Annotated in this window: 125 protein-coding genes and 3 tRNA genes (2 of these 128 only partly in view); 46 read left to right on the top strand and 82 right to left on the bottom strand. The window is 72.0% G+C overall.

Annotation, left to right across the window (positions count from 1 at the left end; genetic code table 11):
* The 11 genes from AQJ11_RS02975 to AQJ11_RS02935 all read right to left on the bottom strand — a co-directional run.
* On the bottom strand, positions 1-512 hold the beginning of the coding sequence (locus AQJ11_RS02975; protein ID WP_059261714.1) for an N-6 DNA methylase. Its footprint begins 541 nt before the window's first position; 512 of the gene's 1053 nt are visible here — the first part of the coding sequence; it begins with the start codon at positions 510-512; its stop codon lies beyond the left edge, outside the window.
* Positions 513-580: 68 nt separating this feature from the next.
* A complete protein-coding gene (locus AQJ11_RS02970) occupies positions 581-838 on the bottom strand; it encodes a hypothetical protein (RefSeq protein ID WP_059261713.1) in 258 nt (85 codons plus the stop codon).
* A 132-nt stretch (positions 839-970) separates the two neighbouring features.
* Positions 971-1486, bottom strand: a complete 516-nt coding sequence (locus AQJ11_RS48040; protein WP_059261712.1) for a hypothetical protein — start codon at positions 1484-1486, stop codon at positions 971-973.
* Between the two features lie 67 nt (positions 1487-1553).
* Positions 1554-1733 carry a hypothetical protein gene (locus AQJ11_RS02960; protein WP_059261711.1) on the bottom strand — a complete coding sequence of 60 codons (180 nt, stop codon included), beginning with the start codon at positions 1731-1733 and terminating at the stop codon, positions 1554-1556.
* A 28-nt stretch (positions 1734-1761) separates the two neighbouring features.
* Positions 1762-2649 carry a hypothetical protein gene (locus AQJ11_RS50270; RefSeq protein ID WP_059261710.1) on the bottom strand — a complete coding sequence of 296 codons (888 nt, stop codon included), beginning with the start codon at positions 2647-2649 and terminating at the stop codon, positions 1762-1764.
* 18 nt (positions 2650-2667) lie between these two features.
* Positions 2668-2841 carry a hypothetical protein gene (locus AQJ11_RS49080; protein ID WP_159061630.1) on the bottom strand — a complete coding sequence of 58 codons (174 nt, stop codon included), beginning with the start codon at positions 2839-2841 and terminating at the stop codon, positions 2668-2670.
* A 55-nt stretch (positions 2842-2896) separates the two neighbouring features.
* Positions 2897-3253 carry a hypothetical protein gene (locus tag AQJ11_RS02950; protein WP_059261709.1) on the bottom strand — a complete coding sequence of 119 codons (357 nt, stop codon included), beginning with the start codon at positions 3251-3253 and terminating at the stop codon, positions 2897-2899.
* A gap of 28 nt (positions 3254-3281) precedes the next feature.
* Entirely contained in the window at positions 3282-3806 is a 525-nt protein-coding gene (locus AQJ11_RS02945) for a hypothetical protein (protein ID WP_059261708.1), read from the bottom strand.
* A gap of 18 nt (positions 3807-3824) precedes the next feature.
* Complete coding sequence (locus AQJ11_RS02940) at positions 3825-4169, bottom strand: hypothetical protein (protein WP_059261707.1); 345 nt, start codon at positions 4167-4169, stop codon at positions 3825-3827.
* A 139-nt stretch (positions 4170-4308) separates the two neighbouring features.
* Positions 4309-4485 (bottom strand): hypothetical protein, encoded by a 177-nt coding sequence (locus AQJ11_RS49075; RefSeq protein WP_159061629.1) that lies wholly within the window; start codon positions 4483-4485, stop codon positions 4309-4311.
* A gap of 19 nt (positions 4486-4504) precedes the next feature.
* Positions 4505-5197: a hypothetical protein gene (locus tag AQJ11_RS02935; protein ID WP_059261706.1), complete on the bottom strand. Its 693-nt coding sequence runs from the start codon at positions 5195-5197 to the stop codon at positions 4505-4507.
* Positions 5198-5367: 170 nt separating this feature from the next.
* Between AQJ11_RS02935 and AQJ11_RS02930 the strand changes: the two genes are divergently transcribed.
* Positions 5368-5682 (top strand): hypothetical protein, encoded by a 315-nt coding sequence (locus AQJ11_RS02930; RefSeq protein ID WP_059261705.1) that lies wholly within the window; start codon positions 5368-5370, stop codon positions 5680-5682.
* A gap of 122 nt (positions 5683-5804) precedes the next feature.
* Here the strand turns inward: AQJ11_RS02930 and AQJ11_RS02925 are convergent, their stop codons facing one another.
* The 8 genes from AQJ11_RS02925 to AQJ11_RS02885 all read right to left on the bottom strand — a co-directional run bounded on the left by AQJ11_RS02925 (position 5805) and on the right by AQJ11_RS02885 (position 11075).
* Positions 5805-6122 (bottom strand): hypothetical protein, encoded by a 318-nt coding sequence (locus AQJ11_RS02925; protein ID WP_059261704.1) that lies wholly within the window; start codon positions 6120-6122, stop codon positions 5805-5807.
* 54 nt (positions 6123-6176) lie between these two features.
* The gene (locus AQJ11_RS02920) at positions 6177-7388 is read right to left on the bottom strand and encodes a hypothetical protein (protein ID WP_059261703.1); all 1212 of its coding nucleotides are present in this window, start codon (positions 7386-7388) and stop codon (positions 6177-6179) included.
* Positions 7385-7804, bottom strand: a complete 420-nt coding sequence (locus tag AQJ11_RS02915; RefSeq protein WP_059261702.1) for a hypothetical protein — start codon at positions 7802-7804, stop codon at positions 7385-7387. The genes AQJ11_RS02920 and AQJ11_RS02915 overlap by 4 nt, the downstream gene beginning before the upstream one ends.
* Before the next feature lie 33 nt (positions 7805-7837).
* Positions 7838-8683, bottom strand: a complete 846-nt coding sequence (locus tag AQJ11_RS02910) for a hypothetical protein (RefSeq protein ID WP_059261701.1) — start codon at positions 8681-8683, stop codon at positions 7838-7840.
* Between the two features lie 122 nt (positions 8684-8805).
* On the bottom strand, positions 8806-9906 hold the full coding sequence (locus AQJ11_RS02905; RefSeq protein ID WP_059261700.1) for a helix-turn-helix domain-containing protein: 1101 nt from the start codon (positions 9904-9906) through the stop codon (positions 8806-8808).
* A 151-nt stretch (positions 9907-10057) separates the two neighbouring features.
* The gene (locus tag AQJ11_RS02900) at positions 10058-10312 is read right to left on the bottom strand and encodes a hypothetical protein (RefSeq protein ID WP_059261699.1); all 255 of its coding nucleotides are present in this window, start codon (positions 10310-10312) and stop codon (positions 10058-10060) included.
* Between the two features lie 78 nt (positions 10313-10390).
* The gene (locus AQJ11_RS02895; RefSeq protein WP_159061628.1) at positions 10391-10597 is read right to left on the bottom strand and encodes a hypothetical protein; all 207 of its coding nucleotides are present in this window, start codon (positions 10595-10597) and stop codon (positions 10391-10393) included.
* Positions 10598-10787: 190 nt separating this feature from the next.
* The gene (locus tag AQJ11_RS02885; RefSeq protein WP_159061627.1) at positions 10788-11075 is read right to left on the bottom strand and encodes a hypothetical protein; all 288 of its coding nucleotides are present in this window, start codon (positions 11073-11075) and stop codon (positions 10788-10790) included.
* A 199-nt stretch (positions 11076-11274) separates the two neighbouring features.
* Between AQJ11_RS02885 and AQJ11_RS02880 the strand changes: the two genes are divergently transcribed.
* From AQJ11_RS02880 to AQJ11_RS02865, 4 genes are all read left to right on the top strand, one after another.
* Positions 11275-11610: a hypothetical protein gene (locus AQJ11_RS02880; RefSeq protein ID WP_059261695.1), complete on the top strand. Its 336-nt coding sequence runs from the start codon at positions 11275-11277 to the stop codon at positions 11608-11610.
* A complete protein-coding gene (locus tag AQJ11_RS02875) occupies positions 11607-12254 on the top strand; it encodes a helix-turn-helix domain-containing protein (protein ID WP_107120771.1) in 648 nt (215 codons plus the stop codon). The genes AQJ11_RS02880 and AQJ11_RS02875 overlap by 4 nt, the downstream gene beginning before the upstream one ends.
* Positions 12255-12458: 204 nt before the next feature.
* Entirely contained in the window at positions 12459-12707 is a 249-nt protein-coding gene (locus AQJ11_RS02870; RefSeq protein WP_059261693.1) for a hypothetical protein, read from the top strand.
* 123 nt (positions 12708-12830) lie between these two features.
* Complete coding sequence (locus AQJ11_RS02865; protein WP_059261692.1) at positions 12831-13382, top strand: hypothetical protein; 552 nt, start codon at positions 12831-12833, stop codon at positions 13380-13382.
* A 96-nt stretch (positions 13383-13478) separates the two neighbouring features.
* On the opposite strand, the gene AQJ11_RS02860 is transcribed toward AQJ11_RS02865, so the two are convergent.
* The 10 genes from AQJ11_RS02860 to AQJ11_RS49065 all read right to left on the bottom strand — a co-directional run bounded on the left by AQJ11_RS02860 (position 13479) and on the right by AQJ11_RS49065 (position 17746).
* On the bottom strand, positions 13479-13694 hold the full coding sequence (locus AQJ11_RS02860; protein ID WP_059261691.1) for a hypothetical protein: 216 nt from the start codon (positions 13692-13694) through the stop codon (positions 13479-13481).
* Entirely contained in the window at positions 13691-14068 is a 378-nt protein-coding gene (locus AQJ11_RS02855) for a hypothetical protein (RefSeq protein WP_059261690.1), read from the bottom strand. Before AQJ11_RS02855 ends, AQJ11_RS02860 begins: the two co-directional genes overlap by 4 nt.
* Positions 14065-14319: a hypothetical protein gene (locus AQJ11_RS02850; RefSeq protein ID WP_059261689.1), complete on the bottom strand. Its 255-nt coding sequence runs from the start codon at positions 14317-14319 to the stop codon at positions 14065-14067. Before AQJ11_RS02850 ends, AQJ11_RS02855 begins: the two co-directional genes overlap by 4 nt.
* Positions 14301-14585, bottom strand: coding sequence for a hypothetical protein (locus AQJ11_RS02845; RefSeq protein WP_059261688.1), 285 nt, complete (start codon positions 14583-14585; stop codon positions 14301-14303). The genes AQJ11_RS02850 and AQJ11_RS02845 overlap by 19 nt, the downstream gene beginning before the upstream one ends.
* Positions 14582-14875 carry a hypothetical protein gene (locus AQJ11_RS02840; RefSeq protein WP_059261687.1) on the bottom strand — a complete coding sequence of 98 codons (294 nt, stop codon included), beginning with the start codon at positions 14873-14875 and terminating at the stop codon, positions 14582-14584. The genes AQJ11_RS02845 and AQJ11_RS02840 overlap by 4 nt, the downstream gene beginning before the upstream one ends.
* A gap of 78 nt (positions 14876-14953) precedes the next feature.
* Positions 14954-15262, bottom strand: a complete 309-nt coding sequence (locus AQJ11_RS02835) for a hypothetical protein (RefSeq protein WP_059261686.1) — start codon at positions 15260-15262, stop codon at positions 14954-14956.
* The gene (locus AQJ11_RS02830; RefSeq protein WP_059261685.1) at positions 15259-16083 is read right to left on the bottom strand and encodes a hypothetical protein; all 825 of its coding nucleotides are present in this window, start codon (positions 16081-16083) and stop codon (positions 15259-15261) included. The genes AQJ11_RS02835 and AQJ11_RS02830 overlap by 4 nt, the downstream gene beginning before the upstream one ends.
* A gap of 70 nt (positions 16084-16153) precedes the next feature.
* The gene (locus AQJ11_RS02825; protein ID WP_059261684.1) at positions 16154-16912 is read right to left on the bottom strand and encodes a hypothetical protein; all 759 of its coding nucleotides are present in this window, start codon (positions 16910-16912) and stop codon (positions 16154-16156) included.
* A gap of 22 nt (positions 16913-16934) precedes the next feature.
* Positions 16935-17102 carry a hypothetical protein gene (locus tag AQJ11_RS49070; RefSeq protein ID WP_159061626.1) on the bottom strand — a complete coding sequence of 56 codons (168 nt, stop codon included), beginning with the start codon at positions 17100-17102 and terminating at the stop codon, positions 16935-16937.
* Positions 17103-17131: 29 nt separating this feature from the next.
* A complete protein-coding gene (locus AQJ11_RS49065; RefSeq protein WP_159061625.1) occupies positions 17132-17746 on the bottom strand; it encodes a hypothetical protein in 615 nt (204 codons plus the stop codon).
* Positions 17747-18764: 1018 nt separating this feature from the next.
* Between AQJ11_RS49065 and AQJ11_RS02815 the strand changes: the two genes are divergently transcribed.
* Positions 18765-18977: a type II toxin-antitoxin system prevent-host-death family antitoxin gene (locus AQJ11_RS02815; protein WP_159061624.1), complete on the top strand. Its 213-nt coding sequence runs from the start codon at positions 18765-18767 to the stop codon at positions 18975-18977.
* Positions 18978-18988: 11 nt separating this feature from the next.
* Here the strand turns inward: AQJ11_RS02815 and AQJ11_RS52080 are convergent, their stop codons facing one another.
* The 16 genes from AQJ11_RS52080 to AQJ11_RS02745 form a co-directional block, all read right to left on the bottom strand.
* A complete protein-coding gene (locus AQJ11_RS52080) occupies positions 18989-19111 on the bottom strand; it encodes a hypothetical protein (RefSeq protein WP_279616934.1) in 123 nt (40 codons plus the stop codon).
* On the bottom strand, positions 19108-19680 hold the full coding sequence (locus AQJ11_RS02810) for a hypothetical protein (RefSeq protein WP_059261681.1): 573 nt from the start codon (positions 19678-19680) through the stop codon (positions 19108-19110). Before AQJ11_RS02810 ends, AQJ11_RS52080 begins: the two co-directional genes overlap by 4 nt.
* Complete coding sequence (locus tag AQJ11_RS02805) at positions 19677-19982, bottom strand: hypothetical protein (RefSeq protein ID WP_059261680.1); 306 nt, start codon at positions 19980-19982, stop codon at positions 19677-19679. Before AQJ11_RS02805 ends, AQJ11_RS02810 begins: the two co-directional genes overlap by 4 nt.
* Positions 19982-20296, bottom strand: coding sequence for a helix-turn-helix domain-containing protein (locus tag AQJ11_RS02800; RefSeq protein WP_059261679.1), 315 nt, complete (start codon positions 20294-20296; stop codon positions 19982-19984). Before AQJ11_RS02800 ends, AQJ11_RS02805 begins: the two co-directional genes overlap by 1 nt.
* A 69-nt stretch (positions 20297-20365) precedes the next feature.
* Positions 20366-20494, bottom strand: a complete 129-nt coding sequence (locus AQJ11_RS52075; protein ID WP_279616933.1) for a hypothetical protein — start codon at positions 20492-20494, stop codon at positions 20366-20368.
* A gap of 129 nt (positions 20495-20623) precedes the next feature.
* Positions 20624-20848: a hypothetical protein gene (locus tag AQJ11_RS02795; RefSeq protein ID WP_059261678.1), complete on the bottom strand. Its 225-nt coding sequence runs from the start codon at positions 20846-20848 to the stop codon at positions 20624-20626.
* Positions 20849-21096: 248 nt separating this feature from the next.
* The gene (locus AQJ11_RS02790) at positions 21097-21447 is read right to left on the bottom strand and encodes a WhiB family transcriptional regulator (RefSeq protein ID WP_079082195.1); all 351 of its coding nucleotides are present in this window, start codon (positions 21445-21447) and stop codon (positions 21097-21099) included.
* On the bottom strand, positions 21447-21677 hold the full coding sequence (locus tag AQJ11_RS02785) for a hypothetical protein (RefSeq protein ID WP_059261677.1): 231 nt from the start codon (positions 21675-21677) through the stop codon (positions 21447-21449). The genes AQJ11_RS02790 and AQJ11_RS02785 overlap by 1 nt, the downstream gene beginning before the upstream one ends.
* Entirely contained in the window at positions 21674-21886 is a 213-nt protein-coding gene (locus tag AQJ11_RS02780; protein ID WP_059261676.1) for a hypothetical protein, read from the bottom strand. Before AQJ11_RS02780 ends, AQJ11_RS02785 begins: the two co-directional genes overlap by 4 nt.
* Entirely contained in the window at positions 21883-22329 is a 447-nt protein-coding gene (locus AQJ11_RS02775; protein ID WP_059261675.1) for a hypothetical protein, read from the bottom strand. The genes AQJ11_RS02780 and AQJ11_RS02775 overlap by 4 nt, the downstream gene beginning before the upstream one ends.
* A complete protein-coding gene (locus AQJ11_RS02770) occupies positions 22326-22859 on the bottom strand; it encodes a hypothetical protein (protein ID WP_059261905.1) in 534 nt (177 codons plus the stop codon). The genes AQJ11_RS02775 and AQJ11_RS02770 overlap by 4 nt, the downstream gene beginning before the upstream one ends.
* Before the next feature lie 5 nt (positions 22860-22864).
* Positions 22865-23587 carry a hypothetical protein gene (locus AQJ11_RS02765; RefSeq protein WP_159061623.1) on the bottom strand — a complete coding sequence of 241 codons (723 nt, stop codon included), beginning with the start codon at positions 23585-23587 and terminating at the stop codon, positions 22865-22867.
* Positions 23584-23814: a hypothetical protein gene (locus AQJ11_RS02760; protein WP_059261673.1), complete on the bottom strand. Its 231-nt coding sequence runs from the start codon at positions 23812-23814 to the stop codon at positions 23584-23586. Before AQJ11_RS02760 ends, AQJ11_RS02765 begins: the two co-directional genes overlap by 4 nt.
* Positions 23815-23816: 2 nt before the next feature.
* Positions 23817-24764: a recombinase RecT gene (locus AQJ11_RS02755; RefSeq protein WP_059261672.1), complete on the bottom strand. Its 948-nt coding sequence runs from the start codon at positions 24762-24764 to the stop codon at positions 23817-23819.
* Positions 24764-25864, bottom strand: coding sequence for a YqaJ viral recombinase family nuclease (locus tag AQJ11_RS02750; protein ID WP_059261671.1), 1101 nt, complete (start codon positions 25862-25864; stop codon positions 24764-24766). The genes AQJ11_RS02755 and AQJ11_RS02750 overlap by 1 nt, the downstream gene beginning before the upstream one ends.
* Before the next feature lie 86 nt (positions 25865-25950).
* Positions 25951-26211 carry a helix-turn-helix domain-containing protein gene (locus AQJ11_RS02745; protein ID WP_244218075.1) on the bottom strand — a complete coding sequence of 87 codons (261 nt, stop codon included), beginning with the start codon at positions 26209-26211 and terminating at the stop codon, positions 25951-25953.
* Between the two features lie 257 nt (positions 26212-26468).
* Between AQJ11_RS02745 and AQJ11_RS02740 the strand changes: the two genes are divergently transcribed.
* The 3 genes from AQJ11_RS02740 (at position 26469) to AQJ11_RS02730 (ending at position 28527) form a co-directional block, all read left to right on the top strand.
* Positions 26469-26840 (top strand): hypothetical protein, encoded by a 372-nt coding sequence (locus AQJ11_RS02740; RefSeq protein ID WP_059261669.1) that lies wholly within the window; start codon positions 26469-26471, stop codon positions 26838-26840.
* 96 nt (positions 26841-26936) lie between these two features.
* Entirely contained in the window at positions 26937-27839 is a 903-nt protein-coding gene (locus tag AQJ11_RS49060; protein ID WP_159061622.1) for a hypothetical protein, read from the top strand.
* 238 nt (positions 27840-28077) lie between these two features.
* Positions 28078-28527, top strand: coding sequence for a hypothetical protein (locus AQJ11_RS02730; RefSeq protein WP_059261667.1), 450 nt, complete (start codon positions 28078-28080; stop codon positions 28525-28527).
* A 238-nt stretch (positions 28528-28765) separates the two neighbouring features.
* Here AQJ11_RS02730 and AQJ11_RS02725 read toward each other — a convergent pair.
* The 3 genes from AQJ11_RS02725 to AQJ11_RS02715 all read right to left on the bottom strand — a co-directional run bounded on the left by AQJ11_RS02725 (position 28766) and on the right by AQJ11_RS02715 (position 29167).
* Positions 28766-28839 (bottom strand) — tRNA-Ile (locus AQJ11_RS02725).
* 176 nt (positions 28840-29015) lie between these two features.
* Positions 29016-29088: transfer RNA gene (locus AQJ11_RS02720), tRNA-Asn, on the bottom strand.
* Positions 29089-29094: 6 nt separating this feature from the next.
* Positions 29095-29167 (bottom strand) — tRNA-Asn (locus AQJ11_RS02715).
* A gap of 158 nt (positions 29168-29325) precedes the next feature.
* On the opposite strand from AQJ11_RS02715, the gene AQJ11_RS02710 reads away from it, so the two are divergent.
* From AQJ11_RS02710 to AQJ11_RS02695, 4 genes are all read left to right on the top strand, one after another.
* Positions 29326-29631: a hypothetical protein gene (locus AQJ11_RS02710; RefSeq protein ID WP_014672542.1), complete on the top strand. Its 306-nt coding sequence runs from the start codon at positions 29326-29328 to the stop codon at positions 29629-29631.
* Between the two features lie 34 nt (positions 29632-29665).
* Positions 29666-31105, top strand: coding sequence for a xylulokinase (locus AQJ11_RS02705; RefSeq protein ID WP_041665153.1), 1440 nt, complete (start codon positions 29666-29668; stop codon positions 31103-31105).
* Between the two features lie 105 nt (positions 31106-31210).
* Positions 31211-32944, top strand: coding sequence for an ABC transporter ATP-binding protein (locus AQJ11_RS02700; RefSeq protein WP_058080429.1), 1734 nt, complete (start codon positions 31211-31213; stop codon positions 32942-32944).
* Positions 32944-34872 carry an ABC transporter ATP-binding protein gene (locus AQJ11_RS02695; protein ID WP_058080430.1) on the top strand — a complete coding sequence of 643 codons (1929 nt, stop codon included), beginning with the start codon at positions 32944-32946 and terminating at the stop codon, positions 34870-34872. Before AQJ11_RS02700 ends, AQJ11_RS02695 begins: the two co-directional genes overlap by 1 nt.
* A gap of 33 nt (positions 34873-34905) precedes the next feature.
* Here the strand turns inward: AQJ11_RS02695 and AQJ11_RS02690 are convergent, their stop codons facing one another.
* Complete coding sequence (locus tag AQJ11_RS02690; protein WP_279616936.1) at positions 34906-36105, bottom strand: RNA polymerase sigma factor; 1200 nt, start codon at positions 36103-36105, stop codon at positions 34906-34908.
* 147 nt (positions 36106-36252) lie between these two features.
* Here AQJ11_RS02690 and AQJ11_RS02685 point away from each other — a divergent pair, with 147 nt between their 5' ends.
* Complete coding sequence (locus AQJ11_RS02685; RefSeq protein WP_014672547.1) at positions 36253-36597, top strand: hypothetical protein; 345 nt, start codon at positions 36253-36255, stop codon at positions 36595-36597.
* A 6-nt stretch (positions 36598-36603) separates the two neighbouring features.
* On the opposite strand, the gene dnaG is transcribed toward AQJ11_RS02685, so the two are convergent.
* The 4 genes from dnaG to AQJ11_RS02665 form a co-directional block, all read right to left on the bottom strand.
* Complete coding sequence (gene dnaG / locus AQJ11_RS02680; protein WP_059261666.1) at positions 36604-38508, bottom strand: DNA primase; 1905 nt, start codon at positions 38506-38508, stop codon at positions 36604-36606.
* Between the two features lie 47 nt (positions 38509-38555).
* The gene (locus tag AQJ11_RS02675) at positions 38556-39821 is read right to left on the bottom strand and encodes an NAD(P)/FAD-dependent oxidoreductase (protein WP_014672549.1); all 1266 of its coding nucleotides are present in this window, start codon (positions 39819-39821) and stop codon (positions 38556-38558) included.
* 104 nt (positions 39822-39925) lie between these two features.
* Entirely contained in the window at positions 39926-41200 is a 1275-nt protein-coding gene (locus AQJ11_RS02670) for a deoxyguanosinetriphosphate triphosphohydrolase (RefSeq protein ID WP_014672550.1), read from the bottom strand.
* 69 nt (positions 41201-41269) lie between these two features.
* Positions 41270-42055 (bottom strand): sirohydrochlorin chelatase, encoded by a 786-nt coding sequence (locus tag AQJ11_RS02665; RefSeq protein ID WP_059261665.1) that lies wholly within the window; start codon positions 42053-42055, stop codon positions 41270-41272.
* 154 nt (positions 42056-42209) lie between these two features.
* Between AQJ11_RS02665 and AQJ11_RS02660 the strand changes: the two genes are divergently transcribed.
* The 3 genes from AQJ11_RS02660 to AQJ11_RS02650 all read left to right on the top strand — a co-directional run bounded on the left by AQJ11_RS02660 (position 42210) and on the right by AQJ11_RS02650 (position 46346).
* Positions 42210-42893 (top strand): SanA/YdcF family protein, encoded by a 684-nt coding sequence (locus AQJ11_RS02660; RefSeq protein ID WP_107120769.1) that lies wholly within the window; start codon positions 42210-42212, stop codon positions 42891-42893.
* Positions 42894-43146: 253 nt separating this feature from the next.
* Positions 43147-45435, top strand: coding sequence for a molybdopterin oxidoreductase family protein (locus AQJ11_RS02655; RefSeq protein WP_059261663.1), 2289 nt, complete (start codon positions 43147-43149; stop codon positions 45433-45435).
* Between the two features lie 53 nt (positions 45436-45488).
* On the top strand, positions 45489-46346 hold the full coding sequence (locus AQJ11_RS02650; protein WP_014672554.1) for an arylamine N-acetyltransferase family protein: 858 nt from the start codon (positions 45489-45491) through the stop codon (positions 46344-46346).
* 1 nt (position 46347) lies between these two features.
* On the opposite strand, the gene AQJ11_RS02645 is transcribed toward AQJ11_RS02650, so the two are convergent.
* Positions 46348-46776 carry a gamma-glutamylcyclotransferase family protein gene (locus AQJ11_RS02645; RefSeq protein ID WP_014672555.1) on the bottom strand — a complete coding sequence of 143 codons (429 nt, stop codon included), beginning with the start codon at positions 46774-46776 and terminating at the stop codon, positions 46348-46350.
* A gap of 150 nt (positions 46777-46926) precedes the next feature.
* Here AQJ11_RS02645 and AQJ11_RS02640 point away from each other — a divergent pair, with 150 nt between their 5' ends.
* The 3 genes from AQJ11_RS02640 to AQJ11_RS02630 all read left to right on the top strand — a co-directional run bounded on the left by AQJ11_RS02640 (position 46927) and on the right by AQJ11_RS02630 (position 50162).
* Positions 46927-48576 (top strand): M4 family metallopeptidase, encoded by a 1650-nt coding sequence (locus AQJ11_RS02640; protein WP_059261662.1) that lies wholly within the window; start codon positions 46927-46929, stop codon positions 48574-48576.
* A 288-nt stretch (positions 48577-48864) separates the two neighbouring features.
* The gene (locus AQJ11_RS02635) at positions 48865-49374 is read left to right on the top strand and encodes a hypothetical protein (RefSeq protein ID WP_014672557.1); all 510 of its coding nucleotides are present in this window, start codon (positions 48865-48867) and stop codon (positions 49372-49374) included.
* A gap of 122 nt (positions 49375-49496) precedes the next feature.
* On the top strand, positions 49497-50162 hold the full coding sequence (locus AQJ11_RS02630) for a class F sortase (protein WP_059261661.1): 666 nt from the start codon (positions 49497-49499) through the stop codon (positions 50160-50162).
* Between the two features lie 20 nt (positions 50163-50182).
* Here AQJ11_RS02630 and AQJ11_RS02625 read toward each other — a convergent pair whose 3' ends face one another.
* Entirely contained in the window at positions 50183-50530 is a 348-nt protein-coding gene (locus AQJ11_RS02625) for a winged helix-turn-helix transcriptional regulator (protein WP_014672559.1), read from the bottom strand.
* 98 nt (positions 50531-50628) lie between these two features.
* On the opposite strand from AQJ11_RS02625, the gene AQJ11_RS02620 reads away from it, so the two are divergent.
* The 4 genes from AQJ11_RS02620 (at position 50629) to nirD (ending at position 55844) form a co-directional block, all read left to right on the top strand.
* Positions 50629-51516 carry an NAD(P)-dependent oxidoreductase gene (locus AQJ11_RS02620; protein WP_059261660.1) on the top strand — a complete coding sequence of 296 codons (888 nt, stop codon included), beginning with the start codon at positions 50629-50631 and terminating at the stop codon, positions 51514-51516.
* A gap of 156 nt (positions 51517-51672) precedes the next feature.
* The gene (locus tag AQJ11_RS02615; protein ID WP_041665154.1) at positions 51673-52887 is read left to right on the top strand and encodes an NAD(P)/FAD-dependent oxidoreductase; all 1215 of its coding nucleotides are present in this window, start codon (positions 51673-51675) and stop codon (positions 52885-52887) included.
* The gene (gene nirB / locus AQJ11_RS02610; RefSeq protein ID WP_059261659.1) at positions 52888-55497 is read left to right on the top strand and encodes a nitrite reductase large subunit NirB; all 2610 of its coding nucleotides are present in this window, start codon (positions 52888-52890) and stop codon (positions 55495-55497) included. It begins immediately after the preceding gene.
* Positions 55494-55844, top strand: coding sequence for a nitrite reductase small subunit NirD (gene nirD, locus AQJ11_RS02605; protein ID WP_058080445.1), 351 nt, complete (start codon positions 55494-55496; stop codon positions 55842-55844). The genes nirB and nirD overlap by 4 nt, the downstream gene beginning before the upstream one ends.
* Positions 55845-55890: 46 nt before the next feature.
* On the opposite strand, the gene AQJ11_RS02600 is transcribed toward nirD, so the two are convergent.
* Positions 55891-56874, bottom strand: coding sequence for an NADPH:quinone reductase (locus tag AQJ11_RS02600; RefSeq protein ID WP_058080446.1), 984 nt, complete (start codon positions 56872-56874; stop codon positions 55891-55893).
* 100 nt (positions 56875-56974) lie between these two features.
* On the opposite strand from AQJ11_RS02600, the gene AQJ11_RS02595 reads away from it, so the two are divergent.
* Positions 56975-57562, top strand: coding sequence for a TetR/AcrR family transcriptional regulator (locus tag AQJ11_RS02595; protein ID WP_059261658.1), 588 nt, complete (start codon positions 56975-56977; stop codon positions 57560-57562).
* A gap of 90 nt (positions 57563-57652) precedes the next feature.
* On the top strand, positions 57653-58420 hold the full coding sequence (locus AQJ11_RS02590) for an SDR family NAD(P)-dependent oxidoreductase (RefSeq protein WP_014672566.1): 768 nt from the start codon (positions 57653-57655) through the stop codon (positions 58418-58420).
* A 13-nt stretch (positions 58421-58433) separates the two neighbouring features.
* Here the strand turns inward: AQJ11_RS02590 and AQJ11_RS02585 are convergent, their stop codons facing one another.
* The 7 genes from AQJ11_RS02585 to AQJ11_RS02560 all read right to left on the bottom strand — a co-directional run bounded on the left by AQJ11_RS02585 (position 58434) and on the right by AQJ11_RS02560 (position 66449).
* On the bottom strand, positions 58434-59267 hold the full coding sequence (locus AQJ11_RS02585; protein ID WP_014672567.1) for a carbohydrate ABC transporter permease: 834 nt from the start codon (positions 59265-59267) through the stop codon (positions 58434-58436).
* On the bottom strand, positions 59260-60162 hold the full coding sequence (locus AQJ11_RS02580) for a carbohydrate ABC transporter permease (RefSeq protein ID WP_059261657.1): 903 nt from the start codon (positions 60160-60162) through the stop codon (positions 59260-59262). The genes AQJ11_RS02585 and AQJ11_RS02580 overlap by 8 nt, the downstream gene beginning before the upstream one ends.
* Positions 60159-61406, bottom strand: a complete 1248-nt coding sequence (locus AQJ11_RS02575) for an ABC transporter substrate-binding protein (RefSeq protein WP_175252143.1) — start codon at positions 61404-61406, stop codon at positions 60159-60161. The genes AQJ11_RS02580 and AQJ11_RS02575 overlap by 4 nt, the downstream gene beginning before the upstream one ends.
* 84 nt (positions 61407-61490) lie before the next feature.
* Entirely contained in the window at positions 61491-61805 is a 315-nt protein-coding gene (locus tag AQJ11_RS02570; RefSeq protein WP_059261656.1) for a WD40 repeat domain-containing protein, read from the bottom strand.
* Between the two features lie 9 nt (positions 61806-61814).
* The gene (locus AQJ11_RS49055; RefSeq protein WP_159061621.1) at positions 61815-61991 is read right to left on the bottom strand and encodes a hypothetical protein; all 177 of its coding nucleotides are present in this window, start codon (positions 61989-61991) and stop codon (positions 61815-61817) included.
* Between the two features lie 98 nt (positions 61992-62089).
* Positions 62090-64810 carry a pyruvate, phosphate dikinase gene (gene ppdK, locus AQJ11_RS02565; RefSeq protein ID WP_014672572.1) on the bottom strand — a complete coding sequence of 907 codons (2721 nt, stop codon included), beginning with the start codon at positions 64808-64810 and terminating at the stop codon, positions 62090-62092.
* A gap of 418 nt (positions 64811-65228) precedes the next feature.
* The gene (locus AQJ11_RS02560; RefSeq protein WP_175252144.1) at positions 65229-66449 is read right to left on the bottom strand and encodes an ROK family protein; all 1221 of its coding nucleotides are present in this window, start codon (positions 66447-66449) and stop codon (positions 65229-65231) included.
* A 120-nt stretch (positions 66450-66569) separates the two neighbouring features.
* Between AQJ11_RS02560 and AQJ11_RS02555 the strand changes: the two genes are divergently transcribed.
* From AQJ11_RS02555 to AQJ11_RS02545, 3 genes are all read left to right on the top strand, one after another.
* Positions 66570-68162, top strand: a complete 1593-nt coding sequence (locus AQJ11_RS02555; protein ID WP_059261655.1) for an MGH1-like glycoside hydrolase domain-containing protein — start codon at positions 66570-66572, stop codon at positions 68160-68162.
* Positions 68159-70096 (top strand): amylo-alpha-1,6-glucosidase, encoded by a 1938-nt coding sequence (locus AQJ11_RS02550; RefSeq protein ID WP_059261654.1) that lies wholly within the window; start codon positions 68159-68161, stop codon positions 70094-70096. Before AQJ11_RS02555 ends, AQJ11_RS02550 begins: the two co-directional genes overlap by 4 nt.
* Before the next feature lie 258 nt (positions 70097-70354).
* Entirely contained in the window at positions 70355-71971 is a 1617-nt protein-coding gene (locus AQJ11_RS02545) for an alkaline phosphatase family protein (RefSeq protein ID WP_059261904.1), read from the top strand.
* Positions 71972-72004: 33 nt separating this feature from the next.
* On the opposite strand, the gene dusB is transcribed toward AQJ11_RS02545, so the two are convergent.
* Complete coding sequence (gene dusB / locus AQJ11_RS02540) at positions 72005-73135, bottom strand: tRNA dihydrouridine synthase DusB (protein WP_058080452.1); 1131 nt, start codon at positions 73133-73135, stop codon at positions 72005-72007.
* A gap of 175 nt (positions 73136-73310) precedes the next feature.
* On the opposite strand from dusB, the gene AQJ11_RS02535 reads away from it, so the two are divergent.
* Positions 73311-74762, top strand: a complete 1452-nt coding sequence (locus tag AQJ11_RS02535; RefSeq protein ID WP_041665158.1) for an MFS transporter — start codon at positions 73311-73313, stop codon at positions 74760-74762.
* 41 nt (positions 74763-74803) lie between these two features.
* Here the strand turns inward: AQJ11_RS02535 and AQJ11_RS02530 are convergent, their stop codons facing one another.
* The gene (locus tag AQJ11_RS02530; RefSeq protein WP_175252145.1) at positions 74804-75676 is read right to left on the bottom strand and encodes a helix-turn-helix transcriptional regulator; all 873 of its coding nucleotides are present in this window, start codon (positions 75674-75676) and stop codon (positions 74804-74806) included.
* 190 nt (positions 75677-75866) lie between these two features.
* Here AQJ11_RS02530 and AQJ11_RS02525 point away from each other — a divergent pair, with 190 nt between their 5' ends.
* Positions 75867-77294 carry an MFS transporter gene (locus AQJ11_RS02525; protein ID WP_014672581.1) on the top strand — a complete coding sequence of 476 codons (1428 nt, stop codon included), beginning with the start codon at positions 75867-75869 and terminating at the stop codon, positions 77292-77294.
* 164 nt (positions 77295-77458) lie between these two features.
* On the top strand, positions 77459-78511 hold the full coding sequence (locus AQJ11_RS02520) for a chitinase (RefSeq protein WP_059261653.1): 1053 nt from the start codon (positions 77459-77461) through the stop codon (positions 78509-78511).
* A gap of 68 nt (positions 78512-78579) precedes the next feature.
* Here the strand turns inward: AQJ11_RS02520 and AQJ11_RS02515 are convergent, their stop codons facing one another.
* Entirely contained in the window at positions 78580-79962 is a 1383-nt protein-coding gene (locus tag AQJ11_RS02515) for a glycine--tRNA ligase (RefSeq protein ID WP_014672583.1), read from the bottom strand.
* A gap of 160 nt (positions 79963-80122) precedes the next feature.
* Here AQJ11_RS02515 and AQJ11_RS02510 point away from each other — a divergent pair, with 160 nt between their 5' ends.
* From AQJ11_RS02510 to AQJ11_RS02495, 4 genes are read left to right on the top strand one after another with little or no spacing between them, the layout of a single operon-like run.
* Complete coding sequence (locus AQJ11_RS02510; RefSeq protein ID WP_059261652.1) at positions 80123-81103, top strand: metal ABC transporter substrate-binding protein; 981 nt, start codon at positions 80123-80125, stop codon at positions 81101-81103.
* Between the two features lie 11 nt (positions 81104-81114).
* Complete coding sequence (locus AQJ11_RS02505) at positions 81115-81885, top strand: metal ABC transporter ATP-binding protein (RefSeq protein WP_014672585.1); 771 nt, start codon at positions 81115-81117, stop codon at positions 81883-81885.
* Positions 81885-82787 (top strand): metal ABC transporter permease, encoded by a 903-nt coding sequence (locus AQJ11_RS02500; RefSeq protein ID WP_058080457.1) that lies wholly within the window; start codon positions 81885-81887, stop codon positions 82785-82787. Before AQJ11_RS02505 ends, AQJ11_RS02500 begins: the two co-directional genes overlap by 1 nt.
* Positions 82788-82846: 59 nt before the next feature.
* Positions 82847-83266, top strand: coding sequence for a Fur family transcriptional regulator (locus tag AQJ11_RS02495; protein ID WP_014672587.1), 420 nt, complete (start codon positions 82847-82849; stop codon positions 83264-83266).
* A gap of 427 nt (positions 83267-83693) precedes the next feature.
* Here the strand turns inward: AQJ11_RS02495 and AQJ11_RS02490 are convergent, their stop codons facing one another.
* Complete coding sequence (locus AQJ11_RS02490; RefSeq protein WP_014672588.1) at positions 83694-84542, bottom strand: isoprenyl transferase; 849 nt, start codon at positions 84540-84542, stop codon at positions 83694-83696.
* A 30-nt stretch (positions 84543-84572) separates the two neighbouring features.
* Complete coding sequence (gene recO, locus AQJ11_RS02485) at positions 84573-85319, bottom strand: DNA repair protein RecO (protein ID WP_014672589.1); 747 nt, start codon at positions 85317-85319, stop codon at positions 84573-84575.
* Between the two features lie 107 nt (positions 85320-85426).
* Here recO and AQJ11_RS02480 point away from each other — a divergent pair, with 107 nt between their 5' ends.
* Both AQJ11_RS02480 and AQJ11_RS02475 read left to right on the top strand, forming a co-directional pair.
* Positions 85427-85987, top strand: coding sequence for a flavin reductase family protein (locus AQJ11_RS02480; RefSeq protein ID WP_014672590.1), 561 nt, complete (start codon positions 85427-85429; stop codon positions 85985-85987).
* Between the two features lie 53 nt (positions 85988-86040).
* Positions 86041-87144, top strand: a complete 1104-nt coding sequence (locus tag AQJ11_RS02475) for a Gfo/Idh/MocA family protein (RefSeq protein ID WP_059261651.1) — start codon at positions 86041-86043, stop codon at positions 87142-87144.
* 67 nt (positions 87145-87211) lie between these two features.
* On the opposite strand, the gene AQJ11_RS02470 is transcribed toward AQJ11_RS02475, so the two are convergent.
* The 10 genes from AQJ11_RS02470 to AQJ11_RS02425 all read right to left on the bottom strand — a co-directional run bounded on the left by AQJ11_RS02470 (position 87212) and on the right by AQJ11_RS02425 (position 96277).
* Positions 87212-87976 carry a thioesterase II family protein gene (locus tag AQJ11_RS02470; RefSeq protein ID WP_059261650.1) on the bottom strand — a complete coding sequence of 255 codons (765 nt, stop codon included), beginning with the start codon at positions 87974-87976 and terminating at the stop codon, positions 87212-87214.
* A gap of 1 nt (position 87977) precedes the next feature.
* Positions 87978-88745, bottom strand: coding sequence for a 4'-phosphopantetheinyl transferase family protein (locus tag AQJ11_RS02465; RefSeq protein WP_059261649.1), 768 nt, complete (start codon positions 88743-88745; stop codon positions 87978-87980).
* Complete coding sequence (locus AQJ11_RS02460) at positions 88742-89143, bottom strand: acyl carrier protein (RefSeq protein ID WP_014672594.1); 402 nt, start codon at positions 89141-89143, stop codon at positions 88742-88744. The genes AQJ11_RS02465 and AQJ11_RS02460 overlap by 4 nt, the downstream gene beginning before the upstream one ends.
* 96 nt (positions 89144-89239) lie before the next feature.
* Positions 89240-90271, bottom strand: coding sequence for an AvrD family protein (locus tag AQJ11_RS02455; RefSeq protein WP_059261648.1), 1032 nt, complete (start codon positions 90269-90271; stop codon positions 89240-89242).
* 2 nt (positions 90272-90273) lie between these two features.
* On the bottom strand, positions 90274-90555 hold the full coding sequence (locus AQJ11_RS02450; RefSeq protein ID WP_014672596.1) for a phosphopantetheine-binding protein: 282 nt from the start codon (positions 90553-90555) through the stop codon (positions 90274-90276).
* Positions 90549-91328, bottom strand: coding sequence for an SDR family NAD(P)-dependent oxidoreductase (locus tag AQJ11_RS02445; RefSeq protein WP_059261647.1), 780 nt, complete (start codon positions 91326-91328; stop codon positions 90549-90551). The genes AQJ11_RS02450 and AQJ11_RS02445 overlap by 7 nt, the downstream gene beginning before the upstream one ends.
* Positions 91325-92671 (bottom strand): class I adenylate-forming enzyme family protein, encoded by a 1347-nt coding sequence (locus AQJ11_RS02440; RefSeq protein ID WP_059261646.1) that lies wholly within the window; start codon positions 92669-92671, stop codon positions 91325-91327. Before AQJ11_RS02440 ends, AQJ11_RS02445 begins: the two co-directional genes overlap by 4 nt.
* Positions 92668-93465 (bottom strand): HAD family hydrolase, encoded by a 798-nt coding sequence (locus tag AQJ11_RS02435; RefSeq protein ID WP_059261645.1) that lies wholly within the window; start codon positions 93463-93465, stop codon positions 92668-92670. Before AQJ11_RS02435 ends, AQJ11_RS02440 begins: the two co-directional genes overlap by 4 nt.
* Positions 93466-93898: 433 nt before the next feature.
* Positions 93899-94753: an MBL fold metallo-hydrolase gene (locus AQJ11_RS02430; RefSeq protein WP_059261644.1), complete on the bottom strand. Its 855-nt coding sequence runs from the start codon at positions 94751-94753 to the stop codon at positions 93899-93901.
* Between the two features lie 78 nt (positions 94754-94831).
* On the bottom strand, positions 94832-96277 hold the full coding sequence (locus AQJ11_RS02425; RefSeq protein WP_014672601.1) for an MFS transporter: 1446 nt from the start codon (positions 96275-96277) through the stop codon (positions 94832-94834).
* A 245-nt stretch (positions 96278-96522) separates the two neighbouring features.
* Here AQJ11_RS02425 and AQJ11_RS02420 point away from each other — a divergent pair, with 245 nt between their 5' ends.
* Positions 96523-96945, top strand: coding sequence for a MarR family winged helix-turn-helix transcriptional regulator (locus AQJ11_RS02420; protein WP_059261643.1), 423 nt, complete (start codon positions 96523-96525; stop codon positions 96943-96945).
* Between the two features lie 58 nt (positions 96946-97003).
* Here the strand turns inward: AQJ11_RS02420 and AQJ11_RS02415 are convergent, their stop codons facing one another.
* The gene (locus AQJ11_RS02415) at positions 97004-97972 is read right to left on the bottom strand and encodes a helix-turn-helix domain-containing protein (protein WP_244218074.1); all 969 of its coding nucleotides are present in this window, start codon (positions 97970-97972) and stop codon (positions 97004-97006) included.
* A 291-nt stretch (positions 97973-98263) separates the two neighbouring features.
* On the opposite strand from AQJ11_RS02415, the gene AQJ11_RS02410 reads away from it, so the two are divergent.
* Positions 98264-98893 (top strand): TetR/AcrR family transcriptional regulator, encoded by a 630-nt coding sequence (locus AQJ11_RS02410; protein WP_014672604.1) that lies wholly within the window; start codon positions 98264-98266, stop codon positions 98891-98893.
* 724 nt (positions 98894-99617) lie between these two features.
* Here the strand turns inward: AQJ11_RS02410 and AQJ11_RS02405 are convergent.
* The 3 genes from AQJ11_RS02405 to AQJ11_RS02395 all read right to left on the bottom strand — a co-directional run bounded on the left by AQJ11_RS02405 (position 99618) and on the right by AQJ11_RS02395 (position 102004).
* Entirely contained in the window at positions 99618-100370 is a 753-nt protein-coding gene (locus AQJ11_RS02405) for an SDR family NAD(P)-dependent oxidoreductase (protein ID WP_014672605.1), read from the bottom strand.
* A gap of 75 nt (positions 100371-100445) precedes the next feature.
* Positions 100446-101366 carry an NAD(P)H-binding protein gene (locus AQJ11_RS02400; RefSeq protein WP_059261641.1) on the bottom strand — a complete coding sequence of 307 codons (921 nt, stop codon included), beginning with the start codon at positions 101364-101366 and terminating at the stop codon, positions 100446-100448.
* Positions 101363-102004 carry a ScbR family autoregulator-binding transcription factor gene (locus tag AQJ11_RS02395; RefSeq protein WP_244218073.1) on the bottom strand — a complete coding sequence of 214 codons (642 nt, stop codon included), beginning with the start codon at positions 102002-102004 and terminating at the stop codon, positions 101363-101365. Before AQJ11_RS02395 ends, AQJ11_RS02400 begins: the two co-directional genes overlap by 4 nt.
* 131 nt (positions 102005-102135) lie before the next feature.
* Here AQJ11_RS02395 and AQJ11_RS02390 point away from each other — a divergent pair, with 131 nt between their 5' ends.
* The 6 genes from AQJ11_RS02390 to AQJ11_RS02365 form a co-directional block, all read left to right on the top strand.
* On the top strand, positions 102136-103149 hold the full coding sequence (locus AQJ11_RS02390; protein ID WP_059261639.1) for a ScbA/BarX family gamma-butyrolactone biosynthesis protein: 1014 nt from the start codon (positions 102136-102138) through the stop codon (positions 103147-103149).
* Positions 103150-103397: 248 nt separating this feature from the next.
* Positions 103398-104102, top strand: a complete 705-nt coding sequence (locus AQJ11_RS02385; protein WP_059261638.1) for an AAA family ATPase — start codon at positions 103398-103400, stop codon at positions 104100-104102.
* Between the two features lie 91 nt (positions 104103-104193).
* The gene (locus tag AQJ11_RS02380; protein ID WP_059261637.1) at positions 104194-104793 is read left to right on the top strand and encodes an AAA family ATPase; all 600 of its coding nucleotides are present in this window, start codon (positions 104194-104196) and stop codon (positions 104791-104793) included.
* A 120-nt stretch (positions 104794-104913) separates the two neighbouring features.
* A complete protein-coding gene (locus AQJ11_RS02375; RefSeq protein ID WP_059261636.1) occupies positions 104914-106068 on the top strand; it encodes an LLM class flavin-dependent oxidoreductase in 1155 nt (384 codons plus the stop codon).
* 244 nt (positions 106069-106312) lie between these two features.
* Positions 106313-107950, top strand: coding sequence for an ABC transporter substrate-binding protein (locus AQJ11_RS02370; protein ID WP_059261635.1), 1638 nt, complete (start codon positions 106313-106315; stop codon positions 107948-107950).
* Between the two features lie 4 nt (positions 107951-107954).
* Positions 107955-108154, top strand: partial view of an ABC transporter permease gene (locus AQJ11_RS02365; RefSeq protein WP_059261634.1) — the 5' end (the start) only. The gene runs 757 nt beyond the window's last position; the window shows 200 of its 957 coding nt (coding positions 1-200); it begins with the start codon at positions 107955-107957; its stop codon lies off the right edge, out of view.

The following is a 108154-nucleotide window of genomic DNA, read 5'->3' as shown; positions in this document are numbered from 1 at the left end:
TCCAGCGCTGCGTGGAACGTGGCCCGGATCGCTGCCAGCTCGTTCGGCGTGTGCCGGTCCTCCTCCGCCCAGCGGAACAGGACCGAGGCGGTGTCGATCAGGTCGGGTCGCCGCATCCACCAGTAGGCGGCTACCTCCCGGACACAGGACATGAGTTGCTGGGCGTCCAGGCCCTTGAAGAACCTCGCGAGGGTCCGCGGGTGTCCCTTCAGTGGCCACAGGGCGAGGGTCGCGACGATGCCGAGTGGGATCTCCATGCGGTTCCCGCCGTGCGCCCGATGCCAGGCCGTGGATACGGCCTCACCGAATGTGGGGCCGTCGGCGGGGCGGATGCTGAACTCCGGCCGGGGGCGGGGCGGGGCCTGCGGGATGAGGGCCGGCTGCTGCGGCTGCGACGGCTTGGCCACTGTGGTGGCGTACTGGCCGGCGGTCGGCTTCGGCAGGGTGATCGTCTTCCCCGGCTTCGGCGCTTCGGGTTCGCCGAGCTCGGCGAACAGGTCGAGCTGTTCCATGAGTGCCTCCGTATGGGCGTGGAAGGGGCCCGGTACCGCCTGGTACCGGGCCCGTGGTGGCTGGTGGGTCAGATGCGGGTGGCGGCCATGGCCGCTTCGACGATCGGGAGGGTCAGGCCCCAGGTGGCCTCGATGTCGAGCAGCTCGTCGCCGGCGTGTCCGTCGCGGCCCGCGATGAACGCCTTGCCGCTGTCCTTGGGGAGCCGGACCGTGTACCGGTAGCCGTCCTCGGCGCTGACCTGGGTGGTAAGGCCGAGGTTCGTGCGCGTCCAGCTCTGGGCGGTGGCGGCTGCGGTGAAGACGGCGGTGATCGTGGCGGCGTCCATGGCGGGCTCCCTTTCCTGGCGGGGTGGGGTGTTTTGAACTGCTTTCATTCTTTCCGAATCGGCTTGCCCTAGCCAGTTTTAGCAAGCTGATTCAGTAAAAGAACTTCTAAGAAACCCGCAGGCGGAGGGCTGTCAGGCGGTGCGCTGCATGTCGATGTCCGGCCAGCGCAGCTCCTCGCCGACCTCTTCGACGGTCGGCCCGCCCCGCCAAGTCAGCGACGGCTTCCCGGTCGGCGGCTCCCGCAGCACCCACCCGGCGTCCGGCCAGGCCAGCCGCACCCGGTAGAGGATCCCGTTGAGCGGGACCGGGGCACGCCCGTCGTTACGCTTCCGCTTCGGCTCGGGCCGCAGGTCGGTCCACTCCTTGCCGTAGTCGGCGTCCGGGGTGCCCTCGAAGGACTCGCCGGCGACCACGTAGCAGTCGAGCATCCCCGTGTCCGTCAGGTGGTAGGCGAGGGCCTGCGCCCACGCGGACTCCGTGTCGTGGCCGTCCACCACGTACGTGCAAGGCTTCTCGCCGTCGTGCCGTTCGGCGCCCGCGATGGTCACGGTGAAACCGCGGGCCTGCTCGCTGTAGTCGTCGCGGAAGCCGCGGTACAGGGGCTCGCTGCCGAACCGCTGCGGGGTCTCGATGTGCTGCTCGTTCATGCTCGTCTTCCTGTTCTCGTTGGGGGCAGTTCCGGTGCGGGCGGCCCCGGGCTGTCGGGTGGCACTGTCACCAGCCGGGCAGCACCGGGTCCTCGAACGGCGACGGGACTTCCGGTCCGATCTCGTACCGGCCGTCCTCGTAGTGCTCGCACCAGGGCTTGCACGGCTCGTGCTCGTGGGCATCGCAGCCGTCACACTGGAGGCACTCGCCTCCGGTGGAGCAGATCGGGCAGGGCTTCTTGGGCATGGCGTCTTCCTGTCCTGGTCGGGGCCGGTCAGTGGTCAAGGTAGGTGCGGAGCGCTTCACCGGCGGCTCGCACGCGGTCGGCGGTCCAGCCCGAGCCGGTCAGCGTGAGCCGGGCCAGCTCGCGCCTCGGGCCGTCAACGGCGACGATCTTCACGCTCATGGTCCGCACGTCGACGCCGAAGCGGAGGTCCCCGGCGGCCGGGGGCGTCATCTCCGCCGCCTGCCGCCAGTGGACCGGCACCCGGTTCTCGTCGGCGCCGTCCGGGCCGGGGCAGGCGTGGGAGATCGCGTTCAGCAGCTCCTCGCCGTGCGCACACCCACCGTGGTGGTGCAGGAGGGCGACCCTGGTCCCGCTCACCCGGAACGCGTGCCGGACCGAGGATGGCCGAGTGCGGGTCGTGATGGCGCAGCCCCAGGCGGGGATACGCGTGGTGCGCTCCAACCAGAAGCCCTCGCCGTGCTCGTCGAGGTACGGGCGGCCGAGGTCCCAGCCGTGGACGCGGGTGGCGTCCTCCCAGGACCACGGCCGCTTCTGCCGCTCGCGGTAGCCCTGGTCGTCCGGGCCGGTCGTCACCCACAGCCGCCACCCGTCCGGGCCGCCGAACAGGGCCTTCGAGGCGAACACCGGCTCGCAGCGCACCAGGACCCTGGGGGCGTTCACCGGGACGAGCGTGCACTGCTCGCGCAGCGCCGCCCGCACCGGGCAGTCGTCGCAGTTGCCGCGGTTCACGCACGGCCCGAACCCGCCCCAGCGGGCGCGTCGCGTGTCGTGGGACTCCAGCAGCGCACCCCAGCGTCGGGGCCGCAGCGCGCACTGGGCCGGGAAGCCGCCGTGGGAGTTGAGGCTGAGCCTGTTCCAGCCTTTCCCGTCGGGTCCGCCGGCCGGGGCCTTGGGTGCGGGCAGGTAGATCGGCATGTCCGGTCCTCTCGTCGGTCAGGCGGGGCAGGTGGCGACGTGGTCCACGACGACGCCGAACAGGGTCTCCAGGCGGTCGCCGGGCTCGGCGTCGCACAGGTGGATGCCGCAGCGGGTGTGGACCAGCTCCAGGTCGGTCTTCACCGGGTCGTCGGCTTCGCGCAGCACGTACTCGGTCAGGTAGACCGGCATGGCGGTTCCCTTCTGTTTGTCGGGGCCCGGCCCCGTGGGGCCGGGCGGTGGCCGTTCAGCGGGGCAGGCGTCCGAACATGACGTCGGTGGCCGAGGGGGCGTGGTCGCGGGCTCCGGAGCCGGGGAGGTTGCCGTAGACGACGCCCTCGCCGGGGCCGCGGTCATGCTGCGGGGCGGGGATGATCCCGGCCGTGAGGAACGAGGCGCGCAGCGCGGCCTCGTAGCTGCGCAGTCGGCGCAGGACCCGGGAGGTCACCTCGATGTGGTCGGTGCACGAGCCGAGGCCGAGACCGCTGCTGGCCTCGACGACGCTGCTGGCCTGGCCGGTCTGGCCGGCGATCTCGCACGCGATGCAGGGCATCGTGAACCAGCTCGGCAGCTGGTCGACATGGATCGTGTAGTCGAAGGTCATCGTTCACTCCTCTTCCGGACTGGGGTGGTCAGTGGGCGCGGTAGGCGGGGGCCTTGCCGCGGTTGCAGGGCCGCTCGTTGTCGGCGGCGACGGCGGCGGCCAGGCGCTCGTGCTTGCGGTGCAGGACCATCAGCCCCGCGAGGGCGGCGCCGAGGACCTCGTCGTCGCGGCTGTTGAGGTGGCCGTGCTCGACGATGGCGAGGCGGCGGGCGCGCAGGTCGATGTCCTGCCGCGCGAGCTGGAGGCTGACCGCAGTCAGCGGCTGCATCGACGGCACGGTCCCGGTGATCGGGGAGGTGGCGTAGCCGAGGATCGCGGCCGGGATCATGAAGTCGTGCTGGGTGAGCAGGTCGGTGGCCTCCCGCACGGCGTCGGCCGCCGGCTGGGGGATCTGGCCGGGCTCGTCCACGGGGCACGTCTGGAGGGCGATCGCGGCGTCCTCGATGGCCCCGGCGAGCGTCTCGATCATGTAGCGCTGCGGGTGGTAGGCCCGGCCGCGCACGACGGTGGCGAGGGCCATCAGGCGGCGGGCGCTGGCGAGGTAGGCGGACATGACGGTTCTCCTTCGCGATCAGGCCGCGGCGACATAGCGGGCGGCCAGCGAGTGGTAACAGCGGACGGACCGCAGGCCGGCCGGGCAGTTGCACTGGCCGGTCGCTGCGGTCCGGTAGACCTCGGAGCCGTCGTCGGAGACGACGAGGAAGATGCGGTTCTGGCGGAGCGGGACGACCGCGCCCAGCTCCAGCGCTTCGAGGGCCTTGGCGACCTGCCACTTCGGGTGGGTGGTGTCGGTGCGCGCGTTGCGGCGGAGCTTGGCGCGGCACTTGGGGCCGTAGCCGTCGGGGGACGGCTTACGGAGCGGGCGGCGGCACTTCAGGCACCTGCCGTGCTCGGTGGTGGCCGTGGTGCCGCACATGTCCCGCTCCTGTCGTGTCGTGGTGGTTTGAACTACTTTCATTCTTTCCGAATCAGCTTGCCCTAGCCAGTTTTAACAAGCCGATTCAATAAAGAAGGGGCAAAGAAAACCGCAGGTCACAGCACTGCGGCTCCCTCGCCTACTGGCCGGCCGGCCGCTTGCAGTGGTCGTGCCGGTGGCAGTTGCACAGGCCGCAGGCGGCGCACATCCAGTCGGCCTCCAGGCCGCACAGTCCGCAGCCTCCGGTCAGCTCCAGCTCCAGGTCGTCGAGGAAGCTCGCACGCGCGATGGCTTTCTCCCGCTGTTCGCGGCTCATCGGTGCCCTCCGGTTCTGTTCAGGCGGCCGGGGTCGGCAGGACGCGCTCGACGGTCACGACGTCCCACGCGGCGGTCTCGACGGGCACCGCGAGCGCCCACTGGCCGCGGTAGGTGCGTCGACTGTCCTCCTCGGTGGCGCCCTGGACGAGCGCCCACCATTCGGCCTGGCCGGTGTCGGCGATCCGCGTGCCGGTGTCGACGATCCGCAGGCGGGCGCCGAACGCGTGGAGGACGTCGCCGGGCTCGACGAGCATGCGCGGGACCTCGATCGGGGCGGGCTCGCCGACGGCGATCCGGGCGGCCTGGGCGGCGGCCGGGTCGGCGAGCGCGAAGCCCGCCTCGACGGCAACCTGCTCGGCCCGCTCGACGCTCGGGATGTAGAGGCCCCGGGCGTACTCGCGGGCCGGCTTCCCGAGCTTCGCGTATGCGTGGAAGGTGCCGTGCTCCTGGGTGATCGCGACGGGCCAGACGCCGACGACGAACGCGACGGCGCGCTCGGAGGCGACGACCAGGACATCACCGTCGGCGACCTGGTCCTGCTCGACGGCCGCGCGGGCGTCGGCGGTGCTGGCGAAGTGCCACACCGTCGGCTTGGCCGCCTCGGCAACCTCCCGGGCGGTGTCGACGGCGTCGACGATCTGGGCGAGCTGGAGGGCGGCGCCGGCCTGGGGGGTGCCCTGGGCGAGGCGTTCGATGTAGCTGCTGCTCACGGACGGTCCTTCCTGTTCTGGGGCTGTTTGTGGTGCTATCCATATTCTTCCCAAATCAGCTTGCCCTAGCCAGTTTTAACAAATGGATTTGACAAAGAAAAAGTAAAGGATCAGCGCTGACTGGCACCCCCACTCGGTTTATGCAAATCGGCTCGTGAAAGACTGATGCCATGCCCAAGCCCTACTTCGGCAAGCAGCCGCTGCCCGAATACAAGCCCAGTCCGGAGACACTCGAAACCATCAAGGCTTGGGAGGATGCCGTCCAACGGGAAGAGGAGACGCGCCACGCCGCTCAGAAGGCGCTGATGGACGAGCTGAAGGCCGACACCGACCTTCCCTTCGCAGCCGTGGCCGCGCACCCGCGCGTGCCATGGACCGAGGCGACACTTCGCATCGTGGGCAAGAAGTACGCCGTCCCGCCCCGGCAGCCCAACAAGGCCTGGGCTAACCGGGGCTCACGAGCCAAGGATGAGCCCTCGTCCTGAGCCAGCCGGCTCACGGCTCATGGCTCACTCGCCGGGGATGACCCCACGCCCAGAGCCCACAACGCCAAGGGCCGCACCGGAGCGCCGGTGCGGCCCTTCGTCGTTCCCCACGCGGCGCGCAGTCAGAACTTGACCCAGACCCCAATCAGCAGCGCCAGGACGATCGCGACCGACGCCACCTTCTCCCAGGTCTCCATGTCGCTCCACCCCTTCGGCGCGTACTGCACCCGGATGATCTCCTCGCCGTCCGGGCGGTGACCGCCGTGGAACTTACGCCGGTGGACGTGGCCCTCGGCTTGCGCTGCCGCTTTCGTCTCGACCGGCAACGACGTCGTCCGGCACAGCGGACAGCGGTACGCGTACGGCCCGCCCACGGGCGCCCTCCTCACTCGCGACTCGTCACCGCTCATGATGGAGGACTCGTCCCTCGGCTGGCCCATGGTTCTCTCCCTTTCACACCTCGTACGAGCTGTTCGGTTCCCTGCGCCGGCCGGTCATTCGACGTCTTCGAGGCGCTGCCTGATCCACGCGTTCGGGCCGCGGCTGGGGTCGTTCACCCACCGCTCACCCTTGGCGAACTCCTCCTCCGTCCACCCCTCCGGGGGCTTCCGTCGGCCTCTCCGATCACTCTCCGGGCCACTCTCCGCACTCTCCACAACCGAAGATTTCCGCAGGTCAAGGCCACTCTCCGGTAGCGGAGAGTGGCCCGGAGAGTCCTCCTGGCGGCTTCCAGGGGAGGGGAGCGGGGGCAGCTGGCTGCGGTGCACACCGGAGCGCCCGGCGACACCCCTCGCCCGGAAGGTCTGGGAGGGGTCGAAGCCGGCCGCCACGAGCACCTTCCTCAGCTGCTTGTCGTCGGCCTCTGCAAGGCCGGGGAGACGCTCCCGCATGGCCGGTCGGAGGACGCTCAGGTGGACCCCGTTGTCGTCGCCGATCAGCTCCCGGATCAGGGCCGTCAGCGGGGGCTCTGTGGAGGGCTCGGCGGGGGCCTGGTCGACGGGTTCGGCGGGGGGCTTGCTGGGGGTGCGGCGGAGCAGTCGGGCGAGACCCTTGCGGCGACTCGCCGGGGCGGTGTCCTCGCCCTTCCCGGGGGCCTCCTCGGAGGCCTTAGGCTGCTCGGGCTTGGCCTTGCCCAGGAACCGGTCGAACAGGCCCCGGCCGGTCATGACCGCAGCCTGGACCCACGCCCAGGCCATGCCCATCAGCGCGAGAGTGCCGAACTGCTGGACGGTGTGGACGGCGACGAGGAGGACCAGGACCACTCCCCCGAGCCGGGCGGGGATCGACCACTTCTCGCCGTAGCTGCCGTTGAGCCACCCGTAGAGCACGCCGACGAGTGTCCGCGTCCCGGCCCAGAACCACCGCGCGACGGCCGCGATGCCCGCCGCGGTGCGACGCGCAACGCTGGCCGCCGGCTTGCGGCTCGCTGCGATGCCCTGCCGTGCAACGCCTGCAACGGCCTTCGGGTCGGCGTACGGACGCAGGTCCGGCATCGCGAGCGCGCGCAGCCGCGCGGGCCTCTCCCCCGGCTCGGGCTCATCGTCGGGGTCGAAGTCGTCGACCGGCTCGGGATCAGCGGGCGGCTCATGCTCGCGGGCGGGCTCAGGCTCACGGGGGGTGTGAGCCGGGGCGTGGTCGGCCGTGAGCCCGGCGGTGAGCTGAGCCGTCTCACTGTCCGGGCCGGGCGCCTGCGTCCTGGTCGTCATGAGCCGGCGAAGTGCATCGCGATGGCGTGGATTCGCTGGGCGAGGATGCCGAAGCCTCCGCCTGCGCCCGCCATGATGTGGACCAGGATGATGCCGATCACGGCGACCTGCCTGCGGGTGAGGCCCAGCCATGCCAGGAGCACCAGGAACAGCAGAGCGAGACCCGGCAGCGTGACCCCGGGCATGGCGGCGTGGACCAGGCCGACGAGGTCACCCATGATGAGCTGCGGGACCACGTTGAACGGCCAGCCAGCGGCCGTGTACGAGGCACCGGCGAGCATGCTCAGACCGAGCGTCCACCACCAGCCGAGCGGCTTCGCCTTGCCGACCTTCTGCTCCTTCGTGGCGATGATCAGCACGGCGGTGAGCACCAGAGCGAAGGAGACGATCCCGACCGGAGGGATCACGGATTTCACTGGTTTGTCCTTTGCGTTGTGAGGGGTGGCTGGTCAGGTCTGTATGGCGTTGCCGTACAGCAGCGCGCCGACGACGAAGCAGACGGTCAGGCCGCGGGTCGCCCAGGCGATCAGGAACCAGGACCGGCGGGTGGCGCGGTCGAGGCTGAGCGCAACGGCCGCCGCAACGCCCCAGAAGTAGACATCGGGGTTGTCCCGCAACGGGCCGCCGTGCTGTGCAACGCTTGCCGTTGCGTCGCGGACGAACTGCGGGATATGGAAGTACCAGCCGGCCGCGAAGCCGCTGCCTGCGTACAGCAGCCACTTTCTGTGCGCCGGGATCTCGCGAACCAGCTCGGCGAGGGACTTCTTCTCTCGCTGGTAGTACAGCGGGGCGGCGGTCCCGAACGGCGGCCGGGTGGGCTCGCGGTCCGGGCGGCGCACCCGTGCGACCCACTTCGTCCGCCGCTTCTCCTCCACCGGCTGGTCGTAGTCGCCGGGGTCCTCTTCGTCCTCTTCGCCGAGTTCGTCGTCGGGGGCAGCCGGCTTCTCGACGGTGCGTAGGCGGGGCTGGGGCCGCGGGGCGGGCTGCTCGGCGGGCTCCTGGTCCGGCTGGTCGTCGGTGGCGGGTTCCTCGGCGGCCGGGGCCAGCGGGGCGGGCTCGTCGCCGAGCTGCGGCTTGTCCTTCGCCCACCAGTCGGGCAGGCGGCCACTCCCCCGGCGCGGGGCGGGTACCGGAACGTGCGGGGCGTAGTCGGGGCGGGGCGGGATCACGACGGCGGGCGCGGGCGCGGGCTGCTCGTCGTCGGCGGCGGCGTGGCCGGCGGGGCGGGCGCCGAGCTTGCGGAGCATCGCACGGACCGCCGTCTCGCCCTGGTCGAGGTCAGTGTGGTCGGTCATCGCGGGTTCTGCCTCTCTCGTTCGGTCCGGGCGCGTTGCCGGGTGTGGCGCGACGGGCGTTGCGTTGCGCGTTGCAACGCCCGTCGCAACGCTGGTCAGGGCCGTTGCGGGGCCCGTCGTGGCTAGTCGAGTTCTGCGACGTCGGCGGGGTGGAAGTGCAGCCGGCCGTCGTCGTCGCGGCGTGCGGGCTTGAGCTTGTTGCGGTGCACCCAGGAACGGACCGTGCCGGGCGTGACGCCCTTCTGCTTGGCGACCTCTGCGGCGGTGAGTAGCCGCATGCTGTCGTCCGTCGCGACGACCCTGAGTGCGTCGTCGACCGCGGTTGCGAGTTCGGGCGTGATGTCCTGCTGCACCGATGCCGCAGGCTGCGTCGCACGCGGTGCCGGGGCGGGCGTTGCGGCCGGGAGAGCCCCGGGTACGGCGGGCTCGAACAGGCTCAGCGCGTCATCGGAGTGCACGTCGAGCGCGGGACGCTCCTGCACCGGCGCCTGCTCGATGGCCAGCGTCTCGTCGCGTGGCTGCGACGCTGCGGGCAGCTCGGGCGCCGGGGCGGGGGTGTCGCCGTACATCGCGTCGAGCACCCCTGCCGCACCCCGCACAACGCGCTCGTCATGCACTGCGATCAGCTCGCTCGCGGCCGTCGCGGTCGTCGGCCGGATGCGACGCTCTAGCCGCCACACCGCAGCCTGGTGCCACCACTTCGCACGGTCCGACTTCAGGTGCCGGGCCCGCGACCCGTGCCAGCTGATGCGGTGCAACGTTGCAGCGTCGCGCATCGCGCGACGGGCAGCGCGACGCTGCGCATCGGCGTCGACGCGGGTCCGGTAGATAACGACGCGGCGGGCGATCAGCGCCAGGCCCTCGGCCGCGAACGTCATCGTCAGCGGCGTCACCGCGAAGATGGCCGACTCGCTCGCGTTGCGCGCAACGTAGGCGCCCGTCGCGGACGCGACAGCGGGCACCACCCACACCCCGACCCGGACGAGAGCCGGCGTCGCCTGGCCGAGCATCGTCAACGCGACCATCACCACGGCGAGCACGAGCGTGCCGCCCTCACCGAAGCCGACCACGCCCAGCGCGGCCGTGCTGCGGTGGAAGACCGACACGATGTTGCCGTACGTGCTCCAGGCGCCGACAACACCGGCCACGACCATCGGGACGGCAGCGACCGCGATGACCGCGACCTGTCCCTTGCTGAGTTCGCGGACGTCGGGCTCACACATGGACTCGCGCTCCTTCGTGGTGTGGTCCAGGGAAGGGCCGGACTCACCGCCGCCTCGGGGGATGGCGATCGGCGAGCCCGGCCCGGGAAGGCCGGGCCCTGCGGAACAAGGGGACGGGACGCAAGGCCCGGCCGGTCTGGGTGCCGGTCCGTCAGTCGGCGATGGCGTCGGGGTCGAGGCTGTCGGGGATCTCGCCCGCGCGGAGGGTCTCGGCGATCGCGCGGTACTCCACCGCCCTGCCTCGGGCGATCGCGGCGGCCCGACTGGCGCAGGCGCGCGTGTGATCGCTGCCGGTCAGGGCAGCGGCGCGCTCTCCGTCCTTCGCTGCGGCCTCGGCGCGCGGCGCGGCGACGTTCTCGAAGTAGTCGGCTTCCTCGTTGAGGCGTTCTTGAGTGATCTCTGACATGGGCCTACCCCTGCTCGGTGGTTGTGGGAGGCCGGGCCCTCCCTGGGAAGGTCGAGGGCCCGGCCGATCAGGTGGCGGTCAGCGGCGCCGACCGCGCTTCTTCTCGTCGCCCTGCCGCGCGACCCGCGCCCTGTGCCGCGCGCGACGACCGGCCGCCAGCTCAGCCTCACGGGCCTGCCGCCTGGCGGCCTTCTCCTGCACCCGCGTCGACGCGCACGGGCTGACACCGGGCGAGTAGCGCGGACCCCCGGTCAGCGCCTCCCGCAGTCGACCGAAGGCGCTCACGCGCTCCGCCTCCCCCCGCACGACTCCACGCTCTCCTTCGCGTGGAACCTCGCCGACTCAACCTGCCCGAGCGCGGCGTCCGCGCGGGCGGCCCGCTCCTTCGGCGTGCCCCGGTCCCCGCGGCACGTCCGCACCGTGGCCGGCTCCGCAACGGTCTGGTTCGGCGTCCTCGTGCTGATCCGGCGGGCACTCATCGACGCACCAGCCTCAGCACACGCTCGCCGTACGCACCCTCGGTCTCACCCGGCTCGGGGTCCGGGAAGACCGCGAGGACCGCGCGGTAGAACTCGACGTCGGCACCCCACGTCTGCCGCGCGATGAACACCGACAGCACGCGCTCGTCGGCCGGCAGGTCGGGGTCCTGCTGCCGCAGCAGGTCGGCGATCTCGATCACCTTCGCACGGACAGCCTCACTGACCTGCCCGGCCTCGGCCGGTTCTTCCTCATGGGCGCCAGGCGCCCGGCTAACCTTTGACACGTTCGTCCTCCTGGTAGCTCAGGTGGGCGACCGGCGCCGGGCGGGCCTTCCACAACACCGCCCGGCGCCGATTCATTTGACGGAACGAAGTCGAAGGAGCCGACCTCGCGGAGCCAAACCCTAGGGCTTGTACTCATCGAGATGCAAGCCCTAGGGTTTGACCTGCCTCGGTTGCGCTCTCGCCAGGAAGGGAGCCGGCGTGTCGGACGAGCCCGAGGCCACAGGACAGGACTCCGAGGAGGTGAGCCGGTTGGTGGACGCCATCGAGGCGTTCAGAGCCATCGAGGACCCGGCCGAGCGAACGAAGGTCGCTTCCGAGGCTCTGCGTCGGTGGCCTGACCTGCATTCGGAGCTGCGAAGCATCCGACAGGACAGCGTCCTTCAGCTGCGGGACCAGGGGCTCACTTGGCCGCAGATCGCCGCGATCATCGGCGGTGGTATCAAGCCCGAGCGTGCGCAGCAGATCGGCAAGGGGCTGAGCGGCGCGCAGCGGAAGAAGAACGAGCGGGCCGCCAAGGCCGAGAGGGAGGAATGACCGCTTTACAGAGGTTCCCCATCAGTGCGCTTCCGCCGGCCGAAACCGGCGGACGCTCAGCCGTGTACCGGGTCTTCAACGCCGGCGGCAGGCTGCTGTATGTGGGCAGCAGCGAGCGCCCCCGGCAGCGGTGGCATGAGCACAGGAGCCGCACAGTCTGGTGGCCCCTCGCTGCCGAGTACTCGCTGGACTGGTTCGAGGACCGGGCGGCGGCGTACACCGCTGAAGCGCAGGCGATCGTGGCCGAGCAGCCCGAACTCAACCAGGTGTGGCGCCCGCGCCCCGTGCCGTCGCCCGAGGCAACCCCCGAGGCCTGGCGGGTGCTCGACGCCCTGCAAGTCATCGAGCAGATGGACGATGCGGCCCGGCAGGCGCGGGCGATCACCGAGGTACTGAAAGTGCAGTCGGACAGCGGGCCGAAGCTCAAGGAGACGCGACGGGCCTGGGTGCTTGCGCAGCGCGCGAAGAAGGTCACATATCGCGAGATCGCCGAGACGCTCGGTTGCTCGATCAGCACCGTGCAGGACATCGAACGCGGCTACAGCGGGTCGGGGAAGAACCGACCACGGACAGGGAGGCGGAAGCGTGGGAGCGAGGGAGGCGACGGCGCCGACAAGGCCGGCGGCGGTGTATCGCCTGTATGACGCCGTCGGGCGGCTGCTTTACATCGGCTCGGCGTACGACCCGGACGAACGGTGCGAGGCGCACCGTAACAAGCCGTGGTGGCCTGACGTTGCGCGCCGCGAGGTGGAGTGGTGTGACAGTCGGGTGGGCGCGTACATCGCGGAAATGGAGGCGATCCGCACTGAGGAACCGCCGCACAACATCATGGAGACGTCTCGGTACGTGTGCCCGACACCCCGGGCGTGCGGCGCAGGAATGAACTCAACGCTCGTCGAGCCCGCTCGAAGCGAGCCGCTGAGCTGCTGCGCGCCGAGATATGGGAAGCCGGCCGCGTCGCTGGCCTTCCCGATAGGCAACGCTGGCTCGCCGGCGAGGCTGCGTACATCGACGTTCTCGACGAGTCGGGCGCGTGGCCGAAGCTGGTCGAGGAACTACGCGCCGCTCTGTTCAAGCGGCAGGCGGGTAGCACCTGACCGAAACCGCGCAGTCGGCGAGCAGTGGCAGGGCATCATCGAGCGACTGAACCGTTCATCGGTCGTTTATGGGGATGCGGGGGCGCGGTGGTCGCGCTGTCCCGTGTGAGGGAGCGAGGGATCATGCGCAAGGTCCGTTTAGCCGTGGGGGCTGCTGCCGTTGTGCTGGCGGTGGGCGTGCTGGCCGGGTGTGGGGGATCGGACGACTCGTCGAAGCCGGCGGCCGGGGGCGGCAGCGCCGCGTCGGCGTCGGCCGATGGGGATTCGCGGCCGTCGCCGTCGCAGCCGGCTACGGCCCGGGAGGTGTTCACGAAGCTGTCGGGCGAAGTCGGTGCGGCGAAGCTGGGCACTGTGGTCACGGCGGAGACCGACCCGAACAAATTGCTGGGGCGTCCGGGTCAGTACACGTCGAAGGTCACGTTCACTGACTCGCGGATCTCGGGGTCTGACGTCGAGGGCCTGGACAAGGACGACTCGCTGCGCGGCGGGGCCATCGAGGTGTTCGAGAGCGCGGGGGACGCGAAGGCGCGCTCTGAGTACATCGAGTCGGTGACGAAGTCGATGCCGGCGCTGGCTGAGTACCACTACCTGGACGGGCCGGTGCTGGTGCGGGTGTCGCACTACCTGACGCCGAAGCAGGCCGCGGAGTACCAGTCGGCACTCAAGCGGCGCTGAAGATGTCGACGCGCTGTCGGTAACCCCGTACGCTGATGGTGCGCGTCCACGCAACAAGGCCCCCGGCAGCCGCCGGGGGCTTTGCTTGTGCCCGGGTCAGTCGAGGGTGGGCGGGGTGTCCTGCTGCTGTGTCTCGCGTTCGATGACGGCGAACGCTTCGGCGAGGGCGGCGGCGAGCAGGTGCCGGGGGACGCGGGCCCGGTACTCGACGCGGACGCCACTCGCCTGCCGTTGCCTGTCCTGCTGGAGGGCGTGGGCGAGGAGGGTGCGCGTCGCCGGCTTGGCGGCGGGCTTGTCGGGCTGGTCGGTCATCGGGTGGCCTGCCCGGTGTGGGGTGCGGCGCACCACAGGCAGCGGTCGGTCCCTTCGGTCTCTGCGGGTTCGGTGTCGGGGTCGTCGATGGCGCTGATGGTGATGCGCTGGACGAGGCGGACGCCGCTGTCGGGGTGCTGCTTGCGGCGCCGATGGTAGGAGTCGACGGCGCGTTTCCGGTCGGTGATGTCCCGCATGAGGGTGCCGTAGCGGCCGTTGATCCGGGCTTCGACCTGCCAGCGGCGGGCCGGTGGGGCGGTCTCGGGGCCGGTGATGCCGAGGCGGGTGACGAGGGCCCGGAGCCGGTCGAGTTCGTCGTAGAGGGCGTCGAGCTGGGCGCTGTTGAGGTCGTCGATGTGGGTGCGCACGGTCATCGGTGTCCCTTCGGGTCGGGGCCGTATGGGCTGGCCCAGGCTGGCCGGTCGTTGGGCCACCGGAGGCCGCGGTTGGCAGGCGGGATGACGCCTGCCTGCCGCAGGTGCGCGGTGATCGAGCGGAACGTCTCGGTGACCTGGCGGGCCATCTCGCGGATGCCGTCGAGGACGCGGCGCAGGAGCGCGGTGGTGCAGGCGAGTTGCTCGCTGAGCGCACGTGCCTGGTCGGGGGTCAGTCGGGTGATGCGCATGGGGTGTCCTTCGGTGTCGGGCGGTACGGCACGTGGCGGCTGTGGGTGTCGTCGGCGGGGCGGATGCATAGGACGTCACCGTGGTCGCCATAGCAGAGCAAGCCGCCGTGCGGCGGAGCGTCCGGGCGGCGGGCCCGCGCGAGACCCTGCCTGTTATCCCTGTGGGTGCGGAGCCGGCGGACCGCGGCCCGTGCGGACCAGGCGGCGGTGACCGCGACCGCCGCGGCGAGCCAGGCGAGCACCAGCAGGAGACTGTGGCCGGTCATGCCCTCGCCCCGAAGATGCTCTGCACGGTGTTCACGAGCCAGATCAGGGCGATCTGTTCGGCGGCCTGGGGGGACCAGCGGCGCCGGACCAGGTCGGCGCGTATGCCGTCGGCGTGGTCGAAGACCGGCGTCATCAGCTCGGCGAAGGCCAACAGGTCGTTGCTGAGTTCGGTCCTCACCCGGTCGATCTCCTCGGGAGTGAGGCGCTTCGGCTCGTTCTTGGACTCGTCGGGCAGGTGGGCCGAGACGTAACCGAGCAGGCGGTCAAGTCCGTTGGGGCGGTCGCTCATCGGGTTCCTCCGGGGTCGTGCTGGCGGGTGGGGCCGGCCGCCGCAGGGGGCGGCCGGCGCAGGGGCGGGGTGGTGGGCTTACCGGTCGCGGAACCTGTTCAGCCGGGCGGGTATCTGCACGTCGCGCCCGCGCTGCCGGTCGCGTTCGCGGGACGCCCGCCAGTTGTGCAGGGAGCGGCGGGGCCGGACGAGGAACAGTCCGGCGACCGCGGTGAACACGATCGGGACGGCGACCCAGAACCAGGGCGAGCGGCGGGAGGCGTAGCAGAACTGCCAGTCGGCCCAGCTGGTGAGTTCGCGGATCGGGCGGCCTCGGCCGGTGGCGTAGCCGCCGATCCACATGCAGGCCAGGGCGAGGGCGGCCCAGGTCCAGGTCTCGCCGCTCACCGCTGCTCCCCCGCGTTCTCGGCCAGGTGCGGTTCGAGCTCGACGATCGAGGGGAGACGCTCACCGCAGTCGGAGCACTTGCGGAGCTTGGTCCAGGTCCCCAGCCCGTTCCGGTACTCGTGGGTGACCTCCCAGGCGACGTGCGCGCACTGCGGCGCCGCCTCAGGAGGCTCAAGCACCGCAAGCGCAGCGCGCTGCCCGTCCTCGCACATCTCCGCGAGCCGCATGCCGGGCCAGCAGGTGCCGCACTTCGCGGCGTGCGTCACCGCGGCGTCGTGCGCGGCTGCGGCCACTTCCAGCAGCGGCATCGACCTGCGCGCCGGTGCCGGGGCCGGCTGCGGCTCGTCGGGCTCCACATACAGGTGGCCCTTGGCCCACGCGATGTGATCCGGAGCGAGGGCGCTGCACTTCACGCACGGCCGCCCCTGGGTGGCAAGGAGCGCATCCCGCACCTGGCGGCAGTACTCCTCGGTCGCGTTCTCCACGACCAGGCGCTGCTCCTGCCGGTCGTACAGGGTGGCGAAGACGCCGTCCCGGCCGATCACGTACCGCTCGTCGACCGGCTTCGGCTCCTCCCCGTGGATCCACGCGGTGAGCGCGTCGGCGTACTCATGCTTCGCCGCCTGGTGCTGCTCGGCGAGCGCGTCGACACGGTCCCGCATCGCGCGCAGGTACGGGGCGTGCCGGATCACCGCGTCGTGCATCTGCTGCGGCAGCACCTCCAGCAACCGGACCGGGGTGCGCTTCTCGCGGCCGGGGCCGGGGTCCAAGCAGAGACGCAGGAACTCACGCGTGACGTCCGGGGTCTGAAACTGCTGCACTGGGGGTTCTCCTTCGTAGAGTGGTGGCGGGTCGCCCGCTGCTACCGACAGCGGGCGACCTCCTGCCTGGTCAGGCGGCGGGCTCGTCGTGGCGGGCATCGCCGCACCCCTCGGGGTCCGTGGCCGGCTCCGTGGAGCGTTCGGCCGCAGCCTGGGCAGTCAGGTGATTGACCTGTGCGAGCAGCGCGGCGATCAGCTCACGGGCATGGTTGACGGTCCCCGCCGCAGACACGGCCGGGTGCATCCGCGGGGCCGCGAGGAACGCGCCGACCTGCGCGCGGATCTCGGCGCCCTGCTGCTCGCTCCAGCCGCCGGCATGTGCGCTGCTGGTCAGCGCCTCCAGCTCATGGACCCGGCGGCGCAGCTTCTCGTTCGCCTCTCGCAGCTTCAGCGCCTCGGCGCTCGACTCCGCCCAGAACCGCGTCGCCGTCTCGGCGGCAGCGTTCGCGATCTCCACGAACTCGTGCAGCCGCTTGGCCTCCCGCTCCAGGTGGAAGATCAGCCCCTCACGCTCGTGCGGCTGCCGACGCGCCGCGCGGCGTTTCGCCGAGGCCAGGGCGGTCCGCAGTCGGCCGGTCTTGTGGACGAGGTCCTCCAACTGCTCGGCGGCGGCGAGGCAGGCGGCCACGATGACCTCGGCCGGGGTGCCGCTGGGGAACTCGATCGTCTCCCCGGCGGCGGGCTCGGTCAGGCTGGAGTCGCCGCCGTCGCTGGTCACGCCCCATATGGCGCCGTTGCAGCGGAGCAGGCCGAGCGGGTTCTCCTCGTCGCCGACCCAGCCGGCGGCCTCCAGTAGCTCGACGACGTCGAGCCGCGGGTTCCATGTCATGTCAGGTTCTCCTTCGTGGTGGTCAGACGGTGGGCTGGTCCTCGGTGACGGACTCCAGCAGGCTGTGCATCTGGTCCCCGGCCGCGCTGACCTTGCTGGCCCAGATCTGGCCGAGGTCATCGCGGACGGCCGCGGCCTCTTCGACGGTCATCGCGACATGGACGGTGTCGGCGGTGCGGCGGATCTCCATGAACTGCCTCCCTGGTTGGGTGTGGTGGTTCAGAACGGCGGGGTGCCGTCCTGCGGGGTGGTCTGGGATCTGGCGGCGCGCTGCTCACGGCGGTGGGCGGCCTCGGCGTGCAGGGCTTCCATCTCCGCGCGGGCCGCGTCCTCGGCCGCCCAGCGCGCCTTGAGCGCCGCGATGGCTTCAGTGGGCGTCACGCGGCATGCGCGGCACATCCCGTCGGCGGGGATGTCCCCGGCGAGCGGGCGACCGCAGTCGATGCACTCAGGGCGCGGCGCGGCGGCCCGGCTGGTCCGGCGCGGATCGTCCCCGCGGTTGTAGGCCGCGCGCCGGTGCGCCCGCCGCTCCACACAGACCCGGCACTCGGCGCCCGTGTCGACCATGACGCCGTCCTCGCACGACGGATCGGGGCAGTACGGCGTAGGCCCGATCAGAGCCATCGCCGCACCGACCGCACTGCGGATCAGGCCGTCGTGGCAGGCGGGCTCGAAGCCCCAGCCGACCCAGCGGCGGCCGACCCGTGCGGCGATCTGCTCAGGCGTCCGGGACTCCAGCGCGGCGAGCACCGCCCGGTAGTTGTTCCTCGGGATCCGCTGCCCAGGCAGCTGAGCCAGCAGCGGGCGAGGCAACGCGGCCTCCACGGCCCGCACAGCCGCACCCTGCTCCCGGGTCAGTCGCAGCTTCTTCGACGTCGCGGCAGAGCCGCCGTTCGCTCGCGCGCTACTACCTGCACCAGTCCTACGGACGTCAGCGGCGCTACGCGCCGAAGGCGCCAGCTCGGAAGGTATCTCGGAAGGTCTCTCAGAAGGTTGGGGGACTGTCAGTCCCTGGGCCAGGGACTCAGAGTCCGGGGGGTGGGGACTCTCAGTCCCTGGGTTACCTCCGGTAGGCCGGGGACTCTCAGTCCCTGGGTTACCGCCAGTAGCCCCGGGACTCTCAGTCCCTGGGTCCGCGTCCTGATCTTCCTTCTTCGGCCGCTTCTTACCTTTGTCGGACCGGGCAGCCTTGGGCGGCGCCTCGGGCAAGTCGGGCCGGTTCTGCCGGGTGATGGGCGGACGACCAAGCGACTCCCGCTGGTGGTTGATCTCGGCGAGCTGAGCACGGCTGTACCAGGACGCCGGGATCATCACCTCCCACGGCACCGGCCGCTGCGACTCAGGGATCCTCAGCCAGACCTCGGACAGGAACTCCGTCTGGCGCCGCAGGATGCCCCGCTGCTCCATCTCTCGGCACTTCCGGCCAGCGGTCTTCGGATCCACTCGCGCGACCTTCGCCAGGGTCGGGTACGAGCGAAAGCAGTTCATCCCGTCGAAGTCGCCCTTGACGACCAGGGCCATGAGGATGGCGCGCTCCTCAGCGTCGCGCACCGGAGCGTGCTCGACGGCCCACAAGATCGGATACAGGCTCACGGGGTGAGGCTCACTTTCAGGTCGTGCTGGAGGGGGCGAGGTCTCAGGACGTTTCGGGTGGAAGCACCGGCGGCAGGGCGGGCTGGGGGAACCCCTCGGGGGTCAGGTCGAGACGACAAAGAGGCAGGTGGCGAGGCACGGGAGGAGTGGCCACGCCGGGCCGAACCTGGCTGCTGGGCATACCTCGATCATAGCTCTCATGTACATAAAGCGCACAATGCCGCTGACGTACATAGAGGCGGCGTCGTACACTGACGGCATGACAGAACCGATCACTGAGCACGTCGAGTCGATCGCCGAGGTGCGTAACTCCTTCGCGGACGCCATCGGCCGTGCCCGGTACGGCAATGACTCGACCGTCCTGACTAGCCGCGGTAAGCGCGTCGGGGCGATCGTGTCCATGGACTTCTACGAGCGGGCACTGGAGGCGCTGGGACTGACGGCCGTCCCGGCTGAGCCGAAGCAGAAGTGACCGCGCGGCCATCACAGGCCACCTCGCAGCCGTGCGCGGACGCTGCGCGCGAGGGGTCCCAGGACTGCCGCGTGGCCGAAGAGGCCGGCCGTCCAGGTCACGACGCTGAACAGGTAGAGGCCGAGGAGGATCACGCGGCGGCTCCCGGGTACGGGGGCAGGCCGGGCGCGGGCGGCTCGACCGGCGTCCGGGCGTAGACGAGCTGGGTGCCGGGGGTCAGGCCGTGCGGGTCCCGCAGCGGGGCCGGGGCCGGCCAGTCGTAGGCGTCGACCGTGCGGCAGTAGCCCACGGCGTACGCCTGGCGGTCCTCCGCGTTCTTGAACGGCCACCGGTCGGTGTCCCACTCGTGCCGCCACCAGGGGACGAGGGTGTACCACCAGAACCCCAGGTCGGCTTCGGCCCACCACTCGACCGCGGCGCCGGTGCGGCGCTCCTGCCAGATGCTCTCCGCGATGGCCTGCACATCGGCGCGCAGCCACGGCCCTCTGTCGGCGACCAGGCCGACGGCCAGGTCGAGGCCCTGGACGGTCGCCAGCAGCCCGAACTGCCGCTTGGGTTCCAGCGTGCCGACGCCGACCTGCACCGGCTCGTCCAGGTGGAAGGACATGGCCCGCGGGTGGTTCGGTGTGCCGGCCTCGTCGAGCGGGGTGACCCGCAGGACGGTCGCATCCATGTACTGGACGCCGGTGATCTCGTCCTTCACCGGCGGCCTCCCCGGTCGCGGCGGCGCTCGTCGAGGTTGATGACGCCGAGGCAGCGGGTCATCGGCTCGCTGCTCTGTCGGCCCGTGCAGGTGGCCACGTGGGGCTTGTGCAGCTTCTCGAAGGGGGCGAGGGGCAGGTCTTCCGTCGGCCGGCGTGACAGCCACGTGCCCCGCCCGTCCCTGGAGACTGCCGTGTTGCCGTCCGGGTGCGGCTCGGCGTCGACGGCGAGCCGCTTCCTGCCCTCGGTGATGGTCCACCGGATCGCCGCGCCGCAGACGCCGCAGTGCGAGGGTGCGGGCATCACACGACCGCCTTCCGGGGCCGGCCGTTGCGGTCGCGCAGCTCGACGCCGGCGGCGAGGAGCCGGGTCCGTATGAACCAGTACCGGTAGCCGGTGCGGGCCTCGATGGCGCGCAGGCTCAGGCCGCGCCGGTACAGGCCCGCGAGGTAGTCGGCGACCGGGTCGGCCTGGAGCCGTCGGCCGCCGCTCGGGCGGAGTTTCACCCCGGCGGCCAGCAGCTGCCGCCTGGCAGTCGTGTAGCTGCGGCCGATCTCCTCCGCCACGCTGCGGATTCCGAAGCCCTCTTCGTAGAGGGCAGCGACGTCCACGGACACGAACAAACCTTTCTGCGCTGGTGGTGGGGCCGGGGCCGCCCGATCGGGGCCCCGGCGAGGGGTGAGGGGTCAGACCCAGAGGACGAGGGCGACCGCCAGGCCGAACACCGGGGCCCACGGGCCGATGACCGGGGTGATCGAGGTGACGGCCCAGGTGGCGAGGCCGGCGGACAGGCCGACCATGAACTTCCGAAACATCAAGTCCGCTCCAGTGGTTGTGAGATGGTCGGGGGCCGCCCGTGGGGGGCTGGGCTGGGCGGGCCCCGGTGCGGTCCGTGGCGTGGGGGCGCCGGGCTCGGCCCGCGGGAAGGTGGCTTGCGGGCGCGGTCAGTCGCAGTCGTCGTGGTGGCCATGGCCGGCTCGGCGACTGCGGCTGGACCGCTTGACCTTCGTCGGCTTGTGCTTGCCGCTGGCCTTCGAGGCGTGCATGGCGGTCAGCTCGATCCCGGGACCGCGGGCGTCGCAGTCGCCGTCGTCTGCCGGTTCACAGCCGGCCGCGACCAGGGCGCCGACGAGCACCAGGGCCCCGGCCGCTGCGATCAGCGTCTTCATCAATCCGCTCCTGTCGTGTGTGCGCGTCCAGTGCGCGCTGGTCTCCGAGCCGGGCCCGCTGCTCGTACGCTTGCTCGGCGTGCGCCTGCTTGCGGGCCCGGTGCGCTTCCGCGCAGGTCTTGTGGGAGGGGCGCCCTCCCTCGTCGCGGAGGCAGGTCGGCCCCTTGCAGAACCGGCACGGCCGGGGCCGCTGGGCCCAGTGCCGCTTGGGGTCGGACCAGTCCAGGACCCCGCTCGCCGGGAGGTAGTCATCCGGCCCCGGCCCTCGCTGCCGAGCCATCGCCACCCCCCTGCTTCCGCCGGTTCCGGCGGTGGCGCCGCTGCTGCCGCCGCCGGAACGCCCGCCTCTCGTCCTTGTCCAGGCCGCCCCACACCCCGTTCGGCTCGGGTCGGTCGAGCGCGGCTTGCAGGCACGCCTCGATCACCGGGCACCGGGCACAGACCGCCTTGGCTTCCCTGGTGACGAGGAGCACCAGCCCCCTGGGGAAGTCCTCGGGGAAGAAGATCGAGCGGTCGTCCATCTCGCGGCAGGCGGCCCGGTCGGACCAGTGCGATGCCCGCGAGAGGGTGTCGGGCGCGTGACGGCTTGGACGAGGCATCAGCTATCGGCCTCCAGGCCCGGGTACGTCACCCGCTGGAACGTCAGCGTGTCCTCGTCGACGGCGGGCCTGGCGGCCTCGGCCGGCTGGTCGGGCTGCGTCCGGCGGTGCTTGCCCGTCGGCCGCAGCCACAGCCATCCGCCCCCGAGCACGCCCGGGGCGAGGATCAGCAGCCACCACCAGCTGAGGTTCTCGGCGATCCAGATCAGGACGTCCAAGGCCGTGTTCACGCTTCGGCCTCCCGCCAGCTCGTGACGGTTTTCTCGCTGACCCCGAGGAGCTTCGCGACGCTGCGCGCCGAGGCCTTCGAGTGCCGGGCCGCGTACCGCAGTTCTTCGGGTTCCAGCACCGTGTGCGGCAACGACCCCTTCAGGACCCGCTCAACGGCGACCACGTCGACACCGCGGTCCCAGGTGTTGAACTCGCGCAGACTGTTCACGTCGGCTCACCGGCCTTCTCCGCCGCGCGCATGATGCGGTCCTGCTGGTGCTCACCGGCGACACAGCCCGGGATCAGGCACGACCGGGTCAGGTTCCCTTCCGGCTCACGCCCGTAGTGCAGGCGGAACGCCACCCGGTACGCGGTCTGGATGCTCGTCCGATGCCGGACCACGGGTGTCCCGGACTTCTCCCTCGGGCCGGTCCACCGCCGGTGACCGCCCTCGACGGACTCGGACTGCTCGGTGAACGCCTCCGCCCACGAGCCGTAGGCCGCGCGCCGACCGCGCATGTACGTGGGCAGCCCGACCCTCTTACGGACCTCGTCGACCCGCCGGTCACTGATGCCGAGCCTCTGGGCGACGGCCCGGTTCGACACGTCTTCCCCGGCGAGCAACGCCTTCAGGATCTGGTCGTCGCTGACCTCGGCGGTCATGATGGTCATCGCTTCACCTCGGGCCACTCGGCCTTCTTCAGGGCGTCCCGCTGGGCGGTGGGCAGGGAGAACTCGGGGCAGCCGAGCCAGTCCAGGCCGGCCCAGCGCAGCCAGGCGGCGTCGCACTGGTCGCTGTCGGGAAACTCGCGACCGGCCCGCTTGTACGCGGCCAGGGCCATCGGGACCTTGTCGCCCGAGCCCTTGCCGGTCGCGAACGTCTTGAGCGTCGCGGGGACGACGACGGCGTACGGAACGCCCTGCTTGTTCAGCAGGTTCCGGACGACCCCGTGGACCATCGCGATCGGTTTCGCCGCGTGGCTGTTCTGCGGGATGTCCTCCATGACGACCAGGTCGACCGCGGGGCCCAGGCCCAGGTGCTCGCCGCCGACGGCGATCTGCACGGCCTCTTCGATCTGCGTCAGCCGGTGGTCGCCGTCCTTCTGCTTCGTCAGCACCGTGCTGGTCGACCCATCCCGGTAGGCGATGCCCGACGCGGTGAGCGACAGGTCGAGGCCGACCACGGTGAACTTCCGCTGCATCTCGCTCACCGAGCACCGCCGTCCCGCAGCCACACCGGGCGCACCGCGACGTAGTCCTCGGTGATCGGCGCGGGCACCTGGATACGGGTTAGCACCAGGTCGTCCGGGTCGGCCGCGCCGACGTTGACCTTCGCCTCCAGGTAGCAGCCCGGCAGCTCCCCCAGCTCCAGCTCGGCCGCGGCGGCGAGCTGGTCGGCGAGCACGGTCACTTCCCGCTCCATGTGCCAGCCAAGGACGACGACCTGCGCCGTCCGCGTGGGCACGTCGACCGTGTTCACGTACACCGCGCTGGTGTAGCGGGGCTCGTCGAGCGCGAGCAGGTACCGCCGGCCGAGCAGCGTGATCCGCCACGCCTCACCGTCACCGTCGACGTAGCGGCGGGCGCGCAGCCCGCACAGCTCGTCGGTGGGGTCCTCGAAGCTGTCACCGTCGGCCAGGGCCCGCAGCACGTACTCGGCGGCCTTCGGTAACGGATGCTCGGTGGCGTGCTTCACGACGCGGAGCTGGGCCAGCCGCCACGCGTGGGTGGCCCGGGTCGTCTCCGCCGAGCACGGGCACGATGAGACGGCAGTCACCAGCTCGGGGTCGGACACGTGGCCGTGGCACTGCATCACACTCCTCGCGCCCTTCTCACACAGGGGCGCCGAGCAGCACGGGCAGTTGGGGCAGGGAGCCTGAGCCGGCCGCAGATACATCGGCCCGAACGGCTCGTTGTAGGTGATGCTCATAAGTCCTGTCCTGGGGTCTCGTGCCCGCAGCGGAAGCAGCGCCGGGAGCCGTCCGCGCGCATCGCGTGCGGGGTCCGGCGGTTCTCGCGCGGGCAGTCAGAGAAGTCGGCGATGTCGAGGTGGCCGGCCGCCCACAGGGCGGGCAGCGGCGAGGCCGGCTGGGGGGCCGGGGCGGGGGCCGGGCCCGCGAGCAACGCGCGGGCCCGGCACAGCAAGGCGGCCAGCACGGCTACCGCCTCTTGTTCCTGTCACGACGGCGGGCCCTCGGCTTGGCCCGGCCCCGCTTCTTCACCGGCAGGCGGGACGCCGGGACGTCCTGCGACGCCTCGGCCGCGCGCGCGGCTCGTCGGGCCTCCCCCTCCAGCGCGGCTGTCTCCGGGTCGATCGCCGTGAGAATCTGAGGCGTGCCGTCCTCGGCGGCCTGCTCGACCGCGATCAGCGCCCGCAGCTCAGCCGACTTGGGCACCAGCTTCGCCAGGCGCCGGATCGCCGTCTTCAGGTGCATGCGGTCGAACCGGGTGTGCCACAGGCTGTTCTTCTGGCCGTTCGCCTCCGCCCGCTGGTACGCCCTGGAGTGCTCGTCGCGGATCTCCTCCGCTTCCTCCAGCGTGACGATCGCGACGTTCGACCGGGCGCCGCCCTCCAGCCACGCGAACGCGTACGCGAACAGCGGCTTGAGGTTCTTCTTCGACGTGAGGACGTTCGGCTTGTGCACGAAGTCCTCACCGGCGCGGGCCGTCGGCACGAACTCGTACTCGTCGCCCTCGTACACCAGGTTCGCGACCACGGACTTCACCAGGCCCGACCGGTACATCAGCTCGACGTAACCCTCGTAGGTGGCGAGGAACGTCGCGATCCCGTCGTCGGCGGTGATGACCGCCTGCTGGCCATCGGGGACCAGCCCGAACCTGGCAGCCGTGATGACGGCCTGGAGCACGCTCGCCGGCGTGCACTTCCGCAGCTTCGGCAGAACGGGGCGCAGCGAGGCCAGGAACAGGTCGACGCTGACGTGCTTCGGCAGCGCGGCCTCGATGTCGGCACGGAACCGCTCGACGTCGTGGCCGTGGCCGGCGGGCATCTCCTCGCCCTCGTCCGCCCGGTCGTGCCGGATGTCCTCGGCGTCGGCGACCGCCGCCGCCCGCGCCTGCACGCGTTCCTTCAGGGTGGTCAGGGCCATCACAGCTCCTTCTTGGGCACGCGCAGCACCCGGGCGCAGCACGCCTCGTACTCGACGGGGTACTTCTCCTTGATCTGGTCCGGGTCCAGGACCTCGACCGTCTTCCGGCACTCGGCGGCGATCTCCGGGTACTTCTCCGCGAACCGCTTCGGCGCGAACGTGCCGTTCTGGACGTACGACCAGGCCTTCTTGCCCTCGACCTCCGCGATGCTGGCCTTGTCGCCGCAGATCAGACGCATCTCGTTCTCGATCTGGGTCTTCTGCTCGTCCAGCTCCTCGATCTGGGCGAGCAGCGCCGCGCGCCGCTTGCGGAGCTTCTCCGCCTTCGCGCGGGGCACCTCGATGACGTCCTTCGGCTTGACGTGCCAGAGGCGGCCGAGGAGGTCCTTCGTCGCGTCCAGGCCGTCGGCGGGCGGCGGGTAGCCCTCGATGACGTGCCGCTGGAACCAGCGCCCGCACGTGTCGATGAGGAGCCCGATCAGTTCCTCATCCCGCTCGATGCGGTGGTACCTGAGGGTGTTGCCGCCGACGAGGGCGACGGCCCAGCCGTACTCCCAGCCGCCGACCGCGAGGTTCCAGTGGACCTGGAGCGCGGGCCCGTCCGGGACACCGTCCTCCCAGTCGTCGAGCTGGTAGGCGCTGCGGTTCTTCAGCTCGATCGGGGCGACGACCTCGTTGGTCTGTGGGTCGAGGGCGTACCTGTCGACGTTGGAGCGCATCCATGGCCGGTCGACGTTCGCGAGCGTCCCCGGCGTCGGCATTGCACCGATGCCGGTCCGCCTCGTGAACATGTACGCGATGAAGTCCTCGATTTCCTGGCCCACCTCGGCGTACTCGCTGAGCTGGGCGTCCATCGGGACGGGCCGGCCGTGCTTCTCCTCGTACACGTGGCGGGGGCCCGCGTACTTGTTGAGGCCGAGGATCTTCGCGACCTCGGACCCGCCGATGCCGGTCCGGCGGACCTTGTCCCACCGAGCCTTGTACTCGGGGTCGGCCAGGTCGCCGGCAGGGAGGATGAGCCGTGCGGTCGGCGCCCCGTACGCGAGGTCATCCGGTGTGGACTCTGGTGGGGTCCACGGGTGGGTAGCCTGTTGAGACAACGTTCCTTCTCCTACATGGGTTCGTTCGGGGGATGGAGGCCGCTGAGCCCGGCACGGCTCGGCGGCCTCTTCACATGCGGGCGTGTTCACGACGCCTGCCTCTCGATGACCGCAGGCGGTTCGTCCTTGCGCGGTTGCAGGTCTGCGACCTCGCAGCCCAGTACGCGGGCCATCGCGCGCAGCCGGTTCGGCGTCGCGTTCCTGCGGCCGGCCTCGATGTCACAGAGGAGCTGCGCGCTGATCCCGCACTTCTCCGCCAAGGCCTTTTGACTGAGCGCCGCGTTCTCGCGGGCGCTCCTCACCGCCTCCGGGGAGTGCTGGAAGGGCGCGCCATTTCGGCGTCGCATGCGGGTAGTGGACATACGCACACTCTATGCGTAGTACTGCGTAGTGTGCGCAGTACGCAGTAAATGTGACGTCGATCACACAGTGCGCAGCACTTTTCTGGCCAGTGCGCGAGTTCGTGTGGCGAAGTTGTGCGTACTTATGCGAACCTGCGGACATGGACGCGCATACACCGAACCCGCCCCCCGAGGCGGCATTGATCAAGGAGGCTCTCCGCAGATCCCGCCTATCAGGACGTGAGGCGGCACGGAGAGCCGGCATGAGTGAGACCCGATGGCGGCAGATCGTCAACGGCTACCAGGACATCAAGGGCGTACGCGTCGCTGTGCAGGCGCCCGACGAGACCCTGGCCCGCGTGGCACAAGCCGTAGGCATCACCTCAGACCAGCTCCGCCAAGTCGATCGCAACACCGCCGCCGACCTCCTGGACGAACTCGCCGCGCCGCCGACACCGGCGAGCACGCCAGGATCAGCCGCGATCAACCCACAGATCGACGCAATCGCCACCCTCCTTGCAACCCTTCCCCCAGAGGCGCAAGACGAGGTACTGCGACGTGTCGGCCTCGCCCAGCAGCCCGCACCACAGAAGGAGACGGAAGAAGGGGACCGCTGGCGTCGACGCGCCGGCTGACGACTTGATCAACTTGTGATCAGAAAACCTGTTGTGCGCGGCAGTTAACGGTGTGTCACATAGCTCTGTTTATGTTTTACGTGACAGGGAGCATGAGTGACAGACATACTGCTGGCCGCCGTCCTCGGCTGCGCAGTGCTGGGCATCATCGTCGTCTACCGGGGACACCGGAGGAACGCTGCGAAGATCGCCCAACTGCAAGCCGAGGTCACGGCGGCGAAAATCCTGGCGCTCCAGCAAGCCGCACAGCAAACAGCGGACCTCGAACCGGACGAGGCCGACGAGACGTGCTTAGCTGACGAGCCAGAGCCGGTCCGCCGCAAGCGCCACCTCTCGCTGTACCTGGGCGGGCTCGCCGCCGCCTTCGCCTGGCTTGGCAGCCGGCTACGGAACACATGGCGACACCACCACGTAGCCACCGCCTCGGCCGTCGTCGTCGCCACAGCCGCGACCGCCGCCGCCGCGTACCACATCACCGCCTCGGACGGCGGTGCACAGACAGGGTCCCGCGCTCAGTCCCCTGCCAGCGCGCCGCACATACCCGGCGCCAGTGGCAGCAACAGCCCCGCACCCTCGGACAGCGCGAGCGGCGACAACGCCGACACCGAGACCCAGTCCCGCGACGGCATCGTGCGCGTCGACGAGCCCACGCCGAGAGAGAGCGGAACGCCCGCCCACCGCGGGCCCGCTCTGACGATCGCGGACATCGGTGGCGAGCACACTCCTGGCAGCGGCACACCAACGGGCGATCAGACACCGGGCGAGAGCACACCGAGCACGCCTACGACAACGATGCCAAGCACACCGGCGCCGCCGACCACGCCCGCACCCCCGACCCCGCCCGCGCCGCCGACGGACGCACCGACCGCGCCACCGACCACGCCGCCGCCCGCACCGCCGTCCACGCCCCCGGCGAGTCCACCGACGCCGCCCGACAGCGGTCACGACCCGGGCTGCACCATCCACATCCACGTGCCGCCCATCGACATCTGCATTTGACGCAGGTGCTCGCGGAGATGGCCGGAAGAGACCCAGACATAGTCCGCTTCGCCCGCACTTGACTACCAGTCACGCGGTCGCGGCATCTGATGATGTCTCATACATTGCGCCACACCATGAGTGTTCGGCTGATTACTCCTGTCACGAAAGGACAACAAACCCTTGTCGAACTAGCCTTCGATGCCTACGGCAATCAACGATGAGAACGACTGTTTGACCTGAGCCTTAGGGGGCAGACGTGATCGACATCGTCCTAGCGGGCGTACTGGGAGCCGCACTCCTCGCGGTGGTGCTTCTCTTCCAGGGATACCGGAGAAACAGGGCGCTGATCACGCAGCTCCAGGCCGAACTGGCAGCCCAGAGGGCCGCGCTTTCCGGCCCAAGGTACGCCGCCGCCGACCCGGGCAGTGACGGCCGGCCAGGCAAACAGCGGCGGCACCGCATCTCGTTCCGGCGCTGTCGACTCGCCGCCCGTGCCCTCATCCACGGCGTAGGGCGCGTCCGCCGGGTCGCCGCGCCGCGCCACCCCGGCCCGGCCGAGACGGGGACGCCGAAGCGCTCGGCCGCCCGGACCACCATCCCGCCGGCCTCGAAGACCAGCGAGCCGGCCACGGACGAGCAGACGACCGAGTCCGCCGACAGTAGTTCCCAGGTCGCCCACCAGCGTTTCCTCACCGTCGTGGAGTAGCGCGCTGGGAGCGGCAGCGACGGCCCGCGGAGCGGGACAGCCGCTCATCCTCAGGCCCGCGCCCTGCACGCCCGGCACACCGACCGGGTGGTCAGGTCGCGGGCCTTTTCATGCCCTGACGCTTCGGGCGAGCAGCGGGCGAGCAAGCGATCTTGAACCGCTCGGGTGACGCCTGAGCGTGCCTACAGTTCGGCGCTCCGCCGCAGGTGGGAAGGTTTCTGCGGCGAAGCGCCAGGGGTGGGGCGGGTGGGACTCGAACCCACGGCCGACGGATTATGAGTCCGCTGCTCTAACCGGCTGAGCTACCGCCCCATAGCGGCGTGTCGCGTACAAGTGTGCGCGCCGTCTGCCGCAGCATAGCCGCTCATACGATCTCCTGCCTCGGATGGTCGGCTTCCGCGCTGCTCATGACCTTGAGGACAGCGCCGCAGGCCGCGGCGGTTCCCGGGGGACATGAAAAAGGACCCCGGAGGGGTCCTCGTTCAGCGCTCCCCCGACTGGACTCGAACCAGTAACCTGCCGGTTAACAGCCGGCTGCTCTGCCAATTGAGCTACGGAGGACCGAAGCTCCCCCGACTGGACTCGAACCAGTAACCTGCCGGTTAACAGCCGGCTGCTCTGCCAATTGAGCTACGGAGGATCGCCTCGTTGCATCGAACGTACCTACCTGGGTATTCGCCAGGGGGCGGGCGCTCGCTGCGACACATACATTAGCGCAAGCAGGGGGGTGCTCCGCCAATCGGTATCCCCCGGCGCCAGCGCGGCATCAGAAACCTACGCACGGGAAGGGTGGCAGCCATGCGCTACCGGCTCACGTTCCTCGCCGGACTGGCCCTCGGTTACGTACTCGGCACGAGGGCCGGTCGAGAGCGCTACGAGCAGCTGAAGAAGTCGGCCCGCCGGGTCGCGCAGAACCCCGCGGTGCGCAACACCGCCGAGACGGCCGCCCAGCAGGGCCGCGTCTACGCGGGCAAGGCCTTCCACACGGTCAGCGACAAGGTCGGCGAGCGGGTCCCGGAGTCGGTGGCCCACCGGGTGCGCTCCCTGCGCGACCGCAACGGCGACGTCAGGACCGAGGACGACTGGGGCACGAGCAACACGTAAGGGCCACTCCCGGGAATGCGGCAAAATTCTCCGCATGGGGATAGTCGCCGGCTTGGACAGCTCACCGGACTTCACACGCATCGTGGTCTGCGACACGGACACCGGTGCCGTACTACGGCAGGGGTACGCCCCGCACCCGGTCGAGGGCCGGCCCAGCGACATCGACCCGCAGGCCTGGCTGCTCTCGCTCGGCGAGGCAGCCGGCGGCGGCCTGCTGGAGGGCGTGCAGGCCATCGGCGTGTCGGCCCAGCAGAACGCGGTGGTCCCGCTGGACGCCCAGGGCAACACCGTGCGCCCCGCGATGGTCGGCGGCGACAAGCGCGCCCAGGTCGCGGCCGCCGACCTCGTGGACGCGCTCGGCGGCCGGGAGGCCTGGGCGCAGGCGGTCGGATCCGTCCCGCAGGCGGCCCAGCCGGTGACCAAGCTGCGCTGGCTCGCGAAGAACGAACCCGAGAACGCGCTGCGCACGGCCGTCCTGCTCCAGGCCCACGACTGGCTCGTGTGGCAGCTCCTCGGGCGGCCCGTGCGGCGGACCACCGACCGCGGCGGGGCCTCCGGCACCGGGTACTGGTCGGCGGCCACCGGCGCCTACCGGCCCGACCTGGTCGAACTGGCCCTCGGCCACCAGGCGGTGCTGCCGGAGGTGATCGGCCCCTCCGACGCGGCCGGTACGACCCCGGAGGGCCTGCTGATCTCCGCCGGCACCGGGGAGACCATGGCCGCCGCGTTCGGGCTCGGGATCGGGCTGGGGGACGCGGTCGTGTCCCTCGGGGCCTCCGGCTCGGTGATGGCCGTGCACCCGGAGGCGCTCACCGACCAGTCCGGGATGATCACCTCCCTCGCCGACGCCACCGGCATGCACCTGCCGGTCGTCACCACCCTGAACGCCGTACGCGCCCTGCGCGGCGCCGCCGAGCTGCTCGGCCTGCCCGATCTGGAGAGCCTGTCCGAGCTGGCGATGAAGTCCACGCCGGGCGCGCACGGGCTGGTGCTGCTGCCGTACCTGGAGGGCGAGCGGACGCCGAACCTGCCGCACACCGCGGGGACCCTCGCGGGGCTGCGGCGCGAGTCGATGAAGCCCGAGCACCTGGCGCGGGCCGCGTTCGAGGGCATGCTGTGCGGCCTGGCCGACGCGCTGGACGTGCTGCGCGGACGCGGCGTGGACGTGCGCCGGATCTTCCTGCTCGGCCCGGCCGCCGAGCTGCCCGCCGTACAGGCCGCGGCGCCCTCGCTGTTCGGCGCGCAGGTCGTCGTACCGCAGCCCGCGGACTACACGGCGATCGGCGCGGCCCGGCAGGCGGCCTGGGCGCTCGGTGTGTCGCAGGGCACACTCGACCCGCGCACCCCGCCGGCCTGGCAGGGCGCGGCGGCGCAGGTGCTGGAGCCCGGCGAGGAGCTGGCCGTGGGGCAGGCGGTGCGGCAGCAGTTCACGGCGGTGCGGGAGCAGACCCACCCCGGAGCGTTCCGTCCCTGAAGACCGGCGGAGGATTAACCAGTTGAGGTAACGCCGGTGGAGTGTCCGACGATAGGGGCCAAGGGCAACCGACCAGCCCCTGTCGCCGACTCCGAGAGACGTAGCGTGCTCATACGACTTCTGCGGACCTATCTCAGGCCCTACAAGAAACCCATCGCCCTGCTGGTGGTGCTGCAGTTCCTGCAGACCTGCGCCACCCTCTACCTGCCCACTCTGAACGCGGACATCATCGACAACGGTGTCGTGAAGGGTGACACCGGTTACATCCTGTCCTTCGGTGCCCTGATGATCGGCATCTCGCTGGTGCAGGTGGTGTGCAACATCGGTGCCGTGTACTACGGCGCCCGGACCGCCTCCGCGCTCGGCAGGGATGTGCGCGGCGCCGTCTTCGACCGGGTCCAGTCCTTCTCCGCGCGTGAACTGGGTCACTTCGGGGCGCCCTCGCTCATCACCCGTACGACGAACGACGTGCAGCAGGTCCAGATGCTGGCCCTGCTGACGTTCACCCTGATGGTGTCGGCGCCCATCATGTGCGTGGGCGGCATCGTGCTGGCCCTCGGTCTGGACGTTCCGCTGTCCGGGGTACTGGTCGCGGTGGTACCGGTGCTCGGCATCTCGGTCACGCTCATCGTGCGCCGGCTGCGCCCGCTGTTCCGCGCGATGCAGGTCCGGCTGGACACGGTGAACCGGGTGCTGCGCGAGCAGATCAGCGGCAACCGGGTGATCCGCGCCTTCGTCCGGGACGAGTACGAACAGGGCCGGTTCGGCACGGCCAACGGCGAGCTGACCGACATGCAGCTGGCCACGGGCCGGCTGCTGGCCCTGATGTTCCCGATCGTCATGACGGTGGTGAACCTGTCGTCCATCGCGGTCGTGTGGTTCGGCGCCCACCGGATCGACAGCGGCGGGATGGCCATCGGCGACCTCACCGCGTTCCTCGCCTATCTGATGCAGATCGTCATGTCCGTGATGATGGCCACCTTCATGTTCATGATGGTGCCGCGCGCGGAGGTGTGCGCCGAGCGCATCCAGGACGTCCTGGGGACCGATTCGAGCGTCGTACCGCCGACGGCCCCCGTCACCGAGCTGCGGGCGCACGGGCACCTGGAGATCCGGGGCGCGGGATTCCGCTACCCGGGTGCCGAGGAGCCGGTGCTGAAGTCCATCGACCTGGTGGCCCGGCCGGGGCAGACGACCGCCGTGATCGGCTCCACCGGCAGCGGCAAGTCGACCCTCCTGGGTCTCGTCCCCCGGCTGTTCGACGCCACCGAGGGCGAGGTCCTGGTGGACGGCGTGGACGTCCGCGAGGTCGAGCCGCACCTGCTCGCCCGGACGGTCGGACTCGTGCCGCAGAAGCCCTACCTGTTCGCGGGCACCGTCGCGACCAACCTGCGGTACGGCAATCCGGACGCCACCGACGAGGAGCTGTGGCACGCGCTGGAGGTGGCGCAGGCCAAGGACTTCGTGCGGAATCTGGAGGGCGGCCTGGACGCGCCGATCGCGCAAGGCGGCACCAACGTCTCCGGTGGCCAGCGGCAGCGGCTCGCCATCGCCCGCACGCTGGTGCAGCGCCCGGAGATCTACCTCTTCGACGACTCCTTCTCCGCGCTCGACTACGCCACGGACGCGGCCCTGCGCGCCGCGCTCGGCCGGGAGACCGCCGAGGCGACCGTCGTGATCGTCGCCCAGCGGGTGGCGACCATCCGGGACGCGGACCGGATCATCGTGCTGGACGAGGGCCGGGTGGTCGGTTCCGGCCGGCACGCCGAGCTGATGGCATCCAACGAGACCTACCGGGAGATCGTGCTCTCCCAGCTGACGGAAGCGGAGGCCGCCTGATGGCCGGGCCCATGGGACGCATGATGGCCGGGGGCGGCCCCGACCAGCGCTCGATGGACTTCAAGGGGTCGGGCAAACGGCTCGTCGCCCAGTTCAAACCGGAACGCCTCACGATCTACGGCCTGCTGCTGTGCGTGGTCGTCAGCGTGAGCCTGAGCGTCATCGGCCCGAAGATCCTCGGCCGGGCCACCGACCTGGTGTTCGCGGGCATCGTCGGCCGGCAGTTCCCGGCCGGCGCCACCAAGGAGCAGGTCCTCGACTCCCTGCGCGAGCGTGGCCGGGGCGGGATCGCGGACGTGCTTCAGGGCACCGACTTCACGCCCGGCAAGGGCATCGACTTCGACGCCGTCGGGCACGTCCTGCTACTCGCGCTCGGTGTGTTCCTGGTCGCCGGCCTGCTGATGGCGGTCGCGACGCGGCTGGTCAACCGGGCGGTGAACCGCACGATGTACCGGCTGCGGGAGGACGTGCAGGCCAAGCTGTCGCGGCTGCCGCTGTCGTACTTCGACAAGCGCCAGCGCGGTGAGGTGCTGTCCCGGGCGACCAACGACATCGACAACGTCGGGCAGACGCTCCAGCAGTCGATGGGACAGCTGATCAACTCGGTGCTGACCATCGTCGGCGTGCTCGTGGTGATGTTCTGGGTGTCCTGGCTGCTAGCGCTGGTGGCGCTGGTCACCGTGCCGCTGTCGTTCCTGGTCGCCACCCGGGTCGGCAAGCGGTCGCAGCCGCACTTCGTGCAGCAGTGGCGCACCACCGGCCAACTGAACGCGCACATCGAGGAGATGTACACCGGGCACACCCTGGTGAAGGTGTTCGGGCGGCAGGAGGAGTCGGCCCGGCAGTTCGCCGAGCAGAACGAGGCGCTGTACCAGGCCGCGTTCAAGGCGCAGTTCCACAGCGGGGTGATGCAGCCGCTGATGATGTTCGTGTCGAACCTGAACTACGTGCTGGTGGCGGTCGTCGGCGGTCTGCGGGTCGCGTCCGGCGCGCTCTCCATCGGTGATGTGCAGGCCTTCATCCAGTACTCGCGGCAGTTCTCGATGCCGCTGACGCAGGTCGCGTCGATGGCGAACCTGGTGCAGTCCGGTGTCGCCTCGGCCGAGCGGATCTTCGAACTCCTGGACGCGGAGGAGCAGGAGGCGGATCCGGTGCCGGGCGAGCGGCCCGGGGAGCTGCGCGGGCGGGTGCGCCTGGAGCACGTGTCGTTCCGGTACGACCCCGAGAAGCCGCTGATCGAGGACCTGTCGCTCACGGTGGAGCCGGGGCACACGGTGGCGATCGTCGGCCCGACCGGCGCGGGCAAGACCACGCTGGTCAACCTGCTGATGCGGTTCTACGACGTCTCCGGCGGCCGGATCACCCTGGACGGGGTCGACATCCGGAGCATGACTCGGGACGAACTGCGGTCCGGGATCGGCATGGTGCTCCAGGACACCTGGCTGTTCGGCGGCACCATCGCGGAGAACATCGCGTACGGCGCCTCGCGCGAGGTCACGCGCGGGGAGATCGAGGAGGCGGCCCGGGCGGCCCACGCGGACCGCTTCATCCGCACCCTGCCCGACGGCTACGACACCGTGATCGACGACGAGGGCACGGGCGTCAGCGCCGGTGAGAAGCAGCTGATCACCATCGCGCGGGCGTTCCTGTCCGACCCGGTGATCCTGGTGCTGGACGAGGCGACGAGTTCGGTGGACACCCGCACGGAGGTGCTGATCCAGAAGGCGATGGCCAAGCTGGCGGCCGGCCGTACGTCGTTCGTGATCGCGCACCGGCTGTCGACCATCCGGGACGCGGACACGATCCTCGTGATGGAGAACGGGTCCATCGTCGAACAGGGCGCGCACGAGGAGCTGTTGGCGGCGGACGGGGCCTACGCCCGGCTGTACAAGGCCCAGTTCGCGCAGGCGGTGGCCGAGGTCGACTAGGCACGGGGGGGGCCGTCGCGCGGCGGCGGCCCCTCAGTCCAGATAGCCCCTCAGCTGGTCCGCGAAGGCGTGGTCCCGGAGCTTGTTCAGCGTCTTGGACTCGATCTGCCGTATCCGTTCGCGGGTCACGCCGAAGATGCGGCCTATCTCCTCCAGGGTGCGCGGGCGGCCGTCGACCAGGCCGTACCGGAGCTGGACGACCTTCCGCTCGCGCTCCCCCAGCGTGGACAGCACCGCTTCCAGGTGCTCGCGCAGCAGCAGGAAGGCGGCGGACTCGACGGGGCTCGTCGCGTCGCCGTCCTCGATGAGGTCGCCGAGGGCGACGTCGTCCTCCTCGCCGACCGGGGCGTGCAGCGACACCGGCTCCTGGGCGAGCCGCAGCACCTCGCCGACCCGCTCGGGCGGCAGGTCCAGATGGGCGCCGACCTCCTCCGCCGTCGGCTCGTAGCCGCGCTCCTGGAGCATCCGCCGCTGGACCCGCACGACCCGGTTGATCAACTCCACGACATGGACCGGGACCCGGATGGTGCGGGCCTGGTCGGCCAGCGCCCGGGACATGGCCTGCCGGATCCACCAGGTGGCGTAGGTGGAGAACTTGTAGCCGCGCGCGTAGTCGAACTTCTCCACGGCCCGGATGAGCCCGAGGTTGCCCTCCTGGACGAGGTCGAGCATGGTCAGGCCGCGGCCGACGTACCTCTTGGCCACGGAGACGACGAGCCGCAGGTTCGCCTCGATGAGCCGGCGCTTGGCCATGCGGCCCATGACGACGAGCCGGTCCAGGTCCTGCGCGAGTTCGCTGTCCAGGTCGGGGGTGGTGCCGAGCTTCTCCTCCGCGAACAGGCCGGCCTCCACCCGGCGGGCCAGTTCCACCTCCTCGGCGGCGGTGAGCAGCGGGATGCGGCCGATCTCGCGCAGGTACTGGCGGAACAGGTCGGCGGAGGGACCGCCGGATTCGACCCGGGCGACGGCCGGGACCTCGACGGGTTCCTCGGGTTCGTCCACGAGCGCGTCGGCGGGCGGCTCCGCCTCGGGATGCAGGGCGGCACGGCTCTGCGGGGGCACAGCCGCGAGGACGTCCGCCTCCGCGTCCGGCTCGTCCGCGGTGATGCCGGTGGCGCTGGTGCTGCTGTCGGTCTGGGTGAGGGTCTGGGTCTGCACGGGGGCGACCTCCAGGATGATCGCTGCTGAAGGTGTGCGGCAGCGTGCGCTCCGAGGCTCGGGCACCGCCCCCAGTGTGGAGTACGACACAACCCCGCCACGAGGGTCGTGCCGTGACTTTTTGCGTCCGGTCCGTCACCGGTCGGTTACTCGTCTCGTTGGACTATGCGATTGGCAACTGCGGGCCCTTGGTCCACGTGGATGTGGGGGAAGATGGAAGGCATGAGCGAGATGGACGAGCTGCGGCGGCGTCTGGAAGCGCTGGAGGCGCGGGTGGACGAGGTCATGGCGGAGCACACCACGACCCGCAATCTGGCCGTAGGCTCCGACAGCGACGTCGCGGCTCTCCAGGTGCAGCGGCGCGCGGACATGCAGGTGATCCGGGCCCTGCGGGACACGCAGCTGGAGCACGGCAAGGTGCTGGAAGCGCACACCAAGACCCTGCATGAGCACGGCAAGCTGCTCGGCGCCCTGGTCTCCGGTCAGGTGGCGATGACGGAGCAACTCCAGGCCATCACCGACCACCTCGGCGTCACCCCGCCCGGGCAGCCCCGCGAACAGGGCTAGCACCCCTCACAGCGCCTCCGCGCCCCGCTCGCGCAGTGCCTGGTCGTACTGCTGGAGGATCCACAGCTCGTTCTGCACGGCGGCCAGCCGGGCCGGGTCGCCGGCGGTGGCCAGGCGGGTCATCTGGGACTGGATGTCGCGGATGCGGCGTTCCACGGCGCGGCGGCGGATCTGGACGAGGACCGTGCCGGCGTACGTCTCGTCCACCGTGCGGCGCAGGATCGGCTCGACGGCCAGCTCCGTGACCATCGCGCGCACGGTGTCGTCGGGCGCCGCCTCACGGACGCGGACCAGGTACTCCTGCGGGTCGGACACGCCGTACTCGGCGCCGCCCGCCTCCGCGACGGCCTGGCGCACGGCGGCGTACGGCGGGGCGGTGAACTCGTCCACGCCGTAGGCGTCGAAGGCCGGGGAGACCAGTTCGGGGCGCTGGAGGGCGAGTTTGAGCAGTTCGCGTTCGGCGGCGAAGACCGGGTTGCGCAGGGTCAGGGCGGGCCCGGAGCTCGCGGGGCGGGGCGCCTGCGCCCACTGGTCGGCGGCCGGGCGGCGCCGGTCCTGCTGCTGGGGGCCCTTGCCGTCGCGGGCCCAGCGGGCCAGCTGCGCCACCCGGCGGACCACGAACTGGGTGTCGAGGATGCCGAGCATGCCGGCCAGCTCGACGGCGACCTCGTGCTGGGCGCCGCTGTTCTTGATCCGGGCGACGATCGGCGCGGCCTCGTCCAGCGCCGCCGCGCGGCCCGCCGGGGTGTCCAGGTCGTAGCGGCCCACGATCTGGCGGAGCGCGAACTCGAAGAGGGGCGTGCGCGGTTCGACGAGGTCCGCCACCGCCTCGTCGCCCTTGGCGAGGCGCAGGTCGCACGGGTCCATGCCGTCCGGTGCGATGGCGATGTACGTCTCGGCGGCGAACTTCTGGTCGTCCTCGAAGGCGCGCAGGGCGGCCTTCTGCCCGGCCGCGTCGCCGTCGAAGGTGAAGATCACCCGGGCCGAGCCGTTGTCCATCAGCAGCCGGCGCAGGATCTTGATGTGGTCGCTGCCGAAGGCCGTACCGCAGGTCGCGATGGCCGTCGGCACACCGGCGAGGTGGCAGGCCATGACGTCGGTGTAGCCCTCGACCACCACCGCGCGGCTGCTCTTCGCGATCTCCTTCTTCGCCAGGTCGATGCCGTACAGCACCTGGCTCTTGCGGTAGATCGGCGTGTCGGGGGTGTTGAGGTACTTCGGGCCGTTGTCCGCCTCGTACAGCTTGCGGGCGCCGAAGCCGACGACGTCGCCGCCGATGTCCCGGATCGGCCACATCAGCCGGCCCCGGAACCGGTCGATGGGTCCCCGGCGGCCCTCCTGGGACAGCCCGGAGAGGATCAGTTCCTTGTCGGTGAAGCCCTTGCCGCGCAGGTAGCGGGTCAGATGGTCCCAGCCCTGGGGGCTGTAGCCGACGCCGAAGTGGACGGCGGCGGCCTGGTCGAAGCCGCGCTCGGCGAGGAACACCCGGCCGGTCTCGGCCTCGGGGCTGGTGGCGAGCTGCTCGGCGTACCACTGGGCGGCGATCTTGTGCGCCTCGACCAGGCGGATGCGCTCACCGCGCTGGTGGGCCGGGTTGTACCCGCCCTCCTCGTACCGCAGCGTGATGCCGGCCTGCGCGGCGAGGCGCTCCACCGCCTCCGAGAAGGAGAGGTGGTCCACCTTCATCACGAAGGTGATGGTGTCGCCGCCCTCCTGGCAGCCGAAGCAGTGGAAGAGACCCTTGCTCGGGCTGACCTGGAAGGACGGCGACTTCTCGTCGTGGAACGGGCACAGGCCCTTGAGGTTGCCGCCGCCCGCGTTGCGCAGCTGGAGGTACTCGGAGACCACGGCGTCGATCGGGACCGCGTCCCGTACCGCCTTCACGTCCTCGTCGTTGATCCGTCCTGCCACGCGTGAATTCTACGGGGGCGCGGTGACAGTCCCGGTGCTCGCGGAGGTCACGGGACGAGGCTGTCGAGGGGTACGTGCGGGTCGGAGAGCGCCTCGACGTTCACCTGGGCCCGGGAACGGATGAGCTTCTGGATCGGCTCTGTGACATCCCACACGTTCACGTTCATCCCGGCCAGCACGCGTCCCTCCTTCACCCAGAAGGCGATGAACTCGCGCTTGCCGGCGTCGCCCCGGATCACCACCTCGTCGTAGGAGCCCGGCGGCGCCCACCCGCTGTACTCCATGCCCAGGTCGTACTGGTCGGTGAAGAAGTACGGCACACGGTCGTAGACCACTTCCTCGCCGAGCATCGCGCGCGCCGCCGCCGGGCCGCCGTTCAGCGCGTTCGCCCAGTGCTCGACGCGCAGCCGGGTGTCGAACAGGGCGAGCGGGAAGGACGCCACGTCGCCGGCCGCGTAGATGTCGGGGTCGGACGTGCGCAGCCGTTCGTCGACGACGATGCCGCCGCCGTGCGCCCGGTCGGCGATCTCCAGGCCGGCCGCCTCCGCGAGGGCGGCCCGGGGTGCCGCGCCGATCGCCGCGAGGACGTCGTGCGCCGGGTGCTCCTCGCCGTCGTCCGTGCGGGCCGCGAGGACCACGCCGTCCTGGCCGACGATCTCGGTGAGCCGGACACCGAAGTGGAAGCGGACGCCGTGCTCCCGGTGCAGTTCGGCGAAGACGTTGCCCAGCTCGGGGCCGAGCACCCCGTGCAGCGGGGTCGGCGCCGGTTCGATCACCGTGACCTCCGCGCCGTAGCCCCGGGCCGCCGCCGCGACCTCCAGGCCGATCCAGCCGGCGCCCGCGATCACCAGGTGCCCGTTGTCCCGGCCGAGGTGTTGCAGGACGCCCTTGAGGCGCTCGGCGTGCGCGAGGCGGCGCAGGTGGTGGACGCCGGCCAGGTCGGTGCCGGGGATGTCCAGGCGGCGCGGCTCGGCACCGGTGACCAGCAGCAGCTTGTCGTAGCGGACGATCGTGCCGTCGTCGCCGAAGCGGACCGTCTTCGCCGCGCGGTCGATCCGGTCCACGGTCTGGCCGAGGTGCAGCTCGACGTCGTTGCGCGCGTACCAGGCGGGTTCGTGCACGAAGACGCTGTCCCGCTCCTCCTTGCCGAGCAGATAGCCCTTGGACAGCGGCGGGCGCTCGTAGGGGTGGTCGCGTTCGTCGCAGATCAGTATCACGCGGCCGGTGAAGCCCTCCGCCCGGAGCGTCTCGGCCGCCTTCGCGCCGGCGAGACCGCCTCCCACGATGACGAATGTCTGATCCGCGTCGACCACTTGATGCCTCCTCGTAAGGGTGCCGCCACATGCGAGCGTCCCGCACGCGGCGTGATGCGGGAAGAGGGTGTGACCCGATCAGGCCACGGAGGGTCATGTTCCTCTCACATATGCCCCGTAAGTCTCGCGTGCAGTGAGAGCGCCGAGGCGTCGGTCAGGGAGGCGATCTGGTCCACGATCACCCGCTTGCGCGCCTTGTCGTCGTCCGCCGCGTCGAACAGCGCCCGGAACTGGGGATCCAGGCCCTCGGGCGCGCGGGCGGTCAGCGCCTCGGCCAGCTCGGCGACGATGACCCGCTGGTCGGCGCGGAGCCGCTCCTGCTCCGCGCGCTGCATCACATACCGGTCCGCGACCGCCTTGAGCACCGCGCACTCCATGCGGGTCGCCCGGGGGACGACGAGTTCGGCGTCGTAGCGGGTGAGCGGCCCGGTGCCCCACGCGGCGCGGGTGGCGGCCTCGGCGGCCAGGCAGAACCGGCCGATGAGCTGACTGGTGGCGTCCTTCAGGCGGGCCTGGGCGACCGCCGTGCCGTCGTAGCCGTGCGGCCACCACTCCTCGTCCTGGAGGCGGTCCAGGGCGGCGGCGAGTTCGGCGGGGTCGGTGTCGACGGGGACGTACCGGCCGACGGCGACCTCGAACACCGCCTGCCGTTCCGGCCCGGCGTGCAGGCGGTCGGGGTCGATGTGGCCGGCGTGCAGGCCGTCCTCGACGTCGTGCACCGAGTAGGCGACGTCGTCCGACCAGTCCATGACCTGCGCCTCGAAGCAGGTGCGGGTGCCGGGGGCGTGCCGTCTGACCCAGTCGAACACCGGGCGGTCGTCCTCGTACACGCCGAACTTGCGTGACGCCGGGTCGGTGGGGTGGGTGCCGCGCTGCCACGGGTACTTGGTGGCGGCGTCCAGGGCGGCGCGGGTCAGGTTCAGGCCGACCGAGCCGTCCGGGGTGAACCGTTTGGGCTCGATGCGGGTGAGGAGCCTGAGGGACTGGGCGTTGCCCTCGAAGCCGCCGCAGTCGTCGGCGAACTCGTTCAGGGCGGTCTCGCCGTTGTGGCCGAAGGGGGGATGACCGAGGTCGTGGGCGAGGCAGGCGGCCTCGACCAGGTCGGGGTCGCAGCCGAGGGCGGCGCCCAGTTCCCGGCCGACCTGGGCGCATTCGAGGGAGTGGGTGAGCCGTGTCCGGGGACTGGCGTCCCAGGCCTGGCTCCTGGTGCCCGGGGTCACCACCTGCGTCTTGCCGGCGAGACGCCGCAGGGCGGCGGAGTGGAGGATGCGGGCGCGGTCGCGCTGGAAGGCTGTGCGGCCGGGGCGTTTGTCGGGTTCGGGGGCCCAGCGCTCGACTGACGTGGGGTCGTATGCCGTGGAGAGTGCGGTGCCTTCCATGGGTCGACAGTAAGCCCAATCGCCTGCCGTGTTCGGTTCCGTCGGCGGGGGCGGGTGCGTTGTGGCCCTTCAGGCAGCCGCCGTGGACCTCTCCGTCAGGCTCTGGTCGTAGCGGTGCAGGACCAGGCGCGCCATCGCCCCGTGGGCGCCCAGGGGCGCGGAGGCGATCCACGGCGCTGCTTGCGCGCACTGGGTCGCGAAGCGGCCCGGGGCCGTGAAGTACGACGCCGTCGCCACCCGGTGCCGGCCGCGTGCCGCCAGTGCGCGCAACGCCGTCGGAACCGCCGGGGTCGCCGCCGAGGCGTAGGCGGGGAGCACCGGGACGCCCAGGCGGGCGGAGAGGAGGCGGGCCGTGCGGCGGGTGTCCGTGGCCGAGTCGGGGTCGCGGGAACCGGCCGCGGCGAGGACGACCGCGCTCTCCCGGCGGGCGGTGTCGTCCATGGCCGCCGGCCAGCCGGCCTCCAGGAGGCGGGCGTGCAGGGCCTCGGCGAGGAGGGGGTGGGGGCCGAGCGGGGCGGCCACGTGTGCGCGGACCGGCGAGGCCGCCGCCATCTCGGGGATGTCCTGCTTGACGTGGTAGCCCCGGCCGAGGAGGAGCGGGACCAGGACGGCCGGGGTGTCGCCGAGGGCGGCGAGGGTGTCCGGGAGCAGGGGCTCGTTCAGCTCGATGTGGCCCAGGTGGACGGGGAGGCCGGGGCGCAGCGCGCTGACCCGGTCCATGAGGGCCCGTACGGTGGTGAGCGCCCGGGGGTCCCGGCTGCCGTGGGCGACCAGCACGAGGGCCGGCGGGGCCGGGCGGCGGCCGAGCGGGGAGCCGAGCCGGCCGCGGGTGCGGAGGGGGGTGGACGCCGTCATGGAAACGATCCTGACCGGGAGACGTTGCGTGCCCGTTGCACGGCCGTCACCGGTGTTTTCCGCGGGTTCACCCCGTACGGACGCACGGTGTGAGGAGAACCGTGACGGAGCCGGCGGCGTCCTCCTCGGTCGGGAGCGATCACAGGGGGGCCGTATGAGGATGCGTCGACCGCGATGGCCGCGCACGCGGACCGGGCAGCGGCGGCTGGTGCAGGCCGTGATGGCCGGGTGCGTGCTGGCGCTGCTGCCGTCGGCCTGGCTGTACGTGTCCACGGCGGACCGGCTGCGCACGACGGCGGACGTGCCGCGCACCGAGGTCGCGGTGGTGTTCGGGGCGGGGCTGTGGAAGCACGGGGAGCCGTCGCCGTACCTCGCGCACCGGCTGGACGCGGCGGCCACGCTGTACCGGGCGGGGCGGATCGAGGTGGTGCTGGTCACCGGGGACAACAGCCGGGAGGACTACGACGAGCCCGACGCCATGCGCGCCTACCTCACCCGGCACGGGGTGCCGGACGCGCGGATCGTCAGCGACTACGCCGGGTTCGACACCTGGGACTCCTGTGTCCGGGCGAAGAAGATCTTCGGGGTGGACCGGGCGGTGCTGATCAGCCAGGGCTTCCACATCCGGCGGGCGGTGGCCCTGTGCGAGGCGGCGGGGGTGGACTCGTACGGGGTCGGGGTGGCCGACAAGCACGATGTGACCTGGTACTACGGCGGGACGCGGGAGGTGTTCGCGGCGGGCAAGGCGGCACTGGACGCGGTCTTCCAGCCGGATCCGACGTTCCTGGGGCGCAAGGAGCCGGGGATCGCCAGGGCACTGGCGGGGGCGGGGGACTGAGCCGATCGTCGACTTCGGCCAGGAGGACGCCTTCGCGCCGCGCGGCGGGTGCCAGTGGCTGTCGTACCTGCTGATCGGCACCGGCTGGGTGCCGGCCACCACGATCGCGGCGGGCGTCACCCGCTCCCTGAGCCGGCAGTAGGGGCGCCCCCGGGACCTCACGCCGCCGCCGGTCCGGCGGGGAGGTCGCCGTGCCGGGCGTGTAACCGGGGGTGACCCGGGGCCGTAACACGTACGACGCACGCTGGGCGGCATGGAGAACACCCCGACGCCCACCCACTGCCCGTACTGCGCCTTGCAGTGCGGGATGAACATCACGCCCCTGCCCCAGGGAGGCGTCGAGGTCACCGAGCGCGCGGACTTCCCGGTGAACCGGGGCGCGCTGTGCGGCAAGGGCCGTACGGCGGCCGAGGTGCTGTCGCCGGCGGTGCGGCTGACCGCGCCGCTGGTGCGCGAGGGCGGCCGGCTGGTGGAGGCGGGCTGGCCCGAGGCGCTGGACCGGATCGCCGAGCGGCTCGGGGCGACGCGGGAGCGGTACGGCGCCGACGCGCTGGGGGTGTTCGGCGGGGGCGGGCTGACCAACGAGAAGGCGTACGCGCTCGGCAAGTTCGCGCGGGTGGTGCTGGGCACCTCGCAGATCGACTACAACGGCCGGTTCTGCATGTCGTCGGCGGCGGCGGCCGGTACGAAGGCGTTCGGGCTCGACCGGGGGCTGCCGTTCCCGCTGGAGGACGTCCCGAGGACCGGGTGTGTGATCCTCGTCGGGTCCAACCCGGCCGAGACCATGCCGCCGTCGCTGCGGTTCTTCACGGAACTGCGGGAGAACGGCGGCACGCTGATCGTCGTCGACCCGCGCCGGACGCGGACCGCCGAGCAGGCGGACCTGCACCTCGCCCCCCGGCCCGGCACCGACCTCGCCCTCGCGCTGGGCCTGCTGCACCTGGTGGTGGCCGAGGGACGCACGGACGAGGAGTACATCCGGGAGCGGACCACCGGCTGGGAGGAGGCCCGGGCCGCGGCGATGGCGCACTGGCCGGAGTACGTGGAGCGGATCACCGGGGTGCCGGTGCCGCAACTGCGCGAGGCGGTGCGGATGTTCTGCGAGCCCACGGCGGCGATGGTGCTCACCGCGCGCGGACCGGAGCAGCAGTCCAAGGGCACGGACACGGTGGGCGCCTGGATCAACCTGTGCCTGGCGACCGGCCGCGCGGGCCGCCCCTTCTCCGGGTACGGCTGTCTGACCGGGCAGGGCAACGGGCAGGGCGGACGCGAACACGGGCAGAAGGCCGACCAGTTGCCCGGCTACCGCAAGCTGGACGACCCGGCGGCGCGGCGGCACGTGGCCGGGGTGTGGGGCGTGGACCCGGACAGCCTGCCGGGCCCCGGGCGCAGCGCGTACGAACTCCTCGACGCCCTCGGCACGGACGTCCGGGCGCTGCTGCTGATGGGCTCCAACCCGGTGGTCTCCGCCCCGCGCGCGGCCCACATCGAGCGGCGCCTGCGCTCGCTGGACTTCCTCGCAGTGGCCGACGTCGTCCTCTCGGAGACGGCGGAGCTGGCGGACGTCGTGCTGCCGGTGACCCAGTGGGCGGAGGAGACGGGCACGACGACCAGCCTGGAGGGCCGGGTGCTGCTGCGCCGCCGGGCCGTCGCTCCGCCGCCCGGTGTCCGCAGCGACCTGTACGTCCTGCACGAGCTGGCCGGCCGTCTCGGGGTGGAGAAGGGCTTCCCGGCCGACCCGGAGGAGGTCTTCGAGGAACTCCGCCGCGCGAGCGCCGGCGGCCCGGCGGACTACTCCGGCATCACCTACCGCCGCCTGGCCGAGGAGAACGGCGTCTTCTGGCCGTGCCCGGAGGGTCCGGGCGGGCCGGGGGGTACCGGTGCGGCCGACGGCGAGGGCACGGTCCCGGACGCGCTGCCGGACGGCCCGGCGGCGGATCCCGGCGCCACCGCCGACGTGCCGCCCGCCCACCTCACGGCGGCGGCCGGGACCACCGCGGCCGGCACCCCTGCCGGCGCCCGCCCGCTGCCCGGCACCCCCGTGGCAGGCTCCGGCCCCGCCGCCGTGCATCCCGGCACCCCGCGCCTCTTCCTCGGCCGTTTCGCCACCCCGGACGGCCGGGCCCGGTTCGTGCCCGTGGTGCACCGGGCCACGGCCGAGGAACCGGACGCCGAGTACCCGCTGCTGCTGACCACCGGGCGGGTGGTGTCGCAGTACCAGTCGGGGGCGCAGACCCGGCGCGTGGCGGAGCTGAACGCGGCGGCGCCCGGCCCGTTCGTGGAGCTGCACCCGCGGCTCGCGGCCCGGCTGGGGGCGGCCGACGGTGACCGGGTGGCGGTGGTGTCCCGGCGCGGCCGGGCCGTCGCGCCCGCGCGGATCACCGCTGCCATCCGGCCGGACACCGTCTTCATGCCGTTCCACTGGCCCGGCGAGGGCCGCGCCAACACGCTCACCAACCCGGCCCTGGACCCGACCTCCCGGATGCCGGAGTTCAAGTCCTGCGCGGTGCGGGTGGAGGTCCTGGGGCCGGCGGAGCGGTGAGGTCCGGTCCGCCGGACGGGGCACGGGCGGCGGGGCTCGCATAGGTTCGGGGTATGTCCGACACCGACCTGACCCACCAGAGCGAGTACGACCTGGACGCCTATCTCGACCGCATCGGCTGGAAGGGCGAGCGGCGGGCCGACCTGGCCACCCTGCGCGGGGTGCACCTGGCGCACGCGCTGTCGCTGCCCTTCGAGAACCTGGACCCGGTGCGGGGCACGGCTCCCTCCCTGGCGCCCGCCGACCTGATGGCCAAGATGATCCACGGCCGGCGCGGCGGCTACTGCTACGAGCACGACATCCTGCTCCGGCTGGCGCTGGAGGCGCTCGGTTTCCGGGTGGCCCAGCTGGCCGCACGGGTCGTGGTGGGCGCGCGGACGCCGGACAGCCGGCCGCGGACGCACGCGATGCTCCGGGTGGAGGTGGCGGGCGAGCCGCTGCCGTACCTGGCGGACGTCGGTTTCGGCGCGCCCGGCGCGCTGCTGCTGCCGGTGCCGCTGGTGACCGGCACCGAGTTCGAGGGCGCCGGCCGCCGGCACCGGCTGGTGCGGCTGCCGCACGACGGGCCGCTGGAGCTGTGGGAGTTGCAGGTCCGCGACCCTCGGGGCGGTCCGGGCGACGGGGCGTGGACCGGGCAGTACGCGTTCACCCAGGAGCCGTTCGCCGCGCCCGACCTGGAGGTGTTCAACTGGTTCGTCGGCACCCACCCCCGGTCCCCGTTCACCCGCCGTCCCTACCTCCAGCGCACCACCGCCGATCGCCATCTCTCCCTGGACGGCGCCCGGTTCACCGAGACGCTCGCCGACGGCACGGTGACCGGGCGCACGCTGACCGAGGAGGCTCAGGCGCGGCGCGTGGTGGAGGAGGAGTTCGGCATCGAGGTGCCCGAGGGGGTCACCCTGCTGTCCTGACTCAGCGGCGGGAGAGCCAGTCGCCGTCCGCGATGCGGGTGCCGGTGGCGCGCAGCCGGGCGGCGACGCGCGGGGCGGCCAGGTAGACCCAGGCCCGGACGGTGCCGCCGGCGGTGCGTACGGCGTCCCGGGCGAGGCGTTCGTAGAGGTTGCGCGGGTCGCCCGGCACGTACTCCTCCAGCCGGTCCAGGGCGGCCAGCAGTTCCCCGTACGCCTCGGGCCGGGCGGTGACCAGTTCCCCGCGCACGGTGCCGCCGGGCTCCTCCACGGCGTAGGGGTAGCCGGGGCCGTCGTACAGCACGGCGCCGGTGAGGCGGGCCGGTTCCTCGGCGAGGGTGCGGCCGCGCAGGAAGAGGTCGTGGTTGGCCTCGCCGGGGCGGAGGGTGCCGTAGACGAAGAAGGGCAGGGGGCGGGGGTCCTCGGCGATCACGGAAACGATTCTGGACCCTCGCCGGCTCCCCACACATCTCCCCGAAGATCCATGAACGCGCTATGGACATGACATGTCATGCCCTCTTAAATCTCGGTGACACGTCAGCGCCATCCCCACTCCCAGCCTGGCGCCTCCCCGAGGAGACAGATGAGCCGGATACGGCAGCACGTCCGAGGAACCCGCCGCACAGCCACCGCCGGTGTCGCCCTGACCACCGCGACCCTGCTGGCCGTCACCCTCTCCCCCGCCGCCCACGCCGACGCCAGACCCACCCGGGCCACCGCGATCGAGAACGCGGCGTCGGCCCTCCTGGCCCACGCGACGACCCTGGGCCTCACCGCTCCGCAGGACACCAGCGTCCGGGACGTGGTCGTGGACAAGGACGGCACCCAGCACGTCCGCTACGACCGCACCTACCGTCAGCTCCCGGTCCTGGGCGGCGACTTCGTCGTCCACCTCGCCCCCGACGGCGCCTACCGCGGCGCCGACCGGGCCACCCGGCAGGCGGTCTCCGTGCCCTCCGTCACCCCGCGGGTCTCCGGCCCCAAGGCAGCCGGCCTCGCGGTGAGCGCCCTGCGCGCGGCCCACCGCGGCACGGCGCTGAAGCAGGCCAAGGCCAAGCCGGTGCTGGTGGTCGACGCCCTGCACGGCAGCCCGAAGCTGGCCTGGCGCACCGACGCGGTCGGCCTGGACTCGCTCGGCAACCCCGTCGCCCGGACCGTGCTGACCGACGCGCGCACCGGCGCGCAGATCGACGCCTGGGACAGCATCGAGACGGCCACCGGCGACGGCGCGGCCCTCTACAGCGGCACGGTCGCGCTGGAGACGACCCAGTCGGGGACGTCGTACCAGCTCAAGGACCCGACGCGGGGCAACACCTACACCGGTGACGCCGAGGGCAAGACCGACCTGTGCATCTTCGGCATCTGCTTCAGCCGGGCCCCCGCGACCCTGTTCACGGACGCCGACAACCACTGGGGCTCGGGCACCACCGCGGACCGCGCCTCGGCCGCCGTCGACGCCCAGTACGGCACCAACGAGACCTGGGACTACTACAAGAACATCCACGGCCGCAACGGCATCGCGGGCGACGGCAAGGGCTCGTACAACCGCGTCCACTACGGCAGCAACTACAACAACGCCTTCTGGGACGACAGTTGCTTCTGCATGACGTACGGCGACGGTGACGGCACCACCTTCGGGCCGCTGGTCGCCCTCGACGTCGCCGGGCACGAGATGACCCACGGCGTGACGTCCAAGACCGCCGCGCTGACCTACTCGGGCGAGTCGGGCGGGCTGAACGAGGCCACCTCCGACATCCTCGGCACGATGGTGGAGTGGTACGCGAACAACTCCTCCGACACCGGTGACTACCTCATCGGCGAGAAGATCGTGAAGCCCGGCTTCGGCAAGGCGGCCCTGCGCTTCATGGACAAGCCGTCCAAGGACGGGAGTTCGGCCGACTACTGGAGTTCGTCGGTCGGGAACCTGGACGTCCACTACTCCTCGGGCGTCGCCAACCACTTCGCCTACCTGCTCGCCGAGGGCAGCGGCGCCAAGACCGTCAACGGCGTCGCCTACGACTCGCCGACGTACAACGGCTCGACGGTCACCGGCATCGGCCGGGACAAGGTCGGCAAGATCTGGTACCGGGCGCTGACGGTCTACATGACCTCCTCGACGAACTACGCGGGCGCCCGCACGGCCACCCTCAACGCGGCCAAGGACCTCTACGGCGCGGGCAGCACCGAGTACAACGCGGTGGCCGCCGCCTGGAGCGCGGTCAACGTCAACTGAACCGGCGCCGCCTGTCCGGCCCGCCGCCCGCGCCGCCGACGGTCCCGGCCGTCGGCGACGGGGTGCGGCCGGCGGGTGGGGGCCAATCGTGTGCTCTTCGCACCCCGCCCCTCACACGGCCCTGACCTGCCAAAACACTCTCCGGCTAGGCCGTGTGGGGGGCCTTGCGCGCCACCCGTTCACCGCATTCCCGGCGCCGCCTCGGGAAGCGGATCCCCGCGACTGCGACTTACCTCGGTAGGGCAGGGGCGCACCCCTGGACGAGTCGGACAAGCCCTGGGGAGCACCATGCGACGCACTGCCCGTCTGCTGGCCGGTACCGCGCTCGCCGTGACCGCCGCGGCACCCGCCCACGCGGCCGGAACCGGCCGTCTGGACCTGTACCCGGCGACGGTGGCACCCGGTGGCCAGGTCACGGTGAACACGGCCGCGTGCGGGGACGCGGGGGCCGCGACCGGGGACGCGGGCGCGCTCGGTGCCGGAACGTTCATGCTGGCGCCCACCGCGCACGAGGGCGAGGCGATCGGACAGTTCCGGGTGCCGCCGGGCGCGCAGCCGGGGACGTACGAGATCGTCGCCCGGTGCGCCGAGGGCGACCGGCAGGTGGCGGGCGACCTGGTGGTGGCGTTGAGCGCGGTGCACCAGCAGGTGCTGCCGCGGGGAAGCGTGAAGACGGGGGTCGGCGGCGGACTCGGCCCCGACCCCGTACAGACCGCGGCGGGCGTGGCGGCACTGGCCGTCGCCGCCGCGGGCGGTACCTGGCTCCTGCATCGCCGGGCGAGAGGCGACGGGATCTGACGGACACCCTCCGCTGTCCGTCCGCCGGTACCGCACACCCCGCCCCCTCCGGGTCCGACGCCCCTCGCGGCCCGGAGGGGGAAGGGGCCTTGGGGGGTCCGCCCCCGGGAGAGGGGATTGGCATGCGCAAGGCCGCCGGGAAGCGCAGGACCGCTCACAGCGCCAGGGCCGCCCGGCTCGGCGACACCGCCATAGCCGCCGTCACCGTGGTGGCCCTCGGCTCGGGCGTGTGGCTGCTGGGCGGCGGCACCGGCCCGCACGCCCCGCCGCAGCCGTCCGCCGCCGAGGGCCGCCCCGAACCGGGCGGTGCGCGGGTCGCGGCGCCCGGCCTCGCGCCGTCCCCGCCGCTGCGCATCCGCATCCCCGCGATCCGGGTGGACGCGCCCCTCACGGGCCTGGCCCTCACCCGCTCCGGCAGCCTGGACGCGCCGCCCGCCAAGGAGAAGAACCTGGCCGGCTGGTACGAGGCCGGCACCACGCCCGGCGAGACGGGCACCGCGATCGTCGCCGGCCATGTCGACAACACCGAGGGCCCCGCCGTCTTCTACGACCTCGGCGCGCTCAAGCGGGGCGCCCGCATCGAGGTGGACCGCCGGGACGGCACCGTGGCCGTGTTCACCGTGGACGCGGTGGAGGTGTACTCGGCCCGCGACTTCCCCGACGACAAGGTGTACGGCGCGGCGCCGCGCCCCGAACTCCGCGTCATCACCTGCGGCGGGGGCTACTCCAGGACCACCGGCTACCAGGGCAACGTGGTGGTGTTCGCCCATCTGACGGGCAGCCGCTGAGGGCTTCGGCCCCGGACGGCTCAGTGCGCCGCCGGTGCCCCGCCCAGGACGTGTCTCCTGCCCCAGCTGCCGAGCGGCTCCAGCGCCTCGTTCAGCTGGACACCGCTGTCGGTCAGCGCGTACTCCACGCGGGGCGGCACCTCGTCGTACTCCTCGCGGTGCACGACACCGTCGGCCTCCAGCTCGCGCAGCTGCGCGGCGAGCACCTTCTCCGTGACACCCGGCAGCTGCCGGCGCAGCTCACCGAAACGGCATGTGCCGCACTCGCCCAGCACCCACAGGATCGACACCTTCCACTTGCCGTCGATGATGTCCATCGCCGCGTCCGTCCCGCACACGTACGCCCCCGGCCGCCGTCCCACCGGCATGCTGTTCCCCCTTCGACCCGCACGCTTTCCCGCCGGTAACCACCCACTTGGAAGTACGTACTTCTGCGCGGCGGTTCCTCCGGGTGAGCCTAGTCGCCATGACCGACACCTCCCTTTCCTCCGCGCCCCCCACCCCTGTGACCCTGCTCGGCACCGGTGCGATGGGCACCGCGCTCGGGCGGGCCTGGCTCGCCGCCGGGCATCCGCTGACCGTGTGGAACCGCACGCCCGGGCGGACGGCCGCGCTGACCGCCGAGGGCGCGGTGGCGGCGGGCAGTGCGGCGGAGGCGGTGGCCGCGAACCGGCTCGTCGTGGCCTGTCTGCTGGACGACGCCTCGGTGGGCGCCGCCCTGGACTCCGCCGAGCTGGCCGGCCGGGACCTGGTGAACCTCACCACCGGCACCCCCGCCGACGCCCGCCGACGCGCCGCCTGGGCGGAGAAGCGGGGCGCCCGGTTCCTGGACGGCGGGATCATGGCCGTACCGCCGATGATCGGCGCGCCCGGCGCCTTCGTGCTCTACAGCGGCCACCCGGAGCTGTTCGAGGAGCACCGGGCCGCCCTCGCCGTCCCGGCCGGCACCGAGTACGTCGGCGCCGACTCCGGTCTCGCCGCGCTGCACGACGTGGCGCTGCTGAGCGGGATGTACGGCATGTTCGCGGGGATCAGCCACGCGTTCGCGCTGCTGCGCGGGACGGACGTGGCGCCCCGGGACTTCGCCGCGCTGCTCGTGCCCTGGCTGCACGCGATGGCCGCGACGGCGGAGCAGACGGCCGGACGGCTGGCGTCCGGCGACTACACCACCGGAGTCGTCTCCAACCTGGCGATGCAGGTCGCCGGCAGTGAGACGCTGCTGCGCACGGCCGAGGAACAGGGCGTGAGCGCCGAACTGCTCACCCCGTTCCTGCACCTGATGCGCGAGCGCCTGGCAGCGGGCCACGCCACCGAGGACACCACCGGCCTGGTGGACCTGCTGCGCACCCGCTGACCACCGCTTCCGCGACCGCCGGACCGCGGGCCCACGGTGCCGCTCCCCCGGTCCCGCGGGCCCTCACATCCGGGGGGCCGCCCCGCTGAGGGCAGCGTTCCTCCCGGGAAACAGACGTGATGCCACCGGGTAACGTCGGGGCCGCACGCTCGGGACATGACCTCGAATACGCGTGTGGTGGTGATCGGCGCCGGCCTCGCGGGCGTACGGCTCGCCCGGCGGCTCGGCGAGCTGGGCACGCCCGCGCTGCTCGTCGGCGAGGAGGAGCACGCGCCGTACAACCGGGTGCTGCTGGCCGAGGTCCTGGCCGGCCGGTACGCCCCGGAGGTGATCGCCCTCCCGCCGCCCGCCGGCCTGCTGCGCACCCGGGTCACCGGCATCGACCGGGCCGCCCGGACCCTCGCCTGCGCCGACGGCACGTCGATCGGATACGACGCGCTGGTGCTGGCCACCGGCTCCAACCCGGTGCTGCCGCCGCTGCGCGGCCTGTTCTCCCCCGGTCACCAGCTCCCCGAGGGCGTCCACGCGTTCCGCACCATGGACGACTGCCTGGGCCTCGCCAAGGCCGTGCGGCCCGGGGTGCGGGCGGTCGTCATCGGCGGCGGACTGCTCGGCGTCTCCGCGGCCCGCGCGCTCGCCGTGCGCGGCGCCCAGGTGGTGCTCGCGCAGCAGGCCGAGCGGCTCATGGAACGCCAGCTCGACCCGGACGCCTCCCGGCTGGTGCTGCGGCACCTGACCGAGCTGGGCGTCGAGGTGCACACCGAGTGCCGGGTGCGGGACGTTCGCTGCGTGGCCGGCGCGGTCCGCTCGGTGGAGCTGGCGGACGGGTACGCGCTCGACGCCGACCTCGTGGTCCTCGCCTGCGGGGTACGGCCCCGCACGGGTCTCGCCGAGCAGGCGGGCCTCGCCGTCCGCAAGGGCGTCCTCGTCGACGACGAGCTGCGCACCTCCGACCCGCGCATCCACGCCATCGGCGACTGCGCCCAGCACGACGGCACGGTCTACGGCCTGGCCGCCCCGGCCCTGGAACAGGCCGACGCGCTCGCCGGGCTGCTGGCGGGCGACGCCCGTGCCCGCTACACCGGCACCCGCTCGCTCACCCGGCTGACCCTCACCGGCCCCGACTCCCCCTTCGACCTCGCCGCGTTCGGCGAGACCGAGCCGCGCCCGGGCGACGACGTCGTGCGGATCGCCGACGCCACCCGCGGCACCTACCGCAAGGTCGTCGTCCGCGACGACCGCCTGGTCGGCGGGGTCCTCGTCGGCGAACTCGGCACCGTCGGCGCGCTCGCCCGCGCCTGGGAGACAGCGGAGCCGCTCCCCGACGACGGCCCCCTGCTCCACCTGCTCACCAACGATGGAGGCTCCTGAATGACCGCCACCCCGGGGGCCACCCCCACGATCGTGCTCGTCGGCCACGGCATGGTCGGCCAGCGCTTCCTCGAAGCGCTCGCCGAGCGCGGCCTGACCGCCACGCACCGCGTGGTCGTGCTGTGCGAGGAACCGCGCCCGGCGTACGACCGCGTCCAGCTCACCTCGTACTTCTCCGGCAGGACGCCCGAGGACCTCTCCCTGACCGACATGGGGTTCATCGAGGACCACGGCATCGAGCTGCGCCTCGGCGACCCGGCGGAGGCGATCGACCGCGAGGCGCGCACCGTGACCGCCCGCTCGGGTCTGGTCGTGGACTACGACGTCCTGGTCCTGGCCACCGGCTCCTACCCGTTCGTGCCGCCGGTGCCGAACAAGGACGCCACGGGCTGCTTCGTGTACCGCACCATCGAGGACCTGCTGGCGATCGAGGAGTACGCGAGGACCCGGGCGACGACGGGTGCCGTGGTCGGCGGCGGTCTGCTCGGCCTGGAGGCCGCCGGCGCGCTCAAGGGGCTCGGACTCGACGCGCACATCGTGGAGTTCGCGCCGCGCCTGATGCCGGTGCAGGTGGACGACGGCGGTGGCGCGGCCCTGCTGCGGACCATCCGGGACATGGGCCTGACCGTCCACACCGGTGTGGGCACCCAGGAGATCGTGACGGACGACTCCGGTGCCGTCACCGGCATGAAGCTGTCCGACGGCTCCGAACTCAGCACCGACATGGTGGTGTTCAGCGCCGGCGTCCGCCCCCGCGACCAGCTGGCCCGCGACGCGGGTCTCACCGTCGGCGAGCGCGGCGGCATCGCGGTGGACGAGCAGTGCCGGACCGTCTGCGACCCGCACGTGTTCGCGATCGGCGAGTGCGCGCTGGCCGCCGACGGCCGGGTCTACGGCCTGGTCGCACCCGGCTACGAGCAGGCGGAGACGGCCGCCGCGACCATCGCGGCCGACGAGGCCTCCTTCACCGGCGCCGACCTGTCCACCAAGCTCAAGCTGCTCGGTGTGGACGTGGCCTCCTTCGGCGACGCGCACGGCACCACCGAGAACTGCCTGGACGTCGTCTACTCCGACTCCCGCGCGGGCCTGTACAAGAAGCTAGTCATCGGCGCGGACGGCACGCTGCTCGGCGGCATCCTGGTCGGCGACGCGGAGGCGTACGGCACCCTGCGCGCGCTCACCGGCGCGGTGCCGCCCGTCTCCCCCGAGTCGCTCGTCCTGCCCGCCGCAGCGGGCTCGGGGGCTCAGCTCGGCCCGTCCGCGCTGCCGGACGAGGCGGTCGTCTGCTCCTGCCACAACGTCAGCAAGGGCACGATCCGCGGGGCGGTCACCGAGCACCGGTGCACCACCGTGCCCGAGGTCAAGAAGTGCACCAGGGCCGGTACCGGCTGCGGCAGTTGCGTGAAGGTGCTGGGCCAGCTGGTCGACGCCGAGCTGGAGGCGTCCGGCGTCGAGGTCGACAAGGGCCTGTGCGGCTGCTTCTCCCAGACCCGCGAGGAGCTGTACGAGATCGTCCTGGCCCTGCGCATCACGTCGTACCGGGAACTGCTGGACCGCCACGGCCGCGAGGGGGCCCGGGGCGGGGACGGCTGCGAGGTGTGCAAGCCGGCCGTCGGCTCGATCATCGCCTCCCTCGCCCCGGTGATCGGCGCGAGCGGCTACGTCCTGGAGGGCGAGCAGGCCGCGCTCCAGGACACCAACGACCACTTCCTCGCCAACCTCCAGAAGAACGGCTCGTACTCGGTGGTGCCGCGCATCCCCGGCGGGGAGATCGCGCCCGAGAAGCTGATCGTGATCGGCGAGATCGCCCGGGACTTCGGCCTCTACACGAAGATCACCGGCGGTCAGCGGATCGACATGTTCGGCGCCCGCGTCGAACAGCTCCCGCTGATCTGGGCCCGGCTGGTGGACGCCGGCTTCGAGTCCGGCCACGCCTACGGCAAGTCGCTGCGCACGGTGAAGTCCTGCGTGGGCTCCACCTGGTGCCGCTACGGCGTGCAGGACTCGGTCCGGATGGCGATCGACCTGGAGCTGCGCTACCGGGGCCTGAGGTCCCCGCACAAGCTGAAGTCGGCGGTGTCCGGGTGCGCCCGCGAGTGCGCGGAGGCCCAGTCCAAGGACTTCGGGGTGATCGCCACGTCCAACGGCTGGAACCTGTACGTCGGCGGCAACGGCGGCGCCACCCCGCGCCACGCCGACCTGCTGGCCCAGGACCTGTCCGACGCCGAACTGGTCCGGCTGATCGACCGGTTCCTCATGTTCTACATCCGTACGGCCGACCGTCTGGAGCGCACCAGCACCTGGCTGGAGCGCATCCCGGGGGGCCTGGAGCACGTACGGGACGTGGTGGTGCACGACTCGCTCGGCATCTGCGACGAGCTGGAGAAGCTGATGCGGGCGCACGTGGCGCACTACCGCGACGAGTGGGCGGAGACCGTCAACGACCCCGAGAAGCTGGCCCGGTTCGTGTCCTTCGTGAACGCCCCGGACACCCCGGACCCGGTCGTCTCCTTCGTCCCCGAGCGCGACCAGATCAAGCCCGACCTGCCGCTGCTGAACATCGGCCTGCGGCCCGCCGACGACGTCCTGGAAGGAAGCGCCCAGCGATGACCCTGGCAGTTGAGACGACCGACCTGAAGGTCCAGCTCCAGCTGGCGGACGGCTGGTTCACGGTCTGCGACCTGAGCCTGCTGCTCCCGGGCCGCGGAGTGGCGGCCCTGCTGCCGGACGGCCGCCAGGTGGCCCTCTTCCGCGACCGCGCGGACCGGCTGTACGCCGTCGACAACCGCGACCCCTTCACCGGCGCGGCCGTCCTCTCCCGCGGCCTGACCGGCACCCACCAGGGCCGCCCGTTCGTGGCGTCCCCGCTGCTGAAGCAGCGCTTCGACCTGGTCACCGGGGAGTGCCTGGACGACGCGTCGGTGCGGGTGGCCGCGTACGAGGTGCGGGCGCTGTAGCGGTGGCGGGGGACGGCGGGGCGCACGGACCGGGCCGCGGGCCGGGTCAGCTCAGGTCCGTGCGCAGCACGACCCGGCGGCCCCGCAGCTCCCCGTTCTCCATCCGCGCGTGCGCCTCGGCGGCGGCGCCCAGCGGGAGCACCTCCACGCTCCGGGGGCGCAGCAGGCCCTGCGCCAGCAGGTCGTTGACGGCGGTCGCGGCGGCGGCGAGTTCGACGGTCGTCGCGTGCGAGATGACGAAGCCCACGACGGAGCCGCCGTTCATGTACAGCGGTCCGGCGGGCAGCACGGGCCGGGTCCCGGCACCGGCGAACAGCACCACCCGGCCCCGGCGGGCGAGCAGGGCGACCGAGGTCTCCAGGTCGTTCACGCCCGCCGTGTCCAGATACACGTCGACACCGGCCGGCGCCGCCCGGCGGATCCTCCCGGTCAGCTCCGGGTCGCGGTAGTCGAACACCTCGGCCGCGCCCGACTCGGCGCAGTACCCGGCGTCCCGAGCGGCGGCCGTGGCGAGGACCCGGGCCCCGGCCCGCGCGGCGAACGCCACCAGGGCGCTGCCGACGTTGCCCGCGGCGCCCGCGACCAGCACGGTCTCGCCGAGGCGGAGCCGGCCGTGGACGAACAGGGCGAGGTACGCGGTGGCGGCCGGGTGGAGCGCGGCCACGGCGAGGTCCGGGTCGACGCCGTCGGGCAAGGGGTAGAGCCGGTCGGCCGCCACCACCGCCTGCTCGGCCGCCGCGCCCTGCCGCCCCTCGTGCCCGAGGCTGTCGCACCACACGCGGTCCCCGGCCCGGAAGCCGGTCACGCCGGGTCCCGCCCGCGCGACCGTCCCCACCAGGTCACGGCCGATGACGAACGGGAAGTCCACGGCCGTGCGGAAGACCCCCGACCGGACGTAGGCGTCTACCGGGTCCACGGCGGTGGCGAGCACGTCCACCAGGACGTCGGTCGGACCGGGGCGGGGCGCGGGCAGCTCGCCGTACCGGATGACGTCCGGGGGACCCAGTTCCTGGATGTACGCGGCACGCATGGCCTTCCATGCTGCCACCGGGGGCCGGACCGCGCGCGGGGCGTCCGGTGACCGACGCCGATTCTTGACCGAACGGTTCAGATGAACCTACGCTGCCCGCATGGCCAGGACCAAGGAATTCGACCCCGACGCAGCGCTCCAGTCGGCCCTGGAGCTGTTCTGGCGGCGCGGCTACGAGGCGACGTCGATGGCCGACCTGGTCGGGCACCTGGGCATCGGCAGGGCCAGCCTGTACGCCACCTTCGGCAGCAAGCACGAGCTGTACCTGCGGGCCCTGGACCGGTACGGGCGGACGCAGGACCCGGTGCTGACGCGCGAGCTGTCCCGGCCCGGCCCGGTGCTGCCGGCCGTGCGCGGGCTGGTCCGGCGGTTCGCCGCCGAGGCCACCGCCGAGGCGACCCGGGAGCAGGGCTGCCTGGTCACCAACACGGCGGTCGAACTGGCCCCGCACGACCGCGAGGCCGCCCGCCGGGTGGAGCGCAGCTGGGACACCGTCGAGACCCTGCTGCACTCCGCCCTCGTGCGCGCCCGGGCGCAGGGCGAACTGGCCGCGGACCGCGACCCGCTGGCCCTCGCGCGCATGCTGCTGGTCCTGCTCCAGGGCCTGCGGGTGGTCGGCAAGGCCTCGGCGGACCCGGCCAGGGTCCGGGACGCGGCGGAGCAGGCCCTGGCCCTGCTGGACGCCTGAACAGGACGACGCAGAACGCGCTTCCGTGGGGAGGCGCGTTTTTCTCGCCCTCCATACTGAACCAATCGGTCAAGAAAAGGGAACCTCACCATGACGCACCGCTTCACCGGCCGGACCGCCCTCGTCACCGGCGCCGGCTCCGGCATCGGCCGCGGGGTGGCCCTCGCCCTGGCCCGGGAGGGCGCCCGGGTCGTCGTCGCCGGCCGGCGCCGGGACCCGCTGGACGAGACCCTGGCGCTGATCGAGGCCGAGGGCGGCAAGGGGCTCGCCGTCACCGCCGACGTCTCCCGCGCCGACGACCTGCGGGCCCTGGTGGACGCCGCCGTGGACCGGTTCGGCTCGCTGGACGTGGCCGTGAACAACGCCGGGGTGCTCCAGGGCCGGGGGCGGTCCGTGGGCGACCTGCCCGAGGAGGAGTGGCGCCGGATGCTCGACATCAACGTCACCGGTGTCCTCCTCGCCCTCCAGGCCGAGATCGCGCGGATGCGCACCCAGCCGAGCGGCGGTGCCATCGTGAACATCGCCTCCCGGATCGGCGTGCACAGCCGGCTGCCCGGCACCGCCGGCTACGCCGTCAGCAAGGCGGCCGTCTCCGTCCTCACCCGCGCCGCCGCCCTGGACCACATCGCCGACGGCGTGCGCATCAACGCCGTCAGCCCCGGCCCCACCGCCACGGACATGTCGTTCCGGGACGGGGAGACCGAGGCCGGCCGGGAGGCGCGCATGCGCACCGAGGTGCCGCTCGGCCGGGTCTCCACCGTCGCCGAGGTGGCCGCCGCCGTGCTGTACCTGGCCTCGGACGACGCGGCCTCGGTGGTCGGCACCGACCTGGTGGTCGACGGCGGCGCCACGGCCTGAGCCCTGGCTGCCGTCAGTCGATCCCGGAGCGCTCCACCCCGGCCACGATCCAGCGCTGGAAGCACAGGAACACCAGGAGCAGCGGCAGGATCGACACGGCCGCCGCGACGAACAGCTCGTGCAGCCGCACGACCTGGGCGGTGGTGAACGAGGACAGGGCCACCTGCACCGTCCAGGCGCTCTGGTCCTGCCCGATCACCAGCGGCCACAGGAAGGAGTTCCACGCGCCGAGGAACACGATGGTCCCGACGGCCGCGAACACCGGACGGGCGTTGGGTACGACGACGAGCCAGTACGTCCGCCAGTACCCGAGCCCGTCCACCTGCGCCGCGTCCTCCAGCTCACGGGGGAAACCGAGGAAGTACTGCCGGAAGACGAAGCAGGCGAAGGCCGGGAACAGCGTCGGGACGATCAGCCCGCGCAGGGTGGAGATCCAGCCGAGGGACGACACCAGCACGAAGCTGGGCACGAAGGTGACGGCCGCCGGGACCAGCAGGGTGCCCAGGACGGCGTAGAAGACCTTGTTCGCGTGGCGGTAGGGGATGCGGGCGAGGCCGTAGCCGGCGAGGGAGGCGAGGAGCAGGGTGCCGAGGGTGGTGGCGACCGCGATCAGCGCGGAGTTGAGCAGGGACCGGGCGAAGGGCACGGACGGGTCGGCGAACAGCTCGCCGACGTTCCCCCAGCGCACCTGGCGGGGGAAGAAGGTCCACTCGGGGGAGGTGATGTCCTCCTCGCCGGCCAGCCCGTTGCGCACGAGCAGGTAGAAGGGGATCAGGAAGAGCAGGGCGAGCGCGATCAGCAGCACCAGCCGCAGCGCCCGCCCGGCCCGCACCAGGGCGTCATCCATCGGCGTCCGTCCTCCCCAGCCGCAGCCAGCGCGCCTGTCCCAGCGTGACGACGGCGATGACCAGCGCGAGGATCACCGCGCCCGCGCTGCCGAGCCCGAGGTTCTGCCCCTGCCCGAGCGCGGTGTAATAGAGGTAGACCAGCGGCGGCCGGGCGTAGGGCGGATAGCCCCGGGCGTCGGACAGCAGGTTGTAGAACTCGTCGAAGGCCTGGAAGGCGTTGATGACGAGCAGCAGCACCACCGCGACCGAGGTGGCCCTCAGCTGGGGCAGCGTGATGTGCCGCAGCACCGTCCAGCCGGGCCGGGCCCCGTCCACGGCCGCCGCCTCGTACAGCGCCGGGTCGATCCGCTGGAGCCCGGCGAGGAACAGGATCATGTAGAACCCGGCCTGGAGCCACAGCCGTACAGTGACGATGACCAGCCAGTACCAGGGCGGATCGGTGGTGGAAAGCCAGGCGACGGGGTCGCCGCCGAACCACCCCAGCACGCTGTTGGCCAGCCCGAACCGGACCCCGCTGAAGAGCGACATTTTCCAGATGAGCGCGGCCACGACATAACTGCACGCGGCCGGCAGGAAGAACACGGACCGGAAGAAGGCCCGGGCGGTCCTGAGGCGGTTGACCATCAGGGCGAGGGAGAGGGAGAAGACGTAGGTGACGGGCACGATGAAGGCCGTGAAGACGAGGAACGTCTTCAGGCTGTCCACGAACGCCCGGTCCCGCAGCATGGCCGTGTAGTTGTCCAGCCCCACGAAGCGCGTGGGCGTGACCGTGTTGTGCGCGTCGAAGAAGCTCAGCGTCACGCTCCACAGCAGCGGGACGTACGTGAACAGCGCGAGCCCGAGCGCGAACGGCCCCACGAACACCCAGAACCACAGCGCCCCGCGCCGCCTCACGACGTCTTCTTCACACGGTCGAGTTCGGCCGACACCTTCCGTACGACGGCCCGCAGTTCCCGCTCCGGACCGGCCCCGTCCTTGATGATCCGGCTGAGCGCGTCCTGGTAGGCGGTCTGGCTCGCCGGGGTCCACAGCAGCGGCTGGGCGTAGCCGTGGTCGGTGGTGAAGCGGACGGCGTCGGCGGCGGGACCGTCCCTGAGCGCGGTGGCCTTCTCGGCGAGGGAGATCCGGGCGGGGATGTGGAACCCGTAGGAGAGCGCGAAGTCCTCCTGGTAGTCGGTGCGTTCGACCCAGAGCCACTTCACGTACTGTTCGGCCAGCTCCTTGTGCCGGCTGCGGGCGCTGACGGCGGCGCCGTACGCCCCGACGGGCACGGAAGGCCGCCCCTGGCTCCCGTCCCGCGGGAAGGGCAGCACCCCGAAATCGTCACCGAGTTCCTCGCGGACCCGCGGCAGCGCCCACAGCCCGGTCCACTGCATCGCGGTCAGCCCCTGTACGAAGGCGGACGGGTCCGACCAGTCGCTGGGCGCGCCCAGGAGGAGGGACTTGTCGGCGTACAGCCGGTGCAGCTTGCCGAGGGTGCGGGCGGCGGCGGGATCGTCGAAGCCGACCTTGCCGTCGTCGCCGACGAACCGGAATCCGGCCGCGTAGAGGGGGGTGCCCCCGAGCACGCCCGCTCCCCCGTCGTTCCCGAGGAAGAGCCCCTTCACCTTGCCGCTGGTGAGCCGGTGCGCGGCGTCCACCAGGGCGTCGAGGGTGGTGGGCGGCTCGACACCGGCGTCCTCCAGCAGGCTCTTGCGGTAGTAGAGCATCTGCATGTCGATGACCTGCGGAATGGCGTACACCCTGCCGTCGTGGGTCTTCGGCGTGAGCACGGCCGGATTGAAGTCGTCCTTCACCTCCGCCACCAGCTCGGTGAGGTCGAGCACCTGCCCGCCCCGGATCTGGTCGAGGGTGGGCCCGTTGACCTCGAAGACATCGGGCCCGGAGTCGGTGAGCAGCGCGGCGGCGGTCTGCTGGTCGTAGTTCCCCGGCCGCCACTGCACCGAGACGCGCGCCTTCTTGAAGCCGGCGGCGTACCGCCGCACGGCCCGCTCGGTGCCGGGCTCACCGTACTGGTGGTACCACTGCGCCAGCTCCGGACCCGAACCGCCGCCGCCCCGGCCGGTGTTGGACCCACAGGCCGTGAGCACCCCGGCAGCCACCCCTGCGGTCAGCAGATCCCTACGCCTGATCGTCATCGCGCCCCCTGACGTCCGTCGCCGATGCACGGCCCAACGATCAACCATGCCCGCCGATTACGAAAGACGAGTTGCGGCCGTGTGTCACCGATGCCGGCCGGGCCCGGACGCCGGCAGGTCCGCGAGGTCCCACAGCCGGGCGGTCCCGCTTTCGTCGGACGCCACCAGGAGACGTCCGTCCGGGCTGAAGCTGATCTTCGACACGTCGTCTTCGCAGCCTTCGAGCAGGGCGATCTCCTCACGCAGACGCATGTCCCACAGGCGCACGGTCCGGTCGCGGCCCCCGACGGCGAGGAGAGAGTCGTCCGCGCTGAACGCCATCGCCTCCAGCGCGTCCTCGTCCTCGCCCAGGAGAGGGTGGCCCGTGCGCAGGACGGCGATCCTCTCGGCCTGGTCCACGTCCCAGATCTAGATGTCCGGGCTGTGGCCCACGGCGGCCATCAGGCTGCCGTCGGAGGTGAAGGCGAAGCGGGACAGCACCGCACCGTGACTTTCCGTGGCGATCCGCTGGGACCGGTCGCCGATGTGGAGGTTCCAGAAAGTGGGGGCAGTCCGGCCGCACACCACCGCACAGAGGGGCGACACCCCCCGCACTGGGGTGCCGCCCCTCCTCTTTCGTGCGCCGGGGCCGCCGCCGATCGGTGAGGGTCGGGGACCGACGGCGGCTCCGGGGACCGGGGGGGTCAGCGGTGGTCGCTGCCCGCCGACTGGGTGGCCGCGCGGCCCGCCTCCAGGCGGGCGACCGGGATGCGGAACGGGGAGCAGGAGACGTAGTCCAGGCCGGCCTCGTGGAAGAAGTGGACCGACTCCGGGTCACCGCCGTGCTCGCCGCAGACGCCGAGCTTGAGGTCGGGACGGGTCCGGCGGCCCGCCTCGGCCGCCGCCTTCACCAGGGAGCCGACGCCGTCCTTGTCGATCGTCTCGAACGGGCTGACCCCGAAGATGCCCTTCTCCAGGTACGCCGTGAAGAACGACGCCTCCACATCGTCCCGGCTGAAGCCCCACACCGTCTGGGTCAGGTCGTTCGTGCCGAAGGAGAAGAACTCCGCCGCCTCCGCGATCTGACCGGCGGTGAGGGCCGCTCGCGGCAGCTCGATCATCGTGCCGATCGCCAGCTTCAGCTGCGTACCGGTCGCCGCCTCGACCTCGGCGATGACCCGGTCCGCCTCCTCGCGGACGATCTCCAGCTCCTGGACCGTACCGACCAGCGGGATCATGATCTCGGCGCGCGGGTCGCCCTTGGCCGTCCTGCGCTCGGCCGCCGCTTCCGCGATCGCGCGGACCTGCATGGTGAACAGGCCGGGGATGACCAGGCCCAGGCGTACGCCGCGCAGGCCCAGCATCGGGTTCTGCTCGTGCAGGCGGTGCACGGCCTGGAGCAGGCGCAGCTCGTTCTCGTGCGGCTCCTGGCGGGACTCCGCCAGGGCCACGCGGACGGAGAGCTCCGTGATGTCCGGGAGGAACTCGTGCAGCGGCGGGTCCAGCAGACGGATCGTCACCGGGAGGCCGTCCATCGCCTCGAAGAGTTCGACGAAGTCCTGCTTCTGCAAGGGCAGCAGGGCCTTCAGGGACTCCTCGCGCTCCTCCTGCGTGTCGGCCAGGATGAGGCGTTCGACCAGCTCACGGCGGTCGCCGAGGAACATGTGCTCCGTGCGGCACAGGCCGATGCCCTGGGCGCCGAAGCGGCGCGCCCGCAGCGCGTCCTCGGCGTTGTCCGCGTTGGCGCGCACCCGCAGCCGGCGCTTGCGGTCGGCGAAGGCCATCATGCGGTGGACCGCCTCGACCAGCTCGTCGGCGTCGTCGGCGCCCGGGTGCATGCGGCCCTCGAAGTACTCCACGACGGGAGAGGGGACGACCGGGACCTCGCCCAGGTAGACCTTGCCGGACGAGCCGTCGATGGAGATCAGGTCGCCCTCCTCCACGACGTGTCCGCCGGGGACCGTCATACGGCGGCGCTTGGTGTCGACCTCCAGCTCCTCGGCGCCGCAGACACAGGTCTTGCCCATGCCGCGGGCGACCACGGCCGCGTGGGAGGTCTTGCCGCCGCGGGAGGTGAGGATGCCCTCGGCCGCGATCATGCCGTCCAGGTCGTCGGGGTTGGTCTCCCGGCGGACCAGGATCACCTTCTCGCCCGAGCGGGACCACTTCACCGCCGTGTACGAGTCGAAGACCGCCTTGCCGACCGCCGCGCCCGGCGAGGCCGCGATGCCCCGCGCGACCTGCTCGACCTTCGCCTGCTCGTCGAAGCGCGGGAACATCAGCTGGGCGAGCTGGGCGCCGGTGACGCGCTGGAGCGCCTCCGTCTCGTCGATGAGGCCCTGGTCCACCAGCTGGGTGGCGATGCGGAAGGCCGCGCCCGCCGTGCGCTTGCCGACGCGCGTCTGGAGCATCCAGAGCCGGCCGCGCTCGATGGTGAACTCGATGTCGCAGAGGTCCTTGTAGTGGTTCTCCAGGGTCTCCATGATCCGCATGAGCTGGTCGTACGACGTCTTGTCGATCCGCTCCAGCTCGGCGAGCGGCACGGTGTTGCGGATGCCCGCGACCACGTCCTCGCCCTGGGCGTTCTGGAGGTAGTCGCCGTAGACGCCCTGGTGGCCGGAGGCGGGGTCGCGGGTGAAGGCGACACCGGTGCCGGAGTCGGGGCCCAGGTTGCCGAAGACCATCGAGCAGACGTTGACGGCCGTGCCCAGGTCGTGCGGGATGCGCTCCTGACGGCGGTACAGCTTGGCGCGGTCGCCGTTCCAGGAGTCGAAGACCGCCTTGATGGCGAGGTCCATCTGCTCGCGCGGGTCCTGCGGGAAGTCCCGGCCGGCCTCCTTCTTGACGATCTTCTTGAAGGTGGTGACCAGCTTCTTCAGGTCCGCGGCCTCCAGGTCGGTGTCGACCGTGACCTTCTTGGCGGCCTTCGCCTTGTCCAGGGCCTCCTCGAAGAGGTCGCCGTCGACGCCGAGGACGGTCTTGCCGAACATCTGGACGAGGCGGCGGTAGGAGTCCCAGGCGAACCGCTCGTCGCCGGCCTGGGCCGCCAGGCCCTGCACCGACTTGTCCGACAGACCGATGTTCAGGACCGTGTCCATCATGCCGGGCATGGAGAACTTGGCGCCGGAGCGGACGGAGACCAGCAGCGGGTCGTCGGTCTGGCCGAGCTTCTTGCCCATCTTCGCTTCGAGGGCTTCGAGGTGCGCACTCACCTCGTCCCGCAGGTCCGCGGGCTCCTCGCCGCTCTCCAGGTAGACCTTGCAGGCCTCCGTGGTGATCGTGAAGCCGGGAGGGACCGGGAGACCCAGGTTGGTCATCTCGGCGAGATTGGCACCCTTGCCGCCGAGCAGGTCCTTGAGGTCCTTGTTGCCCTCGGTGAAGTCGTAAACGAACTTCGCTGCCTGGGGTTCTTTGTTTTCCGACACGGGTCTCGACTCCTTGAGGCCACGGTGGCTGCCCTGATGGCCAGGAACATACCCAGATCGAAGGTGCCTGGGTACGTCCACTTGCGCGTCATGCGCCTGTAACCACTCGTCCGCCAGCGGATCGAAAGTCAAGGCTTGGCAAGCGAAGCCAGCCGTATGTTTTCACTTCTTGAAGACGGCAGTGCCCACAGGTGCAGTTTTCCGCTCAGATGAGCGGGTCCCGGCACGACTGATTTCGATCGATGAACGATCAAGGGGTGGCACCGAGTGCCACCCCTTGAGGAAGTGCAGCCGTGCATGATCCGCTCATCTGAGCGCAGCCCTTATCAAGGGTGGCGAGAATCACGCTGCCACAGACCGCTCCGTTTCACCATGCGGACCGCTCCGCGGACGCCCGTCGGCGCTGGAAACACCGCTGTCACACACCCATCTCCGACAGCCGCTGCTCCACCCGGTCCGGCGCGTACAGGTGCTCGACCACCAGCGCGCCGGCGCCGATCAGCCCGGCCCGGTCGCCGAGCCGCGAGGTGACGACGTCCAGGTGGGCCGTGGAGCGGGGCAGCGCCCGCTGGTAGAGCAGCTCGCGCACGCCGGTCAGGAAGGGCGTTCCGGCCAGATCGCCCGCGATCATCAGCACGCCCGGATTGAGCAGGGTCACGACCGTCGCCAGTACGTCCCCGACCTGCCGCCCGGCCTCCCGGGCCAGCGCGGCGGCCTCCGGGTGCCCGGCGGCCAGCAGGTCCCGCACGTCCGAACCGGAGGCGGCCGGCACCCCGGACGCGGCCAGCCGGCGGGCCACGGCGCCCCCGCTCGCGACCGCCGCGAGACAGCCGTACGAGCCGCACCGGCACAGCGCCTCGGCGCCGACCCGGATGTGCCCGATGTCGCCGGCGCCGCCGTCGACGCCCCGGTAGATCGAGCCGTCCACGACCACCCCGGCCCCGATGCCGGTGGACACCTTGACCAGCACGAAGGCCGTGCAGCCAGGGTGTCCGGTGCGCTGTTCGCCGTACGCCATGAGGTTGGCGTCGTTGTCGACCAGGACCGGGACCGCGGGGGCCCCGGTGCGGTCGGTGAGGGCTCGGGAGAGCCGGCCCCGTATGTCGTAGCCGTCCCAGCCGGGCATGATCGGCGGCTGGACCACCCGGCCGGTCTCGCTGTCCACCGGGCCCGGCACCGCCAGCCCGATCCCGCACACCTCCCCGGCGCGGCGCCCCGCCTTGGCCAGCAGCCCGGCGAACCAGTGGCCCAGCTCGCCCAGCACGGCGTCGGGGCCGTCCTCGACCACCAGCGTGCCGGCCTGCTCGGCGAGGATCTCGCCGGTCAGGGTGAGGACGGCCGCGCGGGCGTGCCGGGTGTCCAGGTCGGCAGCGAGGACCACCGCGTGGGAGTCGTCGAACTCCAGGGTGACGGAGGGGCGCCCGCCGAGCGGCGAGCCGACCGGGCCGCCGGCGCCCTCGCGCAGCCAGCCCGCCCGGAACAGCCGGTCCAGGCGCTGGCCGACGGTGGCCCGGGACAGTCCGGTCGCCTGCTGGAGCGCGCCGCGCGTCACGGCCCGCCCGCTGCGCACCAGTTCGAGCAGATCGCCGGCACCCGCCTGGCTCCCGCTCTTGCCGGTCCTCCCCGGACGTCCGGTCATGCGCACCCCCTTGTGCTTCTCCAGTCTGCATTACATATTGAGTTTTGCGTGTTAAATAGACGTAACCCTACGGTGGCCGGGGCAGAACCGCGTCGGCCGGACGTCTTCGGGGAGCCCCGAGTGGATCGCACCGCCCAGCTCACTGCCCGTTCCACCCCGTACGAGACGGCATACGACCCACCGGCCACGGCCACCACCCCGGCCACGACGACGTCCCTGCACACGAGGGCCGCCCGGGTGCTGGAGGCGAACTGGACCGGCGCGTCGACGGTGCCCTCCCGCGACCTGTATCCGCACCAGTGGTCCTGGGACTCGGCGTTCATCGCCATCGGACTGCGGCACGTCTCCCCGCGGCGGGCCCAGACGGAGCTGGAGACGCTGCTCGCGGCCCAGTGGGGCGACGGTCGCGTCCCGCACATCGTGTTCAACCCCTCCGTACCGCTCGACGCGTACTTCCCGAGCCCCGACTTCTGGCGCTCCTCCACCGCCGGGCGCACGGCGGGCGCCCCGCGCACGCTACAGACCTCCGGCATCGTGCAGCCACCGGTGCACGCGCTGGCGGCCTGGCTGGTGCACCGCGCCGACCCCGAACTGTCCCGGGCCCGCGGCTTCCTGGCCCGCGTCCACCCACGGCTGGCCGCCTGGCACCGGTACCTGCTGCACCGCCGGGACCTGGGCGGCGCCGGGCTGGTGTCCGTGGTCCACCCCTGGGAGCAGGGCATGGACAACAGCCCCTGCTGGGACGCCCCGCTGGCCCGGATCACCCCGGCCCCGGCCCGCTCCTTCCGCCGCGCCGACCTCGACCACGGCGCGGCCGAGGACCGGCCGACGGATCTGGACTACGGGCGGTACGTGCGGCTGGCCGCGGACTACCGGGACGCCGGGTACGCCGACGGGGGCGGGGAGTTCGCCGTGGAGGACCCGGCGTTCAACGCCCTCCTCATCGCCTCGGAGTACGCGCTCGCCCGGATCGCCGAGGAACTGGGCGCGACCGGCTCCGCCCGCCGGGCCCGCGCGCAGCGGCTGACGGCGACGCTGGTGGAGCGGCTGTGGGACGCGGAGGCGGGGATGTTCCTCTGCCGCGACCTGCGGGCCGGGGGCACCCCCTCCGGGCGCGGGGCCTCCGGTTCCGGGAGGAGCGACTCCGGGCGCGGGGCCTCCGGTTCCGGGGCCGGTGGCGAGGACGAGCCGCGGGTCCCCGGTTCCCGTCTCCTTCCCGAGCGCGCCGTCTCGGGTCTGGTGCCGTTGATCCTGCCCGGGCTCCCCCGCGACATCGCCGCCGCCCTCGTCCGCACCCTCCGCGGGCCGCACTTCTCGGTCGGCGACCGCACCCGGCTCGTGCCCAGTTACGACCTCCTCGGCGAGGCCTTCGACCCGCACCGCTACTGGCGCGGACCGGCGTGGTTCAACACGGGCTGGCTGCTGGAGCGCGGCCTGCGCACGCACGGCGAGACGGCGGCGGCCGAGGCCCTGCGCCGGGCGGTGCTGGACCTCGCCGACGCCACCGATTTCGCGGAGTACGTCGACCCGTACACCGGCGCGCCCTGCGGAGCCACCGGCTTCGGCTGGACGGCGGCCCTCGCGCTCGACCTGTACCACCGGCCGGCCGTGCGGCACGCGCGTCAACATCTGGACAAGAGCACACAAAGAGTCGTACCCCCCACGGACACCGGAACGTTCGACAGGAGTGACAGAGGAGGTCACCGGGGATGACGGACCGGCATCATCTGCTCGTGCACGGCGCCACCTTCGCCGCCGTGGGCGACCGCGGCGACATCAGCGGGGTGCGAGGCGGCAGCTCCCCGGACGGGTTGTTCGTCCGGGACGCCCGGCACCTCAGCCGCTGGCAGCTCACCCTCGACGGCGCGGTGCCCGAGGTGCTCACCCCGGTCACGGACGGGGACGAGACGCGCTGCGTGCTGGTCCCGCGCGGCGGCCGGCAGGAGCCCCCGGCGTACACCCTCTTCCGTGAACAGGCCGTCGGGGACAGCTCGTTCGTGGAGTCCTTGAAGGTCACCAGCAACCGCCCGGTGCCCACCGCCTTACGGCTCGCGCTCACCGTCGACGCCGACTTCACCGACCAGTTCGAACTCCGCTCCGACCACCGCACCTACGCCAAGCCCGGCGCCCTGCGCTCCCGCGAGGTCCTCGCCGACGGCATCGAGTTCACCTACCGGCGCGCCGAGTGGCGGTCCTGTACGACCATCACGGCCGACCCGGCCCCCGACGCCGTGGAGGAGACCGGCACCGGCGCCCGCCGCCTGGTGTGGAGCCTGGACCTCGCACCCCACGGCACCACCGAGCTGCTGCTGCGGGTGATCGCCCGCCCGCACGGCGAGAGGCGCGCCCTGCGCGTCCCCCGCGACCCCGCCGCCGTACAGGAACACCTCCTCGCGGAGGAAGCCCGCTTCATGGAGGGCGTGGCCTTCCCGACCGGCTGGCCGGAGCTGGCCGCCGCCTGCGCCCGGGGCCTCGCCGACCTGGCGGCGCTCCAGGTCCCGGCCACCGGACCGGACGGCGAGGACCTGCGCGTACCGGCGGCCGGCGCCCCCTGGTTCCTCACCCTGTTCGGCCGCGACGCGCTCCTCACCTCGCTGTTCCTCCTGCCGTACCACCCCCGGCCGGCCGCCGCCACGCTCCTCGCCCTGGCCGCGACCCAGGCCACCGGCTCCGGCCGGTCCCCGGTCGCCCAGCCCGGCAAGATCGTGCACGAGGTGCGGCACGGTGAGCTGGCCCACTTCGGCCAGGTGCCGTTCGGCCGCTACTACGGCTCGGTCGACGCCACCCCGCTGTTCCTGATCCTGCTCGGCGCGTACGTCGAGCGGACGGGGGACACGGAGCCGGCCCGGCGCCTGGAGCCGCACGCGCGGGCCGCCGTCGGCTGGATGCTCGACCACGGCGGCCTGACCTCGCGCGGCTATCTCGTCTACCGCGCCGACGAGGGCGGCCTCGCCAACCAGAACTGGAAGGACTCCCCCGGCGCGATCTGCTGCGCCGACGGCACCCGGCCCACCGGCGCGGTGATGGCGGCGGGCGCCCAGGGCTACGCGTACGACGCGCTGCGCCGCACGGCCGGGGTGGCGCGGACGGTGTGGGGCGACGAGACGTACGCCGCGCTGCTGGAACAGGCGGCGGCCGACCTCCGCGACCGTTTCCAGCGGGACTTCTGGATGCGGGAGCAGTGCTTCCCGGCGCTGGCGCTGGACGGGCAGGGCCGGCAGATCGACGCGCTGGCGTCCGACGCCGGGCACCTGCTGTGGTCGGGGCTGCTGGACAAGGAGTACGGCGAGGTGGTGGGCCGGCGGCTGCTGGAGCCGGACTTCTTCTCGGGCTGGGGCGTCCGCACGGTGGCCTCCGGCCAGGCCGCGTACCACCCGCTGTCCTGTCACCGGGGGTCCGTCTGGCCCCATGACAACGCGCTGATCGCCCTGGGCCTGGCGCGCTACGGGCTGCATGACGAGGCCCGTACGGTCGCCCACGCGCTGATCGACGCGGCGACGGTGGGCGGGCACCGGTTGCCGGAGGTGCTGGCGGGGTACGAGCGGGTTCCGCACGGTGCGCCGGTGCCGTATCCGCACGCGTGCGGGCGGGGGGCCCGGTCAGCCGCCGCGCCGCTCGCTCTGCTGACGGCGGTGGGGGGCGCCTAGGGAGTTCCCCGCGCTCCCCGGGGGGCGCTGTCGCACTGCCGGCTGTGTTGACCAGGTGTTTGCCCGGCCCTCGTGAACGGTGCTTCCGCGTGGGCCGTACGGGAGGGCATGAGCGCGCTCCCGTCTGCCTCTGCCGAGGACGTGGCCGAAGAGGTCACCGAACCCGCCGCACGCACGTCCCGCCGTCCCTGGGCCGCATGGACGGCGTGGCGCAGGCACTGGCGGGAGGGCCATCCCGGGCTGGCGCGGGCCCTGTCCGTGACCGTCACCGTGCTCGCCGCGGCGCTGGTCGTCGCCGCGCTGGTGATGCCGAACACGGTCGTCCGGCTGGGGCCCGCGAAGTTCCTCCGCCTGCCGGCCGAGGCCGTCGTCGGGGCGGCCGTGCTGCTGGCGCTGCCGCGGCGGCCCCGGGTGGTGCTGGCGGCGGTGTCCGGGGTGCTGCTCGGGGCCGTGACCGTGCTCAACGCGCTGGACATGGGGTTCAACCAGTACCTCGGCCGCAGCTTCAACGTCGTCCTGGACTGGGGGCTGTTCGGGGACGCGGAGTCGTACCTGGAGGACTCCCTCGGGCGGACGGCCACCCTCGCCGCCGTGGCCGGGCTGATCGTGGTCGTCCTGCTGCTCTTCGTGCTGCTGGCCCTGGCCGTGGTCCGGCTGAGCGGCCTCCTCGCCCGGCACCCCGGCACCGCGACCCGCGGCACCCTGGTCGCCGGGGTCGTCTGGATCACCTGTTCCTCGCTCGGGCTCCAGGTGGCGGGCGTGCCGATCGCCTCGGACCGCACCGCGACCGCGCTGAAGGTCCAGGCCCGCCGGGTCTCGGACACGCTGAAGGACGAGGCGGCGTTCCGGAAGGTGGCCCGGGTCGACGCGTTCGGGAACACGCCGGGCAGCGAGCTCGTCCCCGACCTGCGCGGCAAGGACGTGATCTTCACCTTCATCGAGAGCTACGGCCGCAGTGCGATCGAGGACCCGGTCATGGCGCCCGGCGTGGACCGGACGCTCGACGTCCGCACCAAGGCCCTGGCCGAGGCCGGCTTCCACGCCAAGAGCGGCTGGCTGACCTCGGCGACGTACGGCGGGAGCAGCTGGCTCGGCCACTCCACCACCATGTCGGGCCTGTGGATCAGCAATCAGCAGCGCTACCGCACGGTGATGGCCAGCGACCACCTCAGCCTGACGGAGGCGTTCAGGAAGACCGGCGCGTTCGACACGGTGGGGGTCATGCCGGGCGTGCAGAAGGGCTGGCCGGAGCAGAAGTGGTACGGCCTGGACAAGGTCTACAACGCCTTCCAGCTCGGCTACCGGGGGCCGAAGTTCAGCTGGTCCACCATGCCCGACCAGTACGCGCTCCAGCAGTACCAGGAACGGGTGCACAGCAAGCGGCCGGCCGGCGGCAGGGCGCGGATGTCCCTGCTCATCCTGACGTCCAGCCATCAGCCCTGGGCGCCCATCCCGAAGAGGGTGGACTGGGACCGGCTCGGTGACGGCTCGGTCTTCAAGGGCATCCAGGCGGCGGGGAACAAGCCGGCCGACGTCATCGCCGACACCACCAGGTCCCGCGAGGAGTACGGCAAGTCGATCCAGTACTCGGTGACCGCGCTGACCGAGTGGCTGGAGCGGTACGGCACCGAGGACACGGTGCTGGTCTTCCTCGGCGACCACCAGCCGATCGCCCGGGTCAGCGGCAACCACGCCAGCCGGGACGTGCCGGTGTCGATCGTCGCCAAGGACCCCGGGATGCTGGACAAGATCGCCGACTGGAACTGGACGGACGGGCTCCGCCCCGCCCACGACGCCCCGGTGTGGAAGATGAGCTCCTTCCGCGACCGCTTCCTGACGGCCTACGGCTCGACTCCCCACCCGAAGAGGAACTGACGGCCCCGCGGGCTGACCGGGGCCCCGGGACGGTCAGCCGCCCGACGTGTCGAGCTCCGCTTCCTCGGTGATCCCGGAGCAGTCGTACGGATCCTTCAGCCACCCGTCCGGCAGCACCACCCGGTTGTTGCCGGACGTACGCCCCCGCGGCCCCTCCGCGCCGACCGGCCACGCCTGGTCCAGGTCCAGCTCGTCCAGCCCCGCCCGCAGCTCCTGGAGGGACGACGTGATCGCGAGCCGCTTGCGCATCTCGGACCCGACCGCGAACCCCTTCAGGTACCAGGCGACGTGCTTGCGGAAGTCGACGACGCCCTTGGACTCGTCGCCGAGCCACTCCCCGAGCAGGGTCGCGTGCCGCACCATGACGTCGGCGACCTCCCGCAGCGTGGGCCGCAGGAAGTCGTCCCGCCCCTCGAAGGCGGCGACCAGGTCCGCGAACAGCCAGGGCCGCCCCAGGCACCCGCGCCCCACGACCACCCCGTCGCACCCGGTCTCGCGCACCATCCGCAGCGCGTCCTCGGCGGACCAGATGTCTCCGTTGCCGAGCACGGGGATCTCCGGCACGTGCTCCTTCAGCCGCGCGATGGCGTCCCAGTCGGCGGTGCCGCCGTAGTGCTGCGCGGCGGTGCGGCCGTGCAGGGCGATGGCCGTCACGCCCTCCTCGACGGCGATGCGGCCGGCGTCGAGGTAGGTGATGTGGTCGTCGTCGATGCCCTTGCGCATCTTCATGGTCACCGGCAGGTCACCGGCCCCGCTGACCGCCTCGCGCAGGATGGCCCGCAGCAGGTTCCGCTTGTAGGGCAGGGCCGAGCCGCCGCCCTTGCGCGTGACCTTCGGTACGGGGCAGCCGAAGTTCAGGTCGATGTGGTCGGCCAGGTCCTCCTCCGCGATCATGCGGACGGCCTTGCCGACGGTCGCGGGGTCGACGCCGTAGAGCTGGATCGAGCGCGGCTGCTCGCTCGGGTCGAACCTGATCAGCTGCATGGTCTTCTCGTTGCGCTCGACCAGCGCCCGGGTGGTGATCATCTCGCTGACGAACAGCCCCTTGCCGCCGCTGAACTCCCTGCACAGGGTGCGGAAGGGCGCGTTCGTGATTCCCGCCATGGGTGCGAGCACGACGGGCGGTGTCACGGCGTGCGGGCCGATGGAGAGCGGGTGGGTCATCGTCAGGACTCCGGGACGGATCTACGGCACAGGACGGACACGGGAACACTGGGCAAGGACCCATTGTCCCTCACCCGCCGCGCGGCTCGTGCGCGGGCGCCGCCGGCCGACACCCGGAGACCATGTATGACTCATTAGTTAGACGCACTATTGAGTTCGGCGTACGATGGGGCGCATGCCAGAGCTGAGCCCTCGCCGACGCCTGCTCGTGCTCCTGATCTGCTGCATGAGCCTGCTGATCGTGAGCCTCGACAACACCGCGCTGAACGTGGCCCTGCCCTCGATGCAGCGCGACCTGCACGCCACCACCTCCGGCCTGCAATGGACGATCGACGCCTACACACTGGTCCTGGCCTCGCTGCTGATGCTGGCGGGCTCCACGGCCGACCGGATCGGCCGCAAACGCGTCTTCATGGCGGGCCTGGTGGTGTTCACCGCCGGCTCCGCGCTGTGCTCCGTAGCCCCGAACCTGGAACTGCTGATCGTGTTCCGCATGGTCCAGGCGGTGGGCGGCTCGATGCTCAACCCGGTCGCCATGTCGATCATCACCAACACCTTCACCGACGCCCGGGAACGCGCCCGCGCGATCGGGGTGTGGGGCGCGGTGGTCGGCATCTCCATGGCGGCGGGTCCGCTGGTCGGTGGGCTGCTGGTGCAGTCGGTGAGCTGGCGCTCCATCTTCTGGGTCAACCTCCCGGTCGGCCTCGCGGCCCTGCTGCTCACCCTCCGCTTCGTCCCGGAGTCGCGGGCGCCCAAGGCCCGCCGTCCCGACCCGGTGGGCCAGCTGCTGGTGATCGCCCTGTTCGGCTCGCTGACGTACGCGATCATCGAGGCACCGGAGTCGGGCGCCGGCCCCGTGGCGCCGTTCGCCGTGGTCGCCGTGGCCGCGCTGCTGGCCCTGCTGTGGTACGAGCCCCGCCGCGACGAACCCCTCATCGACCTGCGCTTCTTCCGCTCGGCCCCGTTCAGCGGCGCCACGGTGATCGCGATCAGCGCGTTCGCGGCCCTCGGCGGCTTCCTGTTCCTGTCCACCCTGTACCTCCAGAACGTGCGCGGTCTGGACGCCCTGCACGCGGGCCTGTGGATGCTCCCGATGGCCCTGCCGACGTTCCTGTGCGCCCCGCTGTCCGGCCGCCTGGTGGGCAGCCGCGGCCCACGGCTGCCGCTCCTGGTGGCGGGCACGGCGATGACCGCGAGCGGTGTCCTGTTCGCCGCGTTCGAGGCGGAGACCTCCGACACCACCCTCCTCCTCGGCTACGTCCTCTTCGGCATCGGCTTCGGCTTCGTGAACGCGCCGATCACCAACACGGCCGTCTCCGGCATGCCGCGCACCCAGGCCGGTGTCGCCGCCGCCGTCGCCTCCACCAGCCGGCAGCTGGGCCAGACGCTCGGCGTCGCGGTCGTCGGCGCCGTCCTGGCCTCCGGCATCGGCTCGTCCCCGTACCGGCAGGTGTTCGTCTCGGCGGCCCGCCCCGGCTGGTGGATCCTCACCGCCTGCGGCCTGGCCGTCCTGGCCCTGGGCCTGCTGACCAGCGGCCACTGGGCCCGCCGCACCGCCGAACGCACGGCCGAGAGCCTGCGGTCACCGGAGGTGCGCCAGGTCATGGAAACCGCGGAACGGGCCTAGCACGAAGGTCCGGCGGGCCAGGGCTGCGGCCCCGTGGCGGGTCAGCGTCCGCAGGCGATCTCGTGCAGCTTCTCCAGCCGCTCCCGGGTCTCCTCGTTCCTCGGCGTGTACGTCACCATCCGGGCGCCCACGTCGGGGGCGAGCCACAGGTCGGTGTGCTCCAGGCTGAGGAGGCCCACGTGGGGGTTGAGGAACTCCTTGCTCTTGGAGCGGGCGTCGACCACCTCGTAGCGCCGCCAGTTCTCGCGGAAGGCGGGTGACTCCTCCAGCCGCTTCAGGAGCATCTTCCAGGCGGGTTCGCCGAGGTGGCCGGCCAGGGCGGCGCGCAGCCGGGCGGCCATCAGGCGCTGGGTCTTCTCCAGGTGGACGACCGCCGCCTGCCACTCCGCGTTGGTGTGGACGAGGAGCATGCAGTTGCGGTCCTCGGGCGGGACCGCGTCCAGGTCGCCCAGGAGCAGGCCGTAGGTGCGGTTGTAGGCGAGGATGTCGTACCGGCTGTTCTGGATGCAGGCCGGGATCGGCTCCAGCTTGGCCAGCATCTCGCGCAGGGCGGGGGTGACGCTCGGGCAGTTCGCCGCCGGGGTGGGGTCCGTCGCGCCGGCCAGCTGGAAGAGGTGGGCGCGTTCGCTGGCGTCCAGGCGCAGGGCGCGCGCGAGGGCGTCGAGGACCTGGACGGAGACCTGGATGTCCCGGGCCTGTTCGAGCCAGGTGTACCAGGTGACGCCGACCGCGGAGAGGTGGGCGACCTCCTCGCGGCGCAGCCCGGGGGTGCGGCGCCGGGCCCCGCGCGGCAGGCCCACCTCCTCCGGAGTGATGCGCTCCCGTCTGCTGCGCAGGAACGCGGCCAGCTCGTGCCGACGGATCTCCGCTCCCCGGGCGGGCCGCACCCGGGTTTCCTGGACCGAGGTCGTCATGGGTCCAGGGTGCCGGGTCGCCCAGCCTGTTTCCAGGTGCTTCCAGTACCAGGACAAGGACCGCCGACCACCAGCATGCCCCGGAGTCCGGCCCGGAGTCCGGCGCCGCCTCCGGGTGGTTCCGGGTAGTTCCGCTACCAGGATGAGGAGACTCTGGTACCAGCCTGGACGGGGTCCCAGGCTCGGGAGCATGAGTGAAACCGTCACCGCCCCCGCCGTCCGGCCGACGGCGGCGCCGCCCGCGCTCACCGGGCCCGGGCTGTTCACCGTCCTGCTGGCCGCGGCGCTGCCGCTGGTCGACTTCTTCATCGTCAACGTCGCCCTGCCGACCATCGGCACCGATCTCGCCGCGGGCGAGGCCGTGCTGGAGCTGGTCGTCGCCGGGTACGGGGTCGCGTACGCCGTGCTGCTCGTGCTCGGCGGGCGGCTCGGGGACCTGTTCGGCCGGCGCCGGCTCTTCCTCGCCGGGATGGCCGCCTTCGGGCTCACCTCGCTGGCCTGCGGGCTCGCGCCCGGCGCCTGGAGCCTGGTCGCGGCCCGGGTCGCGCAGGGCGCCTCGGCCGCCGCGATGCTGCCGCAGGTGCTCGCCACCATCCAGTCCGCCACGAGCGGCGCGCGCCGGGCCAAGGCCATGAGCCTGTACGGCGCCACGGCTGGTCTGTCCATGGTCGCCGGGCAGATTCTCGGCGGGGTGCTGGTCGCCGCCGACATCGCCGGGACCGGGTGGCGGGCCATCTTCCTCGTCAATGTGCCGGTGGTCGTGCTGGGGCTCGTGCTCGCCGCCCGGTGCATGCCGGAGACCCGGTCGCAGCACCCCGAGCCCGTGGACGGGCCGGGCACCGTGCTGCTCGCGGTGTCCCTGCTGACGCTGCTCGCGCCGCTCACCGAGGGCCGGGCGGCCGGCTGGCCGCTGTGGACCTGGCTGTCGCTGATCGCGTTCCCCTTCGCGGCGGGCGCGTTCTGGGTGGTGGAGCGGCGGGCGGACCGGTCGGGGCGGACCCCGCTGGTGCCGCCGAGCCTGTTCCGGGTGCCGTCCATGCGGCGCGGTCTGGAGCTGATGGTGCCGTTCTCCATCGGCTTCAGCGGGTTCATGTTCATGATCGCGCTGGCGTTGCAGCAGGGTGCCGGGCTCGGACCGGTGCCGGCCGGGCTGGCGCTGGCGCCGATGGCCGTGGCGTTCCTGCTCGTCTCGCTCGCCGGGCCCCGGCTGATCGCCCGCTTCGGCACCCGGGTGGTCACGGCCGGGTCCGTGCTCCAGGGGGTGGGCGTGCTGCTGATCGTGGTGGCCGCGTGGCGGGACTGGCCCCGGCTGGACGTCGTCTCCCTGCTGCCGGGCGCGGCGGTGGCCGGTGCCGGGCAGGCGCTCCAACTGCCCAACATCATGCGGCTGGTGATGTCCGAGGTGCCGCCCGCGCGGGCCGGGGTCGGCAGCGGGGTGATGGTCACCACGCAGCAGTCGGCGCTGGCGCTCGGGGTGGCCACGCTGGGCACGCTGTTCCTGACCCTAGTCCCGCATCTGGGCATGCGGGACGCGCTGGTCAGCACGTTGCTGGTGCAGTTGGGCGGGATCGTGCTGACGGGGCTGCTGAGCCTGCGGCTGCCGCGGACGGTGGGCTGAGCGGGGGCCGCGCGCGGTCGGCCGGGCAGCGCGCGTACGCCGGGCCGCCCGGTCCGCACCCGCGGCCGGGGTTTGGTCCAGACCTATTGACTAGAGGTCTGGACCACGAGCACTGTCATGTTTGCGACATGGCCCACGCTCACCGACCCCCACCGGGAGGCCCCGTGCTCCGCCGTACCCTGCGCGCCCTCACCGCCGCGCTCACCGCGGCCGTCCTCGCCCCGCTCGCGATCGCCACCGCGCCCGCCGCCTCCGCCGCCGACACCTGCGCGCTCAAGCCGAGGCCGGCGGGCAAGGTGCTCCAGGGGTACTGGGAGAACTGGGACGGCGCCGCGAACGGCGTCCACCCGCCCTTCGGCTGGACCCCGATCACCGACTCCCGCATCCCCGCCCACGGCTACAACGTGATCAACGCGGCCTTCCCGGTGATCCGCTCCGACGGCACGGCGCTGTGGGAGGACGGCATGGACGCCGGCGTGAAGGTGGCCACGCCCGCCGAGATGTGCACGGCCAAGGCGTCCGGCCAGACGATCCTGCTGTCCATCGGCGGCGCGGCGGCCGGGATCGACCTCAGCTCCTCCGCCGTGGCCGACCGCTTCGTGGCGACGATCGTGCCCATCCTGAAGAAGTACAACTTCGACGGCATCGACATCGACATCGAGACGGGCCTGGTCGGCAGCGGGAACATCGGCCAGCTCTCCACGTCCCAGGCCAACCTGATCCGCATCATCGACGGGATCCTCGCGCAGATGCCGTCCGGCTTCGGCCTGACGATGGCCCCGGAGACGGCGTACGTCACCGGCGGCAGCGTCACCTACGGCTCCATCTGGGGCGCGTACCTGCCGATCGTCAAGAAGTACGCGGACAACGGCCGCCTGTGGTGGCTGAACATGCAGTACTACAACGGCAGCATGTACGGCTGCTCCGGCGACTCCTACGCGGCCGGCACCGTGCAGGGCTTCACCGCCCAGACCGACTGCCTGAACAAGGGCCTGGTGGTGCAGGGCACGACCATCAAGGTGCCGTACGACAAGCAGGTGCCCGGCCTGCCCGCCCAGTCCGGCGCGGGCGGCGGCTACATGTCCCCGTCCCTGGTCTCCCAGGCCTGGAAGCACTACGGAACGTCGCTCAAGGGCCTGATGACGTGGTCGGTCAACTGGGACGGCGCGAAGAACTGGACCTTCGGCGACAACGTCAAGGCGCTCCAGGGCCGCTGAGCGAGGGCGGACACACGGATGCCGGACGAGCCCGCACTGGCGGCTCGCCCGGCATCCGGCGGTGGTGACTAGGCGCCGACGAGACGCTGGGCCAGGTAGCCCTCGATCTGGTCGAGCGAGACGCGCTCCTGCTTCATGGAGTCACGCTCGCGGACGGTGACCGCGTTGTCCTCCAGCGTGTCGAAGTCGACGGTCACGCAGTACGGCGTACCGATCTCGTCCTGGCGGCGGTAGCGGCGGCCGATGGCACCGGCGTCGTCGAACTCGATGTTCCAGTTCTGCCGCAGCGCCTGGGCGAGGCCCTTGGCCTTCGGGGAGAGCTCGGGGTTGCGCGACAGGGGCAGCACGGCGACCTTCACCGGGGCCAGGCGGTGGTCCAGGCGCAGCACCGTGCGCTTCTCCATCTTGCCCTTGGCGTTCGGCGCCTCGTCCTCGACGTAGGCGTCGAGCAGGAAGGCCAGCATGGTGCGGCCGACACCCGCCGCCGGCTCGATGACGTACGGCGTCCAGCGCTCGCCGGCCTCCTGGTCGAAGTAGGAGAGGTCCTGGCCGGAGGCCTTGGAGTGCGCGGAGAGGTCGTAGTCGGTGCGGTTGGCGACACCCTCCAGCTCGCCCCACTCCGAGCCGCCGAACTGGAAGCGGTACTCGATGTCGGCGGTGCGCTTGGAGTAGTGGGAGAGCTTCTCCTTCGGGTGCTCGTACCAGCGCATGTTCTCCTCACGCAGGCCCAGGCCGGTGTACCAGTTCCAGCGCTGCTCCATCCAGTACTCCTGCCACTGCTCGTCCTCGCCCGGCTTGACGAAGAACTCCATCTCCATCTGCTCGAACTCGCGGGTGCGGAAGATGAAGTTGCCCGGCGTGATCTCGTTGCGGAACGACTTGCCCATCTGGGCGATGCCGAACGGCGGCTTGCGGCGCGAGGTGGTCTGGACCTGGGCGAAGTTGGTGAAGATGCCCTGGGCGGTCTCGGGGCGCAGGTAGGCGACGGAGCCGGAGTCCTGGGTCGGGCCGAGGTGCGTGGAGAGCAGACCCGAGAACTGCTTGGGCTCGGTGAACTGGCCCTTGTTGCCGCAGTTCGGGCAGTTGATGTCCGCGAGGCCGTTCGCCGGGGCGTGGCCCTTCTTCTCCTCGTACGCCTCCTCCAGGTGGTCGGCGCGGAACCGCTTGTGGCACGCGGTGCACTCGGTCAGCGGGTCCGTGAAGGTGGCGACGTGGCCGGAGGCCACCCAGACCTCGGGGGCCAGGATGACGGACGAGTCGATACCGACGACGTCCTCGCGCGACGTCACCATGTAGCGCCACCACTGGCGCTTGATGTTCTCCTTCAGCTCGACACCGAGCGGTCCGTAGTCCCAGGCGGCACGCTGTCCGCCGTAGATCTCACTACAGGGGAAAACGAAGCCACGGCGCTTGCTCAGGCTGACGATGGTGTCGATCTTGTCGGCGGCCACGGTGCTCTCTTCATTACGACGACGGGCGTTGAAGCGAGATGCTTCCAGCGAATGATTCAGGTTACCGGCGCATGCTCCCCCACGACCAAATCGGCCCCTGCCCGGACCGCCTGACGAGCGTTGTTGACAACGGTTTCCATCTTTGTTGAAAATGACTGTCATGAACGCACGACGACGCACCCGGTCCCGCGCGCAGCGCCTCATACCCGCCGCCGCGGTCGCCGCGGCCACCGCCCTCGGGATCGGCACGCTGTCCGCCTGCTCCGGCGACAAGGCGGTCGCGGCCAACACGAGCAAGTTCGACGTCGTCGCGTCGTTCTACCCGATGGCCTTCCTCGCCGACCGGATCGGCGGGGACCACGTCCACGTCACCACCCTCACCTCGCCCGGCCAGGAGCCGCACGACCTGGAGATCAGCCCCCAGCAGATCGCCTCGCTGGAGGAGTCCGACGCGGTCCTGTACCTGAAGAACCTCCAGCCGTCCGTCGACGACGCGGTGGCCCAGTCCCCGGTCAAGACGAAGATCGACGCGGCCTCCCTGACCACGCTGGAGGACCACGGCGACGAGGTCGGCGGCCACGCGGCCGGACACGACAGCCACGAGGGCGGGGAATCCACCGGCAAGGACCCGCACGTCTGGCTCGACCCGGTGCGCTACGCCCAGGTCGCCGAGGGCGTCGGCAAGGCCTTCGAGAAGGCCGACCCGAAGCACGCGGCCGACTACAAGAAGAACACCGCGGCCCTGGTGAAGCAGCTGGACGAGCTGAACACCGAGTTCGCGGACGGCCTCGCGCACACCAGGAGCAAGGTCTTCATCACCACGCACGCCGCCTTCGGCTACCTCGCCGAGCGCTACGGCCTCACCGAGGAGGCCGTCAGCGGCCTCGACCCCGAGTCCGAGCCGAGCGCCGCCCGCGTCCGGGACCTGGAGAGGATGGCCAAGGCCGACGGCGTCTCCACGGTCTTCTACGAGACGCTCGTCAGCGACAAGACCGCCCGGACCCTCGCCCGCGACACGGGCCTGAAGACCGACGTCCTCGACCCGATCGAGGGCATCACCGGCAAGTCCCGCGGCAAGGACTACTTCGCGGTCCAGCGGGCCAACCTCAAGGCGCTCCAGCAGGCACTGGGCGCCAAGTGACAGGAGACGAGATGACCAGCGAGCCTGTCATAGCCCTGCGCGGCGTGACCGCCGAACTCGGCGCCCGCCCCGTGCTGCGCGGCATCGACCTCACCGTCGGCCGCGGCGAGGTCGTCGCGCTGCTCGGCGCGAACGGTTCCGGCAAGTCCACGGCGATCCGCACGATCATCGGCCAGGTGCCGGTGAGCAGCGGCACGATCGAGCTGTTCGGCACCCCGCGCCGGTCCTTCGGGGACTGGGCGCGCGTGGGTTACGTACCGCAGCGGACGACGGCCGCGGGCGGGGTCCCGGCGACGGTCACCGAGATCGTCTCCTCGGGCCGGCTCTCCCGCACCCGCTTCGGCGTCTTCCGCAAGAGCGACCGGGAGGCCGTGCGCCGGGCCCTGGAGCTGGTCGGCATGGCGGACCGCGCCAAGGACTCCGCGGGCGCCCTCTCCGGCGGCCAGCACCAGCGGGTGCTGATCGCCCGCGCGCTGGTCGCCGAGCCGGAACTGCTGATCATGGACGAGCCGATGGCGGGCGTCGACCTGGCCAGCCAGGAGATCCTGGCGCGCACCCTGAAGCAGCAGGTGGAGGCCGGTACGACCGTCCTGCTCGTGCTGCACGAGCTGGGCCCGCTGGAGCCCCTGATCGACCGGGCGGTCGTCCTGCGCGACGGCTGCGTGCTGCACGACGGCCCGCCGCCGCGCGCGGTCGGCCAGCACGCGCTGCCCGGCCACGACCACGTACACCCGCACGCACCGGCGGGCGCCGAACCGATCCGCACGGGACTGCTGAGCTGATGGACTTCCTGAACTACGCCTTCATGCAGCGGGCGCTGCTGGCCGCCGTGCTGGTCGGCATCACCGCGCCCGCGATCGGCATCTACCTGGTCCAGCGCCGCCAGGCCCTGATGGGCGACGGCATCGGACACGTGGCCATGACGGGCGTCGGCCTCGGCTTCCTGCTGTCCACGTCCCCCGTGTGGATGGCGACGGCCGTCTCCGTCCTCGGCGCGGTCCTGATGGAACTGATCCGCTGGTACGGCAGGACCCGCGGCGACATCGCCCTGGCCATGCTGTTCTACGGCGGCATGGCCGGCGGTGTGATGCTGATCAACCTCGCGCCGGGCGGCTCCACCGCCAACCTGACGTCGTATCTGTTCGGCTCCCTGTCGACGGTGTCCGAGTCCGACGTGACCGCGATCTGCGTGCTCGCCGCGTTCGTCCTGCTGGTCACGCTGGGCCTGCGCCGCCAGCTGTTCGCGGTCAGCCAGGACGAGGAGTTCGCGCGGGTCACGGGCCTGCCGGTGCGCGCGCTGAACCTGCTGACGGCGGTCACCGCGGCCGTCACCGTGACGGTCGCCATGCGGGTCGTCGGCCTGCTGCTGGTCTCCGCGCTGATGGTCGTCCCCGTGGCGGCGGCGCAGCAGCTCAGCCGCAGCTTCACCGTCACCTTCGTGATCGCGGTGGCGATCGGGGTGGCGGTGGCCGTCAGCGGCACGGTCACGTCGTACTACCAGGACGTCCCGCCCGGCGCCACGATCGTCCTGCTGACCATCGCCGCGTTCCTGGTGCTGACCGCGCTGGCCGGCCCGCTGGCCCGGCGACGCGCCCGCGCGGCCGCCGCGGCCCAGCCCGCCGGGGACCCCGCGGAGTGCGCGATTCCGGCCACGCGGGGCGCCGGTGACGAGGTCGGCGTCTGACCGCCGACACCCCGGGCTGGCACAATGGCCCGGGCAGCAGCAGACGTGAGGAGGCAACGGTGACGACCGCTGGACCGCCCGTGAAGGGCCGCGCGACCCGCCAGCGTGCAGCCGTGGCGGCGGCCCTGAACGAGGTCGACGAGTTCCGCAGCGCGCAGGAACTGCACGACATGCTCAAGCACAAGGGCGACTCCGTCGGCCTGACCACGGTCTACCGCACCCTCCAGTCCCTCGCCGAGGCCGGCGAGGTGGACGTCCTGCGCACGTCCGACGGCGAGTCCGTCTACCGCCGCTGCTCCAGCGGCGAACACCACCACCACCTGGTCTGCCGCGCCTGCGGCAAGGCGGTGGAGGTGGAGGGCCCGGCGGTGGAGAAGTGGGCCGAGGCGATCGCCGCCGAGCACGGTTACGTCAACGTGGCCCACACGGTGGAGATCTTCGGCACGTGTGCCGACTGCGCCGGCTGCGCGCAGGGCTGACCGCCGGGGCGCCCGCTCCGGCTCACCCCCGCCCGAAGCAGCGCTCCAGCTTTGTCCGCGTAGGTGTACGGCTCCCCCGGCGTCGCCGGCTTGGTGCTGCCCGGCAGACCCATCAGCGCGGCCAGCGGGACGACCTCCTCGGCGTGGGTGAAGCGCAGCTCGGCCGGCAGCCGCCGCATGCGTACGGCCGTGTCCGCCGGCTCCCGCTTGCCGCGCCCGCTGAGGTCGCCGAACTCCTCGCCCCTGCCGGTGAGTTGCCCCTCCGCCTCGGCCTGGTCCCGCAGCGCGAGGACCAGATCCCCGTCCTCGGCGTCCGTGGCCGCGCGGGAGCCGTGCCGGGAGACGTTCTCGGTGAAGACCGGCGAGGACAGGGATCGGACGTCTCATGAGTCCCGTGTCCTCGGCGGCCCGCGTGAACCCCCGGCGGCTACGAGGTGGAATCGCCCCTCATGGCGGCTTCCATGGCGAGCAGCTCCTCGTTCGGGACGGCGCCGCCGAAGCGGCGGTCGCGGGAGGCGAACTCGACGCAGGCCCGCCACAGGTCACGGCGGTCGAAGTCGGGCCACAGCACGTCCTGGAAGACCATCTCGGCGTACGCGCTCTGCCAGAGCAGGTAGTTGGACGTGCGCTGCTCGCCGCTGGGCCGCAGGAACAGGTCGACGTCCGGCATGTCCGGGTAGTACATGTACTTCTGGAGGGTCTTCTCGTTGACCTTCGACGGGTCGAGCCGGCCCGCCTTCACGTCCTCGGCGAGCCGCTGCGCCGCGTCGGCGATCTCCGCACGGCCGCCGTAGTTCATGCAGAAGTACAGGGTGAGCAGGTCGTTGCCCTTGGTCTGCTCCTGGGCGACCTGGAGCTCCTTGGCCACCGACTTCCACAGCTTGGGCATCCGGCCCACCCAGCGCACCCGGACGCCCAGCTCGTCGAGCTGGTCGCGGGTCTTGCGGATGAAGTCGCGGTTGAAGTTCATCAGGAAGCGGACCTCCTCGGGCGACCGCTTCCAGTTCTCGGTGGAGAAGGCGTACAGGGAGATGTTGCGCACGCCGATCTCGATGGAGCCCTGGAGCACGTCCAGCACCCGCTCGGCGCCGACCTTGTGCCCCTCGGTGCGCGGCAGCCCCCGCTCCTTGGCCCACCGCCCGTTGCCGTCCATGACGATCGCCACGTGGTCCGGGACCAGCTCACCCGGGAGCTTGGGCGCGCGGGCACCGGACGGGTGCGGCTCCGGCGCCTTGTACTCGCGCCGCTGGCGCCCCAGGATCCCGCGTACGACCATGTCCTTCTCGTCTCCTCGACCGTGCCGTGCTTACTTCTCTACGTACCGCAGGGAGCGCAGCCCGCGCTCCAGGTGCCAGTGCAGGTAGGCGGACACCAGCCCGCTGCCCTCGCGGACGTACCGCGCCTCGCACGCGTCCGCCGTCTCCCAGTCTCCCGTAAGCAGCGCCCCCAGCAGTACCAGGGTCTGCGGGGACGGTACGACACTGCCGGGCACCCGGCAGTCCACGCAGACGGAGCCGCCGGAGGCCACGGAGAAGAACCGGTTCGGACCGGGCATCCCGCACTTCGCGCAGTCGCCGAAGCTGGGCGCGTAGCCGTTGACGGCGAGGGAGCGCAGCAGGAAGGCGTCGAGGACGAGGTGCGGCGCGTGCTCGCCGCGGGCGAGCGTCCGCAGGGCCCCGACCAGCAGCAAGTACTGCTGGACGGCCGGCTCGCCCTCGTGGTCCGTGAACCGCTCGGCCGTCTCCAGCATGGCGGTCCCGGCGGTGTAGCGCGCGTAGTCGGTGACGATCCCGCCGCCGTAGGGGGCGATGGTCTCGCTCTGCGTGCACAGCGGCAGCCCGCGCCCGACCAGCTCGCTCCCCCGCGCGAAGAACTGCACGTCGACGTGGGAGAAGGGTTCGAGCCGGGCGCCGAACTTGGACTTCGTACGCCGCACGCCCCGGGCGACGGCCCGCACCCGGCCGTGGCCGCGCGTGAGCAGCGTGATGATCCGGTCCGCCTCACCCAGCTTCTGGGTGCGCAGCACGATGCCGTCGTCGCGGAACAGACTCATGGCTCCATTCTCGCCCATGCCGGGGGCGGTGCCGTCGCGCGTATTGGTGGCACCACTACTTTGCGTACGCACTTGTTACCGGTTGTCGGGGGGCCAAGGATGGACGCATGCCCTCGTCGACAGATTCCGTCAGCCGCGTCAGCAGCGTCAGCGGCGTCCGCCAGGTCAGCCCGGCCGGTCAGGCCGGCCAGGTCAGCCACGAGGAATTCCGCGCCACGCTGGGCCGGTTCACCACCGGTGTCGTGGCGGTGACCGCGGTTCGCGCGGGCGATGCCGCGCCGGTCGGTCTCGCGGTGAATTCCTTCACCTCGGTCTCCCTCGATCCCGCGCTCGTCCTCTTCTGCATCGCCCGGACGAGCACCAGCTGGCCGCGGGTCCGGGCCGCGGAGCGCTTCTGCGTCAACATCCTCGGCGCGGACCAGCGCGAGCTGAGCAGCCGCCTGGCCACGAGCGGCGCCGACAAGTTCCGGGGCGTCCGGTGGAGCGCCACACCGGCCGGGACGCCCGTGCTGGACGGCGCCATCGGATGGCTGGAGTGCTCGGTGGAGGCCGAGTACCCGGCCGGGGACCACGACGTCGTCATCGCCCGTGTCCACCGGCTCAGCAGCCGTGAGGACGGGGCGCCGCTGGTCTTCTACCGCGGGTCGTACGAGCGGCTGGCCGCCTGACGCGGCGCGGCCCGATCATCCCTCCGGACCAACAGTTAGTGGGTTGACCCTTCATGACACAGAGCACCGGTTCCCCCCGGCCCCTCGGAGTCGGCATCGTCGGTCTCAGCGCCGACGGCGGCTGGGGTGCCCGCGGGCACCTGCCCGCGCTCGCCGCGGTGGAAGGATTCGAGCTGCGCGGTCTGACGGCGTCCTCGCCCGAGGCCGCGCGGCGCTCGGCCGAGAAGTACGGGGTGCCGCTGGCCTTCACCGACGTCGCCGAGCTGGCCGCCCACGACGACATCGACCTCGTCGTGGTCGCGGTCAAGGTGCCCCGGCACCGCGAGCTGATCAAGCCCGCGCTGGAGGCGGGCACGATGGTGCTGAGCGAGTGGCCGCTGGCCGTCGGGACCGAGGAGGCGGAAGCGCTGGCCTCGCTCGCCGAGCGGCGCGGGGTGCGCACCGCGGTGGGCCTCCAGTCCCGTTCCGCACCGGCCGTGCGGTACCTGCGGGACCTGGTCGCCCAGGGGTACGTGGGCGAGGTGCTGTCCACCACCCTGGTGGGATCCGGCGGCGGCTGGGGACCGGTGGTGGCCTCCCGCGGCGCGTACACGGCCGACCGGGCCAACGGGGCCACGCTGATGACGATCCCGTTCGGGCACACCCTGGACGCGCTGACGATGTGCCTGTCGGGTTTCGCCGGGCTCACGGCCACCACGGCCACGCGCCGCGGCAAGGTGCGGGTCGCGGAGACCGGGGAGTCGCTGCCGCAGACCGCGGAGGACCAGATCGCCGTGTCCGGTGTGCTGGAGAGCGGCGCGGTCGCCTCCCTGCACTACCGGGGCGGCTCCAGCCGGTCCACCAACCTGCTGTGGGAGATCAACGGCACCGAGGGCGACCTGGTGGTCACCGGGGACACCGGGCACCTCCAGTTCGGCCAGTTCACCCTGCGGGGCGCCCGTGGCGACGAGGAGCTGTCCGTGCTGCCCGTCCCCGACGCCTACGAGCTCGTGCCCGGGGTGAGCGGTCCGGCGTCGCCGGTCGCGCACGCCTACGCCCAGTTGCGCGCCGACATCGAGGAGGGCACCCGGACCGTGCCCGACTTCCGGCACGCGGTCGAGCACCACAGGCTCCTGGACCGGATCGCGCGCGCCGCCGGGACGGGCGTCCGTCAGTAACGGCACCGCGCACAAGGAAGTCCCCCGGACCGCCCGGTCCGGGGGACTTGGCCGTGCGCCGGGGCGGTCAGGGTGCCGCGCGGTCGCCGGCGAGCAGCGTCCGGCAGGCTCCGACCAGGCGCGCGGAGACGTCCTCGGCGTGGTCGAAGAGGTAGAAGTGCCCGCCGGGCCAGAGGTGACAGCCCATCGGCCGCCGGGTGTGGGCCGACCAGCGGCGGAGCAGGTGCGGGGGCGCCAGCGGGTCGTCCGCCCCGCCGAACACCGACAGGGCCGTCCGCAGCGGCGGGCCGTCGACGTACTCGTAGCTGCCGACCACCTCCAGGTCCTGGCGCAGGGTCCGCGCCACGAGTTCGGCGAGGGCCGTGCGGTGGCCGGTGCCGGGGGGTGTGCCGCCCAGGCCGTGCAGGTACCGGAGCACGCGGTAGGCCGGCCAGCCGGCCGGGGCGGCGGCGCGGGCGCCGCCCCCGCCCACGGGCGGCGGGACGGCCGACACCCCGAGCCAGCAGGGTTCGAGGGCCTCGGCCTCCAGCCGCCGTACCAGCTCGAACGCCAGCAGGGCCCCCATGCTGTGGCCGAAGACGGCGTAGGGGCCGGTGAGTTCGGGGCGCAGCGCGTCGCACAGATGGTCCACGGCCTCGGCGGCGGTACGGCACCGGGAGCGGGCGCGGTCGAGCAGCCGGCCCGGCAGGTCCGCGCCGAGCACCCGCCACCGGCGCGGCAGATGGGGCAGGAGCGGCGCGAACCCCCGGGCGGAGCCGCCCGCGTGGTGCAGCAGCACCAGGGTGAAGGGCGGTTCGTGGCCGGACGGGGTGGTGACGTCGTAGACGGGCATCTCAGGCGACCAGCTCTCCGAGGAAGGTGTCCTGCTTGCCCAGGGGCACGGGTGTCTCCTTGTACAGGCAGTCCATGGGGAGCCAGTGCACCCGCAGCCGGGCGCCCGGGGGCTGGTCGCGGAGTGCGGCGGCGGCCGTGTGGCGGGGGCCGCAGGGCACGTCGTGGAGGGTCCACCGGGCGGGGTGCCGGCCGCTGTCGGCGCCGAGGTAGTCGGCGGACAGGTCCCGGGCGAGCCCGGTGCCGATGCCCTTGAGGTAGGCCTCCTTGCGCGTCCACAGCTGCCCGAAGGCGACGGCGCCGACGCCGTCGGGGCGGGCGAGCAGTTCGCCCTGCTCGTCGGGGTGCAGCGCGGGGGCGCACACCCGGACGGTGTCGCGGGAGGGGATCTTCTCGACGTCCACGCCGATGGGCACGGTGGACACACCGATGAGGGCCATGCCGGCGCTGTGGGACAGCGAGAAGTGCAGCGGGGACTCGGGGGCTTCGAGTACGGGCCTGCCGTGCGGTTCCCCGCAGCAGGGGCAGGGTGCCCGGCCGAAGCGCAGCTGTCGCGGCCCGGTGTCCAGGTAGGCGCCGAGCAGCCGGCGCAGCGCGATGTGCACCGACGAGTACAGGAGGCGGCCGGCCTCGCGGCGGCAGCTGCCGGCCCGCTGCCGTTCGGCCTCGTCGAGTTCGGTCAGGTCGAGTTCGCCGGTGCAGGTGCCGGGCCGGGGCTGGCGCAGCAGCCACAGGTCGGCGTCGCCCGCGGCGGGGAGGGACAGTTTCACGCTGACGGGGCTCCTGCCGTGGTCGCGCCGAGCAGGTCCACGAGACGCAGGGTCAGCGCGTGGGTGTTCTCGGCTCGCAGGATCGTGGGGAGGCCGGGCGCGACGCCGAGGGCCGCCCGGATCCGCCGTTGCAGCTCCAGGCCGGCCATGGAGCCGACGCCGAGGTCGGTCATGGTCTGGTGCCGGTCGACCGTGCCGGCCGGGCAGTGCAGGACGCGGCCGAGCTCCTGGCAGAGGTAGTCGCCGATCAGGCGCTCCTGCCGGGCGGGGCTCGCGGCCGCCAGTTCGGTGCGGGTGGGCGGGGTCACGTCGTCCGGGAGGGCGTCGTCGTCGGGTGCGCCGGACTCGTCCGGGTCGCCGGGGGCGGTCCGGAACCAGTCGAGCAGTGCCTGTTCCACTGTGCCGCAGCCTCCGTTTCGGGGTGGGGGTGAGCGGTGCGCCGCCGCGTCCGGAGGGACACGGCGGCGCATCCGGGGGGTCGGTGCCGCTGCGTGTCAGGCCGCGGTGGCGGCTGCCTGCGCGGGCAGTTCGTGGGCGAAGCCGCAGCGCAGCCGGACGCCGGCCAGGCCCGCCTTGATCTCGACGCTGCGCCAGATGCCGCCGCGCAGGGGCAGCAGCCGCTTGCCGGTGAGGGCGGCCTCGGCGACGGCCGGCGCGTCCGGTCCGCCGGGCGCCGGTGAGCCGTCCCGCGGTGCCTCCAGGACCGTCTGCATCATCCACAGGGTGTTGCTCTCGGCGCGGCTGATCGAGTCCAGCTCGTACATCAGGACCTGGACGAGCTGGAGGTTGACCACGAAGGCGTCGATGAGGGAGACGGACGGCTGGGTGTCGCCCTCGATGCCCTCCCGGCCGGCGTCCGGCTCCGGCGCGAAGTGCACGTCGGCCCGGGCGGCGAGGGCGTCCAGGTCGACGCGGACGTCACGGATGAAGTGCCGCCGGTTCTTGAAGCCCTCGCCCCAGAAGCGTTCCGTGCCGGGGCCGAGCGCCTTCTCCAGGCTCTCGTGGCGTGCCTCCTCCACGGTGCGGGTGGCGATGTCGTGCTCGATCTCGCACCGCACGCGCAGATTGCCCACGGTGCAGTCGTGCACGGACAGGTGCCGGGCGGACCCGGGGAGTTCCTCGGTCCGCACCAGGCGGGCCGCGAGCGGGATGTCCGTCAGCTCCTCCTGGGGCGCGCCGCCGGCCCGCAGGACGACCTTGCGCAGCCGCATCCGGGTGCGGGCCGCGCCGTCGAGTCCGTAGCCGTGGGCGAGGTGGAGTTCGGCGAGCTGGACGCCGAGAACGAGCGCGTCGACGGTGCTCAGGTGGGGCCGCAGGTCGGTGCCGTCCTTCTTGCGGGACCAGTCGGCGGGATAGGTGACGTCCACCGTGGCGCGCACGCCCGCGTCGGGGGCGTCGGCCGGGGTGACGACGACGTCCCTGACCCGGTATCCGGCGCGCTGGTAGCCACGGGAGAAGAAGCGGGTCTCGCTCGGGCCGAGGTAGTCGTCGATGGACGTGAGCGACAGCTGCCGGCCGGTTGCCACGGTCACACCTCCGCCGAGGCGGCGCGTATCGCCTCTTCGTAGACGTCGATCAGCTCGCCGACGGTGCGGACGTCGGTGATGGAGCGGTCCTCGCCGAACGGGTCGACGCCGAGTTCGGCCTCCAGCTGGAGCAGCAGCTGGGCGAGCAGCAGGGAGTTGAGGCCGGCCGTCAGCAGCGGGTCGTCCAGGGAGTAGCCGGTGCCGCCCTCCTCGTCGAGCAGGACGCTGTCGATCTCGCGCTGGACGGCTGCCCTGATGTCGGACGTCCGCGTGGTGTTCAGCATGTGATGCCTCCATCGATGACAAGGGTGTGTCCGGTGATGAACCGGGCCTCGGGCGAGGCGAGGAAGAGGACCGCCTCGGCGATCTCGTCCACGGTTCCCAGGCGGCCCAGCGGGGTGCGGTGCTGGATCTTCTCGCGGTTGCGCGAGGTGACGTCCGCGGTCATGTCGCTGTCGAAGAAGCCGGGTGTGACGGTGTTGACCCGGATGCCCAGGGGGCCGAGTTCGCGGGCCAGGGCGCGGCCGAGCCCTTCGAGGCCGGCCTTGGCCGCGGCGTACACGGCGACGCCCCGGTAGCCGCGGATGGCGTTGATGGACGAGACGTTGACGATGGTGCCGCCGCCCGTGCGCGTCATGACGCGGGCGCAGGTTTGGGCCAGGTGCATCGGCGCCAGGAGGTTCGCGCCGACGAGGTCGTTCATCCGGGCGGGCGCGCCGGTCAGGAAGAGCTCCTGGTGGAGCACGCCCGCGTTGTTGACCAGCAGGTCGATCCGGCCGAAGCGCCGGGCGCTGTCGCGGGCGAACTCCCGCAGCCCGGCGAAGTCCGTCAGGTCGGCGGCTGCCCAGTGGAAGGAGTCCGGGTGCTTGCCGGCCATCGCCTCGGTGAACTCGTTGGGTCTCCGGCTGAAGGTGGCCACGCGCCGGCCGTCGGCGAGGAGCCGTTCGACCAGGACCCGGCCCAGTCCCCGGCTGCCGCCGCTGACGACGGCGACGGGTGCGCCGGGGGCGCCGGGTCCGTCGGGCGCGGGCCCGGCGCGGTGGGCGGCCGGGTTCACGCCGCGCTCCGGATCTTCTTGAAGCGGTCGGAGTGCTGGTCGTCGTCGGTGACCTCGACCAGCAGCGGCACCTTGTAGGCCTCCAGCCGCCGGGCGCAGTACGTGCGCACCCGGCGGGCCACCTCCCGGGGGTCGGCCGGCTCGGTGAGCTTCACCCTGGCCTGCACCACCTGGCCGGTGATGTGGCTGTGCCGGCCGGAGACCGTGGCGTCGGCGATGATGTCCATCTCCAGCAGGACGTTCTCGACCTCGCTGGGGTAGACCTTCTCCCCCGCCACGTTGATGATCTCGGACTTGCGGCCGAGGATGCGGACGTAGTCGCCGTCGGTCTCCACCGCGTCCTGGGTGTTGAAGTACCCCTCCTCGTCGAAGGGCGCGGGCGCGTTGAGGTAGCCGAGCATGGCCATGTCAGAGCGGATCCACAGGATGCCGTCGCGGATCCGGTAGTCGAAGCCCTCTCCGCCGAGCTTGACCCAGAGGCTGTCGTTGTCGCGGGACCGGGTGGACAGGATGCCCAGCTCGGACAGGCCGTAGGTCTGCTTCAGACGGACGCCGGGCAGCGTGGCGTCGAGCCGCTGGAGCACGCCGAGCGGCATGGGCTCGGTGCCGTAGGTGATCAGTTGCAGGGTGCTGAGGTCGTGGCGCGTGTAGGCGCGCGAGATGAGCAGCATGTTGAGGAACGTGGGTGTGGTGGGCAGCACCTGGATCCGGTGGGCGGCGATCGCGGCGCACACGGTGTCGGGGGTGCGGTCGTCGATGGTGACGAGCGCTCCGCCCTGGCTGAGCGTGTGCAGCAGCGTGTTGATGCCGCCGATGTGGTCCAGGTTCAGGAAGCCGAGGGTCCGCTTGGGTTTGCGGGCCTCGCCGTACTTGCCCAGCACCTTGGCGAAGTCCAGGACCGTCGCCTTGCTGCGGCCGGTGGTGCCGGAGCTGAACAGCACCAGGCCGGGGGTGCGCGCCGCGCGCAGCCGGCCGTACAGGTCGTGGCCGGCCGTGCGGCCGGTGGCCTCGAACCGGTGCCGGCCGCCGAGGGCGTCGACGGTGACGACGGCTTCCACCTCGGCGATGTCCAGGAACTCGGACCGCTTGGCCGGGGGCAGCGGGGTCAGGGGTACGACGACGGCGCCGCGGTCGATCAGGGCGAGCAGCCCGGCACAAGCCTCGACGCTGCTGGCGCCCTCCAGGGCGACCACCTGTCCGGGCCGCACCTGCCGCGCGTCCAGGAAGGTCTTCCACCGGTCGGTCAGTTCCAGCAACTGGGCGTAGCTGTGGCTCCGGCCGTCGAAGACGATCGCGTCGGCGTCACCGAAGCTGTGCATCCGTTCGAAGAACCAGGCAGTCATGCGGTCTCCGGCATCTCGTAGCGGGTGGGTGAGGTGGGGGCGAAGGACGAGTGAGGGGAGTGGAAGGCCGGGCGGGTACGGGCGGCGGCACCGGGGCCGGTCCGCGGCAGCGGCAGCGCGGGCGGGGGGAGGGTGCCGGGCAGCAGGGGCCACCCGTGGGCGCGCGCCGAGGTGCGCAGCCGCTCGTCGCCTCTGACGACCACGGCGGAGCCGACGGCCTTGAACATCGGCAGGTCGGAGACATGGTCGCCGTACGCGACGCAGTCGTCCGGGACGGCACCGCCCCGGGCGAGGACGGTCCGGACGGCCTCGGCCTTGGCGGCGCCGATCATCGGCGGCCCCTTGAGGTCGCCGGTGTGCCGCCCGTGGACGATCTCCGGCTCGGTGCACCAGACTTCCTCGACGCCCAGGTCGGCGGCGATCGGCCGGAGCGGCGCCGGGAACGACCCGGACACCAGGACGACGTGGTCGCCCCGCTCCTGATGGCGGCGCAGCGCGGCCAGGGCCGGCTCGTGGTAGTAGCCGCCGGTGGACAGCTCGGCCGCGAACCACGCGTCCGCCACACCGGCGAGGACGGCGGCGTCCACCCCCTGAAGCCCCCTGAAGTAGGCCCGGTTGGTGGCCTCCCTCGGACAGCCGATCGCGGCCATGGCCTTCAGCTCGCGGCGCCGCTCCTCGTACACGCGCGGCGGGTGGCCCATGGCGGCGAGGTAGAAGGCGAGGAGGCGGAACATGCTGCCGGACGTGGTCAGGGTGCCGTCCACGTCGAAGAAGGCGACTCGCGTGCGGTTCATGGGTCGGTACGCTCCTGAGGTCTGGGGGCGAACGGGCCGGCCGCGCGCCGACATCTCCTCCACCCGAATTCGGGGCTCCGCTCACATTTCCTCTGCCGGGCCGGTCTTCCCCGGCCGGTGGGAATGCGGCCGGCGGGCGGAAGAAGACGCCGTGGGCCGTTCCGGCCTGCTGCCGGGCGAGTCGGCCAGGGGCCCGCCGGTTCCAAGAGCACCGCCCTGGGCGATGTTCTGGCTCATGGCAGGAATCATTTCACCGGCGGCCTCCCGGCCCCAGACTTCAATGTCACCGGCTTCCCCGACGCCATCACCGAAGATGCTGCCGCCCGCACCAACACGTTCGCCCCGCGGCACTTCACCACCGGCAGAACACGGAAAAGGCGGGCCCGGCACGGGAATTCCCCGGTGCCGGGCCCGCCTTTCGGGCCGGAACGCGTTATGCGGTTTCTTCGGACAGCGGCTCCCAGCGCGTCCCGCCCCCGCCGTGCACGACGCGTCCGAGCTGTCCCTGCGCGAAGTGGTTGGCGAAGGCCAGGGTGTCCGGGCGCGTCAGCTCGGCCAGCATCTCCCGCCGCGTGCGCACCGCCTGCCCGGGCAGGGCGTCCATCGACACCCGCCAGTCGGGGCGGGCGAGTTGGGCGGGGCTGTGGAAGACGTCCCCGAACGCGATCACCCGCCGTCCGCCGGCCGTGATGACGTACGCCGTGTGGCCGCGCGTGTGTCCGGGGGCGGGCCATGCGGTGACGCCGGGGAAGATCTCCTGCCCCGGGGTCACCGGGAGACCGGCGGTCTTCGGGGGCGCCGGCCAGTCGGCCCATTCGTCCGCGGAGGCCAGCAGTGTGGCCCGTGCGAACGGGGAGGGACGGTCCGGGCCGGGCCGGAACGCCCAGCCGATGTGGTCGTCGTGCAGGTGTGTGAACGCGACGGCCTCGATGTCGGCGGGGTCGCGGCCGGCCCGTGCGAGGGCGTCGGGGAGCCGTCCGCCGTGGAGGGCGCCGATGGTGTCGATGGTGTCCTCGGCCGGGATGTCGTGCGGCCCGAACCCGGCGTCGAGGAGCAGGGCCCGTCCGTCGTGCTCCACGAGCAGGCTCGCCACGGACGTCCCGAGGTAGCCCTGGTCGTCCAGGAGACCGGCGTGGTCGCCCGTCCAGTCGCGGTCCGTCGAGTCGGGCAGCCAGCGCCGGGGGTGCAGTTGCACCGCGCCGTCGGGGACGACCGTGACGGTGTGGTCGCCCAGGCGCAGCGAACGCAGCGCGGTGGGTGAGGAGTTGTGCCCCGTGGGGAGCGGCATGGTGATCCTTCGGTGGGTGACGTCGTCGGGGCCGCCCGGGGAGGCCGGAACCGGTGTCCGGCCTCCCCGGGCGGACCGTCAGACCGCCTCGTTGGCCCTGACGGGGGTCTCGGCCGGTACCGGCGTCTCCTTGACGGCCGCGGCCGGCTTCGGCAGGGCCAGCGCCAGGCCGACGGTGAGCAGGATCAGCACGGCCGAGGTGAAGGTGGCCGCCTGGAGCCCGTCGGACAGCTCGGCCGGGGCCGGGTCGGAGCCGCTGACCGCGTTGGAGACGGCGACCAGCACGGCCAGGCCCACGGCGGCACCGACCTGCTGGCCGCTGGTGGCCAGGCCGGACGCCAGGCCCTGGAGCTTCTCCTCGACACCCGTGGTCGCCGCGGAGAACATGGCGGTCCAGATGACGCCCTGCGCGATGCTGAAGATCACGATGCCGGGGACCATCTGCGCGTACGTCGAGCCGTTGCCGAGGAAGGCGGCGAACACGGCCGTGCCGACGGCGCCGACGAGCAGGCCGATGACCAGGGTGCTGCGCACGCCGATCGCGGTGGACATCCGGCCGCCGATCACGGTGCCGACCAGGATGCAGGCGCACGGCAGGATGAAGGCCAGACCGGTGGCCAGGGCGCTCCAGCCGCGCACGGTCTGGAGCGCCAGCGTGATGAAGTAGGCGCTCGCCCCGAAGGTCGCCATGAACGCGAACGTGATCATGGAGCCGAGGCGCAGGCTGCGGAAGGAGAACACCCGCAGCGGCACCAGCGGGTCGGCGGTGCGCGACTCGATGACGACGAAGCCGACGATCAGCGCCGCCGCGGCGACGAAGCTGACCAGGGTGACGGGCGCGGCCCAGCCGATCTCCGGCCCCTGCACCAGACCGAAGACCAGCAGCAGGGCGCCGCCGGTGACGGTGATGCCGCCGGGCAGGTCGAAGCCCTGACGGCGCTCGGTCGGCCGGTCGGCGGGGATCGCCCGGAGTCCGAGCAGGGCGACACCCAGGGCGAGGGGGACGTTGACGAAGAACACCGCGGCCCAGCCGAACGCCTGCGTCAGCACACCGCCCAGCAGCGAGCCGACCACCATGCCGCTGCTGCCGGTGGCGCCCCACACGCCCAGGGCGCGGTTGCGCTCGGGCCCCTCCTCGAAGTTGCTGGTGAGCAGGGACAGGGTGGCCGGCGCGAGGAAGGCGCCGCCGACGCCCTGCACCGCTCGCGCGGCGACCAGGACCCAGGGGTCCGAGGCCAGTCCGCCGAGCACGGAGGCGAGCGCGTAGAGCGCCAGGCCGGTCAGGAACATCCGGCGCCGGCCGAGCAGGTCGGACATGCGACCGCCGAGCAGCAGGAAGCCGCCGAACGCGACGGCGTACGCGCCGATCACCCACTGGAGCTGCTGGTCCGAGAAGCCCACGCCGGAACCGATGTCCGGAAGGGCGACGAACACGATGCTGTAGTCCAGGGCGATGATCAGCTGGGCCAGCGCCAGGGCCGCCAGGATGAGCCCTTTGTGACGCGCGGAACCAGACGAAGTCATGGCTCTGTGTACCTCTCTGAATAGAGCGGAAGGCAGGGAAGGGACGGGCCGGACCGGACGGCACATCCGTCCGGCGGGCCACCGAGCCAGCGATACTTCCAGCTCGGATACTACTAGCTCGAACTATCTGAGTCCGAAGCTAGGGCTTGGTGGGTAACTTCCGCAAGGGAAGATCGAGTTCGAATGTTTTCAACTCGCACGATCTGACCGGCCGGGTGTGCGAAGCCGCCGGGTACGATGGCGCCATGGCGCACTCGAACACACCCGGCCGGCTCGCAGACGGCGACGTGTGCAGCCTGGTCAACGCCCTGTCACAGGCGATCGAACGGCACACCCGGCAGGTCTCCGACCGGTTCGGCCTCACCTCGGCGCAGGCGGTCGCGCTGCGCGAGCTGCCCGAGCCGCGGACCTTGCGCGAGCTGGCCCGGCGGATGCACTGCGAGGCGTCGAACGCGACGTTCGTCGCGGACCGGCTGGAGGCCATGGGCCTGCTGGAACGCCGGCCGCACCCGACCGACCGGCGCGCCAAGCTGCTGCACCTGACGCCCGAGGGGGCCGCGCTGCGCAAGAAGGTCGTCAGGCAGCTCCGGGTCGACTCGCCGATCGGGCGGCTCACCGACGAGGAGCAGACGACCCTGCGCGACCTGCTGGCCCGGGCGGCCGACTGAGCGACCCCGCACCGGTGCCGGGCGGGCGCCGTTGGGCGACAGCCGCTCGGGCGGCCGGTCAGGCAGGCACCGTGGAGACGGTGTAGGCCGGCGACACCTCCCGGATCCAGTTGCCGATCCGTTCGGCGTCACCGCCCGAGTGCGGCCGGAGCAGGATCAGCTGACGACCGGGACGGCAGGACAGGTCGAGACAGACCTGGTCCAGGGACACCTGCCCCAGCCCCGGATGGCGCACCACCTGGGTGATGCCCGAGCCGTCGCTGATGCGGTGCTGGTCCCACAGGTCGGCGAAGAACGGGCTGCGTTCGCGCAGGCGGCCCACGAGCGAGGCGAGCCGGGGATCGCCCAGGAACTCACCGCTCTGCGTGCGGAACCGGGCCACCGCGTCGGCCGCGTCCCGCTCCCACAGGGGGAACCGGCTCCGGGCGCCCTGGTCGAGGAAGAGCATCTCCAGGTAGTTCGCCTGCCCTCCTTCGACGCCCAGCAGACGCTCGGCGGCGGTGTTGGCGGCCGTGATGTCCCAGTAGCGGTCGAGGAAGTACGCCGGGCCGGGCAGGAAGCCGTCGACGATCTCGGCGCCGAGCAGATCGTCGTCCTCCACGCCGGCCCGGGGGCGGCGCGGCGCGGTGTAGCCGGCCAGCCGCATCACGTACAGGCACTGCGCCTCGTCCAGCCGCAGGACACCGGCGATGGCCGCGAGGATCTCCGGGGAGACGTTCTTGGCCCTCCCCTGCTCGATCCACGCGTACCAGGACGCCCCGATACCCGCCAGCATGGCCACCTCCTCGCGGCGCAGACCGCTCAGCCGGCGGGATCCGCCGCCCGGCAGTCCGACCTGCTCCGGAGTGACCTCCGCACGCCGGGCCGCCAGGAAGCTGCCGAGTTCGGCGAACCTCAGGTCGGCCGGCTTGGCCGCCGCCGGCGCCTGGACGGCGTCCCGCCGCGGGGCGGGCACCGCCTCCCGGCGCTTGCGGCGGATCACTGACAACGCGACGCCGGATGCCGGAGATCCAGTACCAGTCATCATGGTGCCCCTCCTCCGTGTACAACGTTCGCGCCCCCCGTCTCGGTGCGCTCACAACATAATAGGGACCGTTATTTTTCTGGAGGCATGAAGAGAGTAATATTTTTTATTTTTGCGCATCCTTGACCATCGGTCAGGGGAGTCGGACCGGATCGGTTCGCGCCACCTTGCCGACCTGGGGGTTGCGGGCGGACGTACCACGCATAAAGATAACGAGCGCTATCATTGTTCGACGGGCGTGCGGGTCTCCGCAGCCGCGGGAACAGCCCACCGAACGTGCGGAGGCCAGGGAGTATGGTCAGTCAGGAGCGGGCCGAGCGGACGCGAGGGCGTCTGCTGGAGGCTGCCGCCAGGGAGTTCTCCCTCCAGGGGTACAGCGGTACGTCGCTCCAACGCGTCAGCAGGTCCGCGGGCGTCACCATGGGCGCCCTGACCTTCCACTTCCCCACCAAGCCCGCCCTGGCGGAAGCCGTGCACGCCCAAGGGTCCGAGATCACCCGCGAGGCGGTGGCCCGCACCGGCGCGGAGCCCGCGGAAGAGCGCGACTACCCCCTCCTCCAACGGGTCATCCGCATCGCGCACGCCGTGGCGGCCCTGCTGTGCGAGGAGCCGACCGTGCGGGCCGCCGGCCGGCTGACCCGGGAACGGGTGCCCGGGCCCGCGGACTGGACCGACTCCTGGCTGCCCGACGTACGCGGCCTGCTGGACCAGGCGAGCCGGGAGAAGGAGCTGCGCACCGGCGTCGACCCCGAGATCGTGGCGCTGCTCCTGCGGTACCTGGTCCTGGGCGTACTGGACTCCCCCCAGCCCACCGAGGACTGCGCCTCCCACCTGTCCCAGCTGAACGCGGTCTGGGCCGTCCTGCTGACCGGCCTGATCGGCACCGCGGTGGACCCGGCACAGGCGGAGGACGCGGCGGGCTGAACGACCCGGCGTGCGCCCGGGACAGGGTGCCGCCCCGGCGACCCGCCGATTCGGCCGGCGCGCCGCTGCCGACGGGCGACGCCGCGCTCACCCACCGCCCCGGTCGGCCGCCTCCGGTGTCGACCGACAACGCCGCGGCCACCAACCGATCCGGTCAGCGCGCCGGTGTCGGCCGACGGCACCACGGCCACCCACCGACCCGGTTGGCCGCCTCCGGTGACGACCAACAACGCCACGCCCACCCACCAACCCGGTCAACGCCGCCGCTGTCGACCGACAACACCACGGCCACCCACCGACCCGGTTGGCCGCCTCCGGTGACGACCAACAACGCCACGCCCACCCACCAACCCCGTCAGCCGCCGTGCCCGGGGACCGGCGCGGGCTGGGGGCGGCGGTGGGCCGGGGGTCCGGGACGGCGCCTCGTGGGCGGGGCGACGGGGTCGTCCGGTCGTCGCCGACCAGCCCGCCGCGCGCGGAGTCCGCCACGGACCCGGCCCGCCGCAACCAACACCCGCTACCCGCACCCCGGCCACCCGCACACCGCGACCGCCGCCGGACAGCGCCGCCACGGACCCTGCCCACCGCAGCCATCACCCGGCACCCGCACCCCGGCCACCCGCCCACCGCCGGACGGCGCCCCGCGCGCGGCGGTCCGTCCGTCAACCGGCGCTCGCTGCAAGCGCGTTGCCGGCCACCCGTGGGCGGGTCGGGGCCGGGACCGTCAGACCGCGCTGCACCCCCCGTCCACCGGGACGGCCGCGCCGGTGACGAAGGACGACTGTTCGCTCAGGAGCCAGGCGGCGGCTCGGGCGATCTCCAGGGGGTCGGCCATGCGCCGCTGGATGGCCCGGGAGACGCCCTGGGTCTCCACCTCGGGGTGCCGCTCGATCACCGCCTCCATCAGTTCCGTCCGCGTGGTGCCGACGACCAGGGCGTTGATCCGGATGCCCTGGTCGCCGTACTCGGCCGCCGCCGCCCTCGTCAGACCGATCAGCGCGTGCTTGGCGGCGACGTACGGGGCCGCGGCCCCGGTGGCGAACTGCCCGGCCGTGCTGGAGGTGTTGAGGATGGTGCCGCCCTGGTGGGCCAGCATCGCCGGGATCTGGTAGCGCATGCAGTTCCACCCGCCGCGCACGTTGACGTCCATGATCTGGTCGTAGACGTCGTCGGTCAGCTCGTGCAGCCGCACGCCCGCCGTCCCCCAGCCGGCGTTGTTGAACGCCGCGTCCAGGGAACCGAACGAGGAGACGGCGGTGTCGACGACGCGGCGCACGTCCTCCGCCGATGTGACGTCCCCCGGGCACGGCAGCGCCCGGCCCCCCTCCGCGCCGATCTCCGCCGCCAGCTTCTCCAGCTTCTCCTCGCGCCGCGCCATGAGGACGACCGCCGCCCCCTGCGCCGCGAGATGGCGGGCCGTCGCGGCGCCGATGCCGCTGGACGCCCCCGTGATCATGACCGTCTTGCCCGTGAACACGTTGTTCCCCTCCCCGTTGTTTCCGGACAACCGGTTCGGTCCCCGCCGAACCGGCCCCTCCCTGTCATGCCCAGGTCAGACGAACTCCCGGACGTGATCGGTGGCCCATTCCCCGAAGGTCCGCGGTCGCCGGCCGAGCAGCCGCGCCAGCGTGCCGTCGTCGCACGCGGCGGCCGCTCCCCCGGCCCGCCGCCGTGCGCCGGACACCAGCGCCTCGGCGATCCGCTCGCCGTAGCGGCGGCTCCAGCCGGCGCGGGCCTCCTCCTCCGCGACCTCCTCGAACACCAGTGGCCTGCCGAGGACTTCGGCGAGGACACCGGTCTGCTCGCGCGGCGAGAGCGCCTCCGGGCCCGCCAGCGCGTAGGTGCGGCCGGCGTGCCGAGGGTCCGTCAGCGCGGCCACCGCCGCCGCGGCGACGTCCCTCGGGTCGACACAGGCCGTGCGCGCCGCCCCGCCGAAGGCCCGTACGACGCCCCGGTCACGGATGGACGGCGCCCAGGCGAGCGCGTTCGACATCGGCGTGCGGATGCGCAGTACGGTCCAGGACAGCCCGCTGTCGCGCAGCAGTTCCTCGCTCCGCCGGTTCCAGCGGGCGACCAGGTCGTCGGCGCCCGGGTCGGCGACACCGCACCAGGAGAGCTTCACGGCGTGCCGCACCCCGCCGGCGCGGGCGGCGGCCAGGACGCGCTCGTCGTCCTGCGGGCGCAGCGGGTTCGCCGTGACCACGAAGACGGCGTCGGCGCCGTCGAGCGCGCGGCGCAGCGACTCCGGGTCCGTGTAGTCGCCCCGGACGGCCGGGCCGGGCAGCCCGAGCGCCGCGGCCTTGCCCGGGTCGCGTACGAACAGGCTGTGCCGTGCCCCCGCGCGCTGCGCGAGGAGCCGCGCCACATGACGTCCGACGGCTCCGGTGGCACCGGTGACCACGATCCCCGGGCCGGCGGTCCCGGTGGCGGGTCCGCCGGTGCGCGCCGGGGCGGGCGCACCCGGCGCCGTCACGCGCTCTTCCCGCGCGACTCGTCGAGTCGCATGCGGTTCAGCGCGCTGGGGGTGGCGATGGTGGGCAGCAGCACGTTCCACATCTCCGTCACTCGCTGGGGCAGGTCGCGGCGACCGCTCTCCAGGTGGGCATGCATCTGTGCGCCGGTACACGCGTTGACGACCAGGCGTGCCACCGCGTTCACGTCGACGTTGGCGCGAACTTCACGCTCCTTCTGGGCGAGGGCCAGGTCCTGCGCCATCACCTCGGTCCACTGCTGGTGCGAGTTCTCCTCCGGACCGATGAACAGGTCCTGCTCCATGACGAGGCGAGCGCCGGCCAGCAGGAAGGGATCGTCAAGCAGTTGGTGCGCCCATGTCAAGGTGATATCGATGGCGTGCTGGAGGCCGCGGGACTCGTGCGGCGGCGTCACGCGGTCCGGCTGGCTGCGCACGATCTCCCGGGCCAGGGCCTCCTTGTTCTCGAAGTGGAAGTACATCGCCCCGAGCGTCAGGCCGGCCCGCTGCGTGATCTTGGTGACGCTCGCGCCGGCGAACCCGCACTCCGCGAACACCTCGGCGGCGGCGCGCGCGACGAGCGCGCGGGTGCGCACCGCACGCTCCTGCTTGACCTCCCGTTTACCCGTGAGTTCAGCCATCGACCAGCCCTCCGAAGTCACCCTCGACAAAAAAAAGAACTATCTCTATCTTACGACGTGGCTCCGGCCGGCACCACGCTGTCACCCACCTTTGCGCATCCTCGCGCCAACACCTTGTTCGGGGGACTTTGATGGCTACGCCCACCAGGCAGAGAAGCGTCTCATCCCGCTCCTCTGCCACCGACGTCAAGCAGTACGCAGGCAAGGTCGACCTCACCGAAGTGCTGGTCACCGACTGGCATCCGGTGACCGATCGCACCCACGCGGTGACCGTCGAATGGCCCGCGCACCACCCCTTCTACACCACCAGCCCGCAGCGGCACGGTCTGCTGTTCTTCATCGAGAGCGTCCGCCAGGCCCTGTCCGTGGCGAGCCATCTCGGACTCGGCGTGCCCCGCGGCTACCGCATGGGCTGGGAGAGACTGACCTGCACGGCCTCGCCCGAGGCCCTGGCCACCGGCCCGGACCCGTCCGTCGTCCAGCTGACGATCACCCACGACGACGTCGTGCGGCGCAAGTCGGGCGTGTGCCGGCTCACCGCCCGGGTGCAGGCCACCCGGAACGGACTGCCGCTCGGCACCGTCCAGATCGGCTACACCGCCTATCCGCCGGCCCTCTACGACCGACTGCGCGGCGCTCGCGCCGACGCCCAGGCGGCCTTCGCCCGCGCCCTGCCGCCCGGGCCCGCCGTCGAACCCGCGCTGGTGGGCCGCACCGACGCCCACGACGTTACGCTCGCCCCGGAGACGTCCGCCGGTCCGGACACCGCCGCCGGTCCGGGCGGCACCCCGCGCCGGTGGGCCCTGCGGAGCGACACCGGCCACCGCGTCCTCTTCGACCACCCCCACGACCACATACCCGGCATGGTCCTGCTGGAGGCGGTGATCCAGGCCGCCCACGCCGACGCGGCCCCGCGGCCGGTCGTCCCGGTGGAACTCGACACCGTCTTCCACCGCTACGTCGAGTTCGACCTGCCGTGCGCCATCGTCACGGAGGACACCGGGACGGACGAACCAGGCCGGCAGCGCCGGAGGATCAGCGGCGTCCAGGACGGGCAGACCGCCTTCACCACCCTGATCACCGGCATCGTCCCGGACCCGGCCCCGCTCCCCCGCGCCCGGCGGGCCGGGACGGCCGCCGGCTGAACCCCGGCACAGCGCACACCCCGCACCCGGGAAGCCGCGGTGGCTCCACGCCACCGCGGCTTCCCCGTTTTCCCGCGGCTCCGCTCCGCGCCACAGGCCGGCCCGGCTGCTTGTTGGTGACAGCAATCGTGTTTGTGGTGATGGGCCCGCCGACGCTGTTGAATTTGGAGTCTGGGTCATTCCGGCGGCTGTTGCCATGATTCTTCTGTCCCGCTCAGCCCGACCCGAATTCCCACGAGGAGACAGAGATGAATCTGTCCATTTCCGGTACCTATTCCGTCGGCAAGACGCTCACCAGCATGGCGCTCGCGCACCTCACGGGCATTCCGCGCACCTCGGCCCCCACCATGCGTGAGCTGCTCCCGATCTCGCTCCCCGGCAAGACCCTGGAGGAGTGCAACGGCGCCGAGCTGATCATGCTGATCACCCGGCGGATCCAGGGCCGGGCGGTCGCCGAGAGTCACCTGCCGAACGGATTCATCTCGGACGGGTCCGCCCTGCACGAGTGGTCCTACGCGACCGTGCGCGTCAAGGTCGGCATCAACCCGAACGAGTCCGTGGACCTGGACAACGTCGAGATGACCGACGAGGTCCGGTTCTACGCCGAGGTGATGAAGCAGATCGCCATTCCGGCGAAGCAGCACACCAAGCAGTCGTACGACGCATTCGTGCACCTGCCCATCGAATTCCCCATCGTCGAGGACGGCCACCGTCCGGTGAACGAGCGCTTCCGGCAGCTCGCGGAGGAACTCCTGCTGAAGACGCTGGAGGAACTGGAAATCCCGGTGCACGTGGTCGGCGGGACCATTCCGGAGCGGCTGGCCAAGATCGTCGACATCTTCGGGTTCACGCCCGCCATGAGCATCGAAGAGGCCATCGACCGGGCCGAGGACGAGTACTCCAAGATCGACACCCGCAACGAGCTGGAGCGGCTGGCCGACGTCGCCGCGTAAGCCGGACCGCAGAGCGCATCGAAGAACGCATCGCAGAGCGCATGCGAAGAACGCGTCGCAGAGCGCATCGCAGAAGAAGGAGAGAGACCACGTGAGAATCGCATTCGTCGGCGCCTACGGAAACGGCAAGACGACCCTCACCACCGAACTGTCCGAGCGGCTCGGTCTGGAGCGGGTCCACGGCAGCGCCATGCGGGACCCGGCCGGCGGCACCCCCAAGGCGCTGGAGGAGACCAACGAGCCCGAGCTGATCCAGCTCGCGGTGCGCCGCTTCACGGAGCGCGCCGTGGACGAGGCCCGGCTCCAGGACGGTTTCCTCTCGGACGGCTCGGCGCTGCACGAGTGGGTGTACAGCAAGGTGCGGCTCGCCGTGGGCCGTTACCCCGAGCCGTCGGTCACCCTCGCCGACGTGCACGCCTCGACCAGCCCCTACGAGGAGGTCGTGGACCAGCTCGCCCTGCTGGGCAAGGAGCACGCCACGGCGAACTACGACGTCGTCATCCACTGCCCGGTGGAGTTCCCGCTGCCGGAGGGCGTCGACCCGATCAGCGAGCGCTTCCGCACCCTGTCCGACGAACTGATGCTGGAGATCGTCAAGACGCTCGACGTCCCGCTGCACATCGTCACGGGGGCTCTTGAGGAGCGGATCGAGCAGGTCCTCAAGATCGCCGGCCTGCCGCAGACCGCGTAGCGGACCCGCGCGCCAGCAGGCCCACCGCCGGCGTCGTCCACCGCCGTCCGCCTCCGGGCGACGCCCCCATTCCCCCCCCATCCCCCCTTGGCTGCCCCCGTTCACGGCAAGGAGAGCACCGTGCACAGCGGAATCGGAGTGTTCCTTTCCCCCCTCCACGCCCCGGGTCAGGACCCCCACCTGACCATTCGGCGTGACCTCCAGCTCGTCGAGCACCTCGACGAGCTGAACTACGACGAGTGCTGGTTCGGCGAGCACCACTCCCTGGCCTGGCCGACGATCGGCGCCCCCGAGACGATCATCGCCGCCGCCGCCGAGCGGACCCGGCAGATCAAGCTGGCCAACGGCGTCGTGCCGCTGCCCTTCCACCACCCGTACAACGTCGCGACCCGTGCCCTGATGCTCGACCACCTCACCCGTGGCCGTTACATCCTCGGGGTCGGCCCCGGCGCCACCCCGAACGACTCGCACCAGTTCGGGGTGGCGCAGGACGACCTCAAGCGCATGGCGAGCGAGGCGATCCCCGTCGTCCGGGAACTGGTCAACGGCGAGGAGCGGGTGAGCGCCAAGACCGACTGGTTCGTGCTCCAGGACGCCAAGATGCAGCTTCCCCGCTACAGCAAGCCGGGCATCGAGATGGCCATCTCCAGCATCGGCACCCCCAACAGCCCCAGGGTGGCCGGGCAGTTCGGCCTGAGCCTGGTGTCCTGGGGCGCCCCGCCGCCCGGACTGCCGGCCGTGGACCTGGCCCAGCAGTGGCGCTACGCCGAGGAGTCCGCCGAGGAGCACGGCAACACGATGGACCGGGCCGACTGGCGGGTCGTCGTGCCGCTGTACATCGCCGAGACGCGCGAGCAGGCCTACCAGGACGTGCGGCAGGGCTTCTCCGAGTGGCTGTGGGGCTACTGGGGCAAGGCCGCCGGCTTCGACGTCGCCGCCGGCATGGAGGGCGTCAAGTCCTCGCAGGAGCTGGAGGCGGGGGTCGAGCAGGGCCTGGCGATCGTCGGCTCCCCCGAGGACGCCGTCGCCGCGATCGAGCGGCTCCAGGAGCAGACCGGCGGCTTCGGCAGGTTCCTCGTCTACGCCATGAACTGGGCGTCCTTCGAGAAGACGAAGCAGAGCTACGCGCTGCTGGCCGAGCAGGTGGCCCCGCGCTTCTCGGGCTCCACCGCACGCGGTGACGAGTCCATCCAGTGGAGCATCGACAACCGCCACGTCTTCCCCCACACCGAGGCCCGCCGCGCCCGGGAGGCCCGGGAGGCCCAGACGGTCTGACCACCGAGCCGCTCCCCCACCCACCGCGGACCGGCAGCCGCCCGTGACGGGCGCTGCCGGTCCGCCGCGCCGTGTCCCCACGCCGTCGCGGGGTCCCATGGCCGCGGCCTGTGGCGCGTCCGCCATTCGTGTGTGCCGTCTTGACCGCCTCCGGGGGCCCTCCTATGGTCGCGCTACCGACCGGACGTAGGACGTAGGACGTCGTACCTCACTCCCACCCCTCCCCTCACCCGCTGGAGGACCCGTGCGCGACGACGACGTGAACCCCGGCGTACCGGCACCGCCGCGCCGGCAGTTCCTGAAGTACTCGGGCGCGCTCGGCGCGACCGCCGCCCTGTCCCCCGCCCTGGCCGCCTGTTCCGCCGGTCCGGAGTCGACGAACGACACCGGAGGCGGCGGCAGCGGCAAGGACCGGACGCTGACCGCCGTGATCGGATACGGCAACGACGGCAGCTGGGACCCGACGCAGACCGCGTCGGCGTTCGCGATGGCCGCCAACAACCACATCTACGAGGGGCTGCTGGACACGGACCCGATCACCCGGGAGCCGTATCCGGCGCTGGCCACCGCGATCCCCGCCGACCCGTCGGCCACCACCTGGCGGTTCCCGCTCCGCTCCGGCGCCACCTTCCACGACGGCAAGCCCGTCACCGCCGACGACGTCGTGTTCGTCTTCGACCGGATACTCGATCCGGACACCCAGACCCTCGCCAAGGGGTTCTTCGCCCCCTGGCTGGACTCCGTGCGGAAGGTCGACGCCCGGACCGTCGAACTCGTCCTCAAGTTCCCCTTCCCGGACGGCCTTTCCCGCCTCACCCTCGCCAAGATCATGCCCCGGCACGTCTTCTCCCGGCCCGGCGCCTGGGACGACGCGATCAAGGGCCTGGCCGTGGGCTCGGGGCCGTACCGGCAGACCGCGCACCACCCGAAGTCGAACACCACCTTCGAGGCGTTCGCCGCCTACAACGGTCCCCGCAAGCCCGCCTTCCGGAAGATGAACTGGCTGACCATCGTGGACGCGGCACCGCGCGTCGCGAAGATCTCCGGGACCGGCGCCGGCGCGCAGATCGCCGACAACATCCCCTACGCCAACATCCCCCGGCTGGAGCAGGGCGGGCTGAAGGTCGCCGGCGGCGCCGGGATGAACAACCTCTTCCTGATGTTCAACACCCGGCACGAGCCCTTCGACGACGTCCGCGTCCGCCAGGCGCTGCACTACGCCATCGACACCGAGAAGATGGTGCGGGTCGCGCTGAAGGGCCACGGCAGGCCCGCGTCCTCGTTCCTCAACGAGGGCAATCCCGGCTACCGCCGGGCCAGGACCGTCTACGACCACGACCCCGACAAGGCCAAGGCCCTGTTGAGGGCCGCCGGGGTCACCGACCTCAAGGTCGAGATCCTCGCCGTCAACGTCAGCTGGATCGTGGACTGCCTGCCGACCATCAAGTCCTCCTGGGACGCGATCGGCGTGCGGACCACCCTGGCGCCGCAGGAGACCACGGCCGTCTTCACCAAGATGGACCAGAAGCAGGACTACCAGGTGGTCGCGGCGGCCTCCAACCCGAACCAGTTCGGGCGCGACGCCGACCTGATCATGCACTACAACTACGGGCCCGGGAACCTGTGGATGCGGTACACGCGGTGGGCCGGCCACCCCGTCGCCCAGCGGCTGTTCAAGGACATGGACCGGGCGACCCGCGAGCCGGACCCCGCGAAGAAGAAGGCGATGATCCAGGACTACATCGACGTCGTCGCCGAGCAGGCCGTGCTCTACCCGGTCGTCCACAACGAGCTGATGACCGCCTGGGACCCGCGCGAGCTCAGCGGGATACGGGCCCAGCCGTACCCGGGCATCAACGTCCTCCAGGCCAAGTGGACCTGACGGCATGACGGCCGTCGTACGGATCCTCCTGCGCCGGGTCGCCCTGCTGGTGCCCCTGCTCCTCGGCATCGTGCTCTTCGTGTTCCTGGTGATGCGGTTCTCGCACGTCGACCCGGCGTCCGCGTTCTTCCAGGGCGCCAACCCGACCCCCGGGCAGCTCCACGACTTCCGGGAGCGCAACGGGCTGCTGGACCCGCTGCCCCT

Source organism: Streptomyces corchorusii, assembly GCF_001514055.1.
Lineage (GTDB): Bacteria > Actinomycetota > Actinomycetes > Streptomycetales > Streptomycetaceae > Streptomyces > Streptomyces olivaceoviridis.
Note: the sequence above shows the minus strand (reverse complement) of the source record. Positions and strands in the feature narration are given on the sequence as shown.

Coding starts and splice junctions, on each gene's coding strand:
- AQJ11_RS02655 (WP_059261663.1), top strand. CDS start 43,147: ATGGAGAACACCCCGACGCCCACCCACTGCCCGTACTGCGCCTTGCAG.
- AQJ11_RS02470 (WP_059261650.1), bottom strand. CDS start 87,976: ATGCCCGTCTACGACGTCACCACCCCGTCCGGCCACGAACCGCCCTTC.
- AQJ11_RS02940 (WP_059261707.1), bottom strand. CDS start 4,169: ATGTGCGGCACCACGGCCACCACCGAGCACGGCAGGTGCCTGAAGTGC.
- AQJ11_RS02420 (WP_059261643.1), top strand. CDS start 96,523: ATGGCGCACTCGAACACACCCGGCCGGCTCGCAGACGGCGACGTGTGC.
- AQJ11_RS02825 (WP_059261684.1), bottom strand. CDS start 16,912: ATGACATGGAACCCGCGGCTCGACGTCGTCGAGCTACTGGAGGCCGCC.
- AQJ11_RS02790 (WP_079082195.1), bottom strand. CDS start 21,447: ATGCCTCGTCCAAGCCGTCACGCGCCCGACACCCTCTCGCGGGCATCG.
- AQJ11_RS02535 (WP_041665158.1), top strand. CDS start 73,311: ATGCCAGAGCTGAGCCCTCGCCGACGCCTGCTCGTGCTCCTGATCTGC.
- AQJ11_RS02625 (WP_014672559.1), bottom strand. CDS start 50,530: ATGCCGGTGGGACGGCGGCCGGGGGCGTACGTGTGCGGGACGGACGCG.
- nirD (WP_058080445.1), top strand. CDS start 55,494: ATGACCCTGGCAGTTGAGACGACCGACCTGAAGGTCCAGCTCCAGCTG.
- AQJ11_RS02530 (WP_175252145.1), bottom strand. CDS start 75,676: ATGACGACCTCGGTCCAGGAAACCCGGGTGCGGCCCGCCCGGGGAGCG.
- AQJ11_RS02775 (WP_059261675.1), bottom strand. CDS start 22,329: ATGACCATCATGACCGCCGAGGTCAGCGACGACCAGATCCTGAAGGCG.
- AQJ11_RS02505 (WP_014672585.1), top strand. CDS start 81,115: ATGACCAGCGAGCCTGTCATAGCCCTGCGCGGCGTGACCGCCGAACTC.
- AQJ11_RS02630 (WP_059261661.1), top strand. CDS start 49,497: ATGCGCAAGGCCGCCGGGAAGCGCAGGACCGCTCACAGCGCCAGGGCC.
- AQJ11_RS02660 (WP_107120769.1), top strand. CDS start 42,210: ATGAGGATGCGTCGACCGCGATGGCCGCGCACGCGGACCGGGCAGCGG.
- AQJ11_RS02795 (WP_059261678.1), bottom strand. CDS start 20,848: ATGAAGACGCTGATCGCAGCGGCCGGGGCCCTGGTGCTCGTCGGCGCC.
- AQJ11_RS02950 (WP_059261709.1), bottom strand. CDS start 3,253: ATGACCTTCGACTACACGATCCATGTCGACCAGCTGCCGAGCTGGTTC.
- AQJ11_RS02945 (WP_059261708.1), bottom strand. CDS start 3,806: ATGTCCGCCTACCTCGCCAGCGCCCGCCGCCTGATGGCCCTCGCCACC.
- AQJ11_RS02480 (WP_014672590.1), top strand. CDS start 85,427: ATGCCCTCGTCGACAGATTCCGTCAGCCGCGTCAGCAGCGTCAGCGGC.
- AQJ11_RS02395 (WP_244218073.1), bottom strand. CDS start 102,004: ATGGCTGAACTCACGGGTAAACGGGAGGTCAAGCAGGAGCGTGCGGTG.
- AQJ11_RS02425 (WP_014672601.1), bottom strand. CDS start 96,277: ATGACTTCGTCTGGTTCCGCGCGTCACAAAGGGCTCATCCTGGCGGCC.
- AQJ11_RS02650 (WP_014672554.1), top strand. CDS start 45,489: ATGTCCGACACCGACCTGACCCACCAGAGCGAGTACGACCTGGACGCC.
- AQJ11_RS02475 (WP_059261651.1), top strand. CDS start 86,041: ATGACACAGAGCACCGGTTCCCCCCGGCCCCTCGGAGTCGGCATCGTC.
- AQJ11_RS02620 (WP_059261660.1), top strand. CDS start 50,629: ATGACCGACACCTCCCTTTCCTCCGCGCCCCCCACCCCTGTGACCCTG.
- AQJ11_RS02765 (WP_159061623.1), bottom strand. CDS start 23,587: ATGAGCATCACCTACAACGAGCCGTTCGGGCCGATGTATCTGCGGCCG.
- AQJ11_RS02500 (WP_058080457.1), top strand. CDS start 81,885: ATGGACTTCCTGAACTACGCCTTCATGCAGCGGGCGCTGCTGGCCGCC.
- AQJ11_RS02865 (WP_059261692.1), top strand. CDS start 12,831: ATGCGCAAGGTCCGTTTAGCCGTGGGGGCTGCTGCCGTTGTGCTGGCG.
- AQJ11_RS02685 (WP_014672547.1), top strand. CDS start 36,253: ATGAGCGAGATGGACGAGCTGCGGCGGCGTCTGGAAGCGCTGGAGGCG.
- AQJ11_RS02550 (WP_059261654.1), top strand. CDS start 68,159: ATGACGGACCGGCATCATCTGCTCGTGCACGGCGCCACCTTCGCCGCC.
- AQJ11_RS02840 (WP_059261687.1), bottom strand. CDS start 14,875: ATGAGCGACCGCCCCAACGGACTTGACCGCCTGCTCGGTTACGTCTCG.
- AQJ11_RS02595 (WP_059261658.1), top strand. CDS start 56,975: ATGGCCAGGACCAAGGAATTCGACCCCGACGCAGCGCTCCAGTCGGCC.
- AQJ11_RS02450 (WP_014672596.1), bottom strand. CDS start 90,555: ATGCTGAACACCACGCGGACGTCCGACATCAGGGCAGCCGTCCAGCGC.
- AQJ11_RS02770 (WP_059261905.1), bottom strand. CDS start 22,859: ATGCAGCGGAAGTTCACCGTGGTCGGCCTCGACCTGTCGCTCACCGCG.
- AQJ11_RS49070 (WP_159061626.1), bottom strand. CDS start 17,102: ATGGAGATCCGCCGCACCGCCGACACCGTCCATGTCGCGATGACCGTC.
- AQJ11_RS02875 (WP_107120771.1), top strand. CDS start 11,607: ATGACCGCTTTACAGAGGTTCCCCATCAGTGCGCTTCCGCCGGCCGAA.
- AQJ11_RS02440 (WP_059261646.1), bottom strand. CDS start 92,671: ATGACTGCCTGGTTCTTCGAACGGATGCACAGCTTCGGTGACGCCGAC.
- AQJ11_RS02670 (WP_014672550.1), bottom strand. CDS start 41,200: ATGGAAGGCACCGCACTCTCCACGGCATACGACCCCACGTCAGTCGAG.
- AQJ11_RS02905 (WP_059261700.1), bottom strand. CDS start 9,906: ATGTGTGAGCCCGACGTCCGCGAACTCAGCAAGGGACAGGTCGCGGTC.
- AQJ11_RS02815 (WP_159061624.1), top strand. CDS start 18,765: ATGACAGAACCGATCACTGAGCACGTCGAGTCGATCGCCGAGGTGCGT.
- recO (WP_014672589.1), bottom strand. CDS start 85,319: ATGAGTCTGTTCCGCGACGACGGCATCGTGCTGCGCACCCAGAAGCTG.
- AQJ11_RS02575 (WP_175252143.1), bottom strand. CDS start 61,406: ATGACGATCAGGCGTAGGGATCTGCTGACCGCAGGGGTGGCTGCCGGG.
- AQJ11_RS02590 (WP_014672566.1), top strand. CDS start 57,653: ATGACGCACCGCTTCACCGGCCGGACCGCCCTCGTCACCGGCGCCGGC.
- AQJ11_RS02930 (WP_059261705.1), top strand. CDS start 5,368: ATGCCCAAGCCCTACTTCGGCAAGCAGCCGCTGCCCGAATACAAGCCC.
- AQJ11_RS02415 (WP_244218074.1), bottom strand. CDS start 97,972: ATGATGACTGGTACTGGATCTCCGGCATCCGGCGTCGCGTTGTCAGTG.
- AQJ11_RS02385 (WP_059261638.1), top strand. CDS start 103,398: ATGAATCTGTCCATTTCCGGTACCTATTCCGTCGGCAAGACGCTCACC.
- AQJ11_RS02525 (WP_014672581.1), top strand. CDS start 75,867: ATGAGTGAAACCGTCACCGCCCCCGCCGTCCGGCCGACGGCGGCGCCG.
- AQJ11_RS02560 (WP_175252144.1), bottom strand. CDS start 66,449: ATGACCGGACGTCCGGGGAGGACCGGCAAGAGCGGGAGCCAGGCGGGT.
- AQJ11_RS02510 (WP_059261652.1), top strand. CDS start 80,123: ATGAACGCACGACGACGCACCCGGTCCCGCGCGCAGCGCCTCATACCC.
- AQJ11_RS02855 (WP_059261690.1), bottom strand. CDS start 14,068: ATGACCGTGCGCACCCACATCGACGACCTCAACAGCGCCCAGCTCGAC.
- AQJ11_RS02805 (WP_059261680.1), bottom strand. CDS start 19,982: ATGCCCGCACCCTCGCACTGCGGCGTCTGCGGCGCGGCGATCCGGTGG.
- AQJ11_RS02960 (WP_059261711.1), bottom strand. CDS start 1,733: ATGCCCAAGAAGCCCTGCCCGATCTGCTCCACCGGAGGCGAGTGCCTC.
- AQJ11_RS02600 (WP_058080446.1), bottom strand. CDS start 56,874: ATGCGTGCCGCGTACATCCAGGAACTGGGTCCCCCGGACGTCATCCGG.
- AQJ11_RS02635 (WP_014672557.1), top strand. CDS start 48,865: ATGCGACGCACTGCCCGTCTGCTGGCCGGTACCGCGCTCGCCGTGACC.
- AQJ11_RS02745 (WP_244218075.1), bottom strand. CDS start 26,211: ATGCGACGCCGAAATGGCGCGCCCTTCCAGCACTCCCCGGAGGCGGTG.
- AQJ11_RS02740 (WP_059261669.1), top strand. CDS start 26,469: ATGAGTGAGACCCGATGGCGGCAGATCGTCAACGGCTACCAGGACATC.
- AQJ11_RS02710 (WP_014672542.1), top strand. CDS start 29,326: ATGCGCTACCGGCTCACGTTCCTCGCCGGACTGGCCCTCGGTTACGTA.
- AQJ11_RS02665 (WP_059261665.1), bottom strand. CDS start 42,055: ATGACGGCGTCCACCCCCCTCCGCACCCGCGGCCGGCTCGGCTCCCCG.
- AQJ11_RS52075 (WP_279616933.1), bottom strand. CDS start 20,494: ATGTTTCGGAAGTTCATGGTCGGCCTGTCCGCCGGCCTCGCCACCTGG.
- nirB (WP_059261659.1), top strand. CDS start 52,888: ATGACCGCCACCCCGGGGGCCACCCCCACGATCGTGCTCGTCGGCCAC.
- AQJ11_RS02925 (WP_059261704.1), bottom strand. CDS start 6,122: ATGGGCCAGCCGAGGGACGAGTCCTCCATCATGAGCGGTGACGAGTCG.
- AQJ11_RS02585 (WP_014672567.1), bottom strand. CDS start 59,267: ATGGATGACGCCCTGGTGCGGGCCGGGCGGGCGCTGCGGCTGGTGCTG.
- AQJ11_RS02705 (WP_041665153.1), top strand. CDS start 29,666: ATGGGGATAGTCGCCGGCTTGGACAGCTCACCGGACTTCACACGCATC.
- AQJ11_RS02430 (WP_059261644.1), bottom strand. CDS start 94,753: ATGCCGCTCCCCACGGGGCACAACTCCTCACCCACCGCGCTGCGTTCG.
- AQJ11_RS02850 (WP_059261689.1), bottom strand. CDS start 14,319: ATGCGCATCACCCGACTGACCCCCGACCAGGCACGTGCGCTCAGCGAG.
- AQJ11_RS02920 (WP_059261703.1), bottom strand. CDS start 7,388: ATGACGACCAGGACGCAGGCGCCCGGCCCGGACAGTGAGACGGCTCAG.
- AQJ11_RS02900 (WP_059261699.1), bottom strand. CDS start 10,312: ATGTCAGAGATCACTCAAGAACGCCTCAACGAGGAAGCCGACTACTTC.
- AQJ11_RS49075 (WP_159061629.1), bottom strand. CDS start 4,485: ATGAGCCGCGAACAGCGGGAGAAAGCCATCGCGCGTGCGAGCTTCCTC.
- AQJ11_RS50270 (WP_059261710.1), bottom strand. CDS start 2,649: ATGCCGATCTACCTGCCCGCACCCAAGGCCCCGGCCGGCGGACCCGAC.
- AQJ11_RS02755 (WP_059261672.1), bottom strand. CDS start 24,764: ATGGCCCTGACCACCCTGAAGGAACGCGTGCAGGCGCGGGCGGCGGCG.
- AQJ11_RS02615 (WP_041665154.1), top strand. CDS start 51,673: ATGACCTCGAATACGCGTGTGGTGGTGATCGGCGCCGGCCTCGCGGGC.
- AQJ11_RS02970 (WP_059261713.1), bottom strand. CDS start 838: ATGGACGCCGCCACGATCACCGCCGTCTTCACCGCAGCCGCCACCGCC.
- AQJ11_RS02435 (WP_059261645.1), bottom strand. CDS start 93,465: ATGAACCGCACGCGAGTCGCCTTCTTCGACGTGGACGGCACCCTGACC.
- AQJ11_RS02860 (WP_059261691.1), bottom strand. CDS start 13,694: ATGACCGACCAGCCCGACAAGCCCGCCGCCAAGCCGGCGACGCGCACC.
- AQJ11_RS02490 (WP_014672588.1), bottom strand. CDS start 84,542: ATGGTCGTACGCGGGATCCTGGGGCGCCAGCGGCGCGAGTACAAGGCG.
- AQJ11_RS02910 (WP_059261701.1), bottom strand. CDS start 8,683: ATGACCGACCACACTGACCTCGACCAGGGCGAGACGGCGGTCCGTGCG.
- AQJ11_RS02640 (WP_059261662.1), top strand. CDS start 46,927: ATGAGCCGGATACGGCAGCACGTCCGAGGAACCCGCCGCACAGCCACC.
- AQJ11_RS02410 (WP_014672604.1), top strand. CDS start 98,264: ATGGTCAGTCAGGAGCGGGCCGAGCGGACGCGAGGGCGTCTGCTGGAG.
- AQJ11_RS48040 (WP_059261712.1), bottom strand. CDS start 1,486: ATGAACGAGCAGCACATCGAGACCCCGCAGCGGTTCGGCAGCGAGCCC.
- AQJ11_RS02845 (WP_059261688.1), bottom strand. CDS start 14,585: ATGACCGGCCACAGTCTCCTGCTGGTGCTCGCCTGGCTCGCCGCGGCG.
- AQJ11_RS02695 (WP_058080430.1), top strand. CDS start 32,944: ATGGCCGGGCCCATGGGACGCATGATGGCCGGGGGCGGCCCCGACCAG.
- dusB (WP_058080452.1), bottom strand. CDS start 73,135: ATGACCCACCCGCTCTCCATCGGCCCGCACGCCGTGACACCGCCCGTC.
- AQJ11_RS49080 (WP_159061630.1), bottom strand. CDS start 2,841: ATGCCGGTCTACCTGACCGAGTACGTGCTGCGCGAAGCCGACGACCCG.
- AQJ11_RS02390 (WP_059261639.1), top strand. CDS start 102,136: ATGGCTACGCCCACCAGGCAGAGAAGCGTCTCATCCCGCTCCTCTGCC.